Annotated in this window: 68 protein-coding genes and 3 pseudogenes (1 of these 71 running past the window's edge); 23 read left to right on the forward strand and 48 right to left on the reverse strand. The window is 69.7% G+C overall.

Translation table 11 applies throughout. The features are described from left to right. Positions 1 to 31: 31 nt before the first annotated feature. Together ACFWPS_RS18190 and ACFWPS_RS18195 are read right to left on the reverse strand one after the other, a co-directional pair. The gene (locus ACFWPS_RS18190) at positions 32 to 3361 is read right to left on the reverse strand and encodes a lectin (RefSeq protein WP_383706175.1); all 3330 of its coding nucleotides are present in this window, start codon (positions 3359 to 3361) and stop codon (positions 32 to 34) included. Between the two features lie 358 nt (positions 3362 to 3719). Further along, on the reverse strand, positions 3720 to 4316 hold the full coding sequence (locus ACFWPS_RS18195) for a TetR/AcrR family transcriptional regulator (protein WP_383706177.1): 597 nt from the start codon (positions 4314 to 4316) through the stop codon (positions 3720 to 3722). 181 nt (positions 4317 to 4497) lie between these two features. Between ACFWPS_RS18195 and ACFWPS_RS18200 the strand changes: the two genes are divergently transcribed. Further along, positions 4498 to 5709, forward strand: coding sequence for a cytochrome P450 (locus ACFWPS_RS18200; protein ID WP_383706179.1), 1212 nt, complete (start codon positions 4498 to 4500; stop codon positions 5707 to 5709). Between the two features lie 33 nt (positions 5710 to 5742). Here ACFWPS_RS18200 and ACFWPS_RS18205 read toward each other — a convergent pair whose 3' ends face one another. From ACFWPS_RS18205 to ACFWPS_RS18215, 3 genes are all read right to left on the reverse strand, one after another. Further along, the gene (locus ACFWPS_RS18205; RefSeq protein WP_383706182.1) at positions 5743 to 8703 is read right to left on the reverse strand and encodes a hypothetical protein; all 2961 of its coding nucleotides are present in this window, start codon (positions 8701 to 8703) and stop codon (positions 5743 to 5745) included. Positions 8704 to 8705: 2 nt separating this feature from the next. Next, positions 8706 to 10553 (reverse strand): HSP90 family protein, encoded by a 1848-nt coding sequence (locus ACFWPS_RS18210; protein WP_383706184.1) that lies wholly within the window; start codon positions 10551 to 10553, stop codon positions 8706 to 8708. 85 nt (positions 10554 to 10638) lie between these two features. Further along, entirely contained in the window at positions 10639 to 11622 is a 984-nt protein-coding gene (locus tag ACFWPS_RS18215; RefSeq protein ID WP_383706187.1) for a hypothetical protein, read from the reverse strand. A gap of 184 nt (positions 11623 to 11806) precedes the next feature. Here ACFWPS_RS18215 and ACFWPS_RS18220 point away from each other — a divergent pair, with 184 nt between their 5' ends. Continuing rightward, positions 11807 to 12238, forward strand: coding sequence for a VOC family protein (locus ACFWPS_RS18220; RefSeq protein WP_383706189.1), 432 nt, complete (start codon positions 11807 to 11809; stop codon positions 12236 to 12238). Positions 12239 to 12325: 87 nt separating this feature from the next. Next, complete coding sequence (locus ACFWPS_RS18225) at positions 12326 to 12676, forward strand: peroxiredoxin (RefSeq protein ID WP_383706342.1); 351 nt, start codon at positions 12326 to 12328, stop codon at positions 12674 to 12676. Positions 12677 to 12937: 261 nt separating this feature from the next. Here ACFWPS_RS18225 and ACFWPS_RS18230 read toward each other — a convergent pair whose 3' ends face one another. Beyond that, positions 12938 to 13474 carry a GNAT family N-acetyltransferase gene (locus ACFWPS_RS18230; protein ID WP_383706191.1) on the reverse strand — a complete coding sequence of 179 codons (537 nt, stop codon included), beginning with the start codon at positions 13472 to 13474 and terminating at the stop codon, positions 12938 to 12940. A 164-nt stretch (positions 13475 to 13638) separates the two neighbouring features. On the opposite strand from ACFWPS_RS18230, the gene ACFWPS_RS18235 reads away from it, so the two are divergent. After that, complete coding sequence (locus ACFWPS_RS18235; protein ID WP_383706193.1) at positions 13639 to 15366, forward strand: xylosidase; 1728 nt, start codon at positions 13639 to 13641, stop codon at positions 15364 to 15366. Here ACFWPS_RS18235 and ACFWPS_RS18240 read toward each other — a convergent pair. From ACFWPS_RS18240 to ACFWPS_RS18255, 4 genes are all read right to left on the reverse strand, one after another. Further along, complete coding sequence (locus ACFWPS_RS18240; RefSeq protein ID WP_383706195.1) at positions 15363 to 15518, reverse strand: hypothetical protein; 156 nt, start codon at positions 15516 to 15518, stop codon at positions 15363 to 15365. The genes ACFWPS_RS18235 and ACFWPS_RS18240 overlap by 4 nt on opposite strands. Further along, entirely contained in the window at positions 15518 to 17488 is a 1971-nt protein-coding gene (locus tag ACFWPS_RS18245; RefSeq protein ID WP_383706197.1) for a discoidin domain-containing protein, read from the reverse strand. Before ACFWPS_RS18245 ends, ACFWPS_RS18240 begins: the two co-directional genes overlap by 1 nt. A 79-nt stretch (positions 17489 to 17567) precedes the next feature. Next, on the reverse strand, positions 17568 to 21128 hold the full coding sequence (locus ACFWPS_RS18250) for a choice-of-anchor D domain-containing protein (protein ID WP_383706199.1): 3561 nt from the start codon (positions 21126 to 21128) through the stop codon (positions 17568 to 17570). A 661-nt stretch (positions 21129 to 21789) separates the two neighbouring features. Further along, positions 21790 to 24198 carry a carbohydrate-binding protein gene (locus tag ACFWPS_RS18255; RefSeq protein ID WP_383706201.1) on the reverse strand — a complete coding sequence of 803 codons (2409 nt, stop codon included), beginning with the start codon at positions 24196 to 24198 and terminating at the stop codon, positions 21790 to 21792. Positions 24199 to 24729: 531 nt separating this feature from the next. On the opposite strand from ACFWPS_RS18255, the gene ACFWPS_RS18260 reads away from it, so the two are divergent. After that, positions 24730 to 25563 (forward strand): PIG-L family deacetylase, encoded by an 834-nt coding sequence (locus ACFWPS_RS18260; RefSeq protein WP_383706203.1) that lies wholly within the window; start codon positions 24730 to 24732, stop codon positions 25561 to 25563. Positions 25564 to 25718: 155 nt separating this feature from the next. On the opposite strand, the gene ACFWPS_RS18265 is transcribed toward ACFWPS_RS18260, so the two are convergent. Beyond that, positions 25719 to 26315, reverse strand: coding sequence for a DinB family protein (locus ACFWPS_RS18265; protein ID WP_383706205.1), 597 nt, complete (start codon positions 26313 to 26315; stop codon positions 25719 to 25721). Positions 26316 to 26663: 348 nt separating this feature from the next. On the opposite strand from ACFWPS_RS18265, the gene ACFWPS_RS18270 reads away from it, so the two are divergent. Further along, positions 26664 to 27734, forward strand: a complete 1071-nt coding sequence (locus ACFWPS_RS18270; RefSeq protein WP_383706207.1) for a fatty acid desaturase family protein — start codon at positions 26664 to 26666, stop codon at positions 27732 to 27734. Between the two features lie 116 nt (positions 27735 to 27850). Here the strand turns inward: ACFWPS_RS18270 and ACFWPS_RS18275 are convergent, their stop codons facing one another. Together ACFWPS_RS18275 and ACFWPS_RS18280 are read right to left on the reverse strand one after the other, a co-directional pair. Continuing rightward, positions 27851 to 28261, reverse strand: a complete 411-nt coding sequence (locus ACFWPS_RS18275) for a hypothetical protein (RefSeq protein ID WP_383706209.1) — start codon at positions 28259 to 28261, stop codon at positions 27851 to 27853. A 146-nt stretch (positions 28262 to 28407) separates the two neighbouring features. Continuing rightward, a complete protein-coding gene (locus ACFWPS_RS18280; protein ID WP_383706211.1) occupies positions 28408 to 29139 on the reverse strand; it encodes an SDR family NAD(P)-dependent oxidoreductase in 732 nt (243 codons plus the stop codon). A 133-nt stretch (positions 29140 to 29272) separates the two neighbouring features. Between ACFWPS_RS18280 and ACFWPS_RS18285 the strand changes: the two genes are divergently transcribed. Continuing rightward, the gene (locus tag ACFWPS_RS18285) at positions 29273 to 29983 is read left to right on the forward strand and encodes a TetR/AcrR family transcriptional regulator (protein WP_383706213.1); all 711 of its coding nucleotides are present in this window, start codon (positions 29273 to 29275) and stop codon (positions 29981 to 29983) included. 468 nt (positions 29984 to 30451) lie between these two features. Here the strand turns inward: ACFWPS_RS18285 and ACFWPS_RS18290 are convergent, their stop codons facing one another. Beyond that, positions 30452 to 30706, reverse strand: a complete 255-nt coding sequence (locus ACFWPS_RS18290; RefSeq protein ID WP_383706215.1) for a hypothetical protein — start codon at positions 30704 to 30706, stop codon at positions 30452 to 30454. 12 nt (positions 30707 to 30718) lie between these two features. On the opposite strand from ACFWPS_RS18290, the gene ACFWPS_RS18295 reads away from it, so the two are divergent. Beyond that, a complete protein-coding gene (locus ACFWPS_RS18295; RefSeq protein ID WP_383706217.1) occupies positions 30719 to 31318 on the forward strand; it encodes an Lrp/AsnC family transcriptional regulator in 600 nt (199 codons plus the stop codon). Positions 31319 to 31889: 571 nt separating this feature from the next. Here the strand turns inward: ACFWPS_RS18295 and ACFWPS_RS18300 are convergent. Continuing rightward, entirely contained in the window at positions 31890 to 32495 is a 606-nt protein-coding gene (locus ACFWPS_RS18300; RefSeq protein ID WP_383706219.1) for a hypothetical protein, read from the reverse strand. Next, positions 32492 to 33091 carry an RNA polymerase sigma factor gene (locus ACFWPS_RS18305; RefSeq protein WP_383706344.1) on the reverse strand — a complete coding sequence of 200 codons (600 nt, stop codon included), beginning with the start codon at positions 33089 to 33091 and terminating at the stop codon, positions 32492 to 32494. The genes ACFWPS_RS18300 and ACFWPS_RS18305 overlap by 4 nt, the downstream gene beginning before the upstream one ends. 256 nt (positions 33092 to 33347) lie before the next feature. On the opposite strand from ACFWPS_RS18305, the gene ACFWPS_RS18310 reads away from it, so the two are divergent. From ACFWPS_RS18310 to ACFWPS_RS18330, 5 genes and pseudogenes are all read left to right on the forward strand, one after another. Beyond that, positions 33348 to 34499: a maleylacetate reductase gene (locus ACFWPS_RS18310; RefSeq protein WP_383706221.1), complete on the forward strand. Its 1152-nt coding sequence runs from the start codon at positions 33348 to 33350 to the stop codon at positions 34497 to 34499. Further along, a complete protein-coding gene (locus ACFWPS_RS18315; RefSeq protein ID WP_383706346.1) occupies positions 34427 to 34714 on the forward strand; it encodes a hypothetical protein in 288 nt (95 codons plus the stop codon). Before ACFWPS_RS18310 ends, ACFWPS_RS18315 begins: the two co-directional genes overlap by 73 nt. Before the next feature lie 12 nt (positions 34715 to 34726). Further along, positions 34727 to 35512, forward strand: coding sequence for a CoA transferase subunit A (locus ACFWPS_RS18320; protein ID WP_383706224.1), 786 nt, complete (start codon positions 34727 to 34729; stop codon positions 35510 to 35512). Then, positions 35509 to 35670: pseudogene (locus ACFWPS_RS18325) on the forward strand (CoA-transferase); the annotation flags it as partial. The gene ACFWPS_RS18320 and the pseudogene ACFWPS_RS18325, both read left to right, overlap by 4 nt. Positions 35671 to 36534: 864 nt before the next feature. Beyond that, positions 36535 to 37740 carry an Ig-like domain-containing protein gene (locus tag ACFWPS_RS18330; RefSeq protein WP_383706226.1) on the forward strand — a complete coding sequence of 402 codons (1206 nt, stop codon included), beginning with the start codon at positions 36535 to 36537 and terminating at the stop codon, positions 37738 to 37740. A 733-nt stretch (positions 37741 to 38473) separates the two neighbouring features. Here the strand turns inward: ACFWPS_RS18330 and ACFWPS_RS18335 are convergent. Beyond that, a complete protein-coding gene (locus tag ACFWPS_RS18335) occupies positions 38474 to 39109 on the reverse strand; it encodes an AAA family ATPase (protein ID WP_383706228.1) in 636 nt (211 codons plus the stop codon). A 243-nt stretch (positions 39110 to 39352) separates the two neighbouring features. On the opposite strand from ACFWPS_RS18335, the gene ACFWPS_RS18340 reads away from it, so the two are divergent. The 3 genes from ACFWPS_RS18340 to ACFWPS_RS18350 all read left to right on the forward strand — a co-directional run bounded on the left by ACFWPS_RS18340 (position 39353) and on the right by ACFWPS_RS18350 (position 42223). Next, positions 39353 to 39646: a hypothetical protein gene (locus ACFWPS_RS18340; RefSeq protein ID WP_383706230.1), complete on the forward strand. Its 294-nt coding sequence runs from the start codon at positions 39353 to 39355 to the stop codon at positions 39644 to 39646. A gap of 230 nt (positions 39647 to 39876) precedes the next feature. After that, positions 39877 to 41802, forward strand: coding sequence for a hypothetical protein (locus tag ACFWPS_RS18345; protein WP_383706232.1), 1926 nt, complete (start codon positions 39877 to 39879; stop codon positions 41800 to 41802). 61 nt (positions 41803 to 41863) lie between these two features. Then, positions 41864 to 42223: a hypothetical protein gene (locus tag ACFWPS_RS18350; RefSeq protein WP_383706234.1), complete on the forward strand. Its 360-nt coding sequence runs from the start codon at positions 41864 to 41866 to the stop codon at positions 42221 to 42223. Between the two features lie 70 nt (positions 42224 to 42293). Here ACFWPS_RS18350 and ACFWPS_RS18355 read toward each other — a convergent pair whose 3' ends face one another. From ACFWPS_RS18355 to ACFWPS_RS18430, 16 genes and pseudogenes are all read right to left on the reverse strand, one after another. Further along, positions 42294 to 42650: a hypothetical protein gene (locus ACFWPS_RS18355; RefSeq protein WP_383706236.1), complete on the reverse strand. Its 357-nt coding sequence runs from the start codon at positions 42648 to 42650 to the stop codon at positions 42294 to 42296. A 66-nt stretch (positions 42651 to 42716) separates the two neighbouring features. After that, positions 42717 to 43688, reverse strand: coding sequence for an alpha-hydroxy-acid oxidizing protein (locus ACFWPS_RS18360; RefSeq protein ID WP_383706348.1), 972 nt, complete (start codon positions 43686 to 43688; stop codon positions 42717 to 42719). Further along, positions 43612 to 44199: pseudogene (locus ACFWPS_RS18365) on the reverse strand (alpha-hydroxy-acid oxidizing protein). Before ACFWPS_RS18365 ends, ACFWPS_RS18360 begins: the two are co-directional and overlap by 77 nt. Further along, positions 44196 to 45227 carry a 4-hydroxyphenylpyruvate dioxygenase gene (hppD, locus tag ACFWPS_RS18370; RefSeq protein WP_383706238.1) on the reverse strand — a complete coding sequence of 344 codons (1032 nt, stop codon included), beginning with the start codon at positions 45225 to 45227 and terminating at the stop codon, positions 44196 to 44198. The pseudogene ACFWPS_RS18365 and the gene hppD (ACFWPS_RS18370) overlap by 4 nt, the downstream one beginning before the upstream one ends. 221 nt (positions 45228 to 45448) lie before the next feature. Next, positions 45449 to 46624 carry a ParB/RepB/Spo0J family partition protein gene (locus tag ACFWPS_RS18375; RefSeq protein WP_383706240.1) on the reverse strand — a complete coding sequence of 392 codons (1176 nt, stop codon included), beginning with the start codon at positions 46622 to 46624 and terminating at the stop codon, positions 45449 to 45451. Between the two features lie 80 nt (positions 46625 to 46704). Then, positions 46705 to 47103 carry a cold-shock protein gene (locus tag ACFWPS_RS18380; protein WP_383706350.1) on the reverse strand — a complete coding sequence of 133 codons (399 nt, stop codon included), beginning with the start codon at positions 47101 to 47103 and terminating at the stop codon, positions 46705 to 46707. Positions 47104 to 47159: 56 nt separating this feature from the next. Then, positions 47160 to 47960, reverse strand: coding sequence for a transcriptional regulator (locus ACFWPS_RS18385; protein ID WP_383706242.1), 801 nt, complete (start codon positions 47958 to 47960; stop codon positions 47160 to 47162). Between the two features lie 762 nt (positions 47961 to 48722). After that, positions 48723 to 49103, reverse strand: coding sequence for a hypothetical protein (locus ACFWPS_RS18390; RefSeq protein WP_383706244.1), 381 nt, complete (start codon positions 49101 to 49103; stop codon positions 48723 to 48725). 438 nt (positions 49104 to 49541) lie between these two features. Further along, positions 49542 to 50624: a prephenate dehydrogenase gene (locus ACFWPS_RS18395; protein WP_383706246.1), complete on the reverse strand. Its 1083-nt coding sequence runs from the start codon at positions 50622 to 50624 to the stop codon at positions 49542 to 49544. A 57-nt stretch (positions 50625 to 50681) separates the two neighbouring features. After that, positions 50682 to 51527 (reverse strand): 4-hydroxyphenylpyruvate dioxygenase, encoded by an 846-nt coding sequence (locus tag ACFWPS_RS18400; RefSeq protein WP_383706248.1) that lies wholly within the window; start codon positions 51525 to 51527, stop codon positions 50682 to 50684. A 65-nt stretch (positions 51528 to 51592) separates the two neighbouring features. Further along, positions 51593 to 53566 carry an ABC transporter ATP-binding protein gene (locus tag ACFWPS_RS18405; RefSeq protein ID WP_383706250.1) on the reverse strand — a complete coding sequence of 658 codons (1974 nt, stop codon included), beginning with the start codon at positions 53564 to 53566 and terminating at the stop codon, positions 51593 to 51595. Between the two features lie 45 nt (positions 53567 to 53611). Beyond that, positions 53612 to 54415 (reverse strand): alpha/beta fold hydrolase, encoded by an 804-nt coding sequence (locus ACFWPS_RS18410; protein WP_383706252.1) that lies wholly within the window; start codon positions 54413 to 54415, stop codon positions 53612 to 53614. Positions 54416 to 54735: 320 nt separating this feature from the next. Next, complete coding sequence (locus ACFWPS_RS18415; RefSeq protein ID WP_383706254.1) at positions 54736 to 55737, reverse strand: helix-turn-helix domain-containing protein; 1002 nt, start codon at positions 55735 to 55737, stop codon at positions 54736 to 54738. Next, positions 55661 to 55918 (reverse strand): acyl carrier protein, encoded by a 258-nt coding sequence (locus ACFWPS_RS18420; protein WP_383706256.1) that lies wholly within the window; start codon positions 55916 to 55918, stop codon positions 55661 to 55663. Before ACFWPS_RS18420 ends, ACFWPS_RS18415 begins: the two co-directional genes overlap by 77 nt. 48 nt (positions 55919 to 55966) lie before the next feature. Beyond that, complete coding sequence (locus ACFWPS_RS18425) at positions 55967 to 57748, reverse strand: fatty acyl-AMP ligase (RefSeq protein ID WP_383706258.1); 1782 nt, start codon at positions 57746 to 57748, stop codon at positions 55967 to 55969. Between the two features lie 886 nt (positions 57749 to 58634). Next, the gene (locus ACFWPS_RS18430) at positions 58635 to 58916 is read right to left on the reverse strand and encodes an acyl carrier protein (RefSeq protein ID WP_383706260.1); all 282 of its coding nucleotides are present in this window, start codon (positions 58914 to 58916) and stop codon (positions 58635 to 58637) included. A 535-nt stretch (positions 58917 to 59451) separates the two neighbouring features. On the opposite strand from ACFWPS_RS18430, the gene ACFWPS_RS18435 reads away from it, so the two are divergent. Beyond that, positions 59452 to 60390, forward strand: coding sequence for a TauD/TfdA family dioxygenase (locus tag ACFWPS_RS18435; protein ID WP_383706263.1), 939 nt, complete (start codon positions 59452 to 59454; stop codon positions 60388 to 60390). 80 nt (positions 60391 to 60470) lie between these two features. Here ACFWPS_RS18435 and ACFWPS_RS18440 read toward each other — a convergent pair whose 3' ends face one another. After that, a complete protein-coding gene (locus tag ACFWPS_RS18440) occupies positions 60471 to 60791 on the reverse strand; it encodes a response regulator transcription factor (protein WP_383706352.1) in 321 nt (106 codons plus the stop codon). Positions 60792 to 60794: 3 nt separating this feature from the next. Between ACFWPS_RS18440 and ACFWPS_RS18445 the strand changes: the two genes are divergently transcribed. The 3 genes from ACFWPS_RS18445 (at position 60795) to ACFWPS_RS18455 (ending at position 64487) form a co-directional block, all read left to right on the forward strand. After that, positions 60795 to 61799 carry a TauD/TfdA family dioxygenase gene (locus tag ACFWPS_RS18445; RefSeq protein WP_383706265.1) on the forward strand — a complete coding sequence of 335 codons (1005 nt, stop codon included), beginning with the start codon at positions 60795 to 60797 and terminating at the stop codon, positions 61797 to 61799. A 78-nt stretch (positions 61800 to 61877) separates the two neighbouring features. Then, a complete protein-coding gene (locus ACFWPS_RS18450; RefSeq protein ID WP_383706267.1) occupies positions 61878 to 63689 on the forward strand; it encodes an amino acid adenylation domain-containing protein in 1812 nt (603 codons plus the stop codon). A 27-nt stretch (positions 63690 to 63716) separates the two neighbouring features. Continuing rightward, a complete protein-coding gene (locus ACFWPS_RS18455) occupies positions 63717 to 64487 on the forward strand; it encodes a thioesterase II family protein (protein ID WP_383706269.1) in 771 nt (256 codons plus the stop codon). Positions 64488 to 64981: 494 nt separating this feature from the next. On the opposite strand, the gene ACFWPS_RS18460 is transcribed toward ACFWPS_RS18455, so the two are convergent. The 8 genes and pseudogenes from ACFWPS_RS18460 to ACFWPS_RS18495 form a co-directional block, all read right to left on the reverse strand. Further along, positions 64982 to 72136, reverse strand: coding sequence for an amino acid adenylation domain-containing protein (locus ACFWPS_RS18460; protein ID WP_383706271.1), 7155 nt, complete (start codon positions 72134 to 72136; stop codon positions 64982 to 64984). A 3-nt stretch (positions 72137 to 72139) separates the two neighbouring features. Beyond that, positions 72140 to 83779, reverse strand: coding sequence for an amino acid adenylation domain-containing protein (locus ACFWPS_RS18465; protein ID WP_383706273.1), 11640 nt, complete (start codon positions 83777 to 83779; stop codon positions 72140 to 72142). A 2053-nt stretch (positions 83780 to 85832) separates the two neighbouring features. Next, positions 85833 to 100127 (reverse strand): annotated as a pseudogene (locus ACFWPS_RS18470) (amino acid adenylation domain-containing protein); the annotation flags it as partial. Positions 100128 to 100300: 173 nt separating this feature from the next. After that, positions 100301 to 100582, reverse strand: coding sequence for an acyl carrier protein (locus ACFWPS_RS18475; protein ID WP_383706275.1), 282 nt, complete (start codon positions 100580 to 100582; stop codon positions 100301 to 100303). 13 nt (positions 100583 to 100595) lie between these two features. After that, positions 100596 to 102269, reverse strand: coding sequence for an acyl-CoA dehydrogenase (locus ACFWPS_RS18480; RefSeq protein WP_383706277.1), 1674 nt, complete (start codon positions 102267 to 102269; stop codon positions 100596 to 100598). Beyond that, entirely contained in the window at positions 102259 to 104016 is a 1758-nt protein-coding gene (locus ACFWPS_RS18485) for an acyl-CoA dehydrogenase family protein (RefSeq protein ID WP_383706279.1), read from the reverse strand. Before ACFWPS_RS18485 ends, ACFWPS_RS18480 begins: the two co-directional genes overlap by 11 nt. After that, positions 104013 to 104222: a hypothetical protein gene (locus tag ACFWPS_RS18490; protein ID WP_383706281.1), complete on the reverse strand. Its 210-nt coding sequence runs from the start codon at positions 104220 to 104222 to the stop codon at positions 104013 to 104015. Before ACFWPS_RS18490 ends, ACFWPS_RS18485 begins: the two co-directional genes overlap by 4 nt. A gap of 653 nt (positions 104223 to 104875) precedes the next feature. Then, complete coding sequence (locus ACFWPS_RS18495; RefSeq protein WP_383706283.1) at positions 104876 to 105193, reverse strand: hypothetical protein; 318 nt, start codon at positions 105191 to 105193, stop codon at positions 104876 to 104878. An 80-nt stretch (positions 105194 to 105273) separates the two neighbouring features. Here ACFWPS_RS18495 and ACFWPS_RS18500 point away from each other — a divergent pair, with 80 nt between their 5' ends. Together ACFWPS_RS18500 and ACFWPS_RS18505 are read left to right on the forward strand one after the other, a co-directional pair. Beyond that, on the forward strand, positions 105274 to 105834 hold the full coding sequence (locus ACFWPS_RS18500; RefSeq protein WP_383706285.1) for a peroxiredoxin: 561 nt from the start codon (positions 105274 to 105276) through the stop codon (positions 105832 to 105834). Positions 105835 to 105967: 133 nt separating this feature from the next. Beyond that, positions 105968 to 106597 carry a class I SAM-dependent methyltransferase gene (locus ACFWPS_RS18505; protein ID WP_383706287.1) on the forward strand — a complete coding sequence of 210 codons (630 nt, stop codon included), beginning with the start codon at positions 105968 to 105970 and terminating at the stop codon, positions 106595 to 106597. A 79-nt stretch (positions 106598 to 106676) separates the two neighbouring features. Here the strand turns inward: ACFWPS_RS18505 and ACFWPS_RS18510 are convergent, their stop codons facing one another. From ACFWPS_RS18510 to ACFWPS_RS18535, 6 genes are all read right to left on the reverse strand, one after another. Further along, positions 106677 to 107630 (reverse strand): transcriptional regulator, encoded by a 954-nt coding sequence (locus ACFWPS_RS18510; protein WP_383706289.1) that lies wholly within the window; start codon positions 107628 to 107630, stop codon positions 106677 to 106679. A gap of 1161 nt (positions 107631 to 108791) precedes the next feature. Beyond that, positions 108792 to 109076: a hypothetical protein gene (locus ACFWPS_RS18515; RefSeq protein ID WP_383706291.1), complete on the reverse strand. Its 285-nt coding sequence runs from the start codon at positions 109074 to 109076 to the stop codon at positions 108792 to 108794. A 154-nt stretch (positions 109077 to 109230) separates the two neighbouring features. Beyond that, on the reverse strand, positions 109231 to 109389 hold the full coding sequence (locus ACFWPS_RS18520) for a hypothetical protein (RefSeq protein WP_383706293.1): 159 nt from the start codon (positions 109387 to 109389) through the stop codon (positions 109231 to 109233). A gap of 32 nt (positions 109390 to 109421) precedes the next feature. Then, the gene (locus ACFWPS_RS18525) at positions 109422 to 111839 is read right to left on the reverse strand and encodes an aminotransferase class I/II-fold pyridoxal phosphate-dependent enzyme (protein WP_383706354.1); all 2418 of its coding nucleotides are present in this window, start codon (positions 111837 to 111839) and stop codon (positions 109422 to 109424) included. Beyond that, the gene (hppD, locus tag ACFWPS_RS18530) at positions 111839 to 112858 is read right to left on the reverse strand and encodes a 4-hydroxyphenylpyruvate dioxygenase (protein ID WP_383706295.1); all 1020 of its coding nucleotides are present in this window, start codon (positions 112856 to 112858) and stop codon (positions 111839 to 111841) included. The genes ACFWPS_RS18525 and hppD (ACFWPS_RS18530) overlap by 1 nt, the downstream gene beginning before the upstream one ends. 76 nt (positions 112859 to 112934) lie before the next feature. Beyond that, a complete protein-coding gene (locus ACFWPS_RS18535; RefSeq protein ID WP_383706297.1) occupies positions 112935 to 114518 on the reverse strand; it encodes an MBL fold metallo-hydrolase in 1584 nt (527 codons plus the stop codon). A gap of 370 nt (positions 114519 to 114888) precedes the next feature. On the opposite strand from ACFWPS_RS18535, the gene ACFWPS_RS18540 reads away from it, so the two are divergent. Next, on the forward strand, positions 114889 to 115343 hold the beginning of the coding sequence (locus ACFWPS_RS18540) for a cytochrome P450 (protein ID WP_383706299.1). The gene runs 676 nt beyond the window's last position; 455 of the gene's 1131 nt are visible here — the first part of the coding sequence; the start codon lies at positions 114889 to 114891; the stop codon falls past the right edge of the window.

The following is a 115343-nucleotide window of genomic DNA, read 5'->3' on the forward strand; positions in this document are numbered from 1 at the left end:
CCTCATACGTGCTGCGGTGCCGCCGTACCGCCTACTGGCCGAAGCCGTAGGCGAACAGGTGGTCGGTGCCCGAGGAACCGGTCACCGGCAGCGTCACCGACGCCACCTGCTTGGACGGGTCCAGCGGGACCTTCGTGGCGAAGACATACGTCTTCACGCCGTCCCGGCCCCCGCTCCCGGTGTTCCGGTAGGCGGTGGTGACAGCTGTCGTGTCACCGGGCAGCGGCTTGCTCGGGCCGCCGTTGAGCGTCCAGTCCGAGAAGCCGACCGTCGCCTGGGAGGTGGTGCCGTCGGTGTAGGTGACGGTCAGTGTTCCCGAGACCCCGCTGCCGTCGGTCGGCGCGTTGACCGCCGCGCCCAGCAGGCCCAGCGACGACCCCGACGTGCCGGCGGGCATCGGGAGGGTCTGGCCGGCCATCTCCAGGTTGTCGAGCTGACCGGAGGTCACCGTCGGCCAGGTGTAGGAGATGCCGTCGACCGTGAGGGCGGAGCCGCTGGTGACACCGGCCGCCGACAGCGCGTTCTGCGAGTAGGCCCAGCCGCCGCCGTCGAAGCCGCCCGAGTAGGTGGCGCCGTCGGGGTAGATGCCCTCGTTGGTGGCGTACGGCCACAGCGCGCCGGGCTTGGCGACGGCCACGCGGAGGGCCGCCCCGGACAGTGCCGTACCGCTGCTGTGGTCGGTCAGGGCGAAGGTGACCGGGTACGTCCCCTCGGTCGCGCCCGCCGTCACGTGGACCTTCGCCTCGGCGCTGCCCGAGGCGGGCACCGTCAGCGAGCCGGACGCCGTGTCGATCGTGACGCCGGAGGGCGCCGTGGCCTTCCAGTCGACCGTGACGGCGTCGCTGCCGAGGTTGGTCACGTCGAGGGTGCCGTCACCGCCGGTGCCCGGCTGGAGGACCAGGCCGTTGGCGGGACCGGTCGCCGCCAGCACCCGGCCGCCGCCCGTGGTGTCCGACGGCGGCACCGCCGACGGGCCGGACGCCCAGGACGTGTTCGGCTGGGTGCCGAGCGTGTAGTCGAGCGTGCCCGCACCCTTGAACTGCCCGAACGTCAGCCAGGAGGCGTTCCACGCCTTGCCCTTGACGTTCAGTGACTGCACGTACGGCGCGTCGGGCGCGGCCTGCGGCGCGTTGATCTTCACCGTCCTGCCGTTCCCGAGGGTCACCTGGGCCACCGGGAACGCCGGGCTGCCGAGCACCAGGGTGTCGGTGCCCGGGGTCTCCGGGTACATGCCGAGCTCGGACCAGACGTACCAGGAGCTCATGGCGCCCAGGTCGTCGTTGCCGAAGGAGCCGACCGGGGCGTTGAAGTACAGGTTCTGCTGGGCGTCGCGGACGGCCGCCTGGGTCTTCCACGGCTGGCCGGTGTAGTCGTACTCCCAGGGGATCTCCACGCTGGGCTCGTTGCTCAGGTCGGCGTCGGTGCTGCCGGGGCTGGTGATGTCGTCGAGGAGGCTGTCCAGGTAGGACGAGTACGCCTTGGCGCCGCCGCGGGCCTGGATGAGCTCCTTCAGGTTGAACGGGACCATGGGGGTGTACTGGGCGGAGGTGCCCTCCACGAAGCCGTTGGAGGTGCCGGGGGTGAAACCGGTCGCGAACTGGCCGTCCTTGTTCCTGGCCTGGAGGTAGCCGGTCTGCGGGTTGAAGACGTTCATCCAGTCCTGGGCGCGGGTGGCGAACTTCTCGTAGACGGCCGTCTTGCCCAGCGACTTCGCGAAGGCGGCGAGGGCGTAGTCGGCGGAGTCGTACTCCAGCTGGGTGGAGACCGGGCCGTAGAAGTTGCAGCAGTTGTAGTCGTTCTCGTCCAGCGGGAGATAGCCCTTGGCGTCCCGCACCGGCTCGCCGGGGCGGTCGTTGTTCGGGACGGTGGCCTCGTGCTGGAGGGCTGCCAGGGCCTTGGCCGTGTCGAAGTCCGTGGCGCCGAAGGCGTACGCGTCGGTGATGATGCCGGCGGCCGGGTCACCGACCATCACGTAGCTCTCGCCGTTGTTCGAGGCCCACTTGGGCAGCAGGCCCGTCTGGTCGTAGCCGTTGAGCATCGAGGTGACGACATCGCTGGCGACCTTGGGCTCGGCCAGTGCCATCAGCTGGGTCTGGGAGCGGTAGGTGTCCCAGCCCGAGTAGTTGGCGTACTGGGCCTGCTGGCCCTTGGCCAGCTTGTGGATCTGGTTGTCCATGCCCATGTACTGGCCGTTGTCGTCCGAGAAGACGTTCGGGTGCAGCAGGGCGTGGTAGAGCGCGGTGTAGAACTGCGTCTGCTGGTCGGCGGTTCCGCCGCCCACCTGGATCTTCTTCAGCACCGTGTTCCAGGCGTCGTGGTTGGCCTTCTCGACGGCGCCGACGTTCCAGTTCTTGATCTCGGTGCTGAGGTTGTCCGCCGCGTTGGCGTCACTCGTGTACGAGATGCCGACCTTCGCCGACACCGTGGTGTTCGTCGACGTGTCGAAGGTCAGGTACATGCCGTTGGCGCCGGTCGTGGGCGGCTGGGCGGCCTTCGCGGCCTTGGACAACTGGGAGGCGGCACTGGCGCTCGGGGTCAGGGCGGCCGTGCCGGAGGCCTTGGCGGCGCTCCCGTGGATCGTCGGGGCCGGCTTCGCGGGGACGGTGAAGTGCTTCTCCTTCAGCGGCGCCGACTCGGACGCCTGCGGGGTCTGGCTGACCTTGCCCGCCTTCAGCGACTTGGCGTCGGGGGTGATGGTGCTGCCGACCCAGGTGCCGCTCGCGGCGAACGGCCGGTCGAACTTGATGTCGAAGTGCAGCGTGTACCGGTTGCTCGCGCCACAGAAGTGGCCGCTGTCGATCGCGCCGCTGATCTCCTTGCTGTTCACCACCTGGACGCGGGTCCCGTCCACCTGGGTGGCGCCCCCGCTGAGCTTGAACAGCAGGTTCGCCTGCTGTCCGGCGGGGAAGGCGAAGGTGCCGAGACCGGCGCGGGTGGTGTCGGTCAGCTCGGTCTTCACCCCGTTGGCGTCGGTGACCTTGTAGGACCCGATGCCGGCCTTCTCGTCGGCGTGGCTGAAACCGACCGATGTGCTGCCGAGGTCGCCCGACAGGGCGCCGGTCACCGGCAGGACGGGCAGGTCGCCCGCGACCGGGCAGCCCGGTCCCGAGACGTGGGTGAGGCTGAAGCCGGAGAGCTTGTTGTCGGCGTACTCGTAGCCGCCGCCGTCGGGGCGGTTCGGCGTCGTGTCGGGGCCCCACTGCACCATGCCGGCCGGCATGTCGGGGCCGGGGAAGGTGTCCACCGCACCGGAGGTGCCGATGAGGGGGTTGACGAGGGACGCGGGGTCGGTCACGAGGGCCGGACTCGCGGTGCTCGCGGCATGGGCGCTGCCGACCGTCGAGAGCGGCAGGGCTGCCATGCCCAGGACGCAGACCACGGCTAGGCGCCCGCGGAATCCTGCTCTGGTGGGGGGTGGTGCGGCTGAACGTCGGGGTCTCACCATCGGTTGCCTCCGCAGCAGTTCGTGCTTCGCACATCAGGTGTCGGCGCGTCGGGAAGCGCCGGAAAGCCAGGCGACAGGCAACGGATCGGGTCGCACTCCCACGGCCTGACAACGTTGCCATACACGAGTGTTGAGTGAAACGCCTGTGCTTGCGGCATGTCAACGAGGCCAACAGGACTTTCTGCGCGCGAAGTTCAAAGAGTGGGCCACGCCGGGCTCAACGCCTGGTTTCCTTGCGGGAGTCACGCCCACTCGGCAACGGCCCCGCGCGGCCCTACAGCCCCCGGGTGACGTGGCTCAGCGCGTCGGCGAGCTGTTCGCCATGCCGGCGCAGCGCCTCGGGGGTGATGCCCTTCTCGGCCACGGCCCGGGCGAGGTCGTCGGTCGCCACCTTGAGCACGGCGCTCATGGCGGCGGCCCGCATACGCACGTCGAGCAGGTCGGCGGACCCGGCCGCGCGTCCGGCGAGCACCTCGGCGAACGTCTCCTCCGCACGTTCCCGGAGCACCAGGTAGACGGCGCGCAGCGCGGGTTCGCCGTGGGTCATCCGGATCACGGTGAGGACCGCCTCGGCGTCCCCGTCGGACGACGCGTCGGGGGCGGGCCGGTAGGCGGCGCGCAGATGGTCCGTCAGGTCGGCCTCGGGCGGCCAGGCGCGCAGGACCTCCTGGAAGGCCGCGACCGACTGGGTGAGCAGCGGCTCCACGCAGCTTTCCTTGCTCGGGAACCAGCGCCACAGCGTGCGCTCCGAGACGCCGGCCGCCCGCGCGATCTGCTCGCCGGAGGTGGCGGCCACGCCCTGTTCGGCGAACAGCCGGACCGCGTGACGGGAGATGTCCAGGCGCCGGCGTCGCCGCTGCCGCTCGCTCACCGGCGGCCGTCCCCGGCGGGGCACTATCGGGCCACTGTCCACCGTCACGTCCTCCATCGGGCGATCCAATCACGCCGGGACCGCGGGACGACTGGCCGGAATCATTATTGGCAGTCACTGACAATAAAGTGTTACGGTCGAAGTGCCGGAAGATCGCGTTCCGAGGTCCAGGAGGAGGACCATGAACGGTGCCGCCGAGCGTTCCCGACTACCCTTCGCACGGCCGAACGTGCTCGATCTCGCGCCTCTGTACGAGGTGCTGCGCCGGGAGGCGCCGATCACGCCGGTCACCACGCCGGCCGGGGATCCGGCCTGGCTGGTCACCCGTTTCGACGAGGTGCGCGAGCTCCTCGGCGACAAGCGGCTCGGCCGCTCCCATCCCGAGCCGGAGCGGGCGTCCCGTATCACGACCGCCGCGGTGCAGGAGGGCCCTTCGGGCGACTACGCCACCGAGGAGGCCGACCACACCCGGATGCGCCGGCTGCTGACCCCGGCCTTCTCCGCCCGGCGCATGGTGATGCTCTCCGATCACGTACGACACCTGGTCGACGGCTGTATCGACCGGTTGGATGCCGAGCGGGCCGCCGCCGCCGACGGGGTGGTCGACCTGCATGCCGGGCTGGCCTTCCCGGTGCCGGTCGCCGTCATCTGCCGGCTGCTCGGCGCGCCCGAGAGCGACCGCGAGTACTTCGCCTCGCTGTCGGGGCGCATGGCCGACTACGCCATCGGTGACGAAGCCGAACGGGCGCGGGACGAGTTCAACGACTACATGATCACTCTCGCCGAGGCCAAGCGCGCCCGGCCGGGCGAGGACGTCATCTCCGACCTCGTACGCGCGCAGAGCGCCGACGCGGACTTCGACTACGCCGAGATGATCAGGCTCTGCGTGGGGCTGCTGTTCGCCGGGCACGAGACCACCGTCAACCGCATCGGCCTGGGCACGCTCTTCCTGCTGACCCGCCCCGAACAGTGGCGGGCGCTGACCGCCGATCCCGCCGGCCGGGTCAACGCCACCGTCGAGGAGATCATGCGCCTGGGCGCGCCCGGTGACCTCGGTCTGCTGCGCTACGCCCACACCGACGTCGACGTCGCCGGGGTCACCGTCCGGCGCGGCGACGCCGTGATCCTCTCCGTCAACTCCGCCAACCGCGACGCGGCCGTGTACACCGACGCCGAGACGTTCGACCCCGACCGTCCGGAACGCAACCATCTCGGATTCGGCCACGGCTCGCACTTCTGCATCGGGGCGAGCCTGGCCCGCACGGAGCTGCGCATCGTCTTCACCGCCCTGGCCGAGCGCCTGCCCGGTCTGCGGCTCGCCAAGGACGTCGACGCACTGGAGGTCCGCACCACCCTCACCGGCGGGGTCAGCGAGCTGCCCGTGACCTGGTGAGGGCGGTGCGGCGCCGTGCCCGCGCCCGCCGCGTCACTCCTCGTCGCGCAGGCTGGCGGCCAGGGAGACCAGCGGCTCGGCCTCCTCGGCGTGGCCCAGGACGCCGAGGCGGGAGACCGCCCCGTCGAGGCGGGTGAGGGCGGGGGCGGGGCGTTCCAGGTAGAGGCCCTCCACGACGGCCGCGAGCCGGACGCACTCGGCCCACTCGCCGACCTGGTCCCTGTCGTGGGACTCGGGTTCGGGTTCGCCGAGCAGGGTGAGCGCCTTGTCCAGGGCGGTCAGGGCGGTCTCGTACTCACTGGCGTAGGCGTTGACCCGCCCGTGTTCGTAGGCCAGGGCGCTGTCCAGGTCGCGGCCGCGGGCCTCGTACCCCGCGGTGCGGGCCTCGTCGGCGATCCGGCCCGCGTCGGCGAGCAGGGCGAGGGCGTCGGCCAGTCCCTCGGCCCCCTGCTGCTGGGCCTGGAGGCGGGCGAGTTCGCGCAGGCAGCTGCTGAGCTGCTCGTAGCGCGGCTCCCGGGCGTGCGCGGCGAGGGCCTGGTCCGCGGCCTCGCGGGCCCGGCCGAACTCACCGGACTCGGCCAGGAGTACGGCGGTCTCCGCGGCGATCATGGCATGGCTCCCGGGGTCGTCGTCCCAGCCGGCCGACTCGGCCGCGAGGGCGGCGTACTCCGCCGTGGCGGCCTTGAGGTCCTCCCCCGCGTGCAGTGCGCGGGCGCGGGCCAGGCGCAGCTGGGCGACGAGCCGGTCGTCCAGTTCCCCGGCGGCGACGTCCGGTTCGGCCAGGAGGGAGTCGAGGAGCGCGATGCAGTCCTCGATCCGGCCCAGGTCGAGGCTGAGCTGGGCCGCGTTGCTGTAGGTGCAGAACGCGTCGAACCGGGTGCCGTGGCGCAGTTCCAGCTCCGCGGAGCGCGTCAGGTGGCGCAGTGCCTCCTCGGGGCGGCCCAGGTGCATGCAGGCCCTGGCCAGATCGCCGTGCAGGCCTGCTGTGTCGACCGTGTCGGCGGGCCATTCGGCGGCCAGGCGAACCGCCTCGGCCAGGTCCGCGTGCGCTGCCTGTGCGTCCTTGAGTCCGAGCCGGATCCTGGCGCGGAGGCCGAGGGTGCGGGGCAGGTGCCAGGCCGGGCCGTGCGCCTTCAGCCGGTCGAGGAGAGCGTCGGTCTCCGTGACCGCGGCGGGCAGATCGCCGACGAGGGCGTACGAACTGGCCCGCAACAGGTGGGCGGTGGAGACCTGTCCGGCGATGTCGTGCCGGGTGGCGAAGGCGAGCAGCAGGTCCGCCTCGGCGAAGACCGGCGCGAAGTCCTCCTCGCTCCTCGTCGCCTCCAGCCGCAGGCCGAGCGCGGACGTCCGCAGCCGCAGCAGACGGGCCTCCTGGAACGGGGCCAGGCCGGACGTCTCCTCGTGCAGACGGACGAGGGCCGCGTGGGCGGCGGTCAGCGTGGCAGCCTTCGCCTCGGCCCCGTCGGCGCCGTCGGCCCTCTCGGCGTCCTGCGGGGCGGCCTGGGCGGTGGCAAGCAGGGCGCCGGCGCGGGCGAGCGCCGCGTGCCCCGGTGCTCCGGCCTCGTCGTACCGGCTCGCGGCCTCCTCGTACAGGGCGGCTGATGCGGCGAACTCGTCCTTGTGGCCCGCCCGGCTCGCCTCGTCGTCCAGCAGGTCCGCGCGCAGCCGTGCCGGCGGTCCCACGGCCGGGTCGTCGGGGTGGGCGTAGTCGGCGGCGGCGACGAGCGTGCGTAGTTGTGCCCAGCAGGCCGTTGCGTCCGGATGCGCCTGCTCTTCCAACTCCCGTGCCCTGGTGATGAGTTCAGGAAGCGACTCGGGGACGGCGGCGGGCGCCGGGATGGGCGCGGTGGCGGCGGCCGGGGTCACGTCGTCGAGGCCGCGGCTGCGCAGGGTCAGTTCGAGGGCGTCCAGCAGGGGGGCGCGGTCGAGACGGGCCCGGCGCCGGTCGGTGTGGGCCGTGGTGCCGTTGCGGGCGTCGAAGCGGGCGGCGAGGTCGTCGGCGCGGCCGCGGACCTCGGCGCGCAGCCCGGCCACCGTCCAGGTGCGGCCCGGGTAGCCGGCGGCTGGCAGGCCGCCGTGGCCGAGGGCTTCGGTCCGCTGGAGGAGGACCTCCACGCCGGTGAGGAAGCCGAGCTGGTCCAGCGGCGATTCGACGTCGTCGAACAGGTTCCGGTTCTCGGCGAGGAGTTCCAGGCCGCGTGCCTCGTTGCCGGTGAGCGCGCAGAACTCCAGGTGTCTGCCGACCTCGCCGGACATCGAGGGGTTGCGGCGGCAGGCGCGGTAGCCGGTGAGGTGCAGTTCGCGGGCCCGGTCGGCGCCGCCGGTGCGCAGCAGGGGAAGCAGTGCGTAGGAGACGGAGCGGGCGGGCTCCTCCTGGCAGGACTCCTTCCCGGCCAGGACGGGCTCCCAGGTGCGCAGCGCCCGCTCGTCGTCGCCCGCCGTGAGGTGGTGCAGGGCGCGCCCGCAGATCTCGCAGGCCTCGCAGTCGCTGAGCTGGGTGCGGGGCCGTCCCGCCCACAGTTCGTAGGCCAGGTCGGTGTCCTCGCCGACATGGTCGGCGAGCTGGTACGCCTGTCCGTAGTAGGGCTGGAGCCCGAGAGCGGCCTTCTCGTACCGGTCGCGCATCTCGGTCAGCCACTGGCGCAGGCTGGCCAGGGGGATCTCGGGCAGGGCGACCAGGGCGTGGGCGACCCACTTGAACCGCCAGAACAGCGTGTGCCGCAGCCGCTCGTCGAAGACGTCGGGCTGCTCGTCGAAGAGGGTGAGCAGGCGGGCGAAGACGACGGGCGACTTCCTCGGTTCGGAACCGTAGTTGTACGCCTTCTGGAGTGCGAGGAGGGCGTGGGCGAGCGGGCGGGGTTCCGCGAACTGGTCGGCGGTGTCGACCAGTTCCTCGGCGGTGACGGTGCGGGTACGGCCGTAGGGGCGCCGGTCGTTCTCCTGGAGCGCCTGGTACAGCTCGTCGGTGTTCTGGGGATGGGGTGCGGTCGGCATCGTCAGCTGTCCTTGCGGAGGGCGTGGGCGAGGAGGTCGAGGAAGGAGCGGTTGATGAGGCTCGACTCGGCGGGCCTGAGCGGGCGCCGGGACAGCATCGCGGCCTGCCCGTAGAGGGCTTCGGCGCTGGTGCGGGCCAGTTCGGGCTCGTCGATGGTGACCGCGGTGCGCACCAGCGGGTTGAGCTGGTTGAGGATCAGCTGGGCCCGCGGGGCCTCCTGCCGCAGGTGGCCGAGGATGTCGCCCCAGATGCCGCCCTGCTGCTCGCGGGCCAGCTGGGAGCGGGTGCGCTCGTGCCGGGCCTCGCGGCTGTCCAGGAGGAGGGCGGGGGCGGAGGCGGGCTGGAAGGTGCGCAGCGCGACGTCGCAGTCGAAGACGGCGAGGGCGTCACGGGCCAGGGCGAGGTAGGCCGCGGCGGCGAGCTCCGTCTCCCGGTCGACGGGGTCGAGGTGGGCGGTGAGGGTGCCCGGGTCGAGGTCGGCGACGCTGACCTCCGGCCTGATCTCCGGCAGCCGGTGGACCAGTTCACGGTCGTAGGTGTAGCCGCCGTTGACGACGCCGAGCCCGGCGGCCGCGGCGATGGCCGCCACCTGCCGGAACTCCTCCACGCTGGAGGTCACGAGGACGGTGCGGTGGGTACGCGCGAACTCGTCGAGCGTGGCGTGTCCGTCGGTGGTCTCGAACGGCAGCCACGGCAGCAGCATCCGCAGGATCTCGTCGTCGTGCACGGCCAGGGACTTCACGGCCAGGTGGTGGGTCTGGAGGAAGCGGCCGAGCAGGTCGGGGTCGCTGGCGGCGGTCCGGGCGATCCACGCGCGCAGCCGTTCGGCGAGGGCGTCACGGACGGCGGCGAGGGTGTCGTCCTCGTACAGGGACTCGCGGGACGCGGTCGGACGCAGGCTCTCGGCGTCGAGGACGCAGCGGACGAAGAACGCCCACTCGGGCAGGATCTCCTCGGCCTGTTCGGACAGCAGCATGCCCTTGACGTGCACGCGGTGGCCGTGGCGGCGCCCGGCGGGCACCGCGTCGGGCAGCACACACGCGATGCCCTTCAGGCCCACCGCCGGCAGATCGAGGTCGATGGTGTCCAGCGGGGTGAACCCGAAGACGTCCTCGCCGTACGCGGCCAGCGCGCGGGAGCGTGCGCCCGGCGTGGGGTAGGTGCGCGCCCAGGGGGCGGGCTCGGGATTGACGGCCGCGCCCGCAGCGCCGGTGCCGTCGTCGAAGGTCACCGGGTGGCGCAGCAGGGAGCCGAAGTGCCGGGCGAGCGCCTGCACTTGGACCGGCCTGGTCCATTCGCCCGCGTCGGCGCGGGGCGTGAGGGTGACGGTGGTGCCGGGGCGCGGGCGGGCGGCGGCGGGCAGGGTGCGGACGGTGTAGCTGCCGTCGCCGCGCCCCCGCCACTCCACGGCGGGGGCGTCGGGGGTCCGGGCGGAGCGGCTGACGACGTGGATCTCGTCGGCGACCAGGAAGCAGGAGAGCAGGCCGATTCCGAACTGGCCGATGAAGTCGGCACGTTGCTCGGCGACCTGCTCTGCGCGCTTGCTGCTGCGGCCGATGGTGGCGAGGAAGGTGTGCACGTCGGCCTCGGTGAGACCGACGCCGTCGTCCTCCACCCGGACCACCGAACCGTCGGCGTACAGGCGGATGCCGAACGCGTCGGCGGGGGCGCCCGGTTCGAGGCCGTGCCGGGCGGTCAGCGCGTCCACCGCGTTCTGCAGGAGTTCGCGGAGGTAGACGCGGGGGCTGGAGTAGAGGTGGTGGGAGAGGAGGTCGACGAGGCCGCGCAGGTCCACCTGGAAGGTGCGGTCGGCGCCGGCCGGGCTCGCGGGGGTGTGGGGCAGAGTCATCAAGGAGTCCGGGGTGGGGTGTCGGAAGGGTGGCGAGTGCGGCGGCCGGGCGGTGCGGGAGACACCGGTGACGGCGGCCGTCGGCTCAGGCGCGGCGCCGGAAGCGGGCGTACGTCTTCTCCGGCTGTGCCATGTAGGTCCAGGGCCACCGGGTGAAGGCGCCGTCCAGCTCGTGGTAGACGCGCGGGGCCACGACGCTCTCGGCGGCCAGCGACAGCGCCATGGCGAAGATGTTGAAGTCCTCCTGCCAGCCCGGGCGCCGCTCGTAGCCGGGGTGGAGGATGCTGCGCTTGGCCGCGTCCTTCAACTCGCCCTGGATCTCGGGGGTGTCGAGGCAGTTCTTGTCGTCCGACTCCACCCAGTCCTCGATGTGGGCCATGGCGACCACGCAGCCGAGGCGATGGCCGTCGGGAGCCGTGGCGAACGCCTTGCGCGCGAACTCCAGGGCCTCGCCCGGCTCACCGTGCCAGCGCGGCTGGAGGTGCGACACCCACTCGATGTGGGTCTCCAGGTCGAGCGGGTCGCGACGCAGGGCGGCGTCCAGCCGGGCCTCGTTGACGGCCGCGCCCAGCGACGTGCCGCGGCCCGAGGTGAGCAGGCGGCGCCACGGCGTGATCCACTCCGGCCGCAGCTCGGCGGCTTCGAGCAGGTGCTCCTCGGCGATGCGGAGCCGCTCGTAGAAGACGCGCCACTGATCCCGCGAGACGTCCGTGGCACGCGCGGAGGTGCGCGCCTCCCAGCCCCAGCTGATGTGGCGCGCCCCGGATATCAGCAGGGCCGTCGCCCGGTGCTCCTCGTCCTCCTCGACGGCCCGGCCGATCCAGTCCTGCAGCCCGTCCACGTCCGACAGTTCGCCCAGCACCTTGTGGTCGCGGCCGAGGTCGAAGTGGGCCGACGCCATCCTGACCGCGTCCCAGTCACCCGACTCAGCCGCCACCACCAGCGCCATGACCCGGGTGTCCCCGAGGGTCTGCAGCCTGTACACCCCGTTCTGCCTGCGCGGCACGGGAAGGGCATGCGGATCCGCCGCCGGTCTCTCCCCGCCTCTGCCGAACAGCTTGCCGAACATGCCGCGCCCTCCCCAGGTTCCGCGTGATCATTCCGGTGCAGCATAAGCGGCAGCACCGACATCGCTTCCACAGAGTTTTCACGGGCGGCTCACGGGGGCGGTCCGCTCTCGCGCCCCTCCCCCGCCCGTCGCCGATCGGATATTCGGGCGGAGTTGCGAGTCACCCCCCTGCTAGGGTGCGCCGATGCCTTCGATCAAGCAGTTCCAAGTCACCTTCGACTGCGCGGAACCCGAGCGCGTCGCTCGCTTCTGGTGCGAGGTGCTGGGGTACGTCGTACCGCCGCCACCGAAGGGGTTCGCCACTTGGGACGACTACCAGCGCTCCCTGTCCGCGGAGGAACAGGGTTCGTGGTTCGCCTGCATCGATCCCTCGGGCGTGGGCCCGCGGCTCTTCTTTCAGCGCGTTCCCGAAGGGAAGGTCGTCAAGAACCGGGTGCACCTCGACGTACGGGTCGGCACCGGACTCGTGGGTGAAGAGCGTCTGGCCGCGCTCGAGGCCGAGTGCGCACGGCTGCTCCCGCTCGGCGCGGTACGCGAGCGGCTGCTGTACGACGGCGGCGACGACTCGTGCATCGTGATGCAGGACATCGAGGGCAACGAGTTCTGCCTCGACTGAGGATCTCGGACGGCGGGTCGGACGTGTCCCGACGGCTACCCGCTGACCGGCCGCCCGGGCACCGATCTGCCCGAGGGGTGGAACGCGATCCCCGGGGCACGCGGCTGCACCCCGGAGGCGTGCGGTTTCCGCGATCACCATCAGGAGCTGCTGGCCGCCGGAGCCGCCGGTGTGTTCGGCCTCTCCAGCCAGGACACCGCCTACCAGCAGGAGGTCGTCGAACGGCTCCGCCTGCCGTTCCGGATGCTCTCCGACCCCACCCACGGCCTGGCCCGCACCCTCGGTCTGCCGACGTTCGCCACCGCCGGGCAGACGCTCTACAAGCGGCTGACGCTGATCGTCCGGGACGGCGTGGTCGAGCACGTCTTCTACCCGGTCTTCCCTCCTGACGAGCACGCGGGCCAGGTGCTGAGCTGGCTGCGCGCCAACTCCCGGTAAAACGAACGGCCTTGGACGGGTGACTCCTCCCGGCGGCCCGGTCGCCGACGGCTGCTCCGCCGCGCCGGCTGCCCGACCACCAGCCCCGGCCCGCCGCCGAACGCCCTGATCTGCGAGGTGAGTTCACCTCGGGGCTGCGTTGCTTCGCCAACAACCGGCTCCTGACAGCCGCTCAGTCTCGATCACGCGTCCGAGCGCAGAGCTCGTCACGGCCCGATCGAGGCGCTCGCCGCGGTGGGCGGACTTCCCCGAAGGGGCCCGTCACATGGGGAGCGAGAGCAGCCGTACTGTCCCCGAGGGCCAGCGGGCGTCGTCGCGCAGGGGGGTCACCATCGTTCGCAGCGGCATGGTCACCAGGCGCTCCTCGGGTTGTTCGACGAGTACGTCCCCGTCGAGCGGACACCATCCGAGGCGCTGGTAGAGCGGCACGAGGGGCGGTCGGCAGAACAGCAGCGCGTGCCGAGGACCCATCGTGCGGGCGTGCTCCAGTGCGGCCGCGACGACGAGCCGCGCCAGCCCCCGGCCCTGCACACGGGGTGCGACGGCCACCCCGCCGACGCCCACCACCTCTGTCTCGGCGTCGCCGATCGCGACCGGCAGTCGCAGCAGGCCGGTGTGGGCCACGAGCCGTTCGTCGAGTCTGATGCCGAAGTGCTCTTCTTTCGGCAGCCAGGTCAGACCGGCCGAGGCAACACCGAAGGGATCGTCGCCGGTACCGAGGATCTCCTCCTGGTCCGCCTTCGTGTACCGGGGCAGCCGCACCACGGTCGGTGCCGCGGAGGATCGGTTCGCAGACATTCCCACATGATGATCTCGCCGCCGAGCACAGGCCAAGCCGTTCCCCAGCCGTTTCGCAGCCGATCCGCGCCGTCCAGCACAGCGGCCGCACCTCACTGATTCCCGACGAGAAAATCTTGCCCGGTTTCTGTTACGGCAGCGCCGGCGGCGGACCCTCCCCTCATATGGACACCTTCTCTCCCACCCCGGAGCCCTCCGTGCCCCTCTCGCACCGCGCTCCGACCTGGACGCGCCGCAAGCTGCTCGGCGCCACGGCGGGCGGCACCGCGCTGGCGGCACTCGGCACGTTCGGCGTCCGCCGCTTCGCCTCGGCGGCCGATGCGAGCGCCGGCGCCGTCGGTGACGTCGTGGGCAAGGTCACCGTCGGCTACCAGGGCTGGTTCGCCTGCAAGGGCGACGGCGCGCCGATCAACGCCTGGTGGCACTGGGCCCCCAACAGCGCCTCCACCCCCTCCCCCTCCAACAACGGCATCAAGGCCTGGCCGGACATCCGCGACTACACCAAGACGTACCCGACCGCCTTCGCGAACTTCGGCAACGGCCGCGCCCCCGGCCTGTTCTCCTCCTACGACCAGCAGACGGTGAACACCCACTTCCTGTGGATGCAGCAGTACGGCATCGACACCGCCGCCCTGCAACGCTTCAACCCCACCGGCGGTGAGGGCCCGACGCGGGACGACATGGCGACCAAGGTGCGCAGCGCCGCCGAGTCGTACGGGCGGAAGTTCTACATCATGTACGACGTCAGCGGCTGGACGAACATGCAGTCCGAGATCAAGACGGACTGGACGAACAAGATGTCCGCACACACCGCGAGTTCAGCGTACGCGACGCAGAACGGCAAGCCGGTCGTCTGCATCTGGGGTTTCGGCTTCAACGACGACAAGCACGCGTTCAGCGCGGACGTCTGCCTCGACGTCATCAACTGGTTCAAGAACCAGGGCTGTTACGTCATCGGCGGGGTACCGACCTGGTGGCGGACCGGCACCAGCGACTCCCGTTCCGGCTTCTCGGACGCCTACCACGCGCTCAACATGATCTCGCCGTGGCTGGTCGGCCGGATCGGCACCTCCTCCGACGCGGACAACTTCTACACCAACGCGACCGTCCCCGACGTCGCGGACTGCGCCTCCCACGGCATCGACTACCAGCCCTGCATCCTGCCCGGCGACGTCTCCGAACGGCAGCGCGCGCACGGCGACTTCATGTGGCGGCAGTTCTACAACATGGTGCGGGCCGGAGTGCAGGGCATCTACATCTCGATGTACGACGAGTACAACGAGGGCAACCAGATCGCCAAGACCGCCGAGTCCCAGGCATGGGTGCCCACCGACGCAGGGATGCTCGCCCTCGACGAGGACGGTACCGCCTGCTCCGCCGACTACTACCTGCGCCTCACCGGCGACGGCGGCCGCATGCTCAAGGGCGACCTCGCCCTCACCGCCACCCGTCCCACCACGCCCTACGTCAACGGCACCTCGGCCGGCACCCCCGCCACCGCCACCGTCACCCTCAAAGCGCGGGCCAACGGCAAGTACGTGACGGCCGAGAACGCGGGCGCCGCCGCCCTGATCGCCAACCGGGACTCGGCCGGCACCTGGGAGAAGTTCGACCAGATCGACCTGGGCAACGGCAACATCGCACTGCGCTCGCGCGCCAACGGCCGGATCGTCTGCGCGGACGACGCGGGCGCCTCCGCACTGATCGCCAACCGTACGGCCATCGGCAGCTACGAGACCTTCCAGCTGGTGAAGAACTCCAACGGCACCGTCAGCCTGCTGGCCGCAGCCAACGGCAAGTACGTGACCGCCGAGAACGCCGGCGCCGACCCTCTCATCGCCAACCGCACCGCGATCGGAACCTGGGAGCAGTTCGACCTCACGACGGTCTAGGCGTTGTCGACGGTCACGTAGTCGGATCCGGCCGACAGGCAGAGGTCACGGCCGAGGTCCGCCGCGAGCATCCAGCCGCGGTCGGCCTCCCGCAACCTGCCGGGGAGGTGGCGCACAGCCCCGCCGCCCGGTCCCCGCCGGCGGTCGGTCATCAGGCGCCGAAGACCTGGAACTCCGAGACCTGCCCGGCCGGCCAGCCGTTGTTGGCCGTGAAGGTGAGTCGTACGTAGCGGGTGGTGACGGTGGAGGGCAGCGTAAGGGTCGCGGTGTTGCCGGTAGCCGGGTTGAAGGTGTAGCCCGCCGCGGCGAGCAGTTGCGTGAAGGTGCCGCCGTCCGTGCTGCCCTGGACGGAGATGGTCTGGGTGCGGGTGGCCCAGGCGGTCGCCGGGGGAAGGTCGAGGACGATCCGTCGGACGCCGGTGGCGGCCCCCAGATCGACCTGGACCCACTGCGGGAAGGCGTTGTTGGCGGACTCCCAGTAGGTGTTGGTGTCTCCGTCGGTCGCGTTGGACGAGGCGTAGATCTGGGTGTGGCTGCTCTCCGAGGTGGGCCGGTGCAGGGCGAGGTTGGTGGTGCTGGAAGGGGGGTCGGTGGTGACGGTGACCTGGTTGGAGGGCTGTGACACGTTTCCCGCCGCGTCGTAGGCGACGACGTCGAAGGTGTACGCGGTGGACGCACCGAGTCCGGTGACGGTGAACGAGGCGGCGCCGGTGGTGCCCACCTGGGTGCTGGTCGAGCCGGACACCTGCAGGACTCGGTAGCCGGTCACGCCGACGTTGTCGGTCGACGTGTTCCAGGCCAGCGAGACGGAGTTGCCGGTGTGCCCGGTGACGGTCAGGGCACCCGGCGCGGCGGGCGGTGTGGTGTCGCCGGTGGGCACGACCGGCTGGGTGGGGCGGGTGGCGGTCAGGGCGAGCTGCCCCTTGAGCATGCGGCCGCCGTCGCCGGTGAGGCGGAGGTAGTAGTCGGCGGAGCAGGCGGTGCCGTCCTCGTCGAGGGCGAGGAATCCGGAGTTGGTGGGCACCCATGCCTGGGTCTCGGCGGTCTTGGCGATCTGGTTGCCCTCGTTGTACTCGTCGAACATCGAGATGTAGATGCCCTGCACCCCGGCCCGCACCATGTTGTAGAACTGCCGCCACATGAAGTCGCCGTGCGCGCGCTGCCGGCCGGAGACGTCGCCGGGCAGGACGCAGGGCTGGAAGTCGATACCGTTGGCGTTGCAGTCGGCCTGGTCGGGGACCGTGTACGTGGTGTACGCGTTGTCGGCCTCGGTCACGTTGCCGATGGCGCCGACCATCCACGGCGAGATCATGTTGAAGGCGTGATAGACGCCCAGGAAGCCGGGCTGCGATCCCCCGGTCCCCGTCCGCCATTCGCGCGGGACGCCGCCGATGACGTAACACCCCTGACCCTTGAACCAGTTGACGACGTCGAGACAGGCGTCGGGGGTGAAGGGGTGGTTGGGGTCGTTGAAGCCGAAACCCCAGATGCAGACGACCGGCTTGCCGTTCTGCCTCGCGTACGCCGAACTCGCCGTGTGCGCGGACATCTTGTTCGTCCAGTCCGTCTTGATCTCGGACTGCATGTTCGTCCAGTTGGAGACGTCGTACATGATGTAGAACTTCCGCCCGTACGACTCGGCGGCGCTGCGCACCTTGGTCGCCATGGCGTCGCGGGTGGGGCCCTCGCCGCCGGTGGGGTTGAAGCGTTGCAGGGCGGCGGTGTCGATGCCGTTCTGCTGCATCCACAGGAAGTGGGTGTTCACCGTCTGCTGGTCGTAGGAGGAGAACAGCGTGGCGGGTCGGCCGTTGCCGAGGGCCGCGTACGACGTCTGGTACGTGTTGGTGTAGTCACGCACGTCGGGCCAGCACTTGATGTTGGTGTTGGTCGGGGACGGCGACTGGCCCCAGTCCTGGCTCCAGTGCCACCAGCCGTTGATGGGCGCGCCGTCGCCGATGCAGGCGAACCAGCCCTGGTAGCCGACGCTGATCTTGCCGACGACGTCACCGGGCGAGCTGGCCGCCGACGCGGTCGGGGCGAGTGCGGTCTCGGTGGCGCCCGCGGTTCCCACCGCGGTGGCCGCGATCGCGGCCCGTAAGAAGACTCTGCGTGTGACACCCATCGGGACTCCTCTGGTCGAGTGGCCTTCCGTGGTCGGTGCCGCCGGGCGCACTCGCACCCGGCGGCACCGACAGATCGGGTCAGGTGTTCCAGACCTGGAACTCGGAGATCTGACCGGCCGGCCAGCCGTTGTTCGCCGTGATGTTCACCCGGAAGTACCGCTGGGTGGTCGCGGTGAACGTGATGGTGACCGTGTTGTTGGTGGTGGGGTCGAAGGTGTACGCGGCCGACGACTTGATGCTGGTGAAGCTTGAGCCGTCGGCGCTGCCCGACAGGGACAGCGTCTGGTTACGGGCGCCCCAGGTCGCGGGGAGCTGGAGGACGACGCGGCTCGCGCTCTGCGCGGAACCGAGGTCGACCTGGACCCACTGCGGGAAGGCGTTGTTGGCGCTCTCCCAGTAGGTGCCCTGGTTGCCGTCCGTCACGTTCGACGACGGGTAGACGTCGGTGTGGCTGGACTCGGTGGTGGCCGCGCCCGCTGCCAGGTTCCTGCTCACCGTGCCCGCTCCGGTGCCGGTCAGCGCGACCGTGGTCGTGCCGTTCGACGCGTTGCTGGCGATGCTCAGGTCGCCGGTGCGGGTGCCGGAGGCGGTGGGCGTGAACGTGACGGCCACCGTGCAGGAGGCACCCGCCGCGATCGACGTCCCGCAGGTGTTGGTCTGCGAGAAGTCGCCCGTGACGGTGATGCCGGAGACGGTCGCCGCGGCGGTACCGGTGTTGGTCACCGTGACCGTCTGCGCGCTGCTGGCGGTGTTGAGCGCCTGGGTGGCATACGTCAGCGACGTCGGGCTGGCCGACAGGGTCGCCGGCGAGGAGCCGCCGGTGCTGGGGAACACCTCGAAGTCCGACAGCTGGGCGGCGTTCCACCCCGTGTTGGCGGTGATGTCGACCCGCACGTATCTCGCCGTGGCGGCGCTGAACGTGATGGTCACCGTGTTGCCGTTGGCGTTCGGGTCGAAGGTGTACCCGGCCGATGCCTTGATCGTGGAGAAGCTGGAGCCGTCCGTGGACCCCTGCACCGACAGCGTCTGCGTGCGCGCCGACCACGCCGTCGCCGGCGGGAGCTTGAGCACGACCTTGCCGACGCTGTAGTTCTGGCCGAGGTCGACCTGGGCCCACTGCGGGAACGAGCCGTTCGTGCCCTCCCAGTACGTCGAGGCGTCCGTGTCGGTCAGGTTCGAGGCGACGTACGGGCTGTTGCTCGAACTCGCCGATGCCGGCCGCCCGGCAGCGATGTTGGTGGTGCTGTCGATGCCGCTACCGGTCAGGGCGACGACGGTCGGGCTGTTGTTGGCGTTGCTGGTGACGGTCAGGTTGCCGGTGCGCGAGCCGCCCGTGGTGGGCTTGAATCCGACGGTCACCGTGCAGGACGCGCCGACCGCGAGGGTGGAGCAGTTGTTGGTCTGGCTGAAGTCGCCGGTCGCCGCGACGCCCGAGACGGTCGCCGATGTGGTGCCCGAGTTCGTCACCTTCACCGTCTGCGTGTCGGCCGAGGAGCCGACCACCGTGGCGGCGAAGGCCAGGCTCGCCGGGTCGGTGTTCAGGACCGGGCCCGGCGCGGTGCCGGTACCGGAGAGGGTGACCGTGTTGGTGACCCCGCCCGCGTTGACGGTCAGGGCGCCGCTACGGCTGCCGGTCGCGGTCGGCGCGAACTTCACACTGACGGTGCAGGAGCCGTTCGCCGCGATCGACGAGCCGCAGGTGTTGGTCTGGGAGTAGTCGCCGCTGGTGGAGACCGACGAGACGGACGCGGCGGTGCTGGTCGGGTTGGAGACCGTCACGGTCTGCGCGTCGCTCGTCGAACCGGTGGCAACCGAGCCGAAGTTGAGCGCGCCGGGGGTGGCCGTCACGCCTTCGGACGGGTAGGGCGGGTAGACCGGGGCCGGCCACCCCCCGCAGTACGGCGTGCCACTGATGCCGGAGTTGCCGCCGCCGTCGGTGACGACGAAATTGCCGCCCGAGCAGCTGTACACCGGGGAGGAGTAACCGACGCCGGTGGCCGTGACGTTGGTGAACTTGGCGGCGCCGCCGGTCTGTTCCTGAAGGGCGAAGGTTCCGGTGCCGGCGATGGTCACGTTGTTGAGGTTGACGCCGCTGATGGTGCCCTCGACCCACTGGACGGCCTCGTACGGGCTCTGCTGGATCAGCGCGTTGGTCACGTTGATCGGGCCGGTGATCGCGCCCTGACTGCCGTCGAACCACAACGCACCCACGCCGAACTGCCAGTTCGGGTCGAGGCTGCCGTCCCGGACCATGGTGTTGTCGGAGATGGTGGTGGTGCCGACCGGCGTCGAGGAGAAACGCTGCCCCACGTGGATGCCGCCACCCTGGGTGATGCCGCTGTCCACCACCCGGTTGCCGCTGACGGTGTTGTCGTGGCCGCCGTAGATCGCGATGCCGTTGGCGAGGATCTGCAGCGACACGGTGTTGTTGGAGATCGTGTCGTTGGCGTCGGCGCCGATACCGGAGTCCGCCCAGGTGGCGATGCCGTCGTCGCCGGTGTTGCGGATCTCGCTGTTGGTGACCTTCGAGTTGGTGACGGCGCCGTGGAAGTTGATGCCGTCCGCGGTGGTGTCACGGATGCGCATGCCGGTGAACGTCAGCCCGTCCATCGGCCCGTCCATCCAGGCGCCGACCTTCATGTGGTCGATCCACACGCTGGAGACGGTCGAGTTGCTCATCGCGCCGCCGATGCCGTTGACCTGGGCGCTGTCGTTGCGCTCCTGCACATCGCCGAAGATCGCGAAGTTCTGCAGGTGCACGCCGGTGCTGGCCGAGGGTGCGGAGTTGCCGTAGAAGCCGGGGGCCGTGCCGGTGACGGTCGAGTACCACATGCCGGCGCCGGCGATCGTGACGTTGTTGACGCTGATGTGGCCGGGGATGTTGTAGGTGCCCGGCGGGATCCATACGGTGCCGCCGGGTCCTGCCGCGCTGATCGCGGCGTTGAACGCGCTGGTCGCGTCCGCCGCACCGGTCGAGTCGGCGCCCTTGCTGGTCACCGACACCGACCCGGAGGGTGCGGTCAGGGCGGCGCCGACCTGTTCGAAGTCGGCGAAGTCGATGGTGTAGGAGGAGGCGGTGTCCCCTGAGTCGACCTGCAGCTTGAAGGTCGTGCCCGCCGGATAGGTGGTGGAGAACAGGCGGTGGGCCTCGTCGAAGAAGTGGTGTGGGTTGCTGCCCGGGGTGTTGGTGAAGGGGTAGCTGCCGTAGTACCAGCTGTAGGCGTTGGTCAGGGTGAAGTCGGGCTGCTTGACGCCGTTGACGTACAGGGACAGCGCGGCGGTGTAGACCGAGCCGCCCGAGGTGTCGGGGATGCTGTACCGGAAGTTGATCGAGTTGGTCGCCACCGGCGTGGTGAACGTGACGTACTGGCCGGTGCCCTGGAGCGTCGTCGCCTTTCGGTACGACGCCTCGTCGGCCAACTGGCCCTGGGTGTAGCTCGGGCCGATGTTGGTGCCGTTGGTGGCGGAGTTCTCCGCCTGCACCTCGACGTACGGCAGGCTCGCGCCGCTGCCGCCGGTGGCGGTCGACGCCGCCCAGGCGGGCTGGACGGCCAGGGCGACGATGCCGACGGCGGCCACCATCGCGGTGCTGACCGCCCAGACCAGGGCTCGTCTCAGATCTCGGATGGAATGGAACACTTACCACTCCTTTCATCAGGACATGCCGGAAATGCCCTGCTGACACCGCCAGAGAGGGAGGGACGTGGCGCAAGGGGAGACGGAAGGCAGGGGGAAGGCAGGGGGTGCTGATGACGCGAGGGGGACCGTAATGTCCTCGACAGGGTCGCGCAAGAACTAGACAGAACATTGCAACAATAAAAATTCAACCTGCAAGATCTAATGCACTGCCTCGGGGCTGCATCCAGCACCGGGCCGCACACAGGACGGTGCCGCCGGACGGGGAGTCCGGCGGCACCGTGGAGAGCGTGGGGTCAGGTGGTCCAGATCTGGAATTAGGACACCTGGCCCGCGGGCCAGCCGCTGTTGGCGGTGACGGTGACGCGGTATTGACGCCCTCGCCTGCGTCAACGCAGGCGATTCCGGTCAGCGCCGCTACGCGGCGCCCCCTCGGGTTCCTGCTTCACGGGCCCCTGCCACCCGGAGGTGGTCTTACAAGGCCTCCACAGGCCTGACTTCCCGCCCGCCCGGTGGTAGGTCCGTCAACTACGTTGTCGGACAGAGCGACATTAGCAGTGGCGCTGCGCCCCTACGGGTCACCGGGACGAGGATGCCCTACACCTCCACCCTGCAGGGTGGAGCCCTGGGCAGGTGTTCGGTAGCGCTGGGTACCGGCGGGAAGTTACTGCTTACCGGCGGCGAGGTCGGTCCCGGATGTGTCGGTGCCCGCGGTGAAGCCGAGGTGGTTGATGTTCCAGCCGCCGGTGTCCTGGGCGAGGGTCAGGGTCTGCCGGCCCGCCGGCAGGGTCACGTGGGTGGTCACGGTGGCCCAGGTTTGCCAGTCGCCCGTGGCGGGCAGGTCGACGGCTCCGGTCAGGCCGGTGCCGGCGGCGTCCGACAGGTGCAGGGCGCCGGTCACCGCGGACGGGGCCGCGACGCGCAGGCCGAGGGTGTAGGTGCCGGCCGTGGCAACGTCCACGGTGTAGCGGAACCACTGTCCGCCGCCGGTCCAGCCCAGGTTGTAACCGCCGCCGGTGTCCGAGGTGTTGTCCAGGTCCACCCCGTCGGCGCGGTAGGCGTTGGCGTTGCCGTTGACGGAGGTGACGTTGTAGGCCACGCCCTGGCCGCCGGTGTCGTAGTCCTCCGCCTGCACCGTGCCGGGCACGGCGGCCGGGGTGCCGCCGTAGGGGCCCTCGGGAGCGGGCGGCGGCCAGTGGTTGTCACTCAGCGTGGCGGCGAACCCGGTGGAGTTGTTGACGAAGGCCGAGGCTCCGGAGGGGAGTCCGGTGACCGTGTTGCCGGTGATCGTCGCCGAACCGGTGGGCGCGGGGTAGAACGGCGGGGAGATCGCGATGCCGTTGCGGCCGGGGTCGCTGACCGTGTTGTCCTGGAGCAGGGTGTTGGTCGAGGTGGAGAAGCCGATCCCGTCGTAGAGGGAGTCGGTGACGGTGTTGCCGGTCACCGTGACCTTGTCGACGGTCCCGGTGTTCTGTCCGTCGCCGCCGTTGCCGACGTGCAGGGCGGGCTGGCCCTGGCCGTAGGCGTTGCCACCGGAGCGGACCACGGTGTTGCCCGTCACGGTTGCGGACAGCAGGTCACTGCCGTTGACACCGAAGCGCCCGGCCCCCAGACCGATGTACCGGGCCGTGTCGCCGATGTAGTTGTCCTTGACCAGATGACCGCTGCCGCCGTAGATCCCGACGCCCTTGCCGCCCCACGGCGCGATCGAGGTGTTGTCACTGACGGTGACATCGGTCATCGGGTTGTAGTACGTCTTGGAGCCGTCGCTGTCGGTGTTGTAGTTCACCGAGTTGATGGCGATCGCGTCGTCCCCGGTGCCGCGGACGAAGTTGTTCGTGACCGTCAGGTCGTTCCCGGTGTCCGCGCCCAGCGACACGTTGTTGACGTTGATCCCGTCCGCCCAGATCGAGGTCAGCCGGCTGTTCCGTACCGTCCCGCCGGTGCCGGAGGCCCAGAAGCCCGACATGGTGTGCTGGGTCCAGATGCCGTCGGCCAGCCAGTCGGTGCCGGTGGTGTCCATCGCACCGCCGTCCCCGCCGATGGTGCTGCGACTGACGGCGTTGGCGTCGATGTGGAAGTTCCGTACGGTGCAGGAGGTCAGGTCGAACAGGGCGGCCAGCGGTGTGCTGTTGGGGACCGGCACGTCACGGTAGACCGTGCTGTACCAAAGGCCCGCGCCCGCGATGGTGATCCCCTGCGCGTTCAGCCCCGCGGTGCCCTTCACGTAGAAGGTGCCCTGGGGGATCCACAGGATCTTGCCCTGCTCCTGTGCCTGGTCGATGCAGTTCTGGATGGCGGCCCGGCTGTCCACCGACTGGCCGTCGGCCGCGCCGTTGGTCGGGTTGTCGTCCGCCACCGCACCGCAGCTCGTGATCGAGATCGAGTTCGCCGGCTGTGTCTGCGGCACCGGCGGCCTCTCCACGTCGACGGAGTCCACGTCATAGAAGGACGCGCTGTTGCCGGAGTCCTTCCGCAGCGAGAACGTGGCGCCCGCCGGGATCGGGGACCCGGTGACGAAGGTGTGCGACTCGTCCCAGAAGACCCTCGGGTCGCCGTCGGCCGGGTTCTGGTTGTCGCTCGTGTTGTAGTTGCCGTTGCCCTCGTACACCCAGCTCTGCCGCGAGTTGAGGTCCAGCGACTGCCGGAACACCCCGTCGACGTACAGGTTCAGTGTCCCGGTGCCACCACCCCCGGACGCCGAATCCGGGATGCTGGCGCGGACGTTGAGGAAGGAGATCGGCTGCCCGGTGGTGTTCGTCCACTGCACCGACTGGCCCGTGCCGTCCAGGTGGACGTACGAATGGCCCGAAGCCTCCAAGGCCGCGCTCGAGTACTGCGTCGTCGGCGCCGAGGTCAGCGACCGGACGGCCGCACCTCCGCCCGGCGTTCCCGCCTCGGCCTCGTAGACCGAGAACGTCGTCGTCGCGCCCACCGCCGCGCTCGCCTGCGCCTGCGCCTGCTGTGTTACGGCGGCAGCGGGTAAGGCGGCCGGTAAGACGGACACGCACATCGCGCCGACCGCGGCGACGGCGGCCGCCGCCAGTCGCCGGGGTCTGGGGATCGTCAGCATGTGATGCTCCTTCGGGGAATGCGGGAATCCGGCGCCCCGACCGTACAGAGCACCCATTCACCCCGCTAGATTCCGACGAAGTAAAGAATGAATCACGCAAGTTCTTGCAAGTTCCTTACTCAATCTCCGCAAATCCTTGATGCCGCGATGGCCCACCGCCACTGATCGCGGGGTGGGCGTGTCGCGCCGGCGGCTCGGGCTGCCGGGACCGCCACACCTCGCTCGCCGCGTCGGGCACGTCCGCCTTCGCCTCGCACGCAGCGGTCGGCCGCTTCCGGTGCGGACAGCCGACGCCCTGCCGAAGCGCACCGGGCCGGACCGAGAATCGAGGGGAACGGGCGGAGCTCGCACCGGTCCTGGACGGCGGAGACCGGGCCTGCCGTGCCGTCAAAGGCCGAAGATCGTGCGTCCCGACGTGATCGAGGTGCCCTCGGGTTCGCCGTTCACCTGGTGATCTGCTATTCAGAGGCGCCCGCTCATGCGCCCGCCGGGGACTTTGAGCGACACCCATTCACACAGGAGGACTGTTTCATGAACGACCGGCCCTTGACGCTCATGGCGGTACACGCACACCCCGACGACGAGGCCACCGGAACGGGAGGCGTCCTCGCGCGGTACGCGGCGGAGGGTGTGCGCACGGTCCTCGTGACGTGTACCGACGGCGGTTGCGGTGACGGACCGGGGGGTGCCAAACCGGGCGATCCCGGGCATGATCCGGCGGCCGTCGCCCTGATGCGGCGCAGAGAACTCGAGGCGAGCTGCGACATCCTGAAGATCGGTCACCTGGAGATGCTGGACTACGCCGACTCCGGGATGATGGGCTGGCCGGCGAACGACGCCCCCGGCTCCTTCTGGCGGACGCCCGTGGCGGAGGGCGCTGCCCGGCTCGCGGAACTCCTGCGTCGCTACCGACCCGATGTGGTCGTCACCTACGACGAGAACGGCTTCTACGGCCACCCCGATCACATCCAGGCAAACCGCATCACGATGGCCGCGCTGGCGATGACCGCGCCGACACCGAAGGTGTACTGGACGACGGCGCCCCGCTCGATGATGCAGCGGCTCGGGGAGGCCATGCGTGAGTTCGTTCCCGACCGGCAGGAGCCGGATCCCGCCGAGGCCGCCGCGATCGCCGAGATCGGACTTCCCGACGAGGAGATCACCACCTGGGTGGACACCACCGCGTTCGGCGGCCAGAAGTTCGACGCGCTGGCCGCGCATGCCAGCCAGGGCGAGAACATCTTCTTCCTCGGGATGGGCCGGGAGAGGTTCACCGAGTTGATGGGCGTCGAGACCTTCGTACGCGTCCAGGACACCACCGGCGCGGCGGTGCCCGAGAACGACCTCTTCGCCGGACTGCGCTGATCCGCCGCCCACCGGGACCCGAGGCCCGGCCACCGGGGCCCGAGGCCCGGCCACCGGGGCCCGAGAAGGCTCGTGATCCGCACGGCGCGTCACCGGGGCCGCAGGAGGTCGGACGTCTCGGCTCCGGCCCCGACGAGGCCTGCAGCAGGGTGGGATCAGCCGCCGGCTTCCCGCGCCACGCGCTCCAGTCGGCTCCGGTGGCCCTCCCACCACTCCTGGTCCCCTGGTGGCAGGTTCTCCTTGCCGTCCAGATATCCGACGGACCCGTCGATGAGCTCTCGCACGATGTCCGCGTGGCCGGCGTGCCGCTGGGTATCGGAGATCACACGCACCAGGATGTGGTGCAGCGTCACCTCGCGGCGTGCCTCCGGCCACCAGGGGACGTGACCGATGGCGTCGAGCGCGAGCGTCGCGATCGTGCTGTCGGAGTGCTCCCACGCCTGGCGATACAGCCCTACGAGCTGTTCGCGCGATTCGTCCGCACTGGCCCACATGTCCGCATTGGGCTCCGACTCCTCGGTGTACCACCAGGACGGCGGCTCCGCTTCGAAGAACGGTCTCCCGAACGTGTCGCCGAAGTACCCCAGCTCCACCCCCGCTACGTGTTTGACCAGCCCCAACAGGTTGGTGCCCGTGGGGGTCAACGGACGTCGGACGTCATACTCCGAGAGGCCGTCGAGCTTCCACACCAGGGCGTCACGCGCCTCCTGCAGGTACCGGAGCAAGTCAGCTTTCGGGTTCGGTTCGATCATGCCGGGCAGTTTCCCACCCGGCACTGACAACCGGGTACGACATCAGGGCGGGCCCACCGCCCCGCTTGCCGCAAGTCAGAAGTCCGCGGAAACGACAGGGCACCCGCGCCCGGCCGCCAGGCGGAGGCGGATGCCGGTCTGCCCTGCCCGCGAAGCGGAAGAGGCCCTTGAGCCCGCACCGCGGGATCGACCAGAACCATCCCCGCGGCAGCAGCTGAGACGACGCTGAAGCCCAGGTCAGCGGCCTAGGAGTGGGGGTAACCCCAGAGGGGCCGGGAGGAAGTCCCCCTAACGGTCCGGTAGCTGCCCCGCTGTCGATGCGGTGCGGCCGTACCCAGACTCAGCGGCATGACGTTCTCCATCGACGACCAAGTCGCGGCCGCAACGCCCGCCGCCCCTGCCCGGCCCTCCGGTACCGGCAGCGATTTCGCCAGACTCTCCCGACGCATCGGCGAGGCAGGCCTGCTGGACCGGAGCCCCGGCTACTACACAGTGCGGCTCGGCCTGGTGATCGCGGCTCTGCTGGGCGGCGGGGCGGCCTTCTTCGCGCTCGGCGACACCTGGTGGCAGCTGGCTGTCGCCGCCGCCATGGCCCTCGTCTTCGGCCAAGTGGCGCTCCTGGCACACGATCTGGCGCACCGGCAGGTCTTCCGCCGGCGGCGTCCGAGCGAGACATGGGGCCGCATCTTCGGCAACCTCGCCATCGGCATGAGCTACGGGTGGTGGATGAACAAGCACACCCGTCACCACGCCAACCCCAACCACGAGGGGCTCGACCCCGACGTCGCTCCGGACATCGTGGTGTGGTCCACCGACCAGGCACGCAACAGCAGCGGCCTGGCCCGGTTCATCGGCGGCCACCTGGCGTTCCTGTTCTTCCCACTGCTGACGCTGGAGGGTTTCAACCTGCATGTGTCGAGCTTGCGGGCGCTGCGCTCGCCGTCCATGAAGAACCGGGTGCTGGAGGGCACGCTGCTCCTCCTGCACCTGGGGGCCTACCTGTCCGCGCTGTTCCTGGTGCTCTCTCCCGGCAGGGCCGTGGCGTTCCTCGCCGTGCACCAGTGTCTCTTCGGTGTCTATCTCGGCTGTACGTTCGCCCCGAACCACAAGGGCATGCCCACCTTCACCGGCGACGAGCGGCCCGACTTCCTGCGGCGTCAGGTGCTCACCTCCCGCAATGTGAGGGGCGGTTGGTTCAGGGACCTGATGCTTGGCGGGCTCAACTACCAGATCGAGCACCACCTGTTCCCGAGCATGCCCACACCTCATCTGCGACGCGCCCAGGTGATCGTGCGGTCGTACTGCGCGGAGATCGGTGTGCCGTACCACGAGACGGGGCTGCTGCAGTCCTACTGCGAGGCCCTCACGCACCTGCACCGGGTGGGAGAACCCATCAGGCGGCAGCGCAAGGGGTCGTGACGGCGCGTCGAGTGCGTGCCGCGCCTCCGCGCAGAGTCCGGTCACCTCCCACGCGGCCGCCGAGTCGCGGCGAACAACGGCCGTCCTCACCGTCACGGTCTCTCAGTGGTCAGTGATCAGTGATCAGTGGTCAGAACCTTCACCAGGGCCTCGACAGCGGCCACGGCCTCCGTGGTGGCCAGCACGAGCACCGGATCAGGGACCTGCAACAGGAATCCGCTCCAGACCCGGAAGACGGCGCTGCCGTCCGCCCCCTCCTTGGCGAATGAGATGCATCCCGGCAGATATCTCGCGTCGTTGCTCCCTCCGGGCACCCAGGGTCCAGGACCGTCCGAGAACCGGAGGTAGTTGTGACTGGTCGATGGATACCACCGGCCCAACGCGCTCGCCCGGGCGGCCAGCACCAGCTCCTCCTCGACAGGAGGCACCCACGAGTCCGTGCCACGCACCCCCGCATCATTGGCTCGTGCGCATTGCATCCGCCAGTCCCAGTCATCGTCCAGCGACCATGGGGCGCCCTCTTCCATACGCCGAGTCTGACCGAACTCCTGAGCGCAGGTAACCCTCCGCCGAGCCAGGTGTGTGACGGTCGCGGCGGGCGTGGTCGTCTCGGTGGGAGGGACGAGGTGCTCGTTTCGTGACGCGTGACCGCCGGTGGGCAGTTCGCACGGGCTCAGGCAGCGGACCGTCCGTCGGCGAAGAGCTGTCCGGTGGGTCCGTCGGCGCCGAGGGTGGCGGCCTTGACGATGTCGTAGGCGCTTTCGGCGGCCGGACGGTCGCTTGCGTCGTCGCCGCGCTCGGGGTGGGTGGCGGTGTTGCCCGGGTCGACGGCGTTCACGAGGATCGGGGTGTCGGCCAGGGCCCGGGCGAGGACCGTGGTCAGGGCGTTGAGCATGTACTTGGCCATCGAGTAGGCCGGCGAGCGCAGGGGCGCGCCGAGGTCGAGGCCGGTGGCGATCTGCTGGGCGGACAGGCTGGAGACGTTCACGATCCGGGCGGCGGGTGCGGCGGTCAGCAGCGGCAGCAACGCCTGGGTCAGCGCCCAAGGGCCGATCACGGAGACGTCCATCGCGCTGCGCAGGGCGTCCATGTCGGCGTCCAGCGCGTCGAGAACCCGGAAGTCAGGCATCACGCTGGCGTTGTTGACCAGGACGTCCAGGTGGCCGAATGTCTCGGCGAGGTGGTGGGCCGCCTCGTCCATGCCGGCGCGGTCGGACAGGTCCAGGCGCAGGGCGGTGGCCGCGTGGCCGTCCTGGCGCAACCGCTCGGCCAGCGGTTCCGCGGCGGACTGGTCACGGGCGGTGAGGATCACGTGATAGCCGTGTTCGGCCAGTTGGCGGGCGACGGCGAAGCCGAGTCCGGCCGATCGGCTGGTTCCGGTGATCAGAGCGGTCTTGGTGGCCACAGTGCGCACCTTTCAGAGGAATGACGTGCGACCTTCACACGCGAGCATCATTCGATACTGGAGCAGTGCTCGTGTCAAGACGAGCGGTGTTCGTCAGAATGGTGCATGGTTCGTCAGGGGGTAGGCTCGGGGCATGGCATCGACCCCTCAGGAGCGGCGCGCGGCGCGGCACCACCAGCCCGTCTCCGATGCGAGCCCGAAGCGGGGCCGGCGCGCGAAGCCGATCACGGTCGACGCGATCATCGAGGTGGCCCTCGACATCGTCGCGCGCGAGGGCTACCCGGCGCTGACCATGCGCCGCGTGGCCACCGCCCTGGACACCGGATCCGCGTCGCTGTACGCCCACGTCGTCAACAAGGAGGACCTGGACGAGCTGCTCATCGGCCGACTGTGCGCCGAGATCGACCTTCCCGAGCCGGACCCCGCCACCTGGCGGGCGCAGATCACCGGTGTCTGTGCGCAGGTGCGCGACCAGTACCTGCGCTACCCGGGCATCTCCCGCGCCGCGCTCGCCGCCGCGCCCACGAACAACGACACCCTGCGCCTTGCCGAGTGCATGCTCGCCCTTCTGCTCGCCGGCGGCGTCGCCCCGCAGAGCGCCGCCTGGGGCATGGACGCCCTGTCGCTCTACATCAACTCCTACACCCTGGAGATCTCCCTGCTCGACCGCAGCGGTGGCGAGTGGGCGGTCAGCCGCGACGACATGCTGCAGCGCCTCGCCGACCTGCCCGACACCTTCCCGCACACCAAGCGCCACGCCGCCGAACTCACCGCGGGAACCGACCACGAACGCTTCGACTTCACCATCGACCTGATCCTCGACGGACTCACCCGCCGCAGCTGAAGCCACTCCACGGCGATCACGCCGGCCGGCGCGGCACCGGCTGCGTGACGATGCTCGGAAAACCTCGGCGTCCCCTGGCGTCCTCGTCACCGAGCCGCTCGTGCACGCCGAGACCAGAATCGGGCACGCCCGGGTGTCGACGGCGGGCAGATGCCGGAACGACAGCTCGACGCACACCCCGCCACCCCGCCGCCGAGTGCCGGAAGATCTTCCCGGCCAGGAAGTCCGGGAAGGACGCATTCCGCCCCGAACCCACGCTCGAACGGCAACGTCTTGACAACTCGCAGGTTCAGCCGACCGCTTTCGACCAAGCAGGCCAGTTCGGTGAGTTCGGCACCGCCTGGACGCGCCTGCACCAGGCTGACCTTGATACCGCGCTTCGAAGACGGTGAATCCGGCGGCGTCACCGCGTCGAGTGTCGGTTCGCCGCCCTCCTGTTCTTCGGCGGCCTCGACGTGCCGAGGTGGGTCAGATTGCTGGGGCGGGTTCCTGGAGCAGGACGTCGAAGGTCTCCTGGATCGTTCGGCGCACTCGCGGGTCACCCGCGATGTCGCGCTGGTCGATGGTGCGCAGCCCGAGCATCGGGAGGGGGACGGTGGGGGCTGTGGCGCCGGTGACGCGCAGGATGGTGTTGAGCTGTGCCAGACCAGGAGCGACCCCGCTCGACCGCAGGGCTCCGTTCTGCGACGTCTGCCGCGCACGGCGAGGGTCATCGGTTTCCACGCCTACGCCGTCATGCACATGCACCTGGGTGCCGACGCGAAATGGCGCGCCTTCGACGGTCCGCTCACCGCACCCGCCCTGGGCGAAGTGCGGTGCACGGCCGATCCGGGCACCCACCGGGGTGGGCACGAGCGGCGCGGGACGGGTGGGCTGGTTGATGCCGACGCACCGCTGTTGACGGAGTTGTCGCGTGACGGCCGTGCCGGGGTGGTCGAACTGGCCCGCAGCACCGGCTGGAGTCAGGCGCGCGTGTCGGCGCGCCTGGAGCAGTTGCTGGAGGAGCACGCGGTGTACGTGGCCGTCGACCTCGCCTACGACCGGTTCGGGTTCCATGCCACGGCCTATCTGTGGCTCACGGTCGCACCAGGCCACCTGCACGCCACAGGCGAAGCGCTGTCCCGTCATCCCGCGACCACCTTCGCCGCGTCGGTCACGGGAGCGGCCAACCTCCTCGTGACCGTCACCTGCCGAACCACCGATGACCTGTACATGTACGTCACCGGCGTCGTCGGTGCGATCCCCCATGTTGTCCAGGTTGACGTCGTCCCGGTGCTGCACAGGCTCAAGCATGCCGGCACACGTCTCCAGGACGGCCGTCTCGCGGCCATCTGAGCCGCGACGGTTCCGACTTCGCTCCGGACGAAGTGCGAAGATGCGCTCGTGGTGACAGATGCCGAGTGGACTCGCCTGCGGAGGGGGCTGCGCTTCGGGCAGGTCTTCGAGGGCACTGTCGTGAAGGTTCCTCGGCCCGGTGCGATCGGCGTCTTCGTGGACATCGGCCTGAGCGTCGGAGGCTTCGTCGACGTCCTGTTGCTTCCGGAACAGAGCGCTGACTGGCCGGCTGAAGGCACGGTCACCGCATTCGAGATCTGGTGGGCGGACAGCCGTCGGCAGATCCGGCTGAAGCCGTCCGACTCCCGGTATCTGCGGAACGACTTCACAGACTTCGTACGACGTTTCCGTCCCCATTGGCCTTCTGAGGTCGGTCAGCCCGTTTGCGATCCCGGGCATCCGCCCCTCAGTTGAGTGCGGGCCGCCCTTCGGCCTGATGGGCCGCCCCCGTCCCTCTCCCGGCCGACCGTGGAGCACGGTCACAACAGCAGAAGCAGCATCGGCTTCCCGAACCGGTCCGAGCCCACCGCGGCCGTCGGTGGGCTCGGACCGTCTGTGCCGCTGTTTTCCGTTACTTCCCGAATGCCTGGCGGAACTCGTCGACGGTCTCGTCGTCGGCCCCGTTCGCGCCGCACACCGGGACGACGCCGTGATCGGCGGCCACGATGTAGCGCTCGCCCTCCGAGAACGTCAGCGCCTCCGGCCGGCTCGTGTCGCTGTCGAGCACGACCGTCTCCGTGTCGCCGCCCTTCAGCCAGTGGTCGACGCGGAAGGTGACCGCGGCGCCCTTGATGGAGGTGACCGTTCCCACGAAGAGGGTCGGGTACCCGCGCAGGGTGTCGGGACTGGGTGCCACACACTTCTGGCTGCCGAAGCCGCCGGCGGTGGTGAGTGTCAGCGGGCCTGCCGAGGCAGGGTGCCCGTTGCCGTTGTTCGCCATGACTCCTCCGGCGATGCCGCCGCCGAGCAGCAGCAGACCGGCAGCCGCCGCGAGTCCGAGGAGCTGACGGCGGCTCCGTCGCGCAGCGGTCCTCGCCGGGGCCGTGTTGCCAGTCTGGAGCGCGGTGTCGGTGGTCAAGATGTCCTCCACAAGTCGGTCGATGTCGGGCAGCGGAGCATGTGGGGTCAGCGCCGGGTCCGCGGACTTCAGCCGGGCCAGCAACTCGTCGTCATTCACTGACCGCTCCTTCCTTCATCCCTCTTGTGTCCGGATGGTTCGTCATGCTTTCGCACCAACTGTTCGGCGAGTTTCTTTTTCGCCCGGTGCAGCCGGATGCTCACCGCGTTGGACGTCAGTCCGGTCGCCTCCGCGATCTGCCGGGGCGCCAGCCCCTCCCACGCCCACAGCCGCACCACCTCGCGGTCCAGCGCCCCGAGAGCGGCGAGCGCCGTGTGCAGATCACTGTGGTCGGCGCCCTCGGCCGACTGCCGCTCCTGCGTCCGCACCAACCGCTCCACCAGCCGGAGCCGGCGCCCGTCGGCACGGCGGGCATTCGCCAGGCAGCCCCGCGCCACCCCGTAGCACCACGGCAGCACGTCGTCGGGGTCGGGCGGCAGGGATCCCGACGTCGGCCCCAGGGATCCCGACGTCGGCCCCAGGCCGGGGACCTCGTCAACACGGCGCCACAGCACCAGCATCGCCTCCGCCAGGACGTCGTCGACCATGTCTGCGCTCGTCCGTCGCAGCAGATACCGGTACAACGGTTCCACCACCACATGCGCCAGCCCTTCGAAGCGCGCCCGCCGCCTCTGGCGCGACTCCTCTTCCGTCATGGATTCCACGAACCCGTCCTGTCCGGCACCGGCCGGATCCTTTCAGGCGAGGTCCGGCGGACGCGCCACCGGTTCAGGGCGCCGCCCATGGCCGACGGGAACCGGTCGCCGCCGTCGAGTGCGGTCCGTCGTAGCACGCATGCGTGTTTCGTGCAGTGGGGCGCGCGGATCGTGCAGGAGTTCACGCGGATGTCCTTCGCATACTCGGTGACTCAGGAGACCGACGCGACCCGATGACACGCGGAGGCAGAGTTCCATGCGGACGTTCGTCTACACATCCCACCCCGCGCGGGTGGTCTTCGGTGCCGGCACGGTCGAGCGCCTCGGCGAGGAGGTCGAGCGGCTCGGCTGCTCCCGGGTGCTGCTGTTGTCCGGCAGACCCCTCGCGGCGGCCGCCGCGCGGGTTCGCCAGGCGCTCGGCGGCCTTCTCGTGGCCGAGTTCGACGGCGCGGCCATGCACACCCCGGTGGAGGTGACCCAACAGGCCCTCGACGTGCTCAAGGAGGCCTCCGCAGACGGCATCGTCGCCGTCGGGGGCGGTTCGACCACAGGCCTGTCGAAGGCGCTGGCGCTGCGCACCGGACTGCCGCAGGTGATCCTGCCGACCACGTACGCCGGCTCCGAGGTGACCCCCGTCCTCGGCGAGACCCGGGACGGACGCAAGGTCACCCGGTCGTCTCCGGACATCCTCCCCGAGACCGTCGTCTACGACGTCGACCTCACCCTCACGCTGCCGCTGTCCCTGACGGTCACGAGCGGCGTCAACGCACTCGCCCACGCCGTCGAGGCCCTCTACTCGGCCGACGCGAACCCGGTCACCGACGGGCAGGCCCTCGACGCGGTCTCCCGCATCGGCCGGGCGCTGCCCCGGCTCGCCGCCGACCCGGCCGACCGGGAGGCGCGTGCCGACCTGCTGCACGCGGCCTGGCTCGCCGGGACCTGTCTCGCCACGGTGGGCATGGGCCTGCACCACAAGCTCTGCCACACCCTCGGCGGGAGCTTCGGTCTGCCGCACGCCGAGACGCACACCGTCGTCCTGCCGCACGCCATGGCCTACAACGCGCCCGCGGTGCCCGGCGTGATGCGCCGCATCGCCGACGCCCTGGGCGTGCCCGACGCCCCCAGCGGCGTGTACGACCTGGTCACCTCCCTGGGCGGCCCCACCTCGCTGCGCGACCTGGGCATGCCGGAGTCCGCTCTGCCCCGCGCGGCGGAGCCGGCCACCTCGACGCCGTACCCGAACCCGCGTGAGCTGACCGGCGAGGGCATCGCGGAACTGCTGGCCGGCGCCTGGCACGGACGTCGCCCCGCGGGTCCCCCTCCACGCAGGCCCGGCTGGCCCGTCTCACCGAACGGGTCGTGGCGAGCTTCGAGCAGGCTTCCGACCCGCGCGTGCGCACCTTGCTGACCAACCTGGTCCGGCATCTGCACACCTTCGTCGGCGACGACAACTTCCGTGACGCGTACGGCGATTGGAGCCGGGTCAGCGAGATCGCCGAGGACGGCGTGCTGCTGGTGCGCCCGGACGGCCACGTCGCCTGGCGCCGCGCCACCGCCCCCGAGACCACGCAGTCGGCCCAGGACGAGCTGCTCGGCGCACTGCGCCGGGTGCCGGCCCGGTAGGAGAGAACCAGGATGGACAAGGTGATGGCCACGGCCGCGGAGGCCCTGGCGGACGTGACGGACGGACGGTCGTTCGCCGTCGGCGGCTTCGGGCTGAGCGGCGTGCCCGAGGTCCTCATCGGCGCCCTGTACGAGAGCGGGGCGAGCGGCCTGACGGTCGTGTCGAACAACTGCGGCGTCGACGGCCGCGGCCTCGGCGTCCTGCTGGCCGCGGGCCGCATCGCCCGGGTCACGGGGTCGTACATCGGCGAGAACAAGGAGTTCGCCCGCCAGTACCTCGCAGGCGAGCTGGAGGTGGAACTGACCCCGCAGGGCACACTCGCCGAGCGGCTGCGGGCGGGCGGCGCGGGGATCCCGGCCTTCTACACCCCGGCCGGCGTCGGCACCCAGGTCGCCGAGGGCGGACTGCCGTGGCGCTACGCCGCTTGGGGCACCTCCCGGACGGAGTCTGGGGGAGGTTCGGTCGCAGTGGCCTCGCCACCCAAGGAGGTGCGGACCTTCGGCGGCGTGGACCACATCCTGGAACACGCCATCACCACGGACTACGCCCTGGTCAGGGCGGCGCGCGGGGACCGCCACGGCAACCTCGTCCTCCGCCGCGCGGCCCGCAACTTCAACCCGCTGGCCGCCATGGCCGGGCGCGTCACCGTCGCCGAGGTGGAGGAGCTGGTCGAGCCGGGCGTACTCGGCCCTGACGAGATCCATCTGCCGGGGGTGTTCGTGCAGCGTGTCGTGGCGCTGACCCCCGAGCATGCGGCCGACAAGGGAATCGAGAAGAGGACGGTGCGCGAGCGATGAGCTGGACCAGGGACGAGATGGCGGCGCGCGCCGCGCGCGAGCTGACGGACGGCGACTACGTCAACCTGGGCATCGGGCTGCCCACCCGGGTGGCCGACTTCCTGCCGCCGGACGCGGATGTCGTCCTGCACTCGGAGAACGGGCTGCTCGGCGTCGGGCTGAGCTGCTCGGCGAGTGGGTCGCTGGCCCCGAGCTCCTCGGTCAGCTCCACGGGCCGCCCACCGTTCGCCTCGCGCAGGGCGTCGTCCGTGAGGTAGGCGTGGATCGTGTCCAGCCGCCCGCGGAGCTCGACGGCGAGCCTCCGGCCGGCCGACTGCAGGAAGAGCCCACCGGCCGGGATCGTCCGTGACCGCCCGTCCGCACCCTGCGGGCCGAGTTCCGTCATGGTGCGACCTCCTCACGACAGCCCATATAGTTGAAGGGTAAACCAGATGTCGGCGCAGCATCGAGAAGCAATCGGATGGCACGGGGAACGGGGAACCCCGGCCGGAGCCCGAACGCGTCCCGCCGCGAGAAGCGTCGATGACGGACGGGCAGGACGATCGCCTCGACACCGGCGGACACACAGGCGGCCGCCGAGGCGAGCGTGATCGCGTCGGGGCGCCGCGGACCGACTACCAGGCCGGGACTGCGGCGATCACGCAGGACGAGTTGCCCGGCGGTTTCCGTGGCGATCGCGACCGGGCCGAGGCCGGAACCACCCCAGGCCCCCCAGAGGGCCGCTCCACCAGCGAACGGCGACCTTCACCTACGGGCCGTCGCCCGCGACCCCCACCGCACCCAGGCCCGCACCGAGCGGCGAAAGCAGATCGACCACGCGCCGTCCGGCCGCCGAGCAGAGTCCCGGCGATCCACCTCACAGCATGGAATTCGCCACATTCACCCCATTCGGGAGGGATGAAGCCGTAAGAGTAGTTCTTCAGTACCGGTTGCCACTCCTCCGGTGACCGGTTCCACGGATTCAACGACCAGCGGTATGGGAGAAGCGTTTGATCACGGTACGTAAGCGAACCACCGGGCTGATGGCTACGGCCGGCGTACTGGGCGGCGTACTCGCACTCACGGCCCTCGGCGGTACCAGTAACGCTGCCACCGGCGGCAACGACGCCGGGAACCAGCAGAAGTCGCAGGCGCGGGGAGACCAGACGACCGCCCAGGACGTTTCCGACGCCCGAATAAAGATCACGCCCGGGCAGGGCGCCCATGGCGTCGGGATCAACGGCCCCGTCAAGGTCACCGTCAGCAACGGCAAGCTCACCAAGGTGACCATGACCGCCGTGGCGACCGGTGCCGCGATTCCGGGCACGCTGTCCGCGGACGGCACGTCCTGGAAGCCGAAGGGCCCGCTGGAGCGGGCCACCAGGTACCAGGTCGCCGCAGAGGCCCAGGACGCCCAGGGCCGCTCCGCCACCGGGAACGCCACGATCACCACGGTCTCCCCGGCCAACGACTTCATCGGGCACCTCTCCCCCGAGGACGGCTCGACCGTCGGCGTGGGCATGCCGGTGACGGTCAACTTCGACAAGGCGATCGCCGACAAGGCCGCCGTGGAGTCGGAGATCCAGGTCAGCACCAGCAGCGGGCAGCAGGTCGTCGGTCACTGGTTCAACGACGCCCGCCTGGACTTCCGCCCCGAGAGCTACTGGACGCCAGGGTCCACCGTCACCGTCAAGCTCACCCGCCACGGTGTCCAGAAGACGGTCACGTTCAAGATCGGCCGGAGCCAGATCAGCACGGTCGACGCCAGGACGAAGCAGATGACCGTCGTACGGGACGGCAAGACGATCAGGACCATCCCGATCTCGTCCGGCAGCCCCGAGCACCCGACGTACAACGGTCAGATGGTCATCTCCGAGAAGTTCGGGCAGACCCACATGAACGGTGCGAGCGTCGGCCTCATGAAGGACGGCAAGCCGGCGTACGACATCGACGACGTACCGCACGCCATGCGCCTGACCGCCTCGGGCACGTTCATCCACGGCAACTACTGGGGTGCCGACTCGGTCTTCGGCAAGGCCAACACCAGCCACGGCTGCGTGGGCCTGAACGACGTCAAGGGCGGCGGCGACGGCAGGCAGCCCGCCGCGTGGTTCTTCGACAACTCGATGGTCGGTGACGTCGTGATCGTCAAGAACTCCGGGGACAAGACCAGGTTGGCCCCGGACAACGGCCTCAGCGACTGGAACATGCCGTGGAACGAATGGGTCTCGGGCAGCGCGTCCAGCTGACACCGCGTCGCCGCACATGAACGTCAACGACCCGGGACCGAAGTCCCGGGCGTGCGCAACGGGCGGCACCGGCTGTGGCGCTGCGTGTGCGCCCTGTCCCACGCCCCGGTTCGGGAAGCGGTTCCGGGGCGGCATGGCGCGGGTTCCCGACCACGCAGGCCCCGGGCATCATCGCCTGCGACTTCGCCCGGCGGCCTGATCGGCCCGCGCCACGTCCCGGTCGCCGGTCCGGAGTGTCAGCCGAACCCGAACCCGAAGAGCAGCATGCCGATGGAGGCCCTCACGCCTCAGACCGAAACGAAGAACACCCGCCGCGGCCGGAGACCACAAGCTTGTGGTGACGCAGGGGCGGCTCACGCTCCAAGATCCGCCGGGTGCCCACACCGCCTCCCCATGAGAACCGGCATCCAGCGGGCGCGTATTTCGGGCCTCCCCCATCCAACGAGATCACCCGGCGCAGTCAAGCCGGTGAGCGAGCGGAGGCCGGTGCACGCACGACTGCGTCACCCGGCTTACGGGGCGCTTCTCAAGGGTCGCAGGGCAGCGGCGCCGGTCCGTAGCATCGTGGACACCGTTGACCCTGCCCATTGCACGAGGTCACGCGGCAAGCCGGAGTCGAGCTCGATGGTCACCCGCACGTATCGGGTGTGCAGCTGAGTGACTTTGACGGGACGCGGTACGACCGCGTCCGGTCCGCGCTGCAATGCGGCTCGGTAGGTGTCCTTCCGCTGGTTCATGCCTTGTCCTGTCGCTTGATGAGTTCGTCTGCGAGGTCCATGTACGCCGAGGCTTTGACCACCACCGGACTTCCGAATGACTGGGCGTACAGGTCGAGCCGCGGAATATGCGTGGACAACACGTCGAACCCCCGCTCGGTGAGGGCTTCGCGGGCGTCGGCATCGGGACCGGTACGCGTGGCGTCGGCACGATTCGTTCGGTTCAGCAGAACGGCGGCGTGGGCCGGCTGGACGCGCAAGGACTGCACGTCGCCCATCTCGCCACCGATGGGCGCCATGCGATCCAGCTCGATGGGAGCCGGAGTCACCGGCACGATCCATTCGCTTGCGTACCTCATGATGCTGCGGGCGATGTGCGCGTGGTCCTCCAGCTGCGGAGCGTCGAACACGACGGCCTGCCGGTCGCCCAGGAAGTCGTTCACGCGCCGGTGCACATCGCCCACCGGAAGAGCGACCACAGGGAACGGGAAACCACCCGCCAATTCGCTCCAGCGCAGCGCGGAGGAAGCGGGGTCACTGTCGACCAGCAGCGGTGGGATACCCGACTCGTGGAGTGCGTGGGCCAACCAGACTGCGCTGGTCGTCTTTCCCACTCCGGGCTTCAGATTCACAAAGGCGTAGCTCAGCGGCACACGAGTCAACGTATGGTCGTGAGCGGCTGCCCGACCGTCAGCTCGGGGCACGCCGGGCCATCGTTCACCCTGCGGTGCCGGTGAATCATTCGTATGGGCCAGCAGCTGCAAGGCCGAGCAGAAGATTCCCTACCGCACCGCCTGCCGGGCGCTGGGGGTCCGAGTCGTGGTTCTTTCGGGGATGTGCCTGCACATTTGCTGATCCTGGCGACGCGGCCTCGACCGGCCTGCAAGGACCTGCGGATGTCGCTGTCGGTTGTCTCCGCGCTGGTCTGGAAACTGATCACGGTGCCCACTGCCGTGCTGCGTAGCCGCGTGGCCAAGGATGCGGAGGTGATGGCGCTGCGCCATGAGAACGCGGTACTGCGCCGCCAGATCGCACGGGTCCGGTACCAGCCAGCCGACCGGATCTGGGACATCAGTGCAGGTCACGGAACGAATCGCATTTTCGAGCGGCACACGACGGTTACTGTGAAAAGCTCAGTGGGTCGGGCCGGAACCCGAGCCGGGCCAGGGCCCGCTGGGGCGCATCGGTGATCCACTCACCGATCGCGGTCATCACCCACATGATCGCCGCGGCCCATGCCTGCACTGTGTTCGCGGGCCCCACTACCGACGCAACCTGCCAATCCGTCACGCCCCGTACGCAGCAGGCCAACCGCCCACATCGCAACCCTGTGCCCCCCGTGAATGGGCACGACCTGTGCTCTGTAATGATCAAGGCGAAACGACTGTTCGGGAACCTCCATCGCTCGCATACTGCCCATATGGGGGACCAGCTGCATCACAGCCAGGACCGGGGCGGTGTAACCGACCTATTCACCAATGCCACGCGTCTTGTCCCTCCTGAACTCGAAGACCCGCGCCACTGGCTGGGACCCGTCGGGCAAGGTCCGCCCGAGCAGTTACTGACCTACCTGCACGAAGCGACTCATCACTGGTGCTTCAGGTCGGCTGTCGGCTATTCCCTCCTCCTATTGGCTGCACGCGCAGGTATGAATGCTGATGCCCTCAGCGCGCTGAGCGAAGATCTCGAGGATCCTCATCGGCAGACTGACGATATATGGGCTGATCTGTCTGAGGACTGGGGTCCGGTGTTGCGCGCCGTGGCAGGGGATCCTCGCGGACGGCTGGGCTCACGCCTGCAATCCGTCCGAAGGGAACTGGAGCTGGCGATCGTCGACGATGTACTCCGTATTGAGTTGGTGACAGCCTTGCTGCGTCCCCTTGCTGAGGGGCTTGCCTGTTTCGCGGAGTACGATGCGGTATCCCGACTGGAGAGCAATTCCTTCAGCCCTCTACCGATGGGGCTCGTCCTTAACTTCGCCGGTCCTGACCGAATTGCCAGCGGACCGAGCATTCCCGAGCCGATCAAATCTCTATGGTTGGCTGGAGAACTACAGGCCGCAGCGCGGCGCAGTCCCCTCGCCCTGTCCCGCAAGTTCGACCTGTTGAGTTCCCCGTTCTCCAGCAGCTCAAATGGCGGATACCTCTTAGGATATCTGACCGTCAAGAGCCTCTGGCGCCACCTGTGGTTACAAGACTTTCGGCTTCTGGGTGAAACAGACCTTGCGCTCATGTATATGCGCAGCTTCTTCTACGAGGATCTGGGGTTTGCGGCCCTTCTAGTCGAACCTACCCGCCAGGATTGCTCGATCAGCTCGCGCCGAATCCTTGATTACCTCCATTTCAGGCACTTTATCTTCTCCGACGTGAGAAAAGAGAACATCTGCAACTTCGAGCAGTATGCCGCTACACCCAAGGAGCAGCGAAAGCCAGAATTCACGCCTGGGCTACTGCGCACACCTGAACAAGATGAAAAAGACTTGCAATTCGTGCATGAGGCTGCCGACGCCACGCGTCGGGGCATGGCCGCGGAAGTCTTTGAATTCGCAGCCAGCAGGTCCATTAGGAATTTCAATCAAATCGTGAATCGGCGCGACTACCTGACTGCGTGTTCGGTTCCGGTCGAGGTGCGGCGTGATCTCAGCAGCGGACTGATGGTGTTCTGGCAGGGCCAGCCCATTCTGACATTTCCCGAAGAGGACGTCGTGCAGCGCGCAGCCACTGCGGACAGCAACACTGGGGTCGAAACTCGGCTCGACGTCGTCTTGGGTACCTTGACAAGCGAAGGCGGACCTCTCTCACGTGCCGCAATTATCACACGTGGAGAAAACGTTCTGGCCTGTATGGTATTCGGCCCGCCAAGCCTGAATATGCGCGCAGTAAAAGAGCAGGTGGTGACCGATTTCCGAACACGAGATGCCCTTTTCGAACAAGGTAGGCAGATCCAGTGGCTGGCGCAACAAATCATCAAGAAGAACTGGCGCCTACAAATCCGACGAAATGAGGTATTCGACCAGTTGCACGAGCTCGTGGACCTAATGTACCAGCCAACTGCATTGGCTTTCGCAGGGAACCATGCAAATGTCTCTGAACTGGCGGAGAAGATGGCGGCTCCAGGACTCCTAGGAGTCGTCAAGTCTCCCAGGCTGCTCCAAAATCTGACCCTCCTTGGCCTGCACGCCGGGCTGGACGCACACAAATCCTCGGTCACGAAAGCCCTTCAGAGGCGCGGTGTCGATCTGGACAGCACCTTGAAGCACATGAATCGACTTTGGGATGAAGAGGGTTTCCCTCCGCGTGACCTTGGGAGCGGAGACGGTAGCGGACTGGTCCTCCCCTTTATGTGATCTCAAACCTTCGAGGAGCTGTGGAGTGAACAACCCTCCTGTCACGATTCACCTAACAGGCATGGACCGTATGGATTTCCTGACCCTGCAAGAGGACCTTCCCGATGCCCTTGTTCGGGAGCTTCCCGGTCAACAGCGGTATGAGGGACAGCATGGTGAGCTAGACACGATCACTGCTGTAGTGGGTCTCGCGACGGCCGCGATCCAAGCCTTCTCCGCATGGCTGGCCCTACGCCGTCCGGCGGCCCCTACCGGAGAGAGCTTCACCGTGCAGAACGGTCCGGACGGAATCCTGGTCATTCGGCTTACCCCGCACTCGGCAGAACCATCCCCCGTCGGCACGCCAGAGTCAGGAGAGCTCGACGAACGCGTCCGTCACGTTACCCAACTCATCATGTCACGCTGCCCGCCGACCAACTGAGACGTCTTCCACTTTTCAAGGAGAGCACTTTCCCCGGCGAGGCTGTTTGGTTCGACGTTCAGGTGTTGCGTCAGTTCGGGGTGGATTCGCGGGTGAAGCGTCGGCTTATGGGGACCGCCGGGGCGCGGGCGTCCTCCTCGTCGGCCACCTCGGCGAGCAGCAGCCGCAGCAGTGCCCGGCCGGCCAGGTGCTCGCGGGCCCGCCAGGCCGCCATGCCGACGGCCGAACGGTACTCCTCGGGGCGCAGCCGCCACACGGCCGCGGGCGTCGCCGGCACGGCGTCCACGGGTGGCAGGGCGACGACGGCGCCGGGAGCCGGTGTCCACAGGCGGGCCCAGGGCGCACCGGGCGGGCCGACGGATCGGGCGCCCAACTGGCGCCGGGCGGGGGGCGCGGCGGCCGACGGGAGAGGGACGGTGTCAGGCAAGGGTGGTCTCCTGGTCCAGCAGGCTGAGCGAGCCGTTGGCCAGATGCAGCCGGTCGTTGCCGTAGTTCAGCGAGGCAGCCGCAGATCGCGCAGGGCGCGCTCCAGGCCGAGCGGCTGGTGGCGCAGGTAGCCGTGGCGCAGCCCGATCAGCTCAATCAGCTCGTCCACGGCAGCCGGGCACTGCTCGGAGGCTGTCACCTTCAGAGCGTTGGCGAGCAACTGCCAGGACGGACCGCCCCGTTCCCACTCGGGCAGTGACACGTACACGTCAGCGACGTGGCTGAGCATCGCCTGCACGGTGTCGATGCGCCGGCGGGCCCGGGACAGCCGGGTCAGCAGCAGCTCGCTCTTGAGGTTGCGGCGGCGTTCCTCGGGGCTGCGCAGCAGCCGCAGGGTGCGGGAAAGGGCCCCGGCCGCGGTGCCCAGCCAGCAGGCGCTCCAGCCGAGGCGGGCCAGGGGCGCGAAGACGTCGACCATGACCCGGCGGAAGTCGCCGTGCCTGCCCACGACTTGGTTGTGCGGCACCGCCCCGGTGCAGCGCATCGGCACGCTGTGCGTTCCGCGCGTTCGGGCCACACCGCGCTCCGGGTCGGCCGCCAGGGCGTGCAGGGCGGGACGGCCCACCAGTGTGGCGTCCGCACCCGGCGCCGGCGCCGTGAGGACGCCCGTGCCGCGCCGTACTCCCCCGTCGACGAGCACGGGGCAGGTCCGGTCGACGGCGGCCACGACCTCGGGCAGCACAGTGAGCGGCGCGGGTGCGCCGTCGAGCTGCCGCCCACCGTGGTTGGAGACCACTGTGCCGTCGACGCCCGCCTCCACCGCGTGCCGCGCGTCGGCGGCGGTGAGTACGCCCTCGACCAGGACGGGCAGCACGCTGACGGAGCGCAGCCAGGTGACGACCGACCAGTCCAGGGACGCGTCGAACTCGGTGAGGGCGTGATCGCCGGGCGAGCCGAAGCCGTCACCCGTGAGGTTCGCCGGCGCGATCCCGGCGGGGAGCCTGAAGCCGTTGCGCAGGTCCCGCAGCCGGCGCCCCAGCCTGGGTGCCGTCCACGGTGAGCACGAGGGCCTCGAAGCCGGCGCGTTCGGCCCGGACGACGAGGTCCCGGGTGGTCGCGCGGTCGCGGAAGCAGTGCACCTGGAGCCACAGCGGTGCCGTAGCGGCGGCGGCGATGTCCTCCAGGGTCCGCCCGGCGAATGTACTGACGACGAGGGGGACACCCGCCGCGCCCGCGCCGCGTGCCGTTGCCACCTCGCCCTCGGGAGCGGCCATCGTGTGGTAGGCCATGGGCGCGATCGCGGTCGGCGCGGCTCAGGTCCGGCCGAGAATACGGGTCGCGGTGACGGGAGTACCGGCGCCGGTGAGGACGCCGGGACGCAGCCAGAGGCGGTCGTACGCCTCGGTGTTGGCGCGCAGCGTCCGCTCCTCGCCCGCGCCCCCCTCCAGGAAATCCCAGGTCTCCGGGACCAGCCGGGCGCGGGCGAGATGCACGAAGTCGTGCAGGGTGAAAGCGTCCTCGGCCACCGGTCCCGGAGCCGCGCCGGTCATTCGGCGTTCAGCCGGTCGCGCTCCACGGCCTCGTAGAGGGCCCTGATGTTGGAGCTGCCGAAACCGCGGGAGCCGCGTCGCTGGATGAGTTCGTAGAAGAGGGTGTTGCGCTCGTAGGGCGAGCGGCTGAACAGCTGGAGCAGATAGCCCCATTCGTCCCGGTCGGCGAGAACGTGGGCGGCCCGCAGAGAATCGATCTCCGAGTGCAGCCCGTCGTGCCGTTCGAGGAGCATGTCGTAGTAACTGGCAGGCGTGTTCAGGAACTCCACGCCCCGGCCACGGAATGCGTGCACGGTGGGCACGATGTCCTCGACGAGGAACGCCAGGTGCTGGACGCCCGGACCCGCGTTGCGTTCCAGGTAGGCGTCGAGCTGTCCGGACCCCAGGCGGGGGTCCGGCGCGACGAGGGTGAAGGTGACACGGCCCGACGCGCTGCGGACGACGATGGAGTCCATGGCCTGTCCTCCGACGTCCACGTACTCCGAGGAGTAGCGGGAGAACCCGAAGGCGTCCCGGTAGAGGTCGGCGTACTCCTCCAGGGTGCCGCCCTCCAGGCAGACGGCGACGTGGTCGAGCAGGCGGATGGGGTCGGGGCGGGACTGCCGTGTGCCCGGGGTGGGCTCGGGTATCCAGAGACGGTCGTCGGGCAGGACCGGACCGGCGTTCTCGGCTGCGGGCAGCAGGGTGTGGCAGACGTCCCCGAATCCCGAGACCACCGTGCGGCTTCCCGTTCCCGGCGTGACGATCCTCGCCCCGGCCGCCGCTGCCGCGTCCCGGGTACGTACGACGTCGTCGCAGCGCAGGGCGATGTCCGCGACGCCGTCGCCATGGGCGTCCAGGAACTTCCAGGTCGCCGGGCCCGAGGAGACGACGAGGCGTACGTCTCCCTGCCGCAGGAACACCGAGCTTCGTTCGGGCTCCGTGGACCTGGCCACCTGGCTGAAACCCATCGCCGCCTGGAAATAGCCGACGGTGTCCTGTTCATCGCTGGTGAGCAGTTCGACATAGGCGATGTCGCGCACTGTCATTTTGAGAACCCTCTCGAAAGCAGAATGGCCAGGAGCGGCCCGCCCGAGCAGCGGTCATTCCTGTGCCGTGAAATCAATCGGAGCGGCTTCGTCCCTCATGCTCGGCGGATCGGACCGGCGGTCGACAGTAAAATACAGCGCGCATCCGGGTCTCAATTGACCGAAGAATGGGATCGCTCAAGAGGAATACCCGACCACTATCTCGGGAGTGGCGCCGTTAATCAACGGCGTGGGCGGCTGGCAACTCCCGGCCAGCCGCCGGCGCTCGGCGCGCGCTGTCCCGTTGACGCACTCCTCCAGTTCCTGCGCAAAAGCGCTCCATTTCCTGGCGTACTGGTGCGCGAGTTGCGCGATGCGGGCGCGCCAGTGCGGTGGCACCGCGGCGATGAGCCGGGACCGTTCCCGCAGGACGACGGCGTTGTACTGGAGCAGACGCAGCAGGTCCCCCCGTCCTTGCGCCGCCGCAGCGACGGATCGCCCATCAGCTGTTCGATCACCGCGTCTGGATCGGGCGCCGGCCGGCGCTTTCCGTGGCACGAGGCCATCCGGGACGCGCGCGGCTCTCCCGCGCCGCCGGGCCCGCCACCCGCCGTGGCCGCTGCCGGCTCCGCACTCCCCATGCCGTCCGGGACGGTTCCGTCCTCGTCCGCGTCTGCCGCGGGCCCGGCCGGGTGGTGCTTCGGTCCGGCCGGCGGCAGGCCGGACGCGAGGCGTCTGCGGACGTCGCTCACGGTCGCCGGGGAGAGCCCGACCAGTGCGGCGATGTGGCGCAGCGAGGCGTCGGGGTGCTCGGTGATGAGTTCCGCCGCCCGCAGTCGGGCCTTGGCGGCGTCCAGGGGGCGCATCCGGCCGTCCCGGGCGCGTCTGGCGTTCAACTGCGGCTGGCCCTCACTTGAACGAGCGCGCAGCGCGGCCACCGTCTTGGCGCTGAGACCCGATATGCAGGCGATCGCCCGGTCCGACAGGTGCGGATGCGATGCGATGATCCTCTTCGCCGCGATCCACCGGTCCTTGCGGGACAGCGGCAGTCCGTGGTCCACGTTCGCCGACACGGCGAGCAGGAAGGCGTCCTCACCGGTTCCGTCGAAGAGTTCTGCCTCGATCGTCTGTCGGCCCCGTGCGACGGCGGCGAGCATGCGGTGCGTCCCGTCGATGATCTGCATCGTGCGCCGGTTCACCAGGATGGGGGGAAGCGGCTGGTCCACGGTCACGAGTCTCGCGACGTGTTCGGCGTCGTATCCCTGGGAGCGTGGGGACTCGCCGGGCAGCAGTGAGGCGAGGAGCAGGACGACCACGGGTCTTCCGTCCAGGTCCCGCTCCGGTCTCGGGAGGTCGGCGCACACGCGGAGGCCGGCGGCTTCGGTGGTGGGGACCGGGCGAGTGTCTGCTTCCCGCAAGAAAACCTCCTGTGGAACCGACGCGCCGACTTTCGTCTCGTTCGGGGCCGGGTCGAGCCGCCGCTGTCAACCGGTTGAGCTCAGCCCTCGACCCAGCCGTGCTTCTTGACGAACGCCGTCAGCTCTCGTCTGATCTCGACAATCTGAACAGCCGTCAGCGATGATGTGCGGAGCAGGAGTTCAGTCAGTTCCACGGTGAACTCGTCCTCGCGCACGACGTCGTCGATAACGTTGTCTCCCGCCGAGTTCCGTGCCACCGGAACAGGCAATTCGGCCCCCTCGGCCAGCCGCACCGAGGACGCCTTCGGCCCCCTGTCACCGACGTCGATATCGAATTCCACCGCGAGGCCGGACCTCAGGTAGGCCTCGGGAATGAGGAGGTCGTTGGCGTGCAGAAAGACGTCCTCCTCACCGTTGTCCGGGGCGATGAACCCATAGCCTCGAGCACCGTCGAACCTCACCACACGACCGGCGACCACACCAACCTCCGAGAAGTCGTCTCCGTATGCCACAACAGCGGAGCGCACTGATCCCGTCACTCTCCCGCGGCGGGACGGCGGCCCGACTGCACCTTCTCGTCGAGCTTCTGGGCGAACTCCAGCCACGTCTCCGCGTACTGCCGGGCGAGGTTCACCACCAGCGCACCGCAGTGCGGTGGGACCGCGGCGGTGAGTTCTGAGCTCTGACGCATTCCGATGGCGTTCTGGTGCAGCAGGCGCAGCAGGTTCCTGCCCTCCTCCTTGTGCCGCAGGGAGGGGTCGCGCAGCAGCTTCTCCAGCACGGTGATGGGATCGGCGTCGAGCAGTTCCTTCTTGCGCTCGCCGCGCAGCCTTCGCACCCGCGTGGGTGCGTCGGTTGCCTTGCCCCCCTGCGCCGGCTGCTCGCCGGAGACCACCGGGGGCTCGCCGGCCCGCAGGCGCCTGCGGACGTCGCTGACCGTCGCCGGGGAGATCCCCGCCAGCCGCGCGATCTCCCGCAGTGAGGCGTCCGGTCGCTCGGCGATCAGTTCCGCCGCCCGTCTGCGTCCTTCATCACTGCTGAGCGGGCGGACCTTGCCGTCCCTGCCGACCCTGGCGTGCAGCTGCACCACCCCGCCGGCCTGGCGGCGGATCCCGGCCACCATCTTGGCACCCAGGCCCGCGGCACGTGCGATGGCCCGATCGGACAGGTGCGGGTGCGAGGCGACGATCTTGGCCGCGGCGGCCCGACGGTCGGCCTGCGACAGTGGAAGACCATGCGTCACGTTCGCCTGTACCGCATGCAGGAACGCGTCCTCGGTGCTGCCCTCGAAAAATTCCACACGGATCATCTGGTCGCCGCGAACGAAGGCGGCCATCAGACGGTGCATTCCGTCGATCACCCGCATGGTGCGGCGGTCGACGAGAATGGGCGGAAGTGCGTCTTCGATTTCGGCGAGGCGAGCGACGTGTTCCGTGTCCGGCCCTTCGGACCGGGGCGAAATACCGGGAAGTAGAGTCGATATGGGTACACGCTCGGGGCTTGGCCGCTCCTGGGGCGGCGGTGATCCGGACTCCGACGTTCCGGATCCATCGCCACCGGTGCCCGTGCTGTGGGCATCGGCGGCCGATGGAGGGTTGACGACAGCGTGAGGGACTCTGGATAGGACTGGCTGATGCAATCTGCTCACCCCGTTGGTTGACTGCTCAGGACCTGACGCTCGCGGGATCTCAGGGCAGGGGAATTCCACCTCACCGCCGGGCCACGCCGTCCCGATCATCGACAGTAAGCACTGGGTCGGCCGTGAGGATCAGACGGAACAAAAGGTTCCGGTCACATTGCGCTTGAGTAGGAAACTACTCACGATGCAGGTCAAAGCGACAGGAATCGACCTGGCGGATACCCCGCCCGGGCCTGACGCCCGGGATCACCAGCACCTTTCACCGAGATCATCGCCCCCGTCCCGCTCGACGATGTTACCAGTTGGTTACCAGCAATGATCATGTGTACCGCATGTCGTTGTCGAGCGCTCAAGCATCAATCGGCGAAATCCTTAGGGACCCATTACCGATTTTTGAGGGGCCCATTCCGCGTTGGCCAGTGGCGCTCCGTGCCGCCGACAGTCTTTTTGATCAACGATTCAGTTTTCACGGTGGGCCCGTCGGAATCTCGCAGGTTTGAACAGGTACTTTCCCTCGTCCCGCACAGCGGACGTGACCGGCCGCCAGTCCCCTCCCTGCCAGCGGTACACCTCGTACGCCAGGGAACGAGTGAGGCTGCTGACGATGTCCGGCTCGCATCGGCCCCGGTGGACCGGTCCGCCGGGGCCGATGCGCAGCAGCGGGGCCGGCCGGTCGCGCAGCAGCGTGACGAAGGCGTCTGACAACAGGCCTGGTTGGGCTTTCCGGACGTCGGCCTTGATGAAGTCGACCTTGGGCAGTTCCGCCTGCGCGCACACGGCGTCCACCCCGTCCGTGGACCGGTGCACGACAACGTCGGCTCCGCCCGGCATCGAGGCCATCGCCGACCACCGGGCAGACGGCCCCCGGGCGCACCGCCCCGGCCAGCCCCGCGGCCTCGGGGTGCAGCAGGTTCCACCATGCCGCCGCCCACGGCGCGACGGCGGACTGCGGAGCGGAGTGCCGATCCAGCGGCCACCCCTGAGAGAGGGCGGGCCGTAGCAGTCGGCCCCGGTCACGCTCGCCGCGGATCACGGCCGCCCGGCCGGCGGTCTGTCGGTAATACGACGGGCCGGGGTTCGCTGGGGTGCCACGCCACATCAGTCCTTCCGGTCCGTCCAGCCCTGCCGCGGTGTTCCCCACCGACGGCGCCTGGCGGTACGAGGCCAGGACCGGCTGTTGGCCCGGCGCGTCCCCCGACGAGTCCACATCGGATCATCCCGCTGCCCGCGGTCCGGTGCCGTTTCATCCCGTCGACGTACGTCCGTGGGCCGAGACCCTCACTGAATGCGCCACCCCTGGGAGTGGAGCGCGTCCTCCAGAGCAGGTGCGGCGCGCTGGTCGACGCTCAGCCGGACGACGCCGGTGAGCCGACCCGTGGAGTGTTCCAGATGGATGTCCTCGATATTGACGCCGGATCGGTCGGCGTCGGCGAACAGCCGGGCCAGCTGGCCGGGTTGGTCGCCCACCACCACTCCGAGCGTCCGGTAGCGGGCGGGCCGGATGCCGTGCTTGCCGGCGATGCGCCGACGGCCCGACCTGCCCTGGCGCAGCAGGGCGTCGACGCACTGTCGGCCGGCATCGCGTTTGGCCTCGTCCGTGGCCGCCATGGCGCGCAGGGCGGCCACGGCGTCCCCCAGGTCGGAGCCCAGCTCTTCCAAGATGTCGGCGACGACACCCGCGTTGGCCGAGAGGATGTCGACCCATAGGTCCGGGTCACCGCCCGCGATCCGGGTGAGGTCCCGCACGCCCGGCCCGGCGAGGCTCACCGCCCGTTCCCCCGCCTTCGCAAGGCGTTTGGCGACCAACGCCGCCACGACGTGCGGGGCGTGGGAGACGAGGCCGACCACGCGGTCGTGCTCGGCGGCCGCCATCACGACGGGGGTGCCCCCGCAGGTCGCCACCAGCTCCAGGGCGGTGTTGAGCGTCTCCGTGCCGGTGTCCGGCGTCGGTGTGAGCACCCAGGTGCAGCCTTCGAACAGGTCGGCGCGGGCGGCTGTGGGTCCGCTGACTTCTCCGCCTGCCATGGGATGACCGCCGATGTAGCGGGCGGTGTCGCAGCCGAGCACGACGACGTCCTCCCGCGGCTCCGCCTTGACGCTCGCCACGTCGGTGTAGTGGCGGGCGATCCCGGCCGCCTGAGCGTCGGCCAGGACGCTGCCGACCAGGGCGGGAGGCACCGCCAGCACGGCCAGGTCGACAGCCGCGGTCGGGGCCTCCACGGTCCCGGCGCCCAGGGAGGCGGCCATGCCGGCCGCCTCGGGATCCGCGTCCCGCAGGTGCACCGCCACGCCCTGGGCGCTGAGCGCGAGCGCGACGGATGTTCCGATGAGTCCGGTGCCGACCACAACTGCGGAGCGCATGACAGCTACTTCCTTCTCCGGCGGTCCGGTGGCCGGTGTCAAAGGCGGCGGGCGGGATCATCCGGCGGTCAGCCGGTGGTGGTTCCCCGCTTTCCGCGGGGCCAGGACCTGTGCGGCATCGCCGCCGGATCCGCCCCGCTGGACGAGTTCGATGGAGAGGGCGCCGCTCAGGCGGGGAGGGCGTGCGGCGGCGATGTCATCGACCAGGAAGGACAGCTGCCGCACGCCAGGCCTGTCATCGTCCCCCGCGTGTGAGGTGGACTCCCCTGTCAGAGGGCGTGGTTGATGCCCGAAGAGGGTGAGGGTCGTGCCGCCGTCGGCGCTGTCCAGGAGGACGGCTGACGGTTCCTGCGCAGCCCCGGACGCGTTTCCCGGCCGCTGCCGGACGAACCCCAAGGCGTCCACGTAGAGGGGGAGGTAGGCCTCCGGATCCGGCCCGTCGACCGCGATGCCCACCCGGTCGAGCCGCCAGTTCCCTTCAGCCGACGGCCCGAGATCCTGGGGCAGTTCGACCCAGCGGTGGCTCGCCGGCAACAGGTTCGCGGTCCGCGTGGCCGGCAGCAGGGCGTGGGTGAGGCCACCGGCCCCGGACAGGATCGGGTTGCCGCGTATGGAACCGGTCAGGCCGGCGCCGGCCCGCACGGCCCGCTGCGCCGTCGCCGTGACGTCGGCACAGAGCAGGGCGATGTCCGCGACGCCCTCCCCGTGCGCGTCCAGGAACTTCCAGGTCGCGGGACCCGAAGTGATGACGAGGTGGGCGGCGCCCTGCCGAAGCAGCAGGGAACTGCGGTCCGGCGCCACCGAGTCCGCCACGCAGGTGAAGCCCAGCGAGACAAAGGAGTGGGCGGTCTGCTGCTTGTCCTTGGCGTACAGCTCGACGTAGGCGATGTCGCGCGCTGCCATGCCTGTCCTTCCTGCGAGCGGTGGGGCGGAGGCCGGCGGGCCGGGCGCTCCGGGGGATCCGCTGTTCAACTGTGGCCGTGCGGCAGTTGAACAGGCGGCACGAGATCGGGCTGGGGCACCCCGGACGCGACGTCGGTGTCCTCGGGCGCCTGCTCGGCGAACTGGGTGCGGTACAGGTCGGCGTACAGCCCGCCCTGGCTGATCAGCTCCGCGTGGGTTCCGCGCTCACGGATCCGGCCCGCCTCGACCACGAGGATCTGATCGGCCTCGCGGATGGTGGACAGGCGGTGGGCGATCACGAGTGACGTACGGCCGGCCAGCGCGGTCTTCAGAGCTCGCTGGATGGCGGCCTCCGACTCGGAGTCGAGATGGGCGGTGGCCTCGTCGAGGACCACGACGGCCGGTGCCTTCAGCAGCAGCCGGGCGAGGGCGATGCGCTGCTTCTCCCCGCCGGACAGCCGGTACCCCCGGTCGCCGACCACGGTGTCGAGGCCGTCGGGGAGCGCCTGGACGGTGTCCCAGATCAGGGCCGCCCGGCACGCCTCCGTCAGGTCCTTCTCGTCGGCGTCGGGCCGGGCGTAGAGCAGGTTGGCACGCAGTGTGTCGTGGAAGAGGTGCGCGTCCTGGGTGACCACGCCGACGGTGTCCCGCAGCGACTGGAGGGTCAGGTCGCGGATGTCGTGGCCGCCGATGCGCACCCGACCCTCGTTGGGGTCGTAGAGGCGCGGCACCAGGTGGGTGATGGTGGTCTTGCCTGCTCCTGACGGGCCGACCAGGGCGGTGAGCTTGCCGGCAGGAGCGCGGAAGGTCAGTTCGTCCAGGGTGAGGACGTTGTCGGCGCGTTCCGGCCTGCGCAGCGCGATGGTCTCCAGGGAGGCGAGGGAGACCTCCTTCGCGACGGGATACCGGAATGAGACGTGGTCGAACTCGATGTCGGGCGCGGAATCGGCGGCGGGCAGCGCGCGCGCCGTGGGGCTTTGGCTGACGATGGGCTTCAGATCCAGCACCTCGAACACCCGGTCGAAGCTGACCAGGGCGATCATCGCGGTCGACTGCATGGTCGTCAGCTGGTTGATCGGCCCGTACAGTCGAAGCAGCAGCGTCACCATGGCCACCAGGGTGCCGATCTCCAGCGTCCCGTCGATGGTGAGGACGCCTCCGAGGCCGTAGACAAGAGCCGTGGTCATGGCGGTGAGGACGCTGACGATGATGAACAGGAGCCGGCCCCACACTACGCCGACCGCGGCGACGTCCCGCACCCGGGCGGCGTTGCCCGCGAACAGCGCCTCCTCGTCCGTCGAGCGGCCGTAGAGCTTGGCGAGCATCGCCCCGGAGACGTTGAAGCGCTCGTTCATCAGCGAGCTCATCTCGGCGTCGAGCTGCATCGTCTCCCGGGTGAGCCGTTGCAGGCGGCGGGCGATGAGCCGAACCGGCACGAGGAAGAGCGGAATCATCACCAGCGCGGCGACGGTGATCTGCCACGACAGGTAGAACATCGCACCGAGCACGAGGACCAGCGTCAGGAGCGTGGAGACCGACTGGGACAGCAATGTGGTGACCGCTTGCCGGGCACCGATGACGTCGGCGTTGAGCCGGCTGACCAGCGCACCGGTCTGTGCCCGGGTGAAGAAGGCCAGGGGCTGCTCCTGCACATGGGCGAAGACCTGGGTGCGCAGCTCGTAGACGATGCCCTCGCCGACCCGGCCCGAACACCAGCTCTGGACGTACACCGCCGCGGCGTCGACCAGCGCCAGTCCGGCGACCGCCAGGCACAGCCCCACCACGACTGAACGGTCCCTCGGCTCGATGCCGTCGTCGATGATCATTTTCAATATCAGCGGGGTGGCGACCGCGGTGCCCGCGTTGACGACCGTGGTCAGCATCAGCAGCAGCAGCGACCAGCGGAACTTCTTCGTATACGGGATGATCCGGCGCACCGTACCCGGCCTGACCCGTTGCCGGGTGATCGACTCATCGTCCAGCCGCAGCCCTGCCGGGCCCAGTGCCGGGCCTGCGCCACCCATCATCGACACGGACATCCGCCTCGCTTCTCATGCAGCCGCGCATGGCGCGCCGCCGCGTGCTCAGTACTTGTCGAAGAACTCGATGACGGCCGCGTTGACCTCGTACGGGCGTTCCAGGTAGCCCAGGTGGCCGCAGTCCGGTATCTCCACGAAGTCGCAGCCGGGGATGGCGTCGGCCACCTCTGCGACCAGGTGGGGCGGGCTGATCAGGTCGTCGGCGAACGCGATGGCCCGGCACGGCACGGTGATGCCGCCCAGCGCCTCCCGGCGGTCGCCGAGCCGCTCGACGACCGCTGCCTGCCCCGCGGCGGTGTTCCCGCCTCCGGCCAGCTCGAAGAGTTCCAGCATCGGGCCGACGGCGACGTCGTCGTTGAGCGTCGCCGGCGAGAACATCTCGGCGACCGTCTTGACCGCCTCGTAGTCGGCGGGCAACCGCACCCCGCTCTCCCGCAGCGCCTTGTCCGCGGCGAGCTGGGCCCGCCGGAAGGTGTCCGACCGGGCCCTGCTGGCGATCAGCACCGCCGAACGGACCAGTTCGGGCGCGGCGAGCGCCAGCTCCTGGGCGACCATGGAGCCCAGCGAGGTTCCCACAAGGTGACAGGGTCCCAGCTCGAGCCGCTCGATGAGGCCCTTGGTGTCGGCCACCAGGTCGGCGAGCGCGTAGTCGCCCCCAGGCGCGTCGGACGGGGGAACGCCCCGGTTGTCGAAGGCGACCGTCTCGTACCCGGCACGATTCAGGGCCGGTGTCTGGTGCAGGGTCCACACCCGGCCCGAGGCCGAGGACCCCATGATCAGCAGGACGGGCACACCGCTCCCCGACCGCTGGTAGGAGAGCCGGATGCCGTTGGTGCTCACGAATGGCATGACGAGCCCCTTCTCGTAGGGGGCGACACACACGCCCCGCGCGGCGCGGGAGCGGTCCCGGGTGGCCGCTTCGCCGGTGACCTCGTTCCAACTCTGCTTCCAGGAGAGGCTGTTGTGGGCGGCTCACCCCTGCTGCGCCGCGGCTCACGATGGCATCGCAGCGCTGCGGCGATCAAGCGTCACCGACCGCGGACACCCGCCCCGCGGGTGTTCAACCGCCGCGGTGACGCAGTTGAGCACACACCGGGCGACACCCTTCCGTCCATGGGATGACGGCGGCGTTCCGTCCGCGGGATGACGCCTCGGCAGCGGCCGCCGCTCTACCTTGAGAGGGCCAGTTCGCCTCCCCGGGGTGGGGTGCGAGCCACGTACTGGTGAGCTGGTCCGGAGATCCTGTCGCAGTAGTGGCAGATCCGGTCGATGATCTGGTCGGCGGTCTTGGCCCACTTGAAGGGGCGGGCGGTCTCGTTCCAGATCTTGATCCATTCGTCGAGTGCGGTCTTGAGATCGTCGAGTGAGCAGAAGACGCCACGATCCAGACAGCGTCGTTGCAACTCGGCGAACCACCGCTCGACCTGGTTGATCCACGATGAGTAGGTCGGGGTGAAGTGCAACTCGGGCATCCCGGGCAGCATCGGCAATACCGGCGCGGTCCGCTCCAGCGCCTGGATCTGCGGTTTCTCGTCGACAGAGAGGACCACCGCGTGGGCCGGCGGTGCCAGACAGAGCCCGACCACGTCCCGGATCTTGTCGATCAGCAGCGGGTCCGGGGAGATCTTGAACTCCTCGGACCGCCAGGGCTTAAGGCCGAAGGACCGCCAGATGCGGTGCACGCTGGTGGGCGAGATCCCCACCTGACGGGCCAACTCCCGTTTCGACCAGTGCGTACCGCCCGCGGGAACCTCTTCGAGGGTACGCACCACCACCACTTCCACCTGGGCGTCGGTGAGGGTGCGCGCCACTCCGGGACGCGGCTCATCGCACAGGCCATCCAGCCGGTCCCGCAGAAAGCGCGTCCGCCAACGGCGCACCGTGGAACCGTCCGTGTCACACCGCGCGGCGACCAGTGGGAACGTGGTGCGCAGCACCTCGTGGCGCCCGATCACGTCCCGCAGGGCCGCGCTGAGCGCCCGATGGTCCAACTTGCCGGTCAGGCGCAGCACCATGCGGTTGTTGTAGGTCGCGTTCGGTCCTTGGAGCTGCGCAAGGAACCAGAGCCGGCTTTTTGCGAGAACGACAGCGGTATCACCGGGACTCCTCCTGCTTGCGCATCGGTCGCAGCGCGGGCCTGGCCTTCTTCGGGCCGGAGGTCTGATCGGCAAGCCAGGCGGCGAGCCCGGCCGGGGTCGGCATCTCGAACAGGGTCGGCATCGGCAGGTTCACTCCGGGGTCGCCGCGCAGTCGGCCCACCAGTCGCGTGGCCAGCAGCGAGTGGCCGCCGAGAACGGTGTCTTCCGCAGCACCCGATCCGCGCCCGTGAGCCCGTACTCGGCCTGCAGCCACGGCCAACCGGTTCACGATCCCCGTGTGCGGTGCCGGTGCGGGTGGGCGTCACAGGGCTTCGGCTCCTGCCGTCAGCTGCCGTACCGCTGATTCGAGTTCGGTGTGCAGAGCGGTGATCGCGCCGGCCAGGAAGCGGTCGCGCATCGCGGCGCGCTGGATCTTGCCGCTGGTGGTGCGGTCGACGGTGCCGCGCCGCACCAGCAGGACGTTGCGGACCGGCGCACCGGTGGCGGCGGTGAGGCGGCGGATGACGGCTGCCGCGGCGGCGCGCAGTTCCTCGGCCGATACGGTCGGGCTGACCTCGTGCACCAGCACGATCCGCTCGTCGGGGGCCTGGACGCCGAAGGCGGCGCCGACGAACCTCTCCAGCGCGGGGTGGGCGGCGCGCGCCTCGTGTTCGAGGTCGTGCGGGTAGAAGTTGCGGCCGTGGACGATCATCACCTCCTTGAGCCGACCGGTGATGAACAGCTCGCCGTCCACCAGGGCACCCAGGTCGCCGGTGCGCAGCCAGCCGGGTTCGGCGTCGTCACCACCGGCGGGGCGGGCGTGGAAGGCACGGGCGGTGAGGTCGGGCTTGCCCCAGTAGCCGCGGCCGACGCTGTCGCCGCGCAGCCAGATCTCGCCGACCTCGCCGGCGGACAGGGGGCGCAGGGTGGCGGGGTCGACGATGAGGGCGTCGAAGGCCTCGGGGCGTCCGACGCCGGTGATCTCCTTGCCGCGGCCGTCACGGGCGGGAACCAGCGCGGGGTGGTCCGCGTCGGCGAGGCGCTGGGCGTCGACGACCAGGACGGTCGGCGGGAGCTGCATGGGGGTGCCGCTGGCGTAGACGGTGACCTCGGCCATGCCGTAGCCGGCCGTGGGGGCTTCGGGACGCAGGCCGATCTGCGCGAATCGCTTGGTGAACGCGGCGATGGTGGGGGCATGGATCGGCTCGGAACCGTTGATCAGGAAGCGCAGCGGTGACAGGTCGAGCCCTTCGAGGTGTTCGTCCTTGATGAGGCGCAGCGCGGTGCCGTACGCGAAGTTGGGGGCGGAGCTGGCGGTGGTCCGGAGTTCGCTCATCATCCGGAACCACTCGACGGGCCTGCGGGCGAACACCGTCGGCGGCATCAGGACCGATGTTGCGCCGCAGAAGAGTGCGCCGCTGAGCTGAACGAAGAGACCGAAGTCGTGGTGCAGCGGCATCCAGCTGCCGAACGAGTCGTCACCGTTCAGGCCCACGACGGAGTACATGGCCGCGAGGTTCGCCTGGACGTTCCCGTGAGCGAGCATCACGCCCTTCGGGGTGCCGGTGGAGCCGGAGCTGTACTGGAGGACGGCGAGCGAGTCATGGTCGGCGTGGCGGCCGCGGAGCGCCGCTGGGGCTGCCTCACCGGCCGGCACGGGGGCGGCGGCCCGGACGGGGACGCGACCCAGGCCCTGCGCGTGGAAGCGCTCGGTGAGGGTGTCGAGGTCCCCGGCGTCGGCGAACACCAGTCCTGGGGTGCAGTCCGCGGCGATCGCGGCGACGCGCTGGGCGGCACTGCTGGAGCCGGTCGCCGGCGGGGCGGGCACGGCGGTGAGACCGGACAGCAGGCAGGCGAGGTAGAGCTCGACGAACTCGGTGCCGGTGGGCAGCGCGATGAGGACGCGCTCGCCGGGTGCCAGGTGCTGCGCCAGGTCGGCGGCGCGCAGGCCGGCCCGGCGGGCGAGTTCGGCGTAGCTCAGGCTCTCGTGCACGGCCTCGGCGGAGCTGCGGTAGATGGTGACCGCGGTCTTGTCGGGGTGTTGGGCGACGCTCGCGGCGAACGCGTCGCCGAGGTTCCGGTAGCCGGTCACCTCGAAGGCCATTGCTTCCCCTTGGGCTTGGCGCTGCGTCGATCTGGGCGGCGCGCGGACATGCACGGCGGCGCCCGCCGCGCGGCTGAGTGGTGTCGTTCTCGACTGTCGCGATCAGGCAGTTCGGCCGCAGCTCTGCCCGCGGTTCCTCGATCCGGTCCAGGCGTCCAGGCGTCCAGGCGTCCTGACGTCCTGACGTCCTGACGTCCTGACGTCCTGACGTCCTGCCTCGCCGAACTCCGTCGGTTCCTGGCGGCGCAGACCACTATGCCCCAGCCGCCGGCGATGGTGCGGGCGTTCAACCCGGTGCAAATGATCAGCACGGGTGTTCAACCATCGCCGTGCGCCAGTTGGACGAGGACCGTCGGAGGTGGATGCCGCGCCCCCGGCACGGGGGTGTTCCGGGAGCGCGGCGGTCTCACACTAGGCGACGGGGTGGAGCCCATGCGTCCTCCCACCGGACGCCTGCAGGGCCGTGGCCTCCGTCGCAGGGATGCGGTCGGACGGCCAAGGGCGGCCGGGCCCGCGCGCGAAGCGGGTGCCGGGGCAGCGGGTGGCGCGGGAAGCGGTCTGCAGCCCGGTTGGCTGATCACCGGAGCCTCGGGGCAATCCGCCGCAGCGACGGGGCGTTCGGGGACCGACCACGGCTCGTGCCGCATCAGGTACGGCGGGTCGCAGCCGGTAGGTCGGCTCAGGGCCAGGGCACTGGTCAACTGACCGCCCTGGTAGGCCGGTTCATCGAGCAATCGCGAGTTGTGGACGGCACTGCCGCACCCTGGAGGTCCCCGGCGGCCTGGAAGTCCACCTGATCTGCGACAGACAACTATGGCACCCGGCCGACGAATCTCGGACACAGGACACTAGAAGCCCTTCAAGGCGTCAATGCCCTGAAGGCCCTTCAGACCGAGGGCAGTTCGGCCACCAGGCCGGCCAGGTGAACGGTCAGAGCCGCAACCGTGTCGACATCCCACACCAGGGTCGGCTCCACGGTCACACCCAACTTGTCCTCGATGTCCCCGCACAACGCGAAGGCGTACACCGACTCCAACCCGTACTCGGCGAGCGAGACACCCGGATCGATCTCCCCCACCGGCGTCTCCAGGTAATAGGACACCCGCTCCATCAACCACCGTTCGATGTCCTCACCCGACACCCGCACACCCACTCCCCGATCAGTCATCGAAGTCCCTCTCTCATCAGGTATATGATGAAAAGTCAGTTCATAGTCCACGGCCCCCGGATGCGTGGGACCGCGAGATGGAGCAGCGCCTGCTCGAACCGGCGCTTCGCGCCGTACGGGCCAGAACTCGCCGCAATGCCAGACCCCTGCTGGCGGGCTGCCTCAGCAGGCCGGCCCAACAGCAGGGGCGCCACTTCTTCTTCGCCTCGATCGGGCTCCTGGACGGGACTCCACCGACAAGCCGTGTCAGGCCATCCGCACCAGCCTCCAGATGCCCAAGAGCCCCAGTTTCACCATGCCGCCTCGCTTCACCATGGTGCAGGCCCGCACGACTGATCAATCCCTGATGCTCACCACGGCCACCGTTCAACTGCGTTGGCGCGCCGGTTGAACGTCGCCGAACATTCGCCCCGGGCTATTGGCACGGCCCGCGCTCCCGGCAGGCGGCCGAACCGAACCGGTGCGTCCAACTGTGGCGCCCCGTAGGTTGAACGACCCGACGCCCAACGCCCCAACCACCAAGGAGATATCCCCCATGAGCGTTCAGCAGGGCTGGGCACCGCAACGGTTCACGCCCGAGAGCACCGGCGCCAGCGCGACCGCCCGGGGACTGATGGAGTACCTCGACTCGGTCGCCGTCGGCGAACTGCTGGGCCGTCACCAGGCCCTGCTGTTCCGGGGTTTCGACGTCACCGAGGCGTCCTTGGCGGACGTGACGCCCGCCCTGCTGCCGGAGCGCCTCGCGTACGTGCACGGCAACACGCCCAGGACCAAGGTCTCCGACAACGTCTACACCTCGACGGAGTACCCGCCCGAGTACGCGATCTCCATGCACAGCGAGCTTTCCTACGCCCACGCCTGGCCCTCCCGGCTGCTCTTCTGCTGCGTACAGCCGGCTACCGCGGGAGGGGCCACTCCGCTGCTGGACGGCGCCTCCTGGCTGTCGGCACTCGACGAACGGATCCGTGCGGACTTCAGCGGCGGTGTCTGCTACCGGCAGTACCTGCACGGTGGCAGGGGCTTCGGCAAGAGCTGGCAGGCGACGTTCGAGACGGACGACCGGGCGGAGGTCGAGAAGCTGCTGGCCGAGGCGGGCGCGAGCTGGGAGTGGACCGCCGGCAATGCGCTGCGGACGCGTCAGGTCCGGCCCTCGACGCTCCGGCACCCGGTCACCGGTGAGGACGTCTGGTTCAACCAGGCGGACCAGTGGCACCCCGCGACGCTGGGCGAGGAGACCATGCGCGAGCTCGCGGCCATCGTCCCCGCGGACGAGCTGCCGCAGTCGGTGACCTTCGCCGATGGCTCCCCCATCCCCGACGAGTACGTGCTCGAGATCCGCGAGAAGGGACTGGCGCTGGCCGTTGACGTCGACTGGCGGCAGGGCGACGTCCTGGTCATCGACAACGTCGCCGTCGCACACGGGCGCAGGGCGTTCGCCGGAAGCCGCCGGGTCCTGGTCGCCATGTCGCGCTGAGAGCACCGGGCAGAACGCGGGAGCCCTGGTCCGCAGCCGGTGGACCAGGGCTCCCGGTTCGGTCGGTGGCGACCGGGGCGTCACTCGGGCGGCGGGACGATCTTCGCCTCATGGGCGGCGATGGCGAGCTGCACCCGGTCGCGTGCATCGAGCTTGGCGAGCAGGCGCGCCACATGGCTCTTGGTGGTGGCCGCGCTGATGTACAGGTGGGCGGAGATCTCGCTGTTGGACATGCCGCGCCCGATCAGGGTCAGGACCTCTAGCTCGCGGTCGGTGAGCCGCTCGACCTTGCGGCCTGCAGCAACGGCCTGCCGATCAGCCGTTGAACGCCTTAACGTGGCGCAACCGATCCTCCTATCGTTGGGACGATAACCGGTCCAAGGAACTGGAGAGGACCTGATTCAATGTCACATACGCTGAAATGGCAGGCTGTTGAGGGCAAGCCGGCCATAACGCAGGTCGCCGGTCTCACCGGGATGACACAGGTCCGCGCATGGCTCGAGGATGTCCGTCCGCAACTGACCGCGGCTCTGCGGGAATACGGCGCGATCTACCTGCGTGGTCTGCCGATGGCGACCATCGAGGACTTCGCGCAGATCCGAGACGTGCTCATCAGCGAGCGGACGCCGTACCGGGAGAAGACCACTCCCCGCAGCCGGCTCGGCGACGATGTCTTCTCTTCGACGGACCTCCCGGCCGCGCAGTCGATCCGGATGCACAACGAGAACAGCTACACGCTGACCTTCCCCGGCCGGTTGTTGTTCGGCTGCCTGATCGCACCAGCGCAGGGCGGGGCGACGCCCGTCGCGGACTGCCGGAAGGTCCTCGACGCGCTCCCCGATCAGGTGGTCGAGAAGATCCGGACCGCCGGGTGGCGACTCTCGCGCAGCTACTCCGAGCACATTTCCACCGACTGGCAGACCGCGTTCGCCACCGATGACGTGGACGAGGTCGCGCGCTACTGCGCGGGCAACCTCATCGGCCACCAGTGGTACGACGACGGCACCCTGAAGACGAGCCAGATCCGTCCCGGCATCATCACCCACCCGTCGAGTGGCGAGGAGGTGTGGTTCAACCACCTGCTCTTCTGGAACGAGTGGGCGCTGGAAGAGGAGCTGCGGGAGGCACTGGTCGATGAGTTCGGACGCGACGGTCTTCCGTTCAACACCGAGTTCGGTGACGGGGCCGCGCTGAGCAACCAGGACCTCCAGGCCATCCAGGCGGCCTATGACGCGGCCACGGTGCGCGAGACCTGGCAGCCGGGCGACGTGATGCTGGTCGACAACATCCTGACCGCACACGGCCGGGATCCGTTCCGCGGCGACCGGAAGATCGTGGTGGCCATGGGCGACCCGGTCGAGCTCTCCGAGTGCCGGCCGACCGTCGAGCCCGCGCCCGCGTTCGCCTGAACCTGAGCGGCGCCGTCAGACCGGGTCGGTCCAGTGGCCGCGCCATGCCCCATTCCTGTGCACAAGGAGCCCGTTCCCGTGACTGACCTCGCCCAGAAGCCGGTTGACCTGGTAGCACGCTTCCGCGCTACCGCACAGCACGCCCCGGACCGGATCGCCGTACGGGGCGCCGACGGTGAGCTCACCTTCGCCGAGCTCGACCGGCGGACCGCACAGCTCGCCGGCGCGCTGGCCGCCCGTGGCATCGGCGCCGGCGACCTGGTCGGGGTCAGCCTGCCGCGCAGCACCCAGCTGGTCGTGTCGCTGCTCGCGGTGTGGCGGGCGGGTGCGGCCTACCTCCCGCTGGACCCCCGCTATCCGGTGGACCGCCTGGAGTTCATGGCCAAGGACGCCGGCATCCGGGTACTGCTGGGCGCCCCCGACCACGTCCTGGGGGCATCCGGCCTCGACGTCGTCGACCCGGACTCCGCGACCGGCGCCCCCGAAGCCGCCGGCTCGGGGCCGGTGGCCGCCAATCCGCTCGACCCGGCGTACGTGATCTACACCTCGGGCTCAACCGGTCGGCCCAAGGGCGTCCAGGTCGGACGGGGATCCGTCGCAGACCTGGTCACGGCCCTGGAGCGGGCCGGCGTCTACGCCGAAGAGCCGCGGGTCGTCGGCTGGAACGCCAGTGTCTCCTTCGATGCCTCGGTGAAGCAGTGGGCGCGGATCTGCCGCGGCGACACCATCGCCATCCTCGACGAGGACCAGCGCACCGATCCCGTCCAGCTCCGGACCCTGCTCGACGCGTACGGCATCCAGGACCTCGACCTCACCCCCTCCCACTGGGAGCTGGTGCGGACCTGCCTGCTGGACAGCGGTGCCGACGGCCCGCTGCCGCGTCTGTTCATGGGCGGGGAGCCGGTGCCGGAGCGGACCTGGCAGGAGATATCCAAGGCGACCGCGAACGGGCTGCTCGAAGCGGTGAACCTCTACGGTCCGACCGAGTGCACCGTGGACGCCACCAGTGCCTGGATCACCGGTGGGGGAGCGCACATCGGCCACCCGCTGCCGGGCACCCGGGCGTACGTGGTCGGAGACGACCTCCGGCAGGTGACCGCTCCCGGTGAGACGGGCGAGCTGTACTTGGCAGGCGAGGGCCTGGCCCTGGGCTACCTCAACCGGTCGGCCCTGACCGCCGAGCGCTTCGTCGCCGACCCGTTCGCGGCGAACGGCAACGGGCCTTTCCTGCCCGGCGGCGGGCAAGGAGGGAGGATGTACCGCACTGGAGACCTGGTCCGCCTGCGAGCCGACGGTTCGCTGGACTTCATCGGCCGGGTCGACCGCCAGGTCAAGATCCGCGGCTTCCGGATCGAACTCAGCGAGGTCGAGGACGCGGTCTCCTCGCACCCCCGGGTGACCACCGCCGTGCTGACCGGCTACCGGGACCCCGCGCTCGGTGACCAGTTGGTGGCCTACTACGTCGCCGACGAGCCGCCGACCGGCGCGGAGTTGCGCGACCACTGCGCGGCAGTGCTCCCCGAGTTCATGGTCCCTTCGGTCTTCGTGGCGGTCGACGCCATTCCGCTGACCGTCAACGGCAAGGTCGACTGGGAGGTACTGCCCGCGCCGCATGCGGCACCCGCCGAGCAGTTCGTCGAGCCCCAGGGAACGGTCGAGAAGCTGCTCGCCGAGGTCTGGTCGAAGGTCCTGGGCCGGGACCGGATCAGCGCCGACGACAACTTCTTCGCACTGGGCGGCCACTCGCTCGTCGCGCTGCGCGTCATCAGCCGGCTCAAGCGCGAGCTCGGCCTGGCCGTGCGGACCAAAGAGGTGTACCAGCACCCGCAGTTGCGCGAACTGGCCGGGTACGTCGAGGCCAAGCTCGCCGCAGCTCCCGAGACCCCCTGACCCATCACATCGCAAGGGATCCCACCCATGGCCACCGCCCAGGACCTCATCGTCGTCCGATCCCGCCGAACGGAGAATGCCGCCCGCACCCTGATCTGCCTCGGCTTCTGCGGCGGCGGCACCGGGCAGTACCACCAGTGGGGCGGCGTCCTCCCTCCGGACGTCGACCTCGCCGCCATCTGCTACCCGGGCCGGGAAGGCCGCTTCATGGAGGATTTCGCCCAGACCTGGGACGCCCTCGCCGACGACACGACCCAGGCCGTGCTCTCCGCCGCGGCCGAGGGCCCCTATGTGCTCCTCGGTCACAGCATGGGCGGCTGGATGGCCTTCGACGTCACCGTGCGCATCGAGCAGCTCGGCGGCCCCGCGCCCGAGGCGCTCGTGGTGTCCTCCGCCAACGCGGCCAACCGCGGACTGACCGCCCAGGACGGGTCCCCGACTCAGCAGGACACCGACGAGCAGCTGCTCGGCTGGATGACCATGCACGGGATGCTGCCCGAGCACGTCGTCAACGACCCGGACCTGCAGGAACTCGCGGTCGAGCTGATGCGGGCCGACATCCGGGTCCGAGACACCTTCCACTACGTTCCCGGCTCGAAGGTCAGTGTGCCGCTGCAGGTCCTGACCGGCGAGACGGACACGGTGATCGAGCCCAACGCCGGCGAGTACTGGCGGGACCTCACGACCGGTGACTTCCGGCACGACGTCCTGCCCGGCGGCCACTTCTACACGCCGGAGGTCTGGAGTCGGATTCCGACCTACATCCCGGCCCTCTCCGGGGCGTTCAGTTCCCGCTGACGCCCTCCGGGGGCTCTCGGACCAACAGCGCGGGCGCCGAGGCTGTATCACAGCCTCGGCACCCGCGCTTCGGCGTTCCCGCCGGCCCCGAGCCCGCGCCGTCCGACGACCCGGCCGCGACCTGGGCTCTGACTCGGGCGTGACCAGGCTCGGCCCGGACCGGAGCCCAAGCCCACCGCGGGGGCATTGCCGCACCAGCGCCCCACGCTGAGTGGCCGAGGGGAATCTCACCCCCGGCCCTCACAGAGTGGAGTAGGCCGCCGACGAGGTGCCCGTGGTGCGGGTCCTTTTCCGACGGCCCCTTCCCGAACGGGACGGGCCGGCTTCCCGGCATCCCGCTCTCCAATGGATCAGCTCGTTTCGCTTCGCGCCGGCCATGACCGGCCGCCTGTCGGTGAGGACGGCAAGCGAAGGGGAGGGCCGCCACCCGCGGTGCGGATGACGGCCCTCCCCTTCGCTTGCGGCGTGCCTACCGCTGCGCCCGTAGGAGACCGCTACGACCGGCCCGAGCCCAGCCACCCCTCGACGGCGGCCCACACCTGGCCCAGCGTGTGAGGCCGCATCATGTCGGCGTGCGCGAAGGGAAGGCTCACCTCAGTGATCTCCCCGGAGATGTACGGCTCCCACCGCTGCGCCCACGGCACATCGGTCGCCTTGCCCTCCGCCGCGACCACCACCAGGGCATCCCCGCCGAACCGACCGGTCCGGTGCTCCACCCGCAGCTGGCTGTTGTTCTCGAAGACGCGCAGGACGCGGCTCAGCTCCTCGTCCGAGATCCCGCCGAGGACAGCGCCCATATCCGCCCGGAGCTCCCGGAGTCTCTGGGCGCGCACGTCGTTCTCGCCGGACGCCGACGAGCTCGCCGGGTCGTCGGACCGGTCCGCCTCCCCAGCGTTGCGGGATGCCTCGCCGACCGCGGCGGGATCCGCGTCCTGCTCCGCCGGGAAGGTGTCCAGAATGACCAGCGCGGCCACCTGCTCACCCGCAGCCTGGAGTTGCACCGCGATCTCATGCGCCATCGTCCCCCCGAAGGAGTAACCCACCAGATGGTAGGGGCCGCTCGGCTGCACGGAACGAATCTGCTCAATGTACGCCGCGGCCATCTCCACGGCACAGGTTGCGAGTTCACTCGTGCCGTCGAGCCCGTCGGCCTGCAGCCCGTAGAGCGGATACTCCTGCGGGATGTACCGGGCCAGCGGCAGGTAGCACCAGCTCGACCCGCTTCCGGGATGCACGAAGAAGAACGGCGACTTGCTGCCGCTCGACCGGATGGAAAGCATGCCGCCGAGCGCGTCCTTGACCGACGACAAGGACAGCCTGCTGAGCAGTCCCGCCACAGTCGGGTTGGTCATCAGGTCGCGCACCGTCACCGACAAACCACGCGACCGCAGCTCCTCCACCAGCGACACCGCCAGCAGCGAGTGCCCGCCCAGGGCGAAGAACTCGTCGTCGAGCCCGACGCTCTCCAACCCCAGCACCTTCGCGAACGCCTCGCACACGGTCTGTTCGAGGGCACTGAGCGAGCCGGCGCCGTCGGGAGCCTTCGCACTCACGGCATACTGCGGGGCCGGCAGGGCCTTGCGGTCCACCTTGCCGTTGACGGTCAGCGGCAGCGCGTCCATGACCACGACCGCGGCGGGGACCATGTACTGCGGCAACCACTCGGCCGCGAAAGCAGCCACCACGGCCGCCAGTTCCTCGCCCGTACCATCAACGGCCGGCACCACGTAGGCCACCAGACGCTTGTCACCCGGCACGTCCTCACGCACCACCACCACCGCCTGCGCGACCTGCGGATGCCCGACCACCACCGCCTCGACCTCACCCGGCTCGATCCGGAAACCACGGAGCTTCACCTGATCATCCGCACGACCCAGATACTCCAGCCTGCCATCGGCGTTCCAGCGGACCCGGTCACCCGTGCGGTACATCCTCCCCCAGCCTTCGGCCGGGGGGACCCCCATGCCGCTGCCGAACGGGCAGGCCACGAACCGCTCAGCCGTCAAACCGGCACGACCCACATACCCGCGCGCCAACTGCACACCCGCGATGTACAACTCACCCGGCACACCCACCGGAACCGGCTGCAGGAACTCATCCAGCACATACAGACGCGTGTTGGCGATCGGACGACCGATCGGCACCGTATCGGCAATGTCCTGGCCCGCGGTGAGCTCGAAGACGCAGCAACCCACCACCGTCTCGGTCGGCCCGTACTCGTTCACCACCACCGAACCCGGAACCCGCGCCAACCACGCCCGCACATCAGCACCGTGCAGCGCCTCACCACCCACCACCAGACGACGCGTCGAACCCGCAGCCTGCTCGTCCGACACCAACTCGGCCAGCAGCGGCAGATGACCCGGCACCGCCTTCACCAACCCGAACCGACCCCGGCCACTGAGCAGTTCAGCCAGACCCTCCGCACCACCAGCCGCACTCGCCACCACCGCCGAACCCGACACCAACGGCACCACCACACTCGTCACCGTCAAATCGAACGACAACGACGAATGCAACGGCGCACCACCACCCCCCTCCATCCCATACGCCCCAACCGCCCACCGCACATAGTTCGCCAACCCACCATGCGTGACCGCCACACCCTTCGGCCGCCCCGTCGACCCCGACGTATAGATCACATACGCCAACTGCCCAGGCAACACCTCGACCTCAGGAGCCGTCACGGGCTGCCCCGCCAAAGCCCCCACCACCAACGGCTCATCCACCGCGATCGTGCGAACCCGCCCCACCCGCAGCTCGTCCAGCACCTCCTCCACACCCACCAGCACCGACGCACCACTGTCCCGCAACATGAACGCCAACCGCTCCGCCGGATACTCAGGATCCAACGGCACATACGCCGCCCCCGCCTTCCACACCCCCAACACCGCGACGACCATCTCCACACCACGCGGCAGACACAACCCCACCAGCGACTCCGCACCCACACCCTGCAACCGCAGATAATGCGCCAACCGGTTCGCCCGCGCGTCCAACTCCGCATACGACAGCTCGACACCCTCAGACACCACCGCCACCGCATCCGGCGTCCGCGCCACCTGCGCCGCGAACAACCCCGGCAACGTCGACGACGCCACCTCGACCTCGACCGCCGTGTCGTTCCACTCCTCCAAGAGCAGGCGACGCTCAGCCGGATCGAGCACATCCACCGCCGACAATCGCGTCTGCGGCTCAGCGACAACCGTCTCGACGACCCGCAGCAGCCAACCCGCGAAACGCTCCACCGTCCCCGCATCGAACAGATCCGCAGCCGCGATCAACCTCCCCCGGATACCCGCCGGCTTGCCCTGCACATCAAAGACCTCACCAACACTCACGTCCAGGTCGAACCTCGCCGCCGGCGCACCCGCGGCAAGCGCCCCAGGCCGCAACCCAGGCAACTCCAACGCCGCCGAAGCCGTGTTCTGCACCGTGAGCATGACCTGGAAGAGCGGGTGACGGGCCATCGACCGGACCGGCGACAACTCCTCCACCAGCTTCTCGAACGGCACGTCCTGATGCTCGAACGCGCGCAGGCTGGTCTCCCGCACCCGCTCCAGCACCTCGTCGAAGGTCGGGTCACCGGACAGGTCGGTCCGGATCACCAGGGTGTTGACGAAGAACCCGACCAGGTTGTTGAGCGCCTCATCGGTGCGCCCGGCGATCGCGGAACCAATCGGGATGTCCACCCCCGCCCCCAGGCGGTTCAACGTCACCGCCAACGCCGCCTGCAGCACCATGAACAAGGTCGCCCCCCGCTCCCGGGCCAGCGCCGCCAGTCGCTGGTGCGTCTGCGCGGACACGGCCAGCTCCACACTCTCACCGCGGTGCGAAGCCGTCGCCGGGCGTTGACGGTCCACCGGCAGCTCCACCTCCTCCGGCACCCCCGCCAACGCCTCGCGCCAATACGCCACCTGCCCGGACAGCACACTGCCCGGATCGTCCTCGCTCCCGAGCACCTCCCGCTGCCACAACGCATAGTCCGCGTACTGCACCGGCAACGCGGCCCAGTCGGGCATCCGGCTCTCCAGCCGAGCGGTATACGCCATGGAGATGTCCCGCGCCAGCGCACCGGTCGACCAGCCGTCACTGGCGATGTGGTGCACCAGCACCACCAGCACATGCTCCTGCGGTGCCACCTCGAACACCGTCGCCCGCAGCGGAATCTGCACGGCCAGATCAAACAGGTAGCCAGAGGCTTCGGCCACCGCCGCATCCAGCCCGTCCGGTTCGACCACCACGACCGGCACGTCGAAGCCGCACTCCTCCAGCGACAGCACCCGCTGGAACGGCCCACCATCCACCACCGGGAACACCGTGCGCAGCACCTCGTGCCGACCCACCACATCCCGCAGCGCCTCAGCCAGGGCCTCCCGGTCCAACTCCCCGGTCAACCGCAGCGCCATCGGAATGTTGTAGGTCGCACTCGGACCCTCCAACTGCCCCAGGAACCACAGCCGACGCTGCGCGAACGACAGCGGCACCCGCTCCGGACGCACCACCGGCACCAACGCCGCACGGCCCGCGCCGGCCTCACCCATCCACGCCGCGACCGCGGCCGGCGTCGGACGCTCGAACAGCACCCGCAACGGCAACTCCACACCCAGCACCGCACGCACCCGGCTCACCAACCGCATCGCCAACAGCGAATGACCACCCAGCGCGAAGAAGTCGTCATCGACACCGACTCGATCGAGTCCCAGGACCTCGGCGAACGCCTGGCACAGAAGCTCCTCCCGCACCGTCGCCGGTGCCCGGCCCGCGCCGGCCAGGCCCGTGTGGTCCGGGGCGGGCAGGGCCTTGCGGTCCACCTTGCCGTTGACGGTCAGCGGCAGCGCGTCCATGACCACGACCGCGGCCGGGACCATGTACTGCGGCAACCACTCGGCCGCGAAAGCAGCCACCACGGCCGCCAGTTCCTCGCCCGTACCATCAACGGCCGGCACCACGTAGGCCACCAGACGCTTGTCACCCGGCACGTCCTCACGCACCACCACCACCGCCTGCGCGACCTGCGGATGCCCGACCACCACCGCCTCGACCTCACCCGGCTCGATCCGGAAACCACGGATCTTCACCTGATCATCCGCACGACCCGCGTACTCCAGCTCGCCGTCGGCGTTCCACCGCGCCAGGTCTCCGGTGCGGTACAGCCGGCCACCCGCCGGCCCGTACGGATCGGCGACGAACCGCTCAGCCGTCAGCCCCGAGCGCGCCACGTACCCACGCGCCAACCCCGCACCCGCCACATACAACTCACCCGCCACACCCACCGGCACCAGGCGCAACGCGACATCCAGCACGTAGGCGCGCATGTTGTCGAGCGGCCGCCCGACCGGCAGCGCGCCCTCGCCGTCCACCACGGTGTGCGTGGCGACGAACGTGGTGGCCTCGGTCGGCCCGTACCCGTTCACCACCACGATGTCCGGGCAGGCCGCCCGCACCCGGGCCACAGCCACCGGCGACAGCACGTCACCACCGGCCCACACCTCACGCACCCCGGCCAGACACCCCGGATCCTCCTCCACCACCACGGCGAACAGCCCCGCCGTCAACCACAGCGCCGTGACCCCGAACGAGGAGACCACCTCGGCGAGCAAGACCGCCGTGACATCACCGGCCGGCATCACCACGACCCGACGCCCGGTCAGCAACGGCACCCACAGCTCCATCGTCGACGCGTCGAAAGAGTACGGCGAGTGCAGCAGCACCCGCTCAAACCCCGCACCCGCGAACCGCCGGTCCCGCGCCAGCGCCGCCACGTCCGCATGCGTCACCGCCACACCCTTGGGGCGACCGGTCGAGCCGGAGGTGTACATCACATACGCCAACTGGCGCGGGGAGCACGGAACGTCGACCGGCTCGGCAGTCGTCGCGTCGACCGTCAGCATGGTCAGGCCCAACTCCTTGGCCTGCTCCCGCAGTCCAGCATCGGTGAGCACCACCTTCGCGCCCGTCTCGGACACGATCGCCTGCCGATGCGCCAACGGGTAGCGGCTGTCCAGCGGCACATAGCACCCGCCCGCCTTCACCACACCCAGCAGCGCCACCACCAGATCCGCCGAGCGCTCCATCAGCACCGCGACACCCGACTCCGCGCGCACGCCGTGCTCGACCAGGCGCCGCGCCACAGCATTCGCCCGCGCATCCAGCTCCGCATACGTCAGCTCGAGGCCCTCGGCCACCACCGCCACCGCATCCGGCGTCGCAGCCACCCGCGCCGCGAACAACCCCGGCAACGTCGACGGCTCGACCCCGACCGCCGTGTCGTTCCAGCCCGTCAGGACGAGCTCGCGCTCCTCCTCGGCCATCAACTCGACGTCGATGATCCGGCGTTCCGGTGCCGCCAGCAGCTCCCGCAGTACCCGGACGAAGCCGGTGCCGATCCGCTCGGCGGTCTGCTCGTCGAACAGGTCGCGGGCGAAGACCACGCTGGCCGTCAGGCCGGCGGGGGCGCCTGCCGTGCCGAACTTCTCGCAGAAGGTGAAGTTGAGGTCGAACTTGGCCGGGGCCGGCCCGCCGGCCACCGACTTGGCGGTGAGGCCCGGGAGGTCCAGCACGGGCTGGGCGTTGTTCTGCAAGGAGAGCATCACCTGGAAGAGCGGGTGACGGGCCATCGACCGGACCGGCGACAACTCCTCCACCAGCCGCTCGAACGGCACATCCTGATGCTCGAACGCGCGCAGGCTGGTCTCACGCACCCGGCCCAGCAGCTCGATGAAGCTCGGCGCGCCGGCCAAGTCGGTGCGCAGCACCAGGGTGTTGACGAAGAAGCCCACCAGGTCGTTGAGGCCCTCGTCCATCCGGCCGGCGACCGCGGTGCCGATCGGAATGTCGGTGCCGGCGCCGAACCCGGACAGCAGCACGGCGAGCGCCGCCTGCAGCACCATGAACGGGGTACAGCCCTTGGCGCGGGCCAGTTCGGTGATCCCCCGGTGGAGTTCAGCGGGCACCTGGAACTCCACGGTGCCGCCGCGGTGGCCGGCGACGGGCGGGCGGGGCCGATCGAAGGGCAGCGCGAGCTCCTCGGGCAGCTCGGCCAGCGCCTGCCGCCAGTAGGCGAGTTGCTCGATGAGCAGACTCTCCGGGTCGTCCTCCTCGCCGAGCAGCTCGCGCTGCCAGAGCGCGTAGTCGGCGTACTGGCCGGGCAGTTCGTCCCAGTCGGGCGCGGTGCCGGCCAGGCGGGCCCGGTAGGCGCTGGAGACGTCCCGGGCGAGCGGGCCCATCGACCAGCCGTCACCGGCGATGTGGTGCACCACCAGCAGCAGCACGTGCTCGGCCTCGCCGCGCGAGAACAGCCAGGCGCGCAGCGGGAGTTCCTCGGCGAGGCGGAAGACGCAGCGAGCGGCGCCGGCCAGTTCGGCGGTCAACTCCGGCTCGGTCATGGCGGTGGCGTCGACCACGGTCAGCAGCGAGCCCACCGACTCGGCGTCCCGGATGTTCTGCCACGGCTGCCCGTCGACCGCCGGGAACACTGTCCTCAGCACCTCGTGGCGGGTCACCACGTCGCGCAGGGCGCCGTCCAGCGCCGCGATGTCGAGGGTGCCGGTGAGCCGCAGGCCCTGCGGGATGTTGTAGGTGGCGTTCGGGCCCTCCAGCTCGCTCAGGAACCAGAGCCGCTGCTGGGCGAAAGAAACCGGGATCATCGTTCAGGACTCCTTGTTCCCGCGCATTGCCCGGAACGCGGGCCGTGCCTTCTTGTTCGCCGATTCGAGCCGCTTTGCCACACCGGCGACCGTCGGTGCCTCGAAGATGGCCTGGATGGGCAGTTCCACGTTGAGTGCTTTCCGGATCCGGCTGACCAGTCGCACCGCCAGCAGCGAGTGACCGCCCAGGGCGAAGAAGTCGTCGTCGAGCCCGACCGACGCAACTCCCAGCACCTGCGCGAACGCCTCGCAGAGCTGCTGTTCGCGTGGCGTGGTCGGGGGCCGGTGGGCGGCCGCAGGGCCCAGGTCGGGGGCCGGCAGGGCCTTGCGGTCCAGCTTGCCGTTGACGGTCAGCGGCAGCGCGTCCATGACCACGACCGCGGCGGGGACCATGTACTGCGGCAACCACTCGGCCGCGAAAGCAGCCACCACGGCCGCCAGTTCCTCGCCCGTACCATCAACGGCCGGCACCACGTAGGCCACCAGACGCTTGTCACCCGGCACGTCCTCACGCACCACCACCGCCGCCTGCGCGACCTGCGGATGCCCGACCACCACCGCCTCGACCTCACCCGGCTCGATCCGGAAACCACGGATCTTCACCTGCTCGTCCGCACGACCCGCGAACACCAACTGCCCCTCAGCCGTCCACCGCGCCCGGTCACCCGTGCGGTAGAACCGCTCGCCCGGCGCACCGAAGGGGTTCGCCACGAACCGCTCCCCGGTCAGCCCCGCACGGCCCAGGTAGCCGCGGGCCAGCCCCGCGCCCGCAACGTACAACTCGCCCGCCACACCGACCGGTACGGGCTGCAGAGACTCGTCCAGCACGTACACCCGGGTGTTGACCACCGGCGTGCCGATCGCCACCACCGACGACGCCGGATCGCACCGCCACAACGTGGCATCCACCGTCGTCTCCGTCGGGCCGTAGGAGTTGAACATCCTGCGACCCTCGGCCCAGCGCGCCATCACCTCCGACGGACACGCTTCACCCGCCGTCACCACCACCACGCCACGATCCACCGAACCCGCGTCCAGCGTCGCCAACACCGCTGGCGGCAACGTCACATGCGTCACCCCCTGCTCCGCCAGGAACACCGGCAACGCCTCACCCAGCCGCCGGTCCTGCGGAATGACCACCAACGCGGCACCCGACAGCAACGCCATGAACCACTCCCACCCGAAGGTGTCGAAACCCGCCGAGGCGAACTGCCCCACCCGCGAACCAGCACCAACCCCCAACCACCGCACATGACCCGCCACCTGGTGCGCCACACCCGCATGCGACACCAGTACACCCTTCGGGCGCCCCGTCGACCCCGACGTGTAGATCACATACGCCGGATGCGCCGCAAGCAACGGCAACCGACGCTCCGCATCCGTCACCCCCTCACCCGACAACCCGGCCAGCTCCGCAACCGTCGCAGCATCGTCCAGGACCACCACCGGGACCGACCCCGCCAGCACCCCGGCCGTAGCCCGGCTCGCAACAGCCAGCACCGAAGCGGCGTCCCGCACCATGTACGCGATCCGCTCCGCCGGATACCCCGGATCCACCGGCATGTACGCGCCGCCCGCCTTCGCCACCGCGAGCAACGACACCATCAGGTCCACACCGCGCTCCAGGCACACCGCCACCACCGACTCCGGCCCCACCCCCGCACCGATCAGATGACGCGCCAACCGGTTCGCCCGCGCATCCAACTCCGCGTACGACACCTCGACACCGTCAGCCACCACCGCCACCGCAGCCGGAGCCAGCCCCACCCGCTCCTCGAACAACCCCGGCAACGTCGACGCCGCCACCTCGACCGCCGTGTCGTTCCACTCCTCCACCACCAGGCGACGCTCAACCTCACCCAGCACCCCCACCACCGACAACCGCGTCTGCGGAGCCTCCTCCAAAGCGGCAGTCAGGTTCGTGACGGCGGCCTGCAACAGCGCGCAGATCCGCTCCGCATCGGCCGGTGCCACCGCTTTGGCGGTCAGGAAGAAGCCACTCCCCATGTCGTCGACGGCCACGCTCACGGGGTAGTTGGTGGGGTCGCTCGCGGTCAGCACCCCGACGCCCTCAAGGCCGGGGCCACTGCCCTGTGCAGCGGCCTCGCTGTGCCGGTAGTTGAAGATCGAGGTGAACAGCGGGCTACCGCCCGTTACCCCACTTGCCTGCTGCGCCAGCGAGAGCGGCGCGTGCTCGTGCACCAGCAGCTCAGCCAACTGGCCCCGCATGCCGTCCAGCGCCTCACCCGCACTCTGCGAGTCCAACCGCACCCGCACCCGCACCGGCAGGGTGTTCATGAACAGACCCGGCACCCGGTCCGAACCGGCGCCCGCGTTCATCCGGCCGAACAGCACCGTACCGAACACCACATCGTCACGGCCCGACAGCGATGCCAGCACCCGCGCCCACGCCAGGTGGAACACCGTCGCCGCACTCACGCCCTGCCGCCGCGCCACCTCACGCACCCGGCCGGCCACCTCAGCATCGAGGGGAACCTGGCAGTGCATCGCGGCGGTGCCGTCACCATGCACATCCAGCAACCCGAACGGCGCCGTCGTCTCGGTGACGTCCCCGAGCAGCTCGGTGAAGTACCGCTCGTGCTCCTCCCGCGGCGTACCCAGGCGGGCCTGCGCCACGAAGTCGCGGAACGGCAACGGCTCCGGCAACGTGTCGGCACGGCCGGACACGAATGCCCGAAGCTCCCCGAGCAGCACGTCCCGTGAGGTGTGGTCCCCCACCAGGTGGTGCATTCGCAGCAGTGCCAGCCAGCGGTCACCGCCGGGCTCCGCCGCGATGTGGACCGTCATCAGGGGCGCCCGGGTCAGATCCATCCACGATCCGCCGATCGCCAGCAACTGCTCCACCGGGTCGGGGCCCTGCGGGTCCAGCACGACCTCCTGGACCGGCAGCTCCACCCGACGCGACACCACCTGCACCGGCTCGGCCAGGCCGTCCCACACGAACGCCGTGCGGTAGACGTCATGCCGGTCGATCACCTCCCGCAGCGCGTCCAGGAACGCGTCCACCCGCTCCCGCGAGTCGAATCCCAACACCGACGGCCGCATGTAGACATCCGCCTCGGACCCCTGATCCGCCATCAGATGGTGGAAGAGCAAGCCCTCCTGGAGCGGGGCCAGCGGGTAGACATCCGCCACATTGGCCGCACCGCCCTCGACCTCCGCCACGATCCGCTCGATCTCCGCCTCGGTCAGCTCCACCAGCGGCAGCATCTCCGGCGTGATCCCGACGGCACCCTCAGGAATCAGGTTCGGCGGAACCACCACCTGGACCGGCCCGGCAGCGCCGGCCAGCCCGGCCGGCGTGGGGTTGCGCAGCAGGGTGCGGATGGAGATCGACACACCCCGGACCCGCAGGTACTCCACCAGCGACACCGCCAGCAGGGAGTGACCCCCCAGGGCGAAGAAGTTGTCCTCCACGCCGACGCTCTCCAGCCCCAGGGCGTGTGCGAACGCGGCGCACAGGATCTCCTCCTGCACCGTTGCGGGACCACGGCTCACCCGGACGTCCTCATCCGCGGTGCCGGAGTCGTCCGGTGCGGGCAGGGCCGCGAGGTCCAGCGCCCCGTCCGACGTCAGCGGCAGCGTGTCCAGCACCACCACGGAGGGCACCAGCTGCTCCGCCAGGCGGTCGCCGGCGAACTGCCGCACCGCGTCCGCCAACGCTGCGTGATCAGCGCCGGAGTCGGCGGGTACGACATAGGCGACCAGGCTCCCGCTGGCTCCCGTCCGGGATGCCTGGTCGTCGTCCGCATCGTGCTCGCGCTCGATGACCGCCAGCTGAGCCAAGCCGGGCTGCGTGGCCAGCACGGTCTGCACCTGACGCGTGGTTCGCCCGCGCGTCAGGATCCGCTCCCGCTCGTCCTCACCCAGCACGGCCACCGCCGCAAGCCGGGTCCGCGGCTCGGCCGTGACCGTCTCAAGGACGCGAACCAGCCAGACCGCGATCCGCTCGGCCGTGTCCGCGTCGAACAAGTCGGCTGCCGCAACCATGACACCACGCAGGCCCGCCGGAGCGCCCTGGGCGTCGAAGACCTCCCCGAGCGACATGCTCAGGTCGAACTTCGCCACCCCCGTTCCAGCGGCCTGCCGGCCGACCCGCAACCCCGGCAGCTCCAGCAGCTCCAGCTCGGACCGGCCATCGCCGGAGGCCGCGGCGGTGTTCTGCAGGGTGAGCATGACCTGGAACAGCGGGTGACTGGCCACCGAACGCGCCGGCGCCAACTCCTCCACCAGCTTCTCGAACGGCACATCCTGGTTCTCGTACGCGCGCAGGCCCGTCTCCCGGACCCGCTCGACCACCTCACCGAAGGTCGGGTCACCGGACAGCTCGGTACGGATCACCAACGTGTTGACGAAGAACCCGACCAGATCGTTGAGCGCCTCATCGGTGCGCCCGGCGATCGCCGCACCGATCGGGATGTCCGTGCCCGCACCGATCCGGTTCAGGGTGACCGCCAACGCCGCCTGCAGCACCATGAACAAGGTCGCCCCCTGCTCCCGGGCCACCGACAGCAGGCCCTCGTGCAGCCCTGCGGGGATCTCCAGCCCCACTGTGTGACCGCGGTGGGTGGGTGTCGCGGGCCGCGCCAGGTCAGTGGGCAGGACGAGCTCCTCCGGGACCCCGGCCAACGCCTCACGCCAGTACGCCACCTGCCCGGACAGCACACTGCCCGGATCGTCCTCACTCCCGAGCAACTCCCGCTGCCACAACGCGTAGTCCGCGTACTGCACCGGCAGCGCCGCCCAGTCCGGCACCCGACCCGCGACCCGCGCCGCATACGCCACCGACACGTCCCGCGCCAACGGCGCCGTCGACCAGCCGTCCCCGGCGATGTGATGAACCACCACCACCAACGCATGGTCGTCCTCGCCGAGCGCGAACAGCGTCGCCCGAAGCGGGATCTCCGACGTCAGGTCGAACGCGTACCCGACCGCCTCCGCCACCGCCGCATCCAGCTCCTGCGGCGCCACCTCGACCACCGACAGCTCGAAGCCGCACTCCTCCAGCGACAGCACTCGCTGGAACGGCTCACCATCCGCCACCGGCAGGACCGTGCGCAGCACCTCGTGCCGCCCGATCACGTCCCGCAACGCCTCAGCCATGGCCCCACGGTCCAACTCCCCGGTCAGCCGCAGCGCCAGCGGGATGTTGTAGGTCGCGCTCGGACCCTCCAACTGCCGTAGGAACCACAGCCGTCGCTGCGCGAACGACAGCGGCACCCGCTCCGGACGCACCACCGGCACCAACGCCGCACGGCCCGCGCCGGCCTCACCCATCCACGCCGCGACCGCGGCCGGCGTCGGACGCTCGTACAGCATCCGCAGGGGCAACTCCACGCCCAGCACCGCGCGCACCCGGACTATCAGCCGCATCGCCAGCAGCGAATGACCACCCAGCACGAAGAAGTCATCCTCCACACCGACCGCGGGCAGCCGCAGCACCTGCGCGAACGCCTGGCACAGCAACTCCTCCTGCACCGTCACCGGACCCCGACCCCCACCCGCCGGCCCCGTATAGTCCGGTGCGGGCAGGGCCTTGCGGTCCACCTTGCCGTTCGCCGTCAGCGGCAACTCCTCCAACACCACCACAGCCGACGGAACCATGTACTCCGGCAGGCTCCGGGCGAGGTGGGCCCGCAGGTCCGCCGCATCCACCTGCACGCCGGCCCGGGGCACGACGTACCCGGCAAGCCGCTGATCCCCCGCATCGCTCCCGTTGACCGTCACCGCCGCCTGTGCCACCAGCTCGTGACGCTCCAGCGCGGCCTCGATCTCACCCAGTTCGATCCGGAAGCCACGCACCTTGACCTGCGTGTCGACCCGTCCCAGGCACTCCAGCGTCCCGTCCCCGCGCCAGCGGGCCAGGTCGCCCGTGCGGTACATCCGCTCACCCCGCGGCCCGAACGGCGCGGCAGTGAACCGCTCAGCACTCAACCCAGGCCGGCCCAGGTACCCCCGAGCCAACTGCGCACCCGCCAGATACAACTCGCCCGCCACACCTGCCGGGACCGGCTGCAGGAACCCATCCAGCACGTAGGCACGCATGTTGGCGAACGGACGCCCGATGGTCACCGGACCCTCGCCGACCTCGGCCGAGGTCGCCCAGACCGTGGCCTCCGTCGGACCGTACAGGTTCACCGCCCACAGGCCCAGCTCCCGCATCCGGCCCGCCAACTCCTCAGACAGCGCCTCACCGCCGACCAGCACCCGCACCTCGCGCGGCCAGTCAGCCTCACCGGACAGCAGAGCCCGCCACAGCGACGGAACAGCCTGAACAGCGGTCACCCCACCCGCGTCGACCAACTCCCGCAACGCCGCCGGATCACGTACCGTCTCCCGCTCGGCAAGCACCACAGCCGCCCCGCACACCAACGGCAGGAACAACTCCAGCGCCGCGATGTCGAAAGACACCGTCGTCACAGCCAGCAGACGGTCGCCAGCCCCCAACGGAACCCGCTGCCCGGCCGCCCGCAAATGGTTCACCAGCGCCTGGTGAGTGACCACGACCCCCTTGGGACGCCCGGTCGAACCCGACGTGTGAATCACATACACCGGATGGGCCGGCAGCAGCGGCACAACCAGATCGGCATCCGTCAGCTGCACCTCCTCGAAGCCCGAGCACTCGGCGCGCAGTTCGGCGGAGTCCAGCACCAGCACCGGCCCGTCAACCGAGTCCGGCAGCACCCGTGCACACCGCTCCGTCGTCAGGACACACACCGGCGCCGCGTCATCCAGCACATAGGCGATCCGCTCCACCGGATACTCCGGATCCACCGGCAGATACGCACCACCAGCCTTCACCACCGCCAGCAGCGACACCACCAGCTCCACGCCGCGCTCCATCATCACCGCGACCACCGACTCCGGGCCCACACCCCGGCCGATCAGCAACCGCGCCAGCCGGTTCGCCCGCGCATCCAACTCCCCGTACGACACCTCGACGCCCTCGAACACCAACGCCACCTCATCCGGCGTCCGCACCACCTGCCCGGCGAACAACCCCGGCAACGTCGACGACGCCACCTCGACCGCCGTGTCGTTCCACTCCTCGACAACCTGACGGCGCTCAGCCTCACCCAGCACCCCCACCGCCGCGAACCGCGACTGCGGAGCCTCCTCCAAGACGGCAGTCAGGTTCGTGACGGCGGCCTGCAACAGCGCGCAGATCCGCTCCGCATCGGCCGGTGCCACCGCTTCGACGATCAGGCTGAAGCCACTCCCGAGGTCGTCGACGGACACGCTCACGGGGTAGTTGGTGTGGTCGCTCACGGTCAGCACCCCGACGCCCTCAAGGCGGGGACCGATCCCGGCCGCCGGTGCCTGGCCGTGGCGGTAGTTGAGGATCGAGGTGAACAGCGGGCTGCCGCCCGTCATCCCGCTCGCCTGCTGCGCCAGCGAAAGCGGCGCGTGCTCGTGCGCCAGCAACTCGGCCAACTGGCCCCGCATGCCGTCCAGCGCCTCACCCGCACTCTGCGAGTCCAACCGCACCCGCACCGGCAGGGTGTTCATGAACAGACCCGGCACCCGGTCCGAACCGGCGCCCGCGTTCATCCGGCCGAACAGCACCGTACCGAACACCACATCCTCACGACCGCTCACCGCGGCCAGCACCCGCGCCCACGCCAAGTGGAACACCGTCGCCGCACTCACACCCTGCCGCCGCGCCACCTCACGCACCCGGCCGGCCACCTCAGCATCGAGGGGAACCTGGCAGCGCACCGCGGCGGTGCCGTCACCATGCAAATCCAGCACACCGAAGGGCGCCGTCGTCTCGGTGACGTCCCCGAGCAGCTCGGCGAAGTACCGCTCGTGCTCCTCGCGTGGCGTACCGAGGCGGGCCTGCGCCACGAAGTCGCGGAACGGCAACGGCTCCGGCAACGTGTCGGCATGGCCGGACATGAATGCCCGCACCTCCCCGAACAGCACATCCAGCGAGGTGTGGTCCTGCACCATGTGGTGGGTTCGCAGCAGTGCCAACCAGCGGTCACCGCCGGGCTCCGCCGCGATGTGGACCGTCATCAGGGGCGCCCGGGTCAGATCCATCCACGACCCGGCAATAGCCCTCAACTGCTCCACCGGGTCGGGGCCCTGCGGGTCCAGCACGACCTCCTGGACCGGCAGCTCCACCCGACGCGACACCACCTGCACCGGCTCGGCCAGGCCCTCCCACACGAACGCCGTGCGGCAGATGTCATGCCGGTCGATCACCCGCTGCAGTGCCGCCAGGAACTCGTCCACGCGCTCCCGCGAGTCGAATCCCAACACCGACGGCAGTACGTAGACATCCGCCTCGGTGCCCTGATCCGCCATCAGATGGTGGAAGAGCAAGCCCTCCTGGAGCGGGGCCAGCGGGTAGACGTCCGCCACATTGGCCGCACCGCCCTCGACCGTGGCCACGATCCGCTCGATCTCCGCCTCGGTCAGCTCCACCAGCGACAGCATCCCGGGCGTGATCTCGACAGCACCCTCGGGAATCAGGTTCGGCGGGACCACCACCTGGACCGGCCCGGCAGCGCCGGCCAGCCCGGCCGGCGTCGGCGTCTGGAACAGGGCCTTCACCGAGACAGAGACACCCCGCGCACGGAGGTTCGCCACCAGGGAAACCACAAGGAGCGAGTGACCGCCCAGGGCGAAGAAGTCGTCATCGACCCCGACCCGGTCGAGTCCCAGGACCTCGGCGAACGCCTGGCACAGAAGCTCCTCCTGCACCGTCGCCGGCGCCCGACCCGCACCCGCCGCATACTCCGGCGCCGGCAGCGCCTTGCGGTCCACCTTGCCGTTCACCGTCAGCGGCAGCTCCTCCAGCACCACCACAGCCGACGGAACCATGTACGCCGGCAACCGCTCGCCCGCGAACTCCCGCAGGCTGGTGATGAGTTCATCCGCACTGGCGTCGACGTCGGCCGGAACCGCGTACGCGACCAGGCGTTTGTCGCCCGGCACGTCCTCACGGACCAGCACCACGGCCTGCTCCAGGCCCGGGTGAGCAGCCAGGACGGCCTGCACCTCACCCGGCTCGATCCGGAAACCACGGATCTTCACCTGCTCGTCCGCACGACCCAGATACTCCAGCTCGCCGTCGGCGTTCCACCGCGCCAGGTCTCCGGTGCGGTACAGCCGGCCACCCGCCGGCCCGTACGGATCGGCGACGAACCGCTCAGCCGTCAGCCCCGGGCGCGCCACGTACCCACGCGCCAACCCCGCACCCGCCACATACAACTCACCCGCCACACCCACCGGCACCGGACGCAACGCGGCATCCAGCACGTAGGCACGCATGTTGTCGAGCGGCCGCCCGACCGGCAGCGCGCCCTCGCCGTCCACCACGGTGTGCGTGGCGACGAACGTGGTGGCCTCGGTCGGCCCGTACCCATTCACCACCACGATGTCCGGGCAGGCCGCCCGCACCCGGGCCACAGCCACCGGCGACAGCACGTCACCACCGGCCCACACCTCACGCACCCCGGCCAGACACCCCGGATCCTCCTCCACCACCACGGCGAACAGCCCCGCCGTCAACCACAGCGCCGTAACCCCGAACGAGGAGACCACCTCGGCCACCGAGACCGCCGTGACATCACCGGCCGGCATCACCACGACCCGACGCCCCGTCAGCAACGGCACCCACAACTCCATCGTCGACGCATCGAAAGAGTACGGCGAATGCAGCAGCACCCGCTCAAACCCCGCACCCGCGAACCGCCGGTCCCGCGCCAGCGCCGCCACGTCCGCATGCGTCACCGCCACACCCTTCGCCCGACCCGTCGAGCCGGAGGTGTACATCACATAGGCCAACCCCTCCACATCACAGGAGATCTCCAACGGCTCCGCAGCGCCCGCGCCGGAAACCTCCAACACCGCCAGACCCAGCTCGGCCGCCTGGCCCCGCAGCTCGGCATCGGTGAGGACGACCGAGGCACCCGTCTCCCCGACGATCGTCCGACGGTGCGCCAGCGGATACCGGGCGTCCAGCGGAACGTAGTAACCGCCCGCCTTCACCACCGCGAGCAACGCCACCACCAACTCGGCCGACCGCTCCATCAGCACCGCGACACCGCACTCCGCGCCCACACCCAGTTCGACCAGCCGCCGCGCCACCGCATTGGCGCGCGCATCCAACTCCGCATACGACAGCTCGACACCCTCAGACACCACCGCCACCGCATCCGGCGTCCGCGCCACCTGCGCCGCGAACAACCCCGGCAACGTCGACGACGCCACCTCGACCTCGACCGCCGTGTCGTTCCACTCCTCCAAGAGCAGGCGACGCTCAGCCGGATCGAGCACATCCACCGCCGACAATCGCGTCTGCGGCTCAGCGACAACCGTCTCGACGACCCGCAGCAGCCAACCCGCGAAACGCTCCACCGTCCCCGCATCGAACAGATCCGCAGCCGCGATCAACCTCCCCCGGATACCCGCCGGCTTGCCCTGCGCATCAAAGACCTCACCAAGACTCACTTCCAGGTCGAACTTCGACGCCCCCAGACCCGCTGACGACGCCAGAGCCGAAGGCAGCGAGCCCGCCCCGGACAGATCCAACGCCGCCGAAGCCGTGTTCTGCACCGTGAGCATGACCTGGAACAGCGGGTTCCGGGCCATCGACCGGACCGGCGACAACTCCTCCACCAGCCGCTCGAACGGCACATCCTGATGCTCGAACGCGCGCAGGCTGGTCTCCCGCACCCGCTCCAGCACCTCGTCGAAGGTCGGGTCACCGGACAGGTCCGTGCGCATCACCAACGTGTTCACGAAGAACCCGACCAGGTCCTCCAAGGCCTTCTCGGTGCGTCCGGCGATCGCCGCCCCGATCGGGATGTCGTTCCCCGCACCCAACCGGTTGAGAGTGACCGCCAGCGCGGCCTGCACCACCATGAACAGGGTCACCCCCCGCTCCCTGGTCACCTTCACCAGACGCTCGTGCACGCCGGCCGGCAGCTCGACTGCCACCGCATGGCCCTGATGACTGGCCACGGCGGGACGCGGCCGATCAGTCGGCAGCTCCAGTTCGGCCGGCGCCCCGGCCAGCGTCTTGCGCCAGTACGCCAGCTGCCGCGAGAGCACGCTGTCCGGGTTCTGCTCGTCGCCGAGCAACTCCTGCTGCCACAGCACGTAGTCCGCGTACTGCACCGGCAGCGGCTCCCACTCCGGTGCCCGACCCGCCGCCCGCGCCGCATACGCCACCGACACGTCCCGCGCCAACGGCGCCGTCGACCAGCCGTCCCCGGCGATGTGATGAACCACCACCACCAACGCATGGTCGCCCTGGCTCACCGTGAACAGCGTTGCCCGCAGCGGGATTTCGGCGGACAGATCGAACGCGTACGCGACCGCCCCGCTCACGGCGCTGGACAGCGACTCCTGGGAAACCGCCTCGACCGCAAGCTCGAACCCGCTGTCCTCGACCTTGAGGACCCGCTGGTACGGCTCCCCGTTCTCGGCCAGGAAGACTGTGCGCAGCACCTCGTGCCGCCCCACCACGTCCCGCAACGCCTCGGCGAGAGCCTCCCGATCCACATCCCCGGTCAGCCGCAGCGCCAGCGGAATGTTGTAGGTCGCACTCGGCCCCTCCAACTGACTCAGGAACCACAGCCGACGCTGCGCAAACGACAACGGAATCATCAGTAGTCCTCCTGCTTACGCATCGGCCGCAGAGTGGGCCTAGCTATGCTCTGGGTCTCGATCTGACTGGCGGGCCGGCCGGCGAGGGCCTCCCGATCCACATCCCCGGTCAGCCGCAGCGCCAGCGGAATGTTGTAGGTCGCACTCGGCCCCTCCGACTGACTCAGGAACCACAGCCGACGCTGCGCAAACGACAACGGAATCGTCAGTAGTCCTCCTGCTTACGCATCGGCCGCAGAGTGGGCCTAGCCATGCTCTGGGTCTCGATCTGACTGGCGAGCCAGCCGGCGAGCCCCTCCGGCGTCCGTGCCTCGAACACCGCCCGGATCGGCAGTTCGGTCCGCAGCGACTCCCGCACCTCACTGACCAGTCGGGTCGCCAGCAGGGAGTGGCCGCCCAAAGCGAAGAAGTCGTCCTCCACGCCAACCCGGTCGAGTCCCAGGACCTGCGCGAACGCCTGGCACAGCAGCTCCTCCTGCGCCGTGGCCGGTGCCCGGCCCGCGCCGGCGGCGTACTCGGGGGCGGGCAGGGCCTTGCGGTCCAGCTTGCCGTTCACCGTCAGCGGCAACTCCTCCAGCACCACCACCGCCGACGGAACCATGTAGGACGGCAACCGCCCAGCCACGAACTCACGGACATTGGTGGCCAGTTCGGTGCTGTCGCCGTCCCCGACGACGTACGCGACCAGGCGCTTGTCACCCGGCACGTCCTCACGCGCGATCACCGCGGCCTGCGCCACCAGCGAATGCGCGGCCACCGCCGACTCCACCTCAGCCGGCTCCACCCGGAAACCGCGGATCTTCACCTGATCATCCGCACGGCCCGCGAACACCAGCCGACCATCCGCCGACCACTTCACACGGTCACCCGTACGGTACAACCGCCCACCCGCCACACCGAACGGGTCCGCGACGAACCGCTCACCCGTCAGGCCCGGGCGGTTCAGATAACCGCGCGCCAACCCCGCACCCGCCACATACAGTTCACCCGCCACACCAACCGGTGCGGGCTGCAGGCACTCGTCCAGCACATACACCCGGGTACCGTCCAACGGCCCACCGATCGGCAGCACCTCACCCAGCACCTCCGGCGAACCCACCTCGTGCTGCGTGGCGCACAGCGTCACCTCCGTCGGCCCGTACAAATGCCGCACCACCACACCCGCACTGGCCTCCAGCACCCGGCGCACCGCACCCACCGGCACCACATCACCACCCGTCAACACCTCACGCACACCCGCGAAACACTGCGGATCCTGCTCCGCGATCACCCGGAACAGGCCCGCCGTCACATGCACATGCGACACCGCGCAGTCGACCAGCAACGACCGCAGCACCCCCGCATCCACCGCACCCGTCGGCGCCACCACCACCGTCGCACCCGACAGCAACGCCACCCACACCTCATACGAGGAGGCATCGAAGGCATGCGGGGCCTGGAACAACACCCGATCCCCCGACCCCACACCCCAATGCGAAGCCAACGCCAACTCCACCAGATCCCGCTGCGTGGCCACCACACCCTTGGGCACACCCGTCGAACCCGAGGTGTACATCACATACACCGGGCACTCCAAACCCACCCCCACATCACCCACCAGAGCCGACCCGGCCGGCACCTGCCCACCGTCAACCACCAGCACCGGCGCTTCCACCGACCCCGGCACCCGCGAGGCAGCATCCCGCGTGGTCAGCACACACACCGGCGCCGCGTCCTGGAACACGAACGCGATCCGCTCCGACGGATAATCCACATCCACCGGCACATACGCACCACCCGCCTTCACCACCGCCAGCAACGCCACCAACAGCTCGACCGAGCGCTCCATCACCACACCCACCAGCGACTCCGCGCCGACCCCGCGCTCCCGCAACACACCCGCCAACGCAGCAGCCCGCACATCCAACTCCGCGTACGACAGCTCCACGTCCCCGCACACCACCGCCACCACATCCGGCGTCCGCGCCACCTGCGCTGCAAACACCTCCGCCACCGACAACACAGGAGCAGCAACACCCGTGTCGTTCCAGCCAGTCAGCAGCCGCTCCCGCTCTGCCTCACCGAGAACGCCGACCTCTCCCAGCCGCGTCTGCTCCGGGGCATCCTCCAGGGCCGCGACCAGATTGCCCAGGCAGGTGTGCAACAGCGATCCCACCTGCTGCGGGTCAATCGAAGCCACCGCGTCGACGGTCAGGCCGAACCTCGTCTGATCGTCGTCGACGGCAATGCTCAGGGGGTAGTTGGTCAGGTCCCGCGTGGAGAGCACGCCGACGCCCTCGAAGCCGGAGTCGAAGTTCCGCGCGGCGGCCTGATTGTGCCGGTAGTTGAAAATCGAGGTGAACAGCGGGCTGCCGCCCGTCATCCCGCTCGCCTGCTGCGCCAGCGACAGCGGCGCGTGCTCGTGCACCAGCAGCCCCGCCAACTGGTACCGCATCCCGGACAGCGCCCCGCGCACGCTCTGCCCGTCCAACCGCACGCGCACCGGCAGCGTGTTGAGGAACAGACCCGGCACCCGATCGGCACCCGCCCCGGAGTTCATCCGGCCGAACAGCAACGTGCCGAACACCACGTCGTCACGGCCGCTGACCACACCCAGCACCCGCGCCCACGCCAGGTGGAAGACGGTGGCCGCACTGACGCCCTCGCGCCGCGCCAACTCACGAATCCGGCAGGACAGTTCATCGTCCACCACGAGGCGTGCCTGGTGGTTGGTACTGCCGTCGCCGTACGCGTCCAGCACACCGAACGGCGCCGTCGTCTCGGTAACATCCCCGAGCACCTCCGCGAAGTACCGCTCGTGCTCCTCGCGCGGCGTACCCAGGCGGGCCTGCGCCACGAAGTCGCGGAACGGCAGCGGCGCCGGCAACGCGTCGGCATGGCCGGACATGAACGCCCGAAGCTCCCCGAGCAGCACGTCCACCGAGGTGTGGTCCTGCACCAGGTGGTGGGTTCGCAGCAGTGCCAGCCAGCGGTCACCGCCGGGCTCCGCCGCGATGTGGACCGTCATCAGGGGCGCCCGGGTCAGATCCATCCACGATCCGCCGATCGCCAGCAACTGCTCCACCGGGTCGGGGCCCTGCGGGTCCAGCACGACCTCCTGGACCGGCAGCTCCACCCGACGCGACACCACCTGCACCGGCTCGGCCAGGCCGTCCCACACGAACGCCGTGCGGTAGACGTCATGCCGGTCGATCACCTCCCGCAGCGCGTCCAGGAACGCGTCCACGCGCTCCCGCGAGTCGAATCCCAACACCGACGGCCGCATGTAGACATCCGCCTCGGACCCCTGATCCGCCATCAGATGGTGGAAGAGCATGCCCTCCTGGAGCGGGGCGAGCGGGTAGACGTCGGCCACATTGGCCGCACCGCCCTCGACCGTGGCCACGATCCGCTCGATCTCGGTGGCGTCCAAGTCCACCAGGGGCAGCATCTCCGGCGTGATCTCCCGCGCGTCGACGGGAATGGCGTTCGCCGGCACCACGACCCCCTCGGAGGCCTGTGCGGCTGCCAGCCCAGCCACCGTCGGCGTCTCGAAAAGCGCCCGCACCGCCACGGACACACCCCGCACTCGCAGACGTTCCACCAGGGCCACCGCCAGCAGCGAATGGCCGCCCAGCGTGAAGAAGTCGTCATCGACCCCGACCGCCGGCAAGCCGAGGACCTCGGCGAACGCCTCGCAGAGGATCTCCTCCCGCACACTGGCCGGCGCACGGCCCCCACCCGTCGTGTGCTGCGGAACGGGCAGGGCCTTGCGGTCCAGCTTGCCGTTGACCGTCACCGGCAACGCGTCCAGCAGCACGACCGCCGACGGAACCATGTAGGACGGCAACCGCTCACCCGCAAACTCCCGCAACAGGGGCACGAGTTCGTCCGACGGCGTGTCCGAGCCAGCCGGAACGGCGTACGCCACCAGGCGGATGTCACCCGGGACGTCCTCGCGAGCGACAACCGCGACCTGGGCCACGGCAGAGTGGGCGGCCAAGACGGCCTGGACCTCGCCGGGCTCGGTCCGGAAGCCGCGGATCTTCACCTGCTCGTCGGCACGGCCCAGATACACCAGCTGCCCATCGGCGTTCCAGCGGACCCGGTCACCCGTGCGGTACATCCTCCCCCAGCCTTCGGCCGGGGGGACCCCCATGCCGCTGCCGAACGGGCAGGCCACGAACCGCTCAGCCGTCAAACCGGCACGACCCACATACCCGCGCGCCAACTGCACACCCGCCAGGTACAACTCACCCTCGACACCCACCGGCACCGGGGACAGCGAACCGTCCAGCACATACACCCGGGTATTGGCCACCGGCCCACCGATCGGCACCACCGCACCATCGCTGACGGCACAGCGCGCCGCGGTCACGTCCACGGACGCCTCCGTGGGCCCGTACAGGTTGAACAGCGGCACACCCGCCAGCAGTTCGAGGAACCGGTCCCGCAACGGCGCCGACAGCGCCTCACCACTGCAGAACACCGCCCGCAGCCCGGTACAGTCGGCGGCCGCCGGCTCACGCAGGAACGCCTCCAGCATCGACGGCACGAAGTGCGTCACCGTGATGTTCTCGCCCTGGATCAACTCGACGAGATAGCCGGGCTCCCGGTGCCCACCCGGACGGGCGAGCACCAGCGCCGCGCCCTGCACCAACGGCCAGAAGAACTCCCACACGCTGACGTCGAACCCGAACGGCGTCTTCTGCAGCACCCGATCCCCGACACCGATGGCCACGCCAGGGATCTCCTGCATCCAGGCGAGCCGGTTCACGATCCCCTCGTGCGGCACCGCAACGCCCTTCGGACGCCCGGTGGAGCCCGACGTGAAGATCACATACGCCGGATGCGCAGGCAGCACCCCCACCACGGGAGCCTGCGCCGGCAGACCCGCCGACTCCGCGACCACCGCGGGATCGTCCACTGCAACCCGGGCCACGCCATCCGGCACCACCCCGGTCAGGGCGGTGGTGCTGAGCACGCACACCGGCCCGGCATCGGCGAGGACGGCTTCGATACGACCGGCCGGATACTCCGGATCCACCGGCAGATACGCACCACCAGCCTTCACCACCGCCAGCAGCGACACCACCAGCTCCACGCCGCGCTCCATCACCACCGCGACCACCGACTCCGGGCCCACACCCCGGCCGATCAGCAACCGCGCCAACCGGTTCGCCCGCGCATCCAACTCCCCGTACGACACCTCGACACCCTCGAAGACCAGCGCCACCGCGTCCGGCGTCCGCGCCACCTGCGCCGCGAACAGCCCCGGCAACGTCGACGGCTCGACCTCGACCGCCGTGTCGTTCCACTTCTCCACCACCAGTCGGCGCTCATCCGCACCCAGCACGTCCAGCGCCGCGAACCGCGCCTGCGGATCCTCCTCCAACGCGGTCACGAGCTGGAGGAGGCAGGTGTGCAGCATCGCGCCCACCTGCTCCGCATCGGCCGGTGCCACCGCGTCGATGGTCAGGCTGAACCCGTTCCCGTCATCATCGACATTCGCGACCAGGGGGTAGTTGGTGCGCCCTTCGGCGGCAAGGATCCGCACTTCCTCCAACCCGGTGCCCAGACCCGCGCCGAGCTCCGTCGCACCGCCGCGGCCGTTGCGGTAGTTGAAGAGGGCGGTGAACAGCGGGCTGCCGCCCGCCACACCGCTCGCCTGCTGCGCGAGCACCAGCGGCGCGTGCTCGTGCACCAGCAGCTCGGCCAACTGCTGCCGCATCCCGGCCAGCGCCTCGCCCACCGCGGAGGTGCCGACCCGCACCCGCACCGGGAGCGTGTTGAGGCACGGACCCTGGAGCCGGTCGGCACCCGCCCCGGCGTTCATCCGGCCGAACAGCACCGTGCCGAACACCACATCCTCACGACCGCTCACCGCGGCCAGCACCCGCGCCCACGCCAGGTGGAACACCGTCGCCGGACTCACGGCCATCCGGCGCGCGATGGCCCGCAGTCGAAGCGTGAGCTCAGCCTCCACCGAGGAACGCGCCGATACTGCGGTCGTGCCGTCTCCGTGCACGTCCAGCAGGCCGAACGGGGCGGTGGTCTCGGTGACGTCGCCCAGCAGCCCGGCGAAGTACCGCTCATGCTCCTCGCGCGGCACACCGAGGCGGGCCTGGACGACGAAGTCGCGGAACGGCAGCCCCTTGGACAGCGACTCACCCTGCCCTGTCAAGAAGGCACGCACCTCCCCCAGCAGCGCGTCCGTCGTTGTGTCATCCCGCACCAGGTGGTGGACGCGCAGCAGGGCCAGCCAGCCGTCGCCATCCGGTTCGGCGGCGATGTGCACGTCCATCAGCGGGGCACGGTCCAGCTCCATCCAGGCGCCGCCGATGGACAGCAACTGCTCCGCCGCGTCCGCACCCTGCGGGTCCAGCACGACTTCCCGGACCGGCAGTTCGGCGTGTCGGGCCACGACCTGGACCGGCTCGCGCAGACCCTCCCACACGATCGCCGTGCGGTACACGTCGTGCCGGTCGATCACCCGCTGCAGCGCCTTCAGGAACGAGTCGAGCCGCATGCGGGAGTCGAACCCGAGCACCGTCGGCCCGGCATACACATCCCGCTCACCCTCACGCCCGGCCTTTATCAAGTGGTGGAAGAGGATCCCCTCCTGGAGCGGGGCCAGCGGGTAGACGTCCGCGACGTTCGCAGCACCACCGGGCACCTTCGCCACGATCAACTCGAGCTCGGCCTCGGTCAGCTCCACCAGCGGCAGCATCTCCGGGGTGATCTGCGTGGCGTCCTCGGGGATGAGGTTCGCCGGCACCACCACCTGCTCAGAACCCGCCTCGACCGCCAAGCCCGCCGGGGTCGACGTCTGGAACAACGCCTTCACCGACACCGAGACCCCACGCGCCCGCAACATCTCCACCAACGACACCGCCAACAGCGAATGCCCACCCAACGCGAAGAAATCGTCATCGACGCCGACGCTCTCCAACCCGAGGACCTCGGCGAACGCCTCGCACAGGATCTCCTCCTGCACCGATGCCGGCCCACGACTCGACACCCCACCCGCCGCCGCGAAGTCCGGCGTGGGCAGCGCCTTGCGGTCCAACTTCCCGTTGCCCGTCAGCGGCAGGGCGTCCAGCACCACCACAGCGGAGGGCACCATGTGCTCCGGCAACCGGGCGGCGACGAAGGTCCGCACCCCGTCCGCGAGCGTTTCGTCCACATCCTCCGGGTCGTCCGCGACCACATAGGCGACCAGGCGCTTGTCCCCCGGGGTGTCCTCGCGGGCGATCACGGCCGCCTGGGCGATCAGCGGGTGAGCCGTCAGGGCACTGGCCACCTCACCCGGCTCGATCCGGAAACCACGGATCTTCACCTGCTCGTCCGCACGGCCCAGGAACACGATCTCGCCATCACCCGACCACTTCGCGCGGTCACCCGTGCGGTACATCCGCCCCCCGCCTTCGGCCGGGGGGACCCCCATGCCGCTGCCGAACGGGCACGCCACGAACCGCTCCGCGGTCAAGCCAGGACGGCGCACATAGCCGCGCGCCAGCTGAGCACCCGCCACATACAACTCACCCTCCACACCCACCGGCACCGGGTTGAGGCGCTCATCCAGCACGTAGAAGCGGGTGTTGGCCACCGGCGAACCCACCGGCACCACCCCACCCGACGTCAGGCGGGTGGTCGCCACACCGATCGTGGTCTCCGTCGGACCGTAATGGTTGAACACATCCCGCCCACCGGCAGCCGCCAGCAACTCCGCCACCCACGCCGGCGAGGCGGCCTCACCACCCAGCACCACCGACCGGCCCGGCAGCACCCGCTCCAAACCACCCACCGCACCCAGCGCCGCCAGGTGCGAGGGCACCACCTTCAAGAAGTCGATCCCGTGCTCGGCCAGGTAGTCGCCCACCAGGCGCGGATCGGTGACCGCCGCCTCGTCCAGGACATGCAGCTCACCACCCGACAGCAGGCTCGCGAACAGCACCGTGTTCCCCAGGTCGGTCGCCTGCGCCTGCAACAACGCATACCTACCGCCTCCGAAACCGACCCGGGCCGGCACCGAGGAGACGTAGTTCGCCAGACCCCCATGCGTAACGGCCACGCCCTTCGGACGACCCGTCGAACCGGAGGTGTAGATCACATACGCCAGCGACCGCGGATCCACCGCCACGCCAGGCGAGGTGGGCGCCGCCGCCGCCAACTGCATCGCCGTCAACGTGCCATCCACCGCCACCAGACGCACACCCACCGACGGCAGGTCCTCCAGCACCTCATCAGTGGTCAACACCAGCTGCGCCCGCGAATCCTTCACCGTGAACGCGACCCGCTCCGCCGGCTGGGACACGTCCACCGGCAGGTACCCGGCCCCCGCCTTCCACACCGCCAGAATCCCCGCGATCATCTCCACACCACGCGGCAACGCCAACCCCACCACCGACTCCGGACCAACACCCTGGCTGACCAGATAGTGGGCAAGGCGGTTCGCCCGCGCATCCAACTCCGCATACGACACCGACACACCATCGGACACCACGGCCACCGCCTCCGGCGTCCGCGCCGCCTGCGCCTCGAACACCTGCGGAACCATCAACCCGGATCCGGCCGCAGTGGTGTCGTTCCACTCCGACAGCACCCGGCGACGCTCATCCGCACCCAGCACATCCACCGCGTCGACCCGGGCCTGCGGGTCATCGGCCATCGCCGTCAGCACCCGCACCAGAGAGCCCGCGACCCGACCCGCGACACCATCATCGAACAGATCCGCCGCCGCCGTCAGCATGCCCCGGATCCCCGCCGGCGCGCCCTGCGCACCGAACGCCTCACCCACGATCACATCAAGGTCGAACTTCGCCATCGCCCGACCCAACAACAACGGTTCAGCCCCCAGGCCAGGCAGATCCAGCGCACCGCCATCCGCTACCAAGCCGGTGTTCTGAAGGGTCAGGACGACCTGGAACAGCGGGTGCCGGGCCAGCGAACGCGCCGGCGCCAACTCCTCCACCAGCCTCTCGAACGGCACATCCTGGTTCTCCAGCGCGCTCAACCCCGCCTCGCGCACCCGACCGAGAACCTCCTCGAACGTCGGGTCCCCCGACAGATCCGTCCGCACGACAACCGTGTTGACGAAGCACCCGACCAGATCGTTCAACGCCTCATCCGTACGCCCGGCGATCGCCGACCCGATCGGGATGTCGGCCCCCGCACCCAGCCGGCTGAGCGTCACCGCAACAGCCGCCTGCAGCACCATGAACATGGTCACACCACGCGCACGCGCCAACTCCACCAAACGCCCGTGGAGTTCGGCCGGAACATCCAACTCCACGGTGTGGGCACGGTGCGACGCAACCGCCGGACGCGGCCGATCGAACGGCAGCGGCAGCTCCTCCGGAGCCTCCGCCAACGCCTCACGCCAGTACTCCACCTGACGCGACAACACACTCGACGAATCCTGCTCGTCACCCAGCAACTCCCGCTGCCACAAAGCGAAATCCGCATACTGCACCGGCAGCGACTCCCACATCGGAGCCACGCCACCCAACCGCGCCGCATACGCCGCCGACAGATCCCGCACCAGCGGAGCACTCGACCAGCCGTCCATGGCGATGTGGTGCGACAGCACCATCAGCACATGCTCAACCGAACTCACCGCGAACAGCGTCGCCCGCAACGGAATCTCGGACGAGAGGTCGAACGCATACCGGCCCGCCTCAGCCAGTGCGTCCTCGAGCCCCTCCGACGCCACCTCGACCACCGAGAGCTCGAACCCGCACTCCGCCACACCGAGAACCCGCTGGTACGGCTCACCATCGACTGCCGGGAACACCGTCCGCAGCACCTCGTGCCGCCCGATGACATCCCGCAGCGCCTCCGCGAGGGCCTCCCGGTCCACCTCCCCGGACAAGCGCAAAGCCATCGGAGTGTTGTAGGTCGCGCTCGCGCCCTCCAACTCACCGAGGAACCACAAACGGCGCTGCGCGAACGACAACCGCACCCGCTCCGGACGCTCCATCGCACGCAGTGCCAACCGGCCCTCACGGGCCTGCCCAAGCCGTCCCGCCAGACTCGCCGGCGTCGGCGCCTCGAACAGTTCACGGACCGCCAACTCCACACCCAGCACCGAACGGATCCGACTCAGCAGCCGCATCGCCAGCAACGAGTGTCCACCCAGCGCGAAGAAGTCGTCATCCACCCCCACCGCCGACAGACCCAGAATCTGCGCAAACGCCTGGCACAACAACTCCTCCTGCACTGTCGCCGGCGCCCGACCCGCACCCGCCGCATACTCCGGCGCCGGCAGCGCCTTGCGGTCCACCTTGCCGTTCACCGTCAGTGGCAGCTCGTCCAGCACCACCACCGCCGACGGAACCATGTACGCCGGCAACCGCTCAGCAACGAACTCACGGACGGATGAGGTGAGTTCGGCACTGTCGCCGTCCGCGATGACGTACGCCACCAGGCGCTTGTCACCCGGCACGTCCTCACGGACCGTCACCACGACCTGCTCCAGGCCCGGGTATGCGGCCAGGACTGCCTGCACCTCACCCGGCTCGATCCGGAAACCACGGATCTTCACCTGCTCGTCCGCACGACCCGCGAACACCAACTCGCCGTCGCCCGACCACTTCGCCCGGTCACCCGTGCGGTACAACCGCCCACCCGGCACCCCGAACGGCGACGCCACGAACCGCTCCCCAGTCAACCCCGGACGACCCAGATACCCCCGCGCCAACTGCCCACCCGCGACATACATCTCACCCGTCACACCCACCGGAACCGGCCGCAGGAACTCGTCCAGCACGAAGACACCCAAACCCGGGATACCGCGCCCGATCACACTGCCCGACCCGCCCTCACCCGAGGACAGCTCGCGGAACGTCACATGCACCGTGGTCTCGGTGATGCCATACATGTTCACCAACCGCGGACCATCATCACCATGACGCCCCCACCAGTCGCTCAGCCGGCCCGGATCCAGCGCCTCGCCACCGAACACCACCGCACGCAGCGACGCCACCGCCCCAGGCCGCTCCTCCTCCACAGCCGCCAACTGGTAGAACGCCGACGGGGTCTGACTCAGCACCGTCACCCGCTCACGCTCGATCAGCGCCAGGAACTCCTGCGGCGAGCGCGACACCTCATACGGGACCACCACCACCCGCCCCCCGTGCAGCAGCGCACCCCACAACTCCCACACCGAGAAATCGAAGGCGAACGAATGGAAGCACGACCACACATCGCCCGCCCCGAACCCGCCGAACAACGGCCCGGCCTGCGCGAACAACCCGGTCACACTGCCGTGCGACACCACCACACCCTTGGGCCGACCCGTCGACCCCGACGTGTAGATCACATACGCCGGATGCCCCGGCAACACCACACACTCCACCGCCCCACCATCCAGCGCCGCCAACTCCCCCACCACCGACGGTTCGTCCAACACCGCCACCTCCACACCGAACCCACCCAGCCGACCAGCCAGCTCAGCACAGGTCAGCACCAGACACGCACCCGCATCACCCAACGTGAACCCGATCCGGTCATCCGGATACGCCGGATCGATCGGCAGATACGCGCCCCCCGCCTTCACCACCGCCAGCAGCGCCACCACCAACTCGACCCCGCGCTCCAAACACACCCCCACCACCGACTCCGCACCCACACCACGCCCCACCAGCAACCGCGCCAACCGGTTCGCCCGCCCATCCAACTCCGCATACGACACCTCGACACCCTCGAACACCACCGCCACCGCATCCGGCGTCCGCGCCACCTGCGCCGCGAACAACCCCGGCAACGTCGACGACGCCACCTCGACCGCCGTCTCGTTCCACTCCTCCAGGAGCAGGCGACGCTCATCCGCGCCCATCACATCCACGGCGCTCAACCGCGTCCCCGGCTGCGCCGTCACCGTCTCCAGAACCTGGACCAACCAGCCCGCGATCCGCCGCACGGTCTCCGCATCGAACAAGTCCGCCGCCGCCAGGAGCACACCCCGCAAGCCGGCCGGCGCACCGTCAGCGTCGAACGCCTCGCTCAGGTTCAGGTCCAGGTCGAACTTGCCGAGTACCAGGCCGGTCGGCACGCGGTCGGCGCGCAGACCGGGCAGCTCCAGCCGTGCCGACTCCGTGTTCTGCAGGGTGAGCACGACCTGGAACAGCGGGTGGCGTGCCATCGACCGGGCCGGCGACAACTCCTCGACCAGCCTCTCGAACGGCACGTCCTGGTGCGCGAACGCCCCGAGACTGGCCTCCCGGACCCGCTCCAGCACCTCGTCGAAGGTCGGATCACCGGACAGGTCGGTCCGCACCACCAAGGTGTTGACGAAGAACCCGACCAGATCGTTCAGCGCCTCATCCATACGCCCGGCGATCGGCGACCCGATCGGGATGTCCGCTCCCGCGCCGATCCGGTTCAGGGTGACCGCCAACGCCGCCTGCAGCACCATGAACAGGGTCACCCCCCGCTCACGCGCCACCTCCAGCACCCGCGCATGCAGCTCGGCCGGGGCATCCAGCAGCACCTCGTGCCCACGGTACGAGGCGACCGCCGGGCGCCGGCGATCGGTCGGCAGCTCCAACTCCTCCGGCGCCCCCGCCAACGCCTCCCGCCAGTACGCCACCTGCCCGGACAGCACACTGTCCGGGTCCTGCTCGTCGCCGAGCAACTCCCGCTGCCACAACGCGTAGTCCGCGTACTGCACCGGCAACGGCTCCCACACCGGCGCCGCACCGCCCAGCCGTGCCGCGTACGCCACCGACACATCCCGCAGCATCGGCCCCGTCGACCAACCATCACCCGCGATGTGGTGCACCAGCACCACCAGCACATGCTCCTGCGGCGCCACCGCGAACACCGTCGCCCGCACCGGGATCTCCGCCGACAGGTCGAACGCGTAACCCGAGGCCTCGGCCACCGCGCCGTCCAGCTCCCCCGGCGCCGCCTCGATCACCGCAAGCTCGAACCCGCACTCCTCGACCGGCAGGATGCGCTGGTACGGCTCACCATCCACCGCCGGCAGCACCGTGCGCAGCACCTCGTGCCGCCCGATCACGTCCTTGAACGCGGCAGCCAGCGCCGCCTGGTCCAACGCCCCGCTCAGTCGCAGCGCCACCGAGGCGTTGTAAGTAACGCTGGAACCCTCCAACTGCCACAGGAACCACAGCCGCCGCTGCGCGAAGGACAACGGCACCCGCTCCGGACGCACCAGCGGCACCAATGCCGCACGCGCTTCGGTGACCGCCGATTCGGCCAGCCAGGCCGCGACCCCGGCCGGCGAAGGCACCTCGAAGAACACCTGGATCGGCAACTCGACGTTCAGGACCGTCCGGATCCGGCTGATCAGCCGGATCGCCAGCAGCGAGTGGCCGCCCAGAGCGAAGAAGTCGTCGTCGACGCCGACCCTCTCCACCCCCAGCACCTGCGCGAACACACCGCAGAGGATCTCCTCGTGCACCGTCGCCGGACCGCGGCCGACGGCCTTGGCGGTGGCGGACAGATAGTCCGGAGCAGGCAGGCCGGCGCGGTTCAGCTTGCCGTTGGCCGTCAGCGGCAGCACGTCCAGCACCACCACCGCGGAGGGCACCAGGTACCCCGGCAGCCGCTCGGCCAGGAACACGAGCATGAGCTCACTCAGTCGCGCGGCGTCAGCCGTCTGCGCGGCGGCGGCGGGAACGACGTAGGCGACCAGGCGCTTGTCGCCCGGGAAGTCCTCGCGGACGACGACGGCGGCCTGTGCCACCGACTCGTGCGTGGCCAGCACCGCTTGCACCTCACCCGGCTCCACCCGGAAGCCGCGCACCTTCACCTGCTCGTCCGTACGGCCCAGGTGCACCAGTTCGCCGTCGGTGGTCCACCGCACCAGGTCGCCCGTCGCGTACATCCGCTCGCCGGCCGGGCCGAACGGGCAGGCCACGAACCGCTGCGCGGTCAGACCGGCACGACCCACATACCCGCGCGCCACCTGCGGACCGGCCACGTACAACTCACCCGCCGCACCGACCGGAACGGGGCTCAGCGACCCGTCCAGCACGTAGGCACGGGTGTTGGCCACCGGCACCCCGAGCGGCACCACGCCCGCGGCAAGCGGCTTCCGGTCGAGTCGGCCGGCTACCACGCCGATGGTCGTCTCAGTGGGCCCGTAGTGGTTGAACACACCACGGTCACCGGCCACTTCGAGCAGTCCGGCGACCAGCGTCGGCGACGCCGCCTCGCCGCCCAGCACCAGCGCCCCGGCCGGCATCAGGGCGGCCAGGCCGGCTGCCGCGCCCAGCGCCGCCAGGTGCGAGGGCACCAACTTCACGAAGTCGATGCGGTTCTCCGCCAGGTACTGGGCCACGGCTGACGGATCGGTCACCGCGCCCTCCTGCAGGACGTGCAGTTCACCGCCGGTCGTCAGGCTCGCGAACACCACGGTGTTACCGAGGTCCGTCACCGTGGGCTGCAGCAGCGCATACCTACCGCCCGGCGTACCGAAGCCGACGTGTCCTGGCACCGCGGCCACGTAGTTCGCGAGCCCGCGGTGCGTCACAGCCACGCCCTTGGGCTTGCCGGTCGAGCCGGAGGTGTAGATCACATAGGCCAACTGGTCGGCCATCACGTCGAGTTCCGGCGCATCGGTGGGTCGTGCGAACAGCTCGGCCAGCACCGTCGGGTCATCCAGGGCGATCGTGCGCACACCCTGGGCTGCCAGCTCCCCGATCAGCGCCGCTTCGCCCAGCACGTGCCCGGCCCCGCTGTCGGCCAGCAGCCGGCCAAGCCGCTGCGCCGGGTACGCCGGGTCCAGCGGCAGGTACGCCGCCCCCGCCTTCCACACCGCCAGGATCGCCTCGATCGCCTGCAGGCCGCGTGGCAGGCACAGACCCACCAGCGACTGCGCGCCGACTCCCTGGGCGAGGAGGTGGTGCGCCAACCGATTGGCTCGCGCCTCCAGTTCGGCGTAGCACACCGCCGTGCCGTCGGCTACCACGGCAACCGCCTGCGGCGTCGCGGCCACCTGGGCCGCGAACCGCTGCGGTACCGGCAGGGCCGCGCCGGGTACCACGGTGTCGTTCCAGGTCTCCAGCACCAGCCGGCGCTCAGCCGGGTCGAGCAGGTCGACGGTGCTGACCGAGGCGGTGGCCGCAGCGCTGCTGAGCCAGTCCAGCACGGCCAGGAACCGGCGGCTCACCGACGACGCCGCTTCGGCGTCGTAGTGCTCGCGGTTCATCTCGATGAGGGTCTGCACGCCGCCCTCGGCCGCCTTGCCGAACACGTCGATCTTCAGGCCTTCGGCAGGCCCGCTGGAGAGGGCGGTCCAGGTGATCTCGCAGTCGCCGAACCCGATCTGGCGGTCGGCCACCATGACGTCGACGATCATGTCGTACAGCGGGGTGCCGCCGACCCGCTTCAGGTCCCTGAGCAGGTCCGGGTACTGGTAGCGCTGGTGACGCAGACCGCTATGGACCGCTCGCTGCGTCTGCCGCGCGAGCTCCTCGACGGACGTGCCCGGACGGACCCTGAGCCTGATCGGCATGATGTTCGATGTCATGCCGGGGATGCCCACCTCACGCATGCTCGTGCGGCCGCTGGCCGACACTCCGAGCACGACGTCCCGCGCACCGGTGGACCGGTGCTGGTAGACGGCCGACGCGGCGATCACCAAACCGGCGAAGCTGACCCGAAGCCGCTTCGCGGCAGCCCGCAGCCGAGCGGTCGCGTCGACTCCGAGATCCTGCTGGTGGGTCACCGGCCGGCCGGCGAGGCGCCGCCCCTGCGACCCCTCGGACGCCGTCTCCTCCTCATGGTCCGAGAACGCCTCCAGCCAGAACCGCCGGTCCCGGTCACGCTCCTGCGAATCCCGGTAGACCTCGTCGGTCTCGATCAGCTCCGACACCGACCGCAAAGCACTCTCGGCCGGATCCCCACCCGCCCGAAGCACCCCGTACACCTGGGACAGCCGCTCAGCGAACTGCGACAGACCATTACCGTCGAGAACGATGTGGTGAGCACGCTGGTACCACAGGAAGCGATCCGACCCGAGCACGAAGAACGCATGCCCCGACAGCGCCCCACCCACCAGCTCCACCGGCGTGTCCAGGTCAGCCTGGATCCACTCCTGCGCCACCGCACGCGGATCAGCCTCCCCCCGCAGATCCGCCACGTGAACCGGAACCTCCCCGGCCTCCCCCAGGAACTGCCGCGGCGTCCCGCCCTCCACACTCAGGCGCAGACGGAAAGCCTCCGCCTCCTGCACCGTGCGGCGCAGCGCACGCACGAAGAGATCCGCGTCGAGTTCGCCGTGGATCTCCGTGCAGTCACCGATGTTGTACGCCGGATTGTCAGGCGCGAGCTGCTGCGCGTACCAGACCCCCAGCTGGCCGGACATCAGATCCCACGGACCCTGTGCGGAGGCACCCATTCTCGTATCCCTCAATCGATCGACGCACTCTGGAAGAACAAAGGCAGGACGCTGAACCACGGCACCGGGACCGCGCGAATCAACCAAACCGACCCATGACCCCGTCGGACCCCGCCGCCGGCAGACAAACGTGCACCAAGAGCCCTGCGGGCCTTGAAGGCCCTGAAGGCCCTTCAGACCGGCGGCAGTTCGGCCACCAGGCCGGCCAGGTGAACGGTCAGAGCCGCAACCGTGTCGACATCCCACACCAGGGTCGGCTCCACGGTCACACCCAACTTGTCCTCGATGTCCCCGCACAACGCGAAGGCGTACACCGACTCCAACCCGTACTCGGCGAGCGAGACACCCGGATCGATCTCCCCCACCGGCGTCTCCAGGTAATAGGACACCCGCTCCATCAACCACCGTTCGATGTCCTCACCCGACACCCGCACACCCACTGTCCGATCAGTCATCGAAGTCCCTCTCTCATCCCGAAACATGACGTGCGGACAGGTCGAGGAGCCGCCCGTCCTGGAAGCGCTCGACAGCGATGTCGAACAGCGCCTGCTCGGCACTCGCGCGCTCGTCCGGAGTGAGCACCGGGGCGCCACCGAGGCGTCCGGAGAGCCGGTCGAGGATCCCGAGGAGCGCCGCCTCCTGCTGACGGTCATCGCTGCGCCAGACCGCGAGCCCGGCGGCGGCGGCGAGCAGCACCGGGTACCGGTCGGCCACCGCGTAGGCCTCCGGAGAGGCCCCGATCGTGAGGTCCGAGGGAGCCAGTGCGGCGCACTGGTCGCGCAGCGCGAGCACCTCGTCCCTGAAGCGCACTGCGAACCGACCGACCGGGCTCCCGGCCGACTCGCGCTCGGCGGTCTCGGCCAGCACGCCGATCAGCCCGTCACCGGACAGCATGCCGACGGCGAGCTGGTCGAAGTCCAGCGGCGGCAGATCCGCGCCGAGGTCGAACAGCTGCTGAGCGGCGGCCGGGTCGGCCAGCCAGGACTTCCGCGCCAGCCGGGGCAGTTGCGGCAGGATCAGCACCAGGCAGGCGGAGCGCGAGATGTGGGCGAAGGTGGCCGGAGCGGCGTCCCTGACGAGCTTCTGGAACATCGCGTAGGAGCCCTCGCGGAGGTAGCCCTGGGCGCCCATGACCGCACGCAGATCCTCGAAGGCGTCCAGTACGATCCGTGACGTCAGGTACTTCACCGCCGGTGCGTAGAGCAGCGTGGCCTCCGGGGCCAGGTGCAGCGCCCGGAGTCCGACGCCGCAGAAGGCGTCGACGGCCAGCAGGTCGGCGTAGGCGCGTGCGAGGGCGGCGCGCACATAAGGCAGGTCGGCGGCGAAGCCACCGTAGAGGCGCCGCTCGTGCACGCACTCCAGCGCCAGACGCAGCGCGGTGTCCAACGGCCCGACGAGGATGGCCGGGAGCACCACTCGGCTGAGCTGGTAGGCGCGCAGGGCGTTCTCGATGCCCTGGCCGGGCCGGCCGAGCATCGCGTTGCCGGGGATCGGGCAGTCGGAGAACCGCAGTCCGCCGAGTTGCACTCCGTTCATGCCGGAGCTGGGGAACCGCGGCAGATCCAGCACGCGGTCGGCCGGCAACTCGCCCCGGGTGACGAAGAACTGGCTGTGGCTGCGGCTGCCCGCGACCTCACTGGTCCGTGCGAAGAGCACCATGGCCTCGGCACGGCGCAGATTGGTGACGATCTCCTTGCGCCCGGTCAGCAGCCAGCCGTCGTCGCTCGGAACGGCAGCGCACTCGGCGTGCGCGAAGTCGTTGCCGTGGTCGAGTTCGTGGAAGGCGGCCGCGATCCGGCCGCCCCCCAGCAGGATCTCGGCTGCCTTCGTGCGCTGCTCGTGCGTGCCGGCGGACCAGATGTTGACCGATCCGAGGAGGGAGCTGAAGCCGTAGCCGAGGCCGAGGCAGGGGTCGCGTCGCCACAGCTCCCGCTGTACTTCGGCAAGCCGGTCGGCCCGCACCAGCCGGCCTCCGTACGCGGCGGGCACGAACTCGGCGTTCATGCCGTAGGCGTCCAGCAGGCGTTCGCCCTCGGCGAGCATCTCGTGCCGCTCATCGGCGGCGAGGACGGCGGCGTAGCCGACCGGGTTGTCCGGGTCCCGTGGGTCGCCGAACAGTGCGTCCAACTTCTCAGCGCTCACGTGAGTCCTTCCCCTGCTGAAGCGTTCGGGGCGCCGGCGCCCCGAACGGGGTGACGGGGGCACCGGTGTTCGCGGCGTCGACGATGAGACCGGCCAGCGTGGCGTCGAGCCGGTCGTCGCCGGGCGCGGCAACCGGCAGCGGCACCCGCAGTACCGCGGCGAGCCTGGCCAGCAGGGCGCGCAGCGCCGCCCGCACCCAGAGGCCGTCCTGCCACAGCGGCTCCGCCGCGTGCTCGGATTCACCCGTGGCCCACAGATGCAGGCAGGCCGCACCCGCGTAGCAGAGCTCATAGGCGGCGGCCAGCTCGTAGGCGGCCATGGCGGGACGGGCGGCGGGCGCCACGTCGGCCATCTGGCTGTGCAGGTAGTCGGCCATGGCGCCCAGTACGACGGCCTGGTCGGCGAGCCCGGTGGGGGCGGGCCGGCTGCCGATCGACTCGACGAGTGCGGGCAGTGCCTGCACGACGGAGCATCCCTGCCGGGACAGCATGGTCAGTGCGCCCCGGTCTACGTGGCGGACCGGACTGCCGATCGAGACGGCTTCCGCCAGTCCGGCCGCATCGACGGTGCCGGTGGCGAAGCCACGGACAAGCTTGGGGAACTGCTGCACCAGGGCGGCGCGGTTCACCGGGGTACTGCCGTCGAACACCGCCACGATCTGGTGGTCGCGCCACACCTTCTGGAACGCGCCGTACTCGTAGACGTCGGAGAGGAAGGAACGTGCGCCGAGCAGTTCGGCGAGCTCCCCCAGCGTGGCGTCGACCAGGGTGGGCGCGAGTGCCTTGGCAGCCGCCGAGGTCACGCTCATCTCCGCGGTGAGGCTGTGGATCGAACGGGCGGCGACCAGCGCGGTCGCTTCCGTAGCCGTCAGCAGCGCGGCGCTGCGGGCCAGGACCGAGGCGGGGAAGGGCCGTTCGGCCAGCGGGCGCTTCTGGATGACGCGCACCGCGGTGAACCGGGCGGCGAGTCGCAGCGCGTGCTCACCGGCACCGAGGGAGATGGCGGTGCACATCGTCCGGGTGAACTGGAGCGCGAGCAGCACCGTCTCCAGGCCGCTTCCCTCCGGGCCGAGCAAAGCGTCGGCCGGCAGCAGCGCACCGTCGAACTCGATGCCGGAGATGTCGATCCCGCGGATGCCGTGCGTCAGCACCTTCGGCAGGGTCCGCCAAGTACCCGGCTGCAGCACCGACTTGTCGACGAGGAAGAGGCTCTGGCCACGCCCGGAGCCGTCCCGGCCGGTGCGCGCGAGCAGAGTGAGGTGGCTCGAGCGGGTGGCGTTGTTGATCGGCCACTTCACGCCGTCGACACGGTAGCCGTCGGGCTCCGCCGTGGCGGTGGCGGAACCGCTCAGCAGGTCGGCACCGTGCTCCGGCTCGGACAGCGCCCAGGCCACCGGCGAACCTGACATCACCGCGTCAGCGGTGGCTCTGGCCTGCTCCGGGTTGCCGGCGATCCAGATCGGGGCCACGCCCAGGTACGTCTTGGCGTGGGCCGTCAGTGCACTGATGTCACGGCGAGCGACGATGCGCCAGAGCCGGATCATCTCCTCGTGGTCGGACAGCGCGCCGCCCCACTCGGTCGGCACGTAGTAGGCCGACAGGCCCAACCCATCGAGGCGGGCACAGAAGTCCGCGGGGAACTGATCGTTCTCGTCGAGTTCCACGGACCGGCGGGCCGTCTCGTCGAGCGAGCCCAGGGCTTCGTCGAGGGCGGCCGCGATCCCGGCGCCCGTGCGGGTGGCGGTCACCTGAGGTCTCCCGCCGCCAGGCGCCGCACCTTGGGGTCCAGTTCGCGCGGCGGGGTGAGCCGCACCGGCTCCGTGAAGCTGAGGCTCTCGTTGTCTTCCTCGGCGGTGCCACGGGTGACGGTGAGAGCGGCTTTCTCCGGGTGACGCGCGATCCGCGCGTCGAAGGCAGCTCCCAGGCTCTGGTAGCCGCCGAGATCGAAATCCATGCTGTTCCCCCAGGCTGCTGCTCCGTCAGTCACTGTTGTTCCGGGGTGCGGCGCACCGTTCCGACTCCTACCTCAGCCGAGATGCGGTCGCCTCGCGTCGCCGTCCAGGCCGGACTACTCGCGAAGCGCACATCAGCGGCATCGGTTGCGTCGGCGTTAGGGATCATGGCGGGGCCCGCCGACCACTATGCCCCAGCCCTCGTCGCTCGGTAAGTGGCAGAGTGCACGCCGGCCCTGAACACCCAGATGGTGCAGGGGTGCTGGAACGCAAGGGTGTGCGGTCCCGGACGAGTGCGCGCGGGTGTCCAACTGCCGCACACCATCGGTTGAACATCCGGTCGCCGGCGAGCGGGACCGCATCGCTCAAGCCGATGCCAAGCCATCACTCGTGAACAACCCTGCTTTGACGGCCCGTTGCTATCGGATCCGTGGGTGACTGCCCGACTCGGAGGTGCTCTTCGAATCTCAGGCTCGACCGTCCGGCATGAACGGTCCAGTCTGTTCCGTCTTTCTGACAACGCCATGCGGCTGTCGCATGACTGGTCGACCCGGGCATCAATCGGTCAACTTTGCTGCAAGAGAGCCTCCTTGAGGGCACGCGTTCAGCCTGGATGGGCTGATTCATCCCACCTGTGTGGCGACGTCACCGTCGTTCAGTGGCGCTCTGCCAACAGGATGTAGAGGTCGGTCTCGCGGTACTCGCTAACCTGCCGCACCTCGGTCCGCATCCCATGGCTCTTGAACAGCTCGTCGACGACCGCGAGTTGTCCGCCCGTGCCGACCGAGCTCCGCCGACCGGGCCAATCAGGCCCGGTGACATACGTGTCGTACGTGAGTTGCGCGCCCTGCGCGAGTTGGGGATTCCGGCGGAGCGGCCGGTCGTTCCTCGAATGCCTGGCCTCCGGGGCCGCGGCGGTGGACGACTGCCCGTCCTCGATGGCCGAGTACCGCACGGCGATCGACGAACTCATCGTGCCAATTGAGGAGTTGACCACTCGGCGGGCCCAGCTGACCGCTCGCCTCAACACGGCCGCCTACCGCGGTCGACCGGTTGCCGGGCCGCCGGCTGGCGGCTGGCGGCTGGCGGCTGGCGGCTGGCGGCTGGCGGCTGGCGGCTGGCGGCTGGCGGCTGGCGGCGATCACATTGACGGACACCAGCGGCGACCGGGTGCCGCCGGACGAACTGGGCGCCGGCCGGTCGGTGCTCTACCTCCACCCGTTGAGCGGCGGCCCGGACGTGGACCTGCCGGAGGGTTGGGAGAGCATCCCGGGCGCTCGCGGCTGCACCGCCGAGGCGTGCGGCTTCCGCGACCACCACCGCGAACTCGTCGACGCCGGCGCCACGACCGTGTACGGCCTGTCCTGCCAGGACACCGCCTACCAGCAAGAGGTGGTCAAGCGGTTGCGGCCGCCGTTCGCGCTGCTCTCCGATCCCTGCCTGGAGCTGGCGGCCGCCCTCGGCCTGCCGACCTTCGAGGCCGGCGGGACGCAGCTGTACTCGCGGCTCATGCTGATCGTCCACGACGGCATGATCGAGCACGTGTTCCACCCGATCGACGGGCCCGGTGAACACGCCGGGCAGGTACCGGCATGGCTGAAGGGAACCACATGACCCAGCGGACGGCAGCGCGGGTGACGCGGACTACGACACGATCGGCGGGTCCTACTCCGCCTACCGGCAGCCCGAACCGCAGATCGCCACGCTGATCGAGGGGGCTCTCGCTAGCGCCCGCACCATCGTCAGCGTGGGCGCCGGGGCAAACTCCTACGAGTTGACGGCCTTCGACGTAACCCCGGTGGAGCTGTCGGCCTCGATGCGCGCCCAGCGGCCCGCGCACCTTCCCGAAGCGGTCGACGCGGTCGCCGAGAGCCTCCCGTTCGCGGACAACACCTTCGACGCCGCGATGACCACGTTCAGCGTGCACCAGTGGAGCGACCTGAAAGCCGGGCTACGGGAGATGCGCCGATTCGCCCGCGGCCCGGTCGTCCTCCTCACCTGCGACCCCGACCTGGTCCGCGACTTCTGGCTGTACGAGTACGCGCCGCTGGTGCTCGGCATCGAAGCACCCCGCTATCCGGTGATCCGCGACATCACCGAAGCCCTGGGCGGCCGCGCCGAGGTCACCACGGTGCCGATCCCCACGGACTGCGCCGACGGCTTCAACGAGGCGTACTACGCCCGCCCGGTGCTCCTCCTCGACCCGGCTGCCCTGCAGTCCTGCTCGGCATGGAGCTTCGTCGAGCCGGAGCTGGCGCAGCAGTGCACCGAGCGGCTCCGACAGGACCTTGCCTCCGGCAGCTGGGACGAGCGGCACGGCCACCTGCGGCAACAGCCCTACCTCAACGGGTCGCTCGTCCTGATCCACGCCGCATGACAGCAGCGCCCCATCGGCTGCCCTGCCGGTCTGTGCCGGGCCCGCGTGCGACCGCCACGACGGGCCCGGCACTACTCGGTCAGCCGGTCGCGGCCTGGTCCACCGCGCGAACCCGCTCGTCCAGTTGCTGCGCGAACTCCAGCCAGGTCTCGGCGCACTGCCGGGCAAGGTCCACCACCAGGGCGCCGCAGTGCGTGGGCACGACCTCGGTGAGCTCGGACCATTCCTTGGCCCCCACCGCGTTCTGCTGCAGCAGGCGCAGCAGTTGGCGGCCTTCCTCCTTGTGGCGCAGCGACGGGTCGCGCAGTAGTTTCTCCAGCACCATGGCCGGGTCGGACCGCATCAGCCGCATATGCTGGGCCACGGTCGCTTGGGTCCGCTGGGCCGGGAGCACCACGCCCATGGCGCCGTCGCCCGCCTGCTCGGTGGCCGACGCCTCCCCGGCCGCCAGCCGGCGCCGGACATCGCTGACCGTCGCCGGGGAGAGCCCGGCCAGCCTGGCGACCTCGCGCAGCGAGGCCTCCGGGCGCTCGGCCAGCAGCTCCGCGGCCCGACGGCGCCCTTCCAGGCTGTTCAGCGGACGGACCTTGCCGTCCCGACCGACCCTCACCTGCAACTGCGGTCCATCCGCGGTCTCAGCCACCCGGCGGCGAATCGCCGCCACCGCCTTGGCACCCAGCCCCGCGGTCCGCGCGATCGCCCGGTCGGAAAGGTGCGGGTGCGAGGTCACGATCCGCTCGGCTGCTGCCCGCCGGTCGGCCAGGGAGAGTGGCAGACCATGGGTGACATTCGCCTCGACCGCCTTCAGGAAGGCATCCGCACTACTGCCGTCGAAGAACTCAACCTCGATGGCCAGTTGGCCCTTGGAAACCGCGGCCAGCAGCCGGTGGGTCCCGTCGATCACGCGCATGGTGTGCCGCTCGACCAGGATCGGCGGAAGCGGGCCGTCCAGCTCCGCTAACCTGGCGATGTGCTCCTCGTCCCGGCCGCCGGTGCGCGGTGACTCTCCCAACTGCAACACGGCGGCCGGCACCACAACGGTCGATGTCAGGTCTCTAACAGTCCGCCTCACGTGCTCCCCCTGATTGTTGTCGGCTCCGAGCTGGGCCCAGGCGCGTGTCGATACTCCACAGGGGCGTCCCGTCGAGGTGCCTACCAGGTCCCGAAGGCTCGCTCCGCGAATCACCGCCAAGATTCGAAGCCGGCCCTCAAGGACACGTCCCAGCCAAATTCCAGTGACTCGATCATCACTTCCGCCCCATGAACTGTCGAGGGGTCACAACCAGCCAGCCGTGTATGGCTCGTCAATTGGCTTGAATCACGCATTGAATGACCATCATTCCTTCACCCAGCCCGTGGCCCCCTCCCGCGACACCAGTCCGCGCCGGCGCGGGCAATGGACCCACCCATGGCGTTTTGAGCAACGCGACTACACCCGGGATGGCGTAACGAACGATTAACTGATGGAGCATCAGCAGTCTTATCCGATCGAGTGTCCACTGCGAATCGTGCCGCCCGTGCCCTGCGGCACCCTTGGCGAGTTCGTCCCTCCAGCTCGGTGAACTCCGCCTCGCTCAGCAAGCGCTGCACCGATCTGGCATGCACTCGCAGCCGCCTGGCGATGACCGCATTCTCCTCTCCCCGGGCGAACCCCTCGGCCGCCGCCCTTCGTATCTGCCCCCGGAATGCCCGCCGCCCTTCGGTCAGGCCTCCTCCCTGCACATACCTCACAGACATGAGGTATGGCGCCCGAAACAGTCGAAGGCACACATCCAGCGACATCACGCGTTCAACGCGACCTGCAGAAGGCGGAGTGCCCGCCGATTCCCGAGCGCATCCGACCCAGCGAGGCTGGGTAGGCGTTCCGGTCAAGTACTTTGAGGCACAGGGAAGTTCTTTTGATCTCTGATTGTGTGGTGCAACATGAAAGGGTGCGGGGTCATGGCGTCACCGCGCCCAGCACAGTGGCGAGGACTACGCCTTCCTTCACGTGAATGACACGGAGGGTCCCGGGTCGCAACTGCTGGCCGGCGTGCCTCAGGTGCATCACCAGCCCGGTGCCGGTCGGGAGCACCGCGATGGCGAACAACAGCCGCGGTGCCCGCGCCGCCCAGGACGAGCCTGCCTCCACCGTCGGCCAGCCATGCGCCGTCGTAGACCGAGGCCAGGTAGCGGTAGCCCTCGTCCGGGAGCATCACCATGCAGGTGCGGTCCGGGTCGTGCTCGGCCCACCACTTGGCGACAAGGTAGGCGGCGCCGCTGGCGGGGCCTTGGAAGAGGGCGTGCCGGGCATGCACTTCGCGGGTGGCCTCGGTGTCGGAGCACCAGTGGCCTCGTCGAAGACGGTGTAGTCGAGGTTGGCGGGCCACAGGCTGTTGCCGACGCCGCGCAGCTGGCAGTCGGACCGGATCTCGGCCAGCCGGCGCAGCCGGGTCTCCTGGAAGTCGCCGACCTCGGCCGGCTCGGGGCAGATCTCCACCTCGGCACCGAGGTCGGTCAGCCGGCGGTACAGGTTGGTCGTCGATCGCCGGGTCGCTCACCAGGATCAGCAGACGGCCCATCAGGGCCGTTTGCATGGCCAGGGCGAGCCCGAAGGTCCCCGCAGTGGTCTCCACGACCACGGTGTCCGGTCCTCACTCGCCGCGCTCCTGCGCGCGTCGCAGGATGTGGCAGGCGGGGAGCAGTTTCAGCAGGGTGAATGACGCCCCGTACAGCGTGGGGCCGAGCCTGATCAGCTTGGGCAGAAGCAGCGCCTCGGTGATCGACCAGCAGGTGCGGGTGGGCGCCGGCATGGGTGGCTCCCTCGGGTTCGGGCGCGGACGGCTCAGTCGCGGGCCGTCTGGGACTGGGACTTGATGAAGTGCGCCAACCGCTCCGTCCCGTCGGCTATCTCCTGGTGCGTCAGGTAGCTGACGGACAGCCGGACGGCGTGCTCGCCACCGCCGTCCGGATAGAAGTAGGACATCGGGGTCCAGATCACACCGAACTCCTCGGCCGAGCGGATCAGCGCCGCATTGTCGGCCTGGAACGGTACGGTGAGGCTGAGGAAGAAGCCGCCGGTGGGCTCGTTCCAGCGCACCCCGAGGGCGTTCCGCTCGGCGGCCGGGAACTGCTTGGCGAGCTCCTCCAGGGTGACCCGCATCGCGTCGCCGTAGTAGGCGGCGGTCTCGCTGTTCAGCTCGGAGGTCCGACCGTCGGCCGCGAGCAGCATGCCCGCTACCACGGCCTGGCTGACGGCCGAGGTATTCACCGTGATCATGCTCTTGATCTTGGCGAGCTCGTCGGCCAGCAGGCCGGTGCGGCCGTCGGCATCCACCACCGTCTGGTCGGCCACCACGTAGCCGACCCGGGCGCCGGGGAAGAGCGTCTTGGAGAGCGATCCCAGCTGCACCACCCGCCGGTGGCGGTCCAGGGACTTCAGCGTGGGCAACTGCTGCCCCGGGCTGACCATCCGGTACGGGCTGTCCTCCAGCACCAGGATGTCGTGGCGCTGCGCCAGGTCGAGCAGGTCGAGCCGGGTCTGCAGCGGCATTGTGGTGCCGGACGGGTTGGAGTGGTCGGGGATCACGTAGAACGCCCGGGGACGGCGGCCGCGGGCCCGCTCGGCCAGGATGGCCGCTTCCAGATCGGCGCAGTCGAAGCCCGACTCGCGCTCGGCCACGGCGGTCGGGGTGACGTCCAGCAGTCGGGCCGCGCCGGTGATCCCCACGTAGCAGGGGCTGGAGACCAGCAGCACGTCCTCGGGTCCGGAGATCAGCGCCCGCACGGCGAGGAACATCGCCTCTTGGCACCCCACCGTGACCACGATGGACTCGGGGGCGACGTCGGTGTTCTCGTCCTTGCGCAGCGAATCCGCGATCAGCTCACGGATCTGGCCGCTGGTCGGGCCGTACTGGAAGAGCGCGGAGCGCACCTGTCCGGGCGAGGCGCCCTGCGCCTCCAGGTGGTCAAGGTAGCGCCGCAGATGGGTGAAGATCTGCTCGGCGTCGAAGAAGCCGTCGTACGGGCGGCCGGGGGCGAACGAGATCGCCTGCGGATAGCGGGTGGTGACCTCGTTGAGGAAGTTCATGGTGTCCAGCACCGGGTCACTGACACTGCCATGCAGCTCGGCCTTGCGCAGCCCAGCGGCCGGCGTGGTCCGAACCGCGCTCGGCGCCGGGGTGGCTTCGGGTTCCACGCCGACCAGGGCAGGACCCGCCTCGGCAATTGACGGGGTCCCGGTGAGTGCCATGGCTTCGACCAGTTCCTCGGTGATCAGCTCAAGTAGGTGCGCCGCGCCGTTCTCGCCACCGACCGCGAGGCCGTGCAGCACCGGACGGCCCAGCAGCACCGCGTCAGCGCCCAGTGCCAGGGCGGCCAGCACGTCGACACCGCGGCGGATGCCGCCGTCGACCAGTACCGGGCACGCACCGCCGACCGCCGCGGTGATCTCGGCGAGCACTTCCAGAGTGGCCGGGACACCGTCCAGTTGGCGGCCGCCGTGGTTGGACACCACGATCCCGTCGACCCCGGCGCGCAGTGCCGCCCGGGCGTCGACCCCGCTCAGAACTCCCTTGACCAGCACCGGGAGTGAACTGATCTCACGCAGCCAGTCGATGACCGACCAGTCGAGCGCGGGATCGAACTCGGCGAGCGCGTGTGCGCTCGGGGAGGCGTAGTCGCCGCCGGTGAGGTTGGCCGGCACCATCCCGTCCGGCAGCCGGAAGTCGTTGCGCAGGTCGCGCAGCCGGCGGCCGAGCCGGGGGGCGTCCACGGTGAGCACCAGCGCCTCGAAGCCGGCCCGCTCGGCCCGTTCCACCAGCTGCCGGGTGGTAGAGCGGTCCCGGAAGCAGTACACCTGGAGCCAGAGCGGCGCACTGGCGGCCTCGGCGATGGACTCGAAGGTCCGGCCGGCGAAGGTGCTCACCACCAGCGGCAGGCCGGCCCGGCCGGCGGCCCGCGCGGTGGCCACCTCGCCCTCCGGATCAGCCAGGGTGTGGTAAGCCATCGGCGCCACCGCTATCGGCACCGGCCAACTGCGCCCCAGCACCGTGGTCTTGGTGTCAGGCGCCCCGGATCCGGACAGCGCCCGCGGCCGCAACCGCACCCGGTCGAACGCCGCCAGATTGGCCGCCAGGGTACGCTCCTGGCCGGCGCCACCGGCGATGAAGTCCCAACTCCCCTGGTCGAAACGGACCCTGGCGGCTCCCTCGTAGTCCTTCAGGGTGAACAGGCCGGTGGTCTCGGGGCGTTCGGTACCCATCACGAAGTCAGCCGATCGCGCTCCACCGCTTCATACAGGGCACGGATGTTGGCGCTGCCGAAGCCTCGCGAACCGTTGTGCTGGATGAGCTCGAAGAAGAGCGTGTTGCGCGGGTAGGGCGAGCGGGTGAAGACCTGCAGCAGGTCACCCCACTCATCGTGGTCAGCCAGGACTTTGGTCTCGCGCAACTCCTCGACCTGGGCGTGCAGACCGCCGAGCCGCTCGCCGAGCATGTCGTAGTAGCTGTCTGGTGTGTCGAGGAACACGACACCCCGCTCACGGCACTCGTGCACCGCGGTGATGATCTCACCGGTGCGGAAGGCAAGGTGCTGCACCCCCTCGCCGCCGTTGCGCTCCAGGAAGTTGTCGAGCTGCCCGGGCTCCTTGCCAGGGTCCGGTGCAACCAGGGTGAGGATGGCACTTCCCGAGTCGCTGCGCACCACGATGGAGTCCATCGCCTGGGCGCCGACCGCAACATACTCCGAGGAGTAGCGGGAGAAGCCGAAGACATCACGGTAGAAGTCGGCGTACTTCTCCAGGGTGCCGCCCTCAAGGCAGACCGCGATGTGGTCCAGGCCGGTCATCCGACCGGTTGCCACCGCCGGGGTGGCCCCGGGTGTGGGAGACCAACTGCGGTCGGTGGGAAGGCCGTTCACTAGAGAATCGGCCGGCAGCAGGGTGTGCACGACGTCTCCGAATCCGGACACGACCGGCAGGCCCTGCGGGGAACGGGTCACCGTGGCGCCGGCGGCGACCGCCGCCGCGGCAGTCGCCGCCACGTCGTCACAGATCAGCGCGATGTCTGCGATGCCATCGCCGTGCTGCTCCAGGAACCTCACGATCCCCCGCCCGGAGGTGACCACCAGGCGAACCCCACCCTGCTGCAGGAGCACCGAACTCCGCTCCGGCTCAACCGAGTCGGCCACCCGGGTGAACCCCATGGCGGACACGAAGTAGTCGACGGCCGTCACCGTGTCTCTCGTGTACAGCTCGACATAGCCGATGTCGTGCACAGCCATGGAAGTACCTCCAACAGGGGCTGGGAGCGGAATTCGGTGAGGGGTTCGCCTGGGGTCTGCGGTCAACCGCGGGCTGCTACCAGCGCCACTCCTGCTGCTTGAACAAGTGGCCGGCCGGGATATCGTGCTCCTTGCACCAGCCGAGGAACTCCTCGATCTGCTTGATCTGGTAGGTGTCCGGGGTGTAGGTGGTGGCCATCACGTGGCCCAGCCAGTCCTCCTCGCCCATCGCGTAGACGTAGGCCTCCTTGGCGCCCAGCTCGGCCATGATCGCGGCGGCCTGCTCGGCGTTGGAGCCGGACAGCTTGCGGGAGTTGCTCATCTTCTTGGTGACCGGGATGGTCAGCAGTGCCTGGTAGAGCCAGGTGAGCGGGGCGCCGTCGCACTCCATGCCGAGGAAGGCGAAGTCGGCGGTGCCCAGGTGGCCCTTGACGTAGCGGTAGAGCTTGGGGTCGATGCCGGAGGAGTCGGCACCGATGAAGACCTTCTTGCCCGCCAGTTCGGCCCAGTAGGTCGACTTGGCGCGGATGTCCAGGTCGCAGTGCTCGCCCAGGAACGGGGTGGCGGTGATCTTGCCGCCCGGAAACTCGACCTCGTCGAAGTCGTCGACCTCCACCACGTCGAAGCCCTGGTGCTTGAGCATCAGCGCGATCGAGGGGTCGGCCAGGTTGCCGCGGGAGTAGCGCGGGCAGACGATCTTGCCGACCCGGCCGCGCAGCTGCAGCAGGGTCTCCATGACGATGTGGTCCTGGTGGCCGTGGGTGATCAGCACCAGGTCGATGTAGTCCGGCAGGTCGTCCAGGGTGTAGCGGTCGTCGGCGTCGCTGTCCGCGCTGATGAACGGGTCGGTGACGATGGCGGCTTCGGGGGTCTGCAGCACCAGGCAGGCGTGGCCGAAGTAGCGGATCCGGCCACCGGACTCGATGTGGCGGTCCTCGTTCAGGGCCGGAGTCTCGCTCAACATGGTGCGCAGCACGGCCGCCTGCTCGTCGTTCAGCTCCAGTGCCTCACGCAGGTGGGCCAGCGTGGTCGGCTTGACGCGGGCCTTGAACAGCTCCGTCAGACCGGGGTGCCGGAACGGGATGTCCAGCTCCAGCACGTCCTCGGAGGGCAGCCGCGGGGTACTCAGGATGAACGGGCGCTCGATGCCGGTCTCGAAGGAGAGCTGCACCGACTGGCGCGACTCCTGGTAGTACGGGCTGTGGTAGAGCACCGGCTCCAAGAAGCGCAGCTGCGCCTGGTTGTCGGTGTCGTAGGCCAACTCGACCAGACCACCCAGCTCCTCCGGCAGCTTCGGGTAGAGCGGGGTCAGGTCGAAGCCGGTGGCGTTGGCCCGCAGGATCTCCTGACCGGCGGCGATCGCCTCGGCGAACTTCAGCATGTCGGCCCGGTCCCGCTTGATGGCGGCGAGCAGCTCGCGCACCTCATCGGCGCGCTCCTCCGGGATGTTGATGAAATAACCGCCGCGCAGCTCCGGATTGTTGCTGGCCGCGACATGCACCTGCGGGGACTGCAGGTACGACTCGAGCAGCGGGACATGCAGGAACGCCAGGTTCATCGCCGCCTGCACCGGCGCCATGGTGTGCGGCTGGGCGACAAACCTGTCCACCAGCGGCTCGATTATGACCTTGGACCGCAGAAACAACTGCTCATCAGTCATCTGCACCCCTCCTTCCCAGGGAAAACGACACCATCGACAGGGCAGCCGACGATTCGGCGTACCTCAGCCCGGAATAATTCCATCCGACTAGGGAACCTAGCCTCCCAGCGCTGAAGAGATCAACATTCCTCAATGACTCGGGACACCGCTCGGCAGCGGTGTTCAAGTGCGCTTTTGCGGCACTTGAACAGGCCGCTCGGACGACCTGGAGCGGGCGGCTCGGCAAGCCTTGACGCTGTGCGAAACAGCATGCCACCGTGAAATCAACCCTTAGACCCCTGCGAGGCATCGCGTGGAAAGCAAGCCGATCGAGCCGCCACCGCCTATCAACCTGGTCGATCCAGAACTCTATTCACATGGCGACCCTTTTGTGCAGTGGCGGTGGCTGCGCGCCAACGACCCGGCCCACTGGCACGAACCGGCCGAACTGCCCGGCTACTGGTCGCTGACCAGGTACGAGGACGTGCGAACCGCCTACCGCGATCACGAGACCTTCAGCTCCGCACACGGAATCCTGCTGCGGCCCGCCGACCACGGAGTCGACCCCGGGGGCGGCCGCACCCTGGCCCTCACCGATCCGCCACGCCACCGCCAACTGCGCGGCGTGGTGGACGAGTGGTTCACCGTCCGATCGGTCCGGACACTCGAAGAGGAAATGCGGGACATTGCCCGCGCCGTGGTCGGCGGCGCCTTGGCCCAGGAGTCCTGCGACTTCGTCGCCGAAATCGCCGCGCGCATTCCGCTGTATGTCATCTGCAAGATGATGGGCATTCCGGAGTCGGACTGGCAGTATCTGTACGATCTCACCAGCAAGGCATTCGCCGA

This window comes from Streptomyces sp. NPDC058457, from assembly GCF_042720695.1.
Taxonomy (GTDB): Bacteria; Actinomycetota; Actinomycetes; order Streptomycetales; family Streptomycetaceae; genus Streptomyces.

Bases quoted from the DNA above. Each gene is read 5' to 3' on its own strand.
- ACFWPS_RS18190 (WP_383706175.1), bottom strand. From the start codon at position 3,361: ATGGCAGCCCTGCCGCTCTCGACGGTCGGCAGCGCCCATGCCGCGAGC.
- ACFWPS_RS18200 (WP_383706179.1), top strand. From the start codon at position 4,498: ATGAACGGTGCCGCCGAGCGTTCCCGACTACCCTTCGCACGGCCGAAC.
- ACFWPS_RS18205 (WP_383706182.1), bottom strand. From the start codon at position 8,703: ATGCCGACCGCACCCCATCCCCAGAACACCGACGAGCTGTACCAGGCG.
- ACFWPS_RS18210 (WP_383706184.1), bottom strand. From the start codon at position 10,553: ATGACTCTGCCCCACACCCCCGCGAGCCCGGCCGGCGCCGACCGCACC.
- ACFWPS_RS18215 (WP_383706187.1), bottom strand. From the start codon at position 11,622: ATGTTCGGCAAGCTGTTCGGCAGAGGCGGGGAGAGACCGGCGGCGGAT.
- ACFWPS_RS18220 (WP_383706189.1), top strand. From the start codon at position 11,807: ATGCCTTCGATCAAGCAGTTCCAAGTCACCTTCGACTGCGCGGAACCC.
- ACFWPS_RS18230 (WP_383706191.1), bottom strand. From the start codon at position 13,474: ATGTCTGCGAACCGATCCTCCGCGGCACCGACCGTGGTGCGGCTGCCC.
- ACFWPS_RS18235 (WP_383706193.1), top strand. From the start codon at position 13,639: ATGGACACCTTCTCTCCCACCCCGGAGCCCTCCGTGCCCCTCTCGCAC.
- ACFWPS_RS18240 (WP_383706195.1), bottom strand. From the start codon at position 15,518: ATGACCGACCGCCGGCGGGGACCGGGCGGCGGGGCTGTGCGCCACCTC.
- ACFWPS_RS18245 (WP_383706197.1), bottom strand. From the start codon at position 17,488: ATGGGTGTCACACGCAGAGTCTTCTTACGGGCCGCGATCGCGGCCACC.
- ACFWPS_RS18255 (WP_383706201.1), bottom strand. From the start codon at position 24,198: ATGCTGACGATCCCCAGACCCCGGCGACTGGCGGCGGCCGCCGTCGCC.
- ACFWPS_RS18260 (WP_383706203.1), top strand. From the start codon at position 24,730: ATGAACGACCGGCCCTTGACGCTCATGGCGGTACACGCACACCCCGAC.
- ACFWPS_RS18265 (WP_383706205.1), bottom strand. From the start codon at position 26,315: ATGATCGAACCGAACCCGAAAGCTGACTTGCTCCGGTACCTGCAGGAG.
- ACFWPS_RS18270 (WP_383706207.1), top strand. From the start codon at position 26,664: ATGACGTTCTCCATCGACGACCAAGTCGCGGCCGCAACGCCCGCCGCC.
- ACFWPS_RS18275 (WP_383706209.1), bottom strand. From the start codon at position 28,261: ATGGAAGAGGGCGCCCCATGGTCGCTGGACGATGACTGGGACTGGCGG.
- ACFWPS_RS18285 (WP_383706213.1), top strand. From the start codon at position 29,273: ATGGCATCGACCCCTCAGGAGCGGCGCGCGGCGCGGCACCACCAGCCC.
- ACFWPS_RS18295 (WP_383706217.1), top strand. From the start codon at position 30,719: ATGCACATGCACCTGGGTGCCGACGCGAAATGGCGCGCCTTCGACGGT.
- ACFWPS_RS18305 (WP_383706344.1), bottom strand. From the start codon at position 33,091: ATGACGGAAGAGGAGTCGCGCCAGAGGCGGCGGGCGCGCTTCGAAGGG.
- ACFWPS_RS18310 (WP_383706221.1), top strand. From the start codon at position 33,348: ATGCGGACGTTCGTCTACACATCCCACCCCGCGCGGGTGGTCTTCGGT.
- ACFWPS_RS18320 (WP_383706224.1), top strand. From the start codon at position 34,727: ATGGACAAGGTGATGGCCACGGCCGCGGAGGCCCTGGCGGACGTGACG.
- ACFWPS_RS18330 (WP_383706226.1), top strand. From the start codon at position 36,535: ATGGCTACGGCCGGCGTACTGGGCGGCGTACTCGCACTCACGGCCCTC.
- ACFWPS_RS18340 (WP_383706230.1), top strand. From the start codon at position 39,353: ATGTCGCTGTCGGTTGTCTCCGCGCTGGTCTGGAAACTGATCACGGTG.
- ACFWPS_RS18345 (WP_383706232.1), top strand. From the start codon at position 39,877: ATGGGGGACCAGCTGCATCACAGCCAGGACCGGGGCGGTGTAACCGAC.
- ACFWPS_RS18350 (WP_383706234.1), top strand. From the start codon at position 41,864: ATGGACCGTATGGATTTCCTGACCCTGCAAGAGGACCTTCCCGATGCC.
- hppD (WP_383706238.1), bottom strand. From the start codon at position 45,227: ATGACAGTGCGCGACATCGCCTATGTCGAACTGCTCACCAGCGATGAA.
- ACFWPS_RS18385 (WP_383706242.1), bottom strand. From the start codon at position 47,960: ATGGCCGCCTTCGTTCGCGGCGACCAGATGATCCGTGTGGAATTTTTC.
- ACFWPS_RS18390 (WP_383706244.1), bottom strand. From the start codon at position 49,103: ATGGCCTCGATGCCGGGCGGAGCCGACGTTGTCGTGCACCGGTCCACG.
- ACFWPS_RS18395 (WP_383706246.1), bottom strand. From the start codon at position 50,624: ATGCGCTCCGCAGTTGTGGTCGGCACCGGACTCATCGGAACATCCGTC.
- ACFWPS_RS18400 (WP_383706248.1), bottom strand. From the start codon at position 51,527: ATGGCAGCGCGCGACATCGCCTACGTCGAGCTGTACGCCAAGGACAAG.
- ACFWPS_RS18405 (WP_383706250.1), bottom strand. From the start codon at position 53,566: ATGTCCGTGTCGATGATGGGTGGCGCAGGCCCGGCACTGGGCCCGGCA.
- ACFWPS_RS18410 (WP_383706252.1), bottom strand. From the start codon at position 54,415: ATGCCATTCGTGAGCACCAACGGCATCCGGCTCTCCTACCAGCGGTCG.
- ACFWPS_RS18425 (WP_383706258.1), bottom strand. From the start codon at position 57,748: ATGGCCTTCGAGGTGACCGGCTACCGGAACCTCGGCGACGCGTTCGCC.
- ACFWPS_RS18430 (WP_383706260.1), bottom strand. From the start codon at position 58,916: ATGACTGATCGGGGAGTGGGTGTGCGGGTGTCGGGTGAGGACATCGAA.
- ACFWPS_RS18435 (WP_383706263.1), top strand. From the start codon at position 59,452: ATGAGCGTTCAGCAGGGCTGGGCACCGCAACGGTTCACGCCCGAGAGC.
- ACFWPS_RS18445 (WP_383706265.1), top strand. From the start codon at position 60,795: ATGTCACATACGCTGAAATGGCAGGCTGTTGAGGGCAAGCCGGCCATA.
- ACFWPS_RS18455 (WP_383706269.1), top strand. From the start codon at position 63,717: ATGGCCACCGCCCAGGACCTCATCGTCGTCCGATCCCGCCGAACGGAG.
- ACFWPS_RS18460 (WP_383706271.1), bottom strand. From the start codon at position 72,136: ATGATCCCGGTTTCTTTCGCCCAGCAGCGGCTCTGGTTCCTGAGCGAG.
- ACFWPS_RS18465 (WP_383706273.1), bottom strand. From the start codon at position 83,779: ATGATTCCGTTGTCGTTTGCGCAGCGTCGGCTGTGGTTCCTGAGTCAG.
- ACFWPS_RS18475 (WP_383706275.1), bottom strand. From the start codon at position 100,582: ATGACTGATCGGACAGTGGGTGTGCGGGTGTCGGGTGAGGACATCGAA.
- ACFWPS_RS18490 (WP_383706281.1), bottom strand. From the start codon at position 104,222: ATGGATTTCGATCTCGGCGGCTACCAGAGCCTGGGAGCTGCCTTCGAC.
- ACFWPS_RS18495 (WP_383706283.1), bottom strand. From the start codon at position 105,193: ATGAGTTCGTCGATCGCCGTGCGGTACTCGGCCATCGAGGACGGGCAG.
- ACFWPS_RS18520 (WP_383706293.1), bottom strand. From the start codon at position 109,389: ATGCCGGCGCCCACCCGCACCTGCTGGTCGATCACCGAGGCGCTGCTT.
- ACFWPS_RS18525 (WP_383706354.1), bottom strand. From the start codon at position 111,839: ATGGGTACCGAACGCCCCGAGACCACCGGCCTGTTCACCCTGAAGGAC.
- hppD (WP_383706295.1), bottom strand. From the start codon at position 112,858: ATGGCTGTGCACGACATCGGCTATGTCGAGCTGTACACGAGAGACACG.
- ACFWPS_RS18535 (WP_383706297.1), bottom strand. From the start codon at position 114,518: ATGACTGATGAGCAGTTGTTTCTGCGGTCCAAGGTCATAATCGAGCCG.